This is a genomic window from Neobacillus sp. K501, from assembly GCF_053749995.1.
This window is the reverse complement of record NZ_JBSLYA010000008.1, coordinates 1-115,343: the sequence shown is the minus strand read 5'-3', so window position 1 is coordinate 115,343 and position 115,343 is coordinate 1. Positions and strand designations below refer to the sequence as shown.

117 protein-coding genes, 1 pseudogene, 3 riboswitches and 1 other annotated feature are annotated in these 115,343 nt (G+C 39.1%); of the genes and pseudogenes, 25 read left to right on the top strand and 93 right to left on the bottom strand.

Going from position 1 to position 115,343, the window contains the following annotated elements; genetic code table 11:
• Nucleotides 1-21: 21 nt before the first annotated feature.
• Nucleotides 22-1,683, bottom strand: a complete 1,662-nt coding sequence (locus ACWM35_RS17890) for an ABC transporter substrate-binding protein (RefSeq protein ID WP_454820209.1) — start codon at nucleotides 1,681-1,683, stop codon at nucleotides 22-24.
• 99 nt (nucleotides 1,684-1,782) lie between these two features.
• Between ACWM35_RS17890 and ACWM35_RS17885 the strand changes: the two genes are divergently transcribed.
• Complete coding sequence (locus ACWM35_RS17885) at nucleotides 1,783-3,045, top strand: MDR family MFS transporter (RefSeq protein ID WP_454820208.1); 1,263 nt, start codon at nucleotides 1,783-1,785, stop codon at nucleotides 3,043-3,045.
• A 23-nt stretch (nucleotides 3,046-3,068) separates the two neighbouring features.
• On the opposite strand, the gene ACWM35_RS17880 is transcribed toward ACWM35_RS17885, so the two are convergent.
• From ACWM35_RS17880 to ACWM35_RS17855, 6 genes are all read right to left on the bottom strand, one after another.
• On the bottom strand, nucleotides 3,069-4,214 hold the full coding sequence (locus ACWM35_RS17880) for an ABC transporter permease (protein ID WP_454820207.1): 1,146 nt from the start codon (nucleotides 4,212-4,214) through the stop codon (nucleotides 3,069-3,071).
• Nucleotides 4,214-5,326, bottom strand: coding sequence for an ABC transporter permease (locus ACWM35_RS17875; RefSeq protein WP_454820206.1), 1,113 nt, complete (start codon nucleotides 5,324-5,326; stop codon nucleotides 4,214-4,216). The genes ACWM35_RS17880 and ACWM35_RS17875 overlap by 1 nt, the downstream gene beginning before the upstream one ends.
• Before the next feature lie 23 nt (nucleotides 5,327-5,349).
• Nucleotides 5,350-6,288 carry an ABC transporter ATP-binding protein gene (locus tag ACWM35_RS17870; RefSeq protein WP_454820205.1) on the bottom strand — a complete coding sequence of 313 codons (939 nt, stop codon included), beginning with the start codon at nucleotides 6,286-6,288 and terminating at the stop codon, nucleotides 5,350-5,352.
• Between the two features lie 116 nt (nucleotides 6,289-6,404).
• Nucleotides 6,405-7,511: a sensor histidine kinase gene (locus ACWM35_RS17865; protein ID WP_454820204.1), complete on the bottom strand. Its 1,107-nt coding sequence runs from the start codon at nucleotides 7,509-7,511 to the stop codon at nucleotides 6,405-6,407.
• Nucleotide 7,512: 1 nt separating this feature from the next.
• Nucleotides 7,513-8,151: a response regulator transcription factor gene (locus ACWM35_RS17860; RefSeq protein WP_454820203.1), complete on the bottom strand. Its 639-nt coding sequence runs from the start codon at nucleotides 8,149-8,151 to the stop codon at nucleotides 7,513-7,515.
• 116 nt (nucleotides 8,152-8,267) lie between these two features.
• Nucleotides 8,268-8,453: a DUF2187 family protein gene (locus tag ACWM35_RS17855; protein WP_454820202.1), complete on the bottom strand. Its 186-nt coding sequence runs from the start codon at nucleotides 8,451-8,453 to the stop codon at nucleotides 8,268-8,270.
• A gap of 241 nt (nucleotides 8,454-8,694) precedes the next feature.
• Here ACWM35_RS17855 and ACWM35_RS17850 point away from each other — a divergent pair, with 241 nt between their 5' ends.
• Together ACWM35_RS17850 and uvsE are read left to right on the top strand one after the other, a co-directional pair.
• The gene (locus ACWM35_RS17850; RefSeq protein WP_454820201.1) at nucleotides 8,695-9,348 is read left to right on the top strand and encodes a cell wall hydrolase; all 654 of its coding nucleotides are present in this window, start codon (nucleotides 8,695-8,697) and stop codon (nucleotides 9,346-9,348) included.
• An 83-nt stretch (nucleotides 9,349-9,431) separates the two neighbouring features.
• Nucleotides 9,432-10,397, top strand: coding sequence for a UV DNA damage repair endonuclease UvsE (gene uvsE, locus ACWM35_RS17845; RefSeq protein WP_454820200.1), 966 nt, complete (start codon nucleotides 9,432-9,434; stop codon nucleotides 10,395-10,397).
• 37 nt (nucleotides 10,398-10,434) lie between these two features.
• Here the strand turns inward: uvsE and ACWM35_RS17840 are convergent, their stop codons facing one another.
• Both ACWM35_RS17840 and ACWM35_RS17835 read right to left on the bottom strand, forming a co-directional pair.
• A complete protein-coding gene (locus tag ACWM35_RS17840; RefSeq protein WP_454820199.1) occupies nucleotides 10,435-11,289 on the bottom strand; it encodes an HAD family hydrolase in 855 nt (284 codons plus the stop codon).
• 63 nt (nucleotides 11,290-11,352) lie between these two features.
• Nucleotides 11,353-11,856 carry a hypothetical protein gene (locus ACWM35_RS17835; protein ID WP_454820198.1) on the bottom strand — a complete coding sequence of 168 codons (504 nt, stop codon included), beginning with the start codon at nucleotides 11,854-11,856 and terminating at the stop codon, nucleotides 11,353-11,355.
• Nucleotides 11,857-12,029: 173 nt separating this feature from the next.
• Between ACWM35_RS17835 and ACWM35_RS17830 the strand changes: the two genes are divergently transcribed.
• On the top strand, nucleotides 12,030-12,575 hold the full coding sequence (locus tag ACWM35_RS17830; RefSeq protein WP_454820197.1) for an N-acetyltransferase family protein: 546 nt from the start codon (nucleotides 12,030-12,032) through the stop codon (nucleotides 12,573-12,575).
• Nucleotides 12,576-12,673: 98 nt separating this feature from the next.
• Here the strand turns inward: ACWM35_RS17830 and ACWM35_RS17825 are convergent, their stop codons facing one another.
• Nucleotides 12,674-13,699, bottom strand: coding sequence for a threonine aldolase family protein (locus ACWM35_RS17825; RefSeq protein WP_454820196.1), 1,026 nt, complete (start codon nucleotides 13,697-13,699; stop codon nucleotides 12,674-12,676).
• 183 nt (nucleotides 13,700-13,882) lie between these two features.
• Nucleotides 13,883-15,841, bottom strand: coding sequence for an oxidoreductase (locus ACWM35_RS17820; protein ID WP_454820195.1), 1,959 nt, complete (start codon nucleotides 15,839-15,841; stop codon nucleotides 13,883-13,885).
• A gap of 195 nt (nucleotides 15,842-16,036) precedes the next feature.
• On the opposite strand from ACWM35_RS17820, the gene ACWM35_RS17815 reads away from it, so the two are divergent.
• Nucleotides 16,037-18,751: a putative bifunctional diguanylate cyclase/phosphodiesterase gene (locus tag ACWM35_RS17815; RefSeq protein ID WP_454820194.1), complete on the top strand. Its 2,715-nt coding sequence runs from the start codon at nucleotides 16,037-16,039 to the stop codon at nucleotides 18,749-18,751.
• Nucleotides 18,752-18,821: 70 nt separating this feature from the next.
• Here the strand turns inward: ACWM35_RS17815 and ACWM35_RS17810 are convergent, their stop codons facing one another.
• On the bottom strand, nucleotides 18,822-19,826 hold the full coding sequence (locus tag ACWM35_RS17810; protein WP_454820193.1) for an LLM class flavin-dependent oxidoreductase: 1,005 nt from the start codon (nucleotides 19,824-19,826) through the stop codon (nucleotides 18,822-18,824).
• A gap of 282 nt (nucleotides 19,827-20,108) precedes the next feature.
• Here ACWM35_RS17810 and ACWM35_RS17805 point away from each other — a divergent pair, with 282 nt between their 5' ends.
• Both ACWM35_RS17805 and ACWM35_RS17800 read left to right on the top strand, forming a co-directional pair.
• Nucleotides 20,109-20,711 (top strand): cell wall hydrolase, encoded by a 603-nt coding sequence (locus ACWM35_RS17805; protein WP_454820192.1) that lies wholly within the window; start codon nucleotides 20,109-20,111, stop codon nucleotides 20,709-20,711.
• A gap of 125 nt (nucleotides 20,712-20,836) precedes the next feature.
• Nucleotides 20,837-21,268 carry a DUF2383 domain-containing protein gene (locus ACWM35_RS17800; protein WP_454820191.1) on the top strand — a complete coding sequence of 144 codons (432 nt, stop codon included), beginning with the start codon at nucleotides 20,837-20,839 and terminating at the stop codon, nucleotides 21,266-21,268.
• 118 nt (nucleotides 21,269-21,386) lie between these two features.
• Here ACWM35_RS17800 and ACWM35_RS17795 read toward each other — a convergent pair whose 3' ends face one another.
• The 7 genes from ACWM35_RS17795 to ACWM35_RS17765 all read right to left on the bottom strand — a co-directional run bounded on the left by ACWM35_RS17795 (nucleotide 21,387) and on the right by ACWM35_RS17765 (nucleotide 26,818).
• Nucleotides 21,387-21,842: a CoxG family protein gene (locus ACWM35_RS17795; protein ID WP_454820190.1), complete on the bottom strand. Its 456-nt coding sequence runs from the start codon at nucleotides 21,840-21,842 to the stop codon at nucleotides 21,387-21,389.
• 204 nt (nucleotides 21,843-22,046) lie between these two features.
• Complete coding sequence (locus ACWM35_RS17790) at nucleotides 22,047-23,126, bottom strand: sulfate/molybdate ABC transporter ATP-binding protein (protein ID WP_454820189.1); 1,080 nt, start codon at nucleotides 23,124-23,126, stop codon at nucleotides 22,047-22,049.
• A gap of 18 nt (nucleotides 23,127-23,144) precedes the next feature.
• Nucleotides 23,145-23,984 (bottom strand): sulfate ABC transporter permease subunit CysW, encoded by an 840-nt coding sequence (cysW, locus tag ACWM35_RS17785; RefSeq protein ID WP_454820368.1) that lies wholly within the window; start codon nucleotides 23,982-23,984, stop codon nucleotides 23,145-23,147.
• A 32-nt stretch (nucleotides 23,985-24,016) separates the two neighbouring features.
• A complete protein-coding gene (gene cysT / locus ACWM35_RS17780; RefSeq protein WP_454820188.1) occupies nucleotides 24,017-24,853 on the bottom strand; it encodes a sulfate ABC transporter permease subunit CysT in 837 nt (278 codons plus the stop codon).
• A gap of 13 nt (nucleotides 24,854-24,866) precedes the next feature.
• Nucleotides 24,867-25,907 carry a sulfate ABC transporter substrate-binding protein gene (locus tag ACWM35_RS17775; RefSeq protein ID WP_454820187.1) on the bottom strand — a complete coding sequence of 347 codons (1,041 nt, stop codon included), beginning with the start codon at nucleotides 25,905-25,907 and terminating at the stop codon, nucleotides 24,867-24,869.
• Nucleotides 25,908-26,055: 148 nt separating this feature from the next.
• Nucleotides 26,056-26,250, bottom strand: a complete 195-nt coding sequence (locus tag ACWM35_RS17770) for a YezD family protein (RefSeq protein WP_454820186.1) — start codon at nucleotides 26,248-26,250, stop codon at nucleotides 26,056-26,058.
• A 202-nt stretch (nucleotides 26,251-26,452) separates the two neighbouring features.
• Nucleotides 26,453-26,818 (bottom strand): VOC family protein, encoded by a 366-nt coding sequence (locus ACWM35_RS17765; protein WP_454820185.1) that lies wholly within the window; start codon nucleotides 26,816-26,818, stop codon nucleotides 26,453-26,455.
• Nucleotides 26,819-27,078: 260 nt separating this feature from the next.
• On the opposite strand from ACWM35_RS17765, the gene ACWM35_RS17760 reads away from it, so the two are divergent.
• The gene (locus ACWM35_RS17760) at nucleotides 27,079-28,164 is read left to right on the top strand and encodes an AbrB family transcriptional regulator (RefSeq protein WP_454820184.1); all 1,086 of its coding nucleotides are present in this window, start codon (nucleotides 27,079-27,081) and stop codon (nucleotides 28,162-28,164) included.
• Nucleotides 28,165-28,253: 89 nt separating this feature from the next.
• On the opposite strand, the gene ACWM35_RS17755 is transcribed toward ACWM35_RS17760, so the two are convergent.
• Entirely contained in the window at nucleotides 28,254-29,216 is a 963-nt protein-coding gene (locus ACWM35_RS17755) for a DUF4180 domain-containing protein (RefSeq protein WP_454820183.1), read from the bottom strand.
• Nucleotides 29,217-29,433: 217 nt separating this feature from the next.
• Between ACWM35_RS17755 and ACWM35_RS17750 the strand changes: the two genes are divergently transcribed.
• Nucleotides 29,434-30,294 carry a TVP38/TMEM64 family protein gene (locus ACWM35_RS17750; RefSeq protein WP_454820182.1) on the top strand — a complete coding sequence of 287 codons (861 nt, stop codon included), beginning with the start codon at nucleotides 29,434-29,436 and terminating at the stop codon, nucleotides 30,292-30,294.
• 50 nt (nucleotides 30,295-30,344) lie between these two features.
• Here ACWM35_RS17750 and ACWM35_RS17745 read toward each other — a convergent pair whose 3' ends face one another.
• Together ACWM35_RS17745 and ACWM35_RS17740 are read right to left on the bottom strand one after the other, a co-directional pair.
• Nucleotides 30,345-30,992 (bottom strand): pentapeptide repeat-containing protein, encoded by a 648-nt coding sequence (locus ACWM35_RS17745; protein ID WP_454820181.1) that lies wholly within the window; start codon nucleotides 30,990-30,992, stop codon nucleotides 30,345-30,347.
• A 174-nt stretch (nucleotides 30,993-31,166) separates the two neighbouring features.
• Nucleotides 31,167-31,619: a VOC family protein gene (locus ACWM35_RS17740; protein WP_454820180.1), complete on the bottom strand. Its 453-nt coding sequence runs from the start codon at nucleotides 31,617-31,619 to the stop codon at nucleotides 31,167-31,169.
• Between the two features lie 98 nt (nucleotides 31,620-31,717).
• On the opposite strand from ACWM35_RS17740, the gene ACWM35_RS17735 reads away from it, so the two are divergent.
• Nucleotides 31,718-33,385, top strand: coding sequence for a ribonuclease J (locus ACWM35_RS17735; RefSeq protein WP_454820367.1), 1,668 nt, complete (start codon nucleotides 31,718-31,720; stop codon nucleotides 33,383-33,385).
• 39 nt (nucleotides 33,386-33,424) lie between these two features.
• Here ACWM35_RS17735 and ACWM35_RS17730 read toward each other — a convergent pair whose 3' ends face one another.
• The 6 genes from ACWM35_RS17730 to ACWM35_RS17705 all read right to left on the bottom strand — a co-directional run bounded on the left by ACWM35_RS17730 (nucleotide 33,425) and on the right by ACWM35_RS17705 (nucleotide 39,206).
• Complete coding sequence (locus ACWM35_RS17730; RefSeq protein ID WP_454820179.1) at nucleotides 33,425-33,718, bottom strand: antibiotic biosynthesis monooxygenase family protein; 294 nt, start codon at nucleotides 33,716-33,718, stop codon at nucleotides 33,425-33,427.
• 95 nt (nucleotides 33,719-33,813) lie between these two features.
• Nucleotides 33,814-35,448, bottom strand: a complete 1,635-nt coding sequence (gene metG, locus ACWM35_RS17725) for a methionine--tRNA ligase (RefSeq protein ID WP_454820178.1) — start codon at nucleotides 35,446-35,448, stop codon at nucleotides 33,814-33,816.
• A 47-nt stretch (nucleotides 35,449-35,495) separates the two neighbouring features.
• Nucleotides 35,496-35,769 (bottom strand) — a binding site (T-box leader).
• A 90-nt stretch (nucleotides 35,770-35,859) separates the two neighbouring features.
• Entirely contained in the window at nucleotides 35,860-35,991 is a 132-nt protein-coding gene (locus ACWM35_RS17720) for a hypothetical protein (protein WP_454820177.1), read from the bottom strand.
• A gap of 521 nt (nucleotides 35,992-36,512) precedes the next feature.
• Nucleotides 36,513-38,588, bottom strand: coding sequence for a transglycosylase domain-containing protein (locus ACWM35_RS17715; RefSeq protein WP_454820366.1), 2,076 nt, complete (start codon nucleotides 38,586-38,588; stop codon nucleotides 36,513-36,515).
• Between the two features lie 132 nt (nucleotides 38,589-38,720).
• Entirely contained in the window at nucleotides 38,721-38,900 is a 180-nt protein-coding gene (locus tag ACWM35_RS17710; protein WP_454820176.1) for a hypothetical protein, read from the bottom strand.
• Nucleotides 38,901-39,029: 129 nt separating this feature from the next.
• A complete protein-coding gene (locus ACWM35_RS17705) occupies nucleotides 39,030-39,206 on the bottom strand; it encodes a Fur-regulated basic protein FbpA (RefSeq protein WP_454820175.1) in 177 nt (58 codons plus the stop codon).
• 232 nt (nucleotides 39,207-39,438) lie between these two features.
• Between ACWM35_RS17705 and ACWM35_RS17700 the strand changes: the two genes are divergently transcribed.
• Entirely contained in the window at nucleotides 39,439-40,368 is a 930-nt protein-coding gene (locus ACWM35_RS17700; protein ID WP_454820174.1) for an MBL fold metallo-hydrolase, read from the top strand.
• Here the strand turns inward: ACWM35_RS17700 and ACWM35_RS17695 are convergent.
• Nucleotides 40,327-41,064 carry a rhamnogalacturonan acetylesterase gene (locus ACWM35_RS17695; RefSeq protein WP_454820365.1) on the bottom strand — a complete coding sequence of 246 codons (738 nt, stop codon included), beginning with the start codon at nucleotides 41,062-41,064 and terminating at the stop codon, nucleotides 40,327-40,329. The genes ACWM35_RS17700 and ACWM35_RS17695 overlap by 42 nt on opposite strands.
• Before the next feature lie 101 nt (nucleotides 41,065-41,165).
• Nucleotides 41,166-41,387 (bottom strand): hypothetical protein, encoded by a 222-nt coding sequence (locus ACWM35_RS17690; protein ID WP_454820173.1) that lies wholly within the window; start codon nucleotides 41,385-41,387, stop codon nucleotides 41,166-41,168.
• A gap of 203 nt (nucleotides 41,388-41,590) precedes the next feature.
• Between ACWM35_RS17690 and ACWM35_RS17685 the strand changes: the two genes are divergently transcribed.
• Nucleotides 41,591-42,109: a J domain-containing protein gene (locus tag ACWM35_RS17685; RefSeq protein ID WP_454820172.1), complete on the top strand. Its 519-nt coding sequence runs from the start codon at nucleotides 41,591-41,593 to the stop codon at nucleotides 42,107-42,109.
• 199 nt (nucleotides 42,110-42,308) lie between these two features.
• Nucleotides 42,309-42,494: a hypothetical protein gene (locus ACWM35_RS17680; RefSeq protein ID WP_454820171.1), complete on the top strand. Its 186-nt coding sequence runs from the start codon at nucleotides 42,309-42,311 to the stop codon at nucleotides 42,492-42,494.
• A gap of 48 nt (nucleotides 42,495-42,542) precedes the next feature.
• On the opposite strand, the gene ACWM35_RS17675 is transcribed toward ACWM35_RS17680, so the two are convergent.
• The 15 genes from ACWM35_RS17675 to nirB all read right to left on the bottom strand — a co-directional run bounded on the left by ACWM35_RS17675 (nucleotide 42,543) and on the right by nirB (nucleotide 57,273).
• Nucleotides 42,543-42,821: a Spo0E family sporulation regulatory protein-aspartic acid phosphatase gene (locus ACWM35_RS17675; protein WP_454820170.1), complete on the bottom strand. Its 279-nt coding sequence runs from the start codon at nucleotides 42,819-42,821 to the stop codon at nucleotides 42,543-42,545.
• A gap of 455 nt (nucleotides 42,822-43,276) precedes the next feature.
• On the bottom strand, nucleotides 43,277-44,995 hold the full coding sequence (cysI, locus tag ACWM35_RS17670) for an assimilatory sulfite reductase (NADPH) hemoprotein subunit (RefSeq protein WP_454820169.1): 1,719 nt from the start codon (nucleotides 44,993-44,995) through the stop codon (nucleotides 43,277-43,279).
• A 29-nt stretch (nucleotides 44,996-45,024) separates the two neighbouring features.
• On the bottom strand, nucleotides 45,025-46,845 hold the full coding sequence (locus tag ACWM35_RS17665) for an assimilatory sulfite reductase (NADPH) flavoprotein subunit (protein WP_454820168.1): 1,821 nt from the start codon (nucleotides 46,843-46,845) through the stop codon (nucleotides 45,025-45,027).
• A gap of 64 nt (nucleotides 46,846-46,909) precedes the next feature.
• On the bottom strand, nucleotides 46,910-47,053 hold the full coding sequence (locus ACWM35_RS17660) for a hypothetical protein (RefSeq protein WP_454820167.1): 144 nt from the start codon (nucleotides 47,051-47,053) through the stop codon (nucleotides 46,910-46,912).
• A gap of 6 nt (nucleotides 47,054-47,059) precedes the next feature.
• Nucleotides 47,060-47,782, bottom strand: coding sequence for a sirohydrochlorin chelatase (locus tag ACWM35_RS17655; protein WP_454820166.1), 723 nt, complete (start codon nucleotides 47,780-47,782; stop codon nucleotides 47,060-47,062).
• Nucleotides 47,783-47,794: 12 nt separating this feature from the next.
• A complete protein-coding gene (gene cobA, locus ACWM35_RS17650) occupies nucleotides 47,795-48,571 on the bottom strand; it encodes a uroporphyrinogen-III C-methyltransferase (protein WP_454820165.1) in 777 nt (258 codons plus the stop codon).
• Between the two features lie 20 nt (nucleotides 48,572-48,591).
• Complete coding sequence (gene cysC, locus ACWM35_RS17645) at nucleotides 48,592-49,191, bottom strand: adenylyl-sulfate kinase (RefSeq protein ID WP_454820164.1); 600 nt, start codon at nucleotides 49,189-49,191, stop codon at nucleotides 48,592-48,594.
• A gap of 16 nt (nucleotides 49,192-49,207) precedes the next feature.
• Nucleotides 49,208-50,356, bottom strand: coding sequence for a sulfate adenylyltransferase (gene sat / locus ACWM35_RS17640; RefSeq protein WP_454820163.1), 1,149 nt, complete (start codon nucleotides 50,354-50,356; stop codon nucleotides 49,208-49,210).
• Between the two features lie 73 nt (nucleotides 50,357-50,429).
• Entirely contained in the window at nucleotides 50,430-51,488 is a 1,059-nt protein-coding gene (locus ACWM35_RS17635) for an anion permease (RefSeq protein ID WP_454820364.1), read from the bottom strand.
• Nucleotides 51,489-51,511: 23 nt separating this feature from the next.
• Nucleotides 51,512-52,228 (bottom strand): phosphoadenylyl-sulfate reductase, encoded by a 717-nt coding sequence (locus ACWM35_RS17630; RefSeq protein WP_454820162.1) that lies wholly within the window; start codon nucleotides 52,226-52,228, stop codon nucleotides 51,512-51,514.
• An 82-nt stretch (nucleotides 52,229-52,310) separates the two neighbouring features.
• Nucleotides 52,311-52,439 carry a YezD family protein gene (locus ACWM35_RS17625; protein WP_454820161.1) on the bottom strand — a complete coding sequence of 43 codons (129 nt, stop codon included), beginning with the start codon at nucleotides 52,437-52,439 and terminating at the stop codon, nucleotides 52,311-52,313.
• Nucleotides 52,440-52,535: 96 nt separating this feature from the next.
• Nucleotides 52,536-52,636, bottom strand: a riboswitch (SAM riboswitch).
• Nucleotides 52,637-52,807: 171 nt separating this feature from the next.
• A complete protein-coding gene (gene cobA / locus ACWM35_RS17620) occupies nucleotides 52,808-53,581 on the bottom strand; it encodes a uroporphyrinogen-III C-methyltransferase (RefSeq protein WP_454820160.1) in 774 nt (257 codons plus the stop codon).
• A gap of 12 nt (nucleotides 53,582-53,593) precedes the next feature.
• Nucleotides 53,594-54,448 carry a formate/nitrite transporter family protein gene (locus tag ACWM35_RS17615; RefSeq protein ID WP_454820159.1) on the bottom strand — a complete coding sequence of 285 codons (855 nt, stop codon included), beginning with the start codon at nucleotides 54,446-54,448 and terminating at the stop codon, nucleotides 53,594-53,596.
• A 75-nt stretch (nucleotides 54,449-54,523) separates the two neighbouring features.
• Nucleotides 54,524-54,847 carry a nitrite reductase small subunit NirD gene (gene nirD, locus ACWM35_RS17610; protein ID WP_454820363.1) on the bottom strand — a complete coding sequence of 108 codons (324 nt, stop codon included), beginning with the start codon at nucleotides 54,845-54,847 and terminating at the stop codon, nucleotides 54,524-54,526.
• A 17-nt stretch (nucleotides 54,848-54,864) separates the two neighbouring features.
• Nucleotides 54,865-57,273 carry a nitrite reductase large subunit NirB gene (gene nirB, locus ACWM35_RS17605; RefSeq protein WP_454820158.1) on the bottom strand — a complete coding sequence of 803 codons (2,409 nt, stop codon included), beginning with the start codon at nucleotides 57,271-57,273 and terminating at the stop codon, nucleotides 54,865-54,867.
• A gap of 338 nt (nucleotides 57,274-57,611) precedes the next feature.
• Here nirB and ACWM35_RS17600 point away from each other — a divergent pair, with 338 nt between their 5' ends.
• Both ACWM35_RS17600 and ACWM35_RS17595 read left to right on the top strand, forming a co-directional pair.
• The gene (locus ACWM35_RS17600; protein ID WP_454820157.1) at nucleotides 57,612-58,034 is read left to right on the top strand and encodes a DUF6220 domain-containing protein; all 423 of its coding nucleotides are present in this window, start codon (nucleotides 57,612-57,614) and stop codon (nucleotides 58,032-58,034) included.
• Nucleotides 58,031-58,237 carry a DUF5957 family protein gene (locus ACWM35_RS17595; protein ID WP_454820156.1) on the top strand — a complete coding sequence of 69 codons (207 nt, stop codon included), beginning with the start codon at nucleotides 58,031-58,033 and terminating at the stop codon, nucleotides 58,235-58,237. The genes ACWM35_RS17600 and ACWM35_RS17595 overlap by 4 nt, the downstream gene beginning before the upstream one ends.
• Nucleotides 58,238-58,258: 21 nt before the next feature.
• Here the strand turns inward: ACWM35_RS17595 and ACWM35_RS17590 are convergent, their stop codons facing one another.
• Complete coding sequence (locus ACWM35_RS17590; protein ID WP_454820155.1) at nucleotides 58,259-59,125, bottom strand: gamma-glutamylcyclotransferase; 867 nt, start codon at nucleotides 59,123-59,125, stop codon at nucleotides 58,259-58,261.
• Nucleotides 59,126-59,274: 149 nt separating this feature from the next.
• On the opposite strand from ACWM35_RS17590, the gene ACWM35_RS17585 reads away from it, so the two are divergent.
• Nucleotides 59,275-59,535, top strand: a complete 261-nt coding sequence (locus tag ACWM35_RS17585; RefSeq protein ID WP_454820154.1) for a CGCGG family putative rSAM-modified RiPP protein — start codon at nucleotides 59,275-59,277, stop codon at nucleotides 59,533-59,535.
• A complete protein-coding gene (locus ACWM35_RS17580) occupies nucleotides 59,520-59,795 on the top strand; it encodes a hypothetical protein (RefSeq protein WP_454820153.1) in 276 nt (91 codons plus the stop codon). The genes ACWM35_RS17585 and ACWM35_RS17580 overlap by 16 nt, the downstream gene beginning before the upstream one ends.
• A gap of 102 nt (nucleotides 59,796-59,897) precedes the next feature.
• Here the strand turns inward: ACWM35_RS17580 and ACWM35_RS17575 are convergent, their stop codons facing one another.
• The 11 genes from ACWM35_RS17575 to ACWM35_RS17525 form a co-directional block, all read right to left on the bottom strand.
• The gene (locus ACWM35_RS17575) at nucleotides 59,898-60,905 is read right to left on the bottom strand and encodes an ABC transporter substrate-binding protein (protein ID WP_454820152.1); all 1,008 of its coding nucleotides are present in this window, start codon (nucleotides 60,903-60,905) and stop codon (nucleotides 59,898-59,900) included.
• 18 nt (nucleotides 60,906-60,923) lie between these two features.
• Nucleotides 60,924-61,691, bottom strand: a complete 768-nt coding sequence (locus ACWM35_RS17570; protein ID WP_454820151.1) for an ABC transporter permease — start codon at nucleotides 61,689-61,691, stop codon at nucleotides 60,924-60,926.
• Nucleotides 61,681-62,475 carry an ABC transporter ATP-binding protein gene (locus ACWM35_RS17565; protein WP_454820150.1) on the bottom strand — a complete coding sequence of 265 codons (795 nt, stop codon included), beginning with the start codon at nucleotides 62,473-62,475 and terminating at the stop codon, nucleotides 61,681-61,683. The genes ACWM35_RS17570 and ACWM35_RS17565 overlap by 11 nt, the downstream gene beginning before the upstream one ends.
• Nucleotides 62,423-63,094, bottom strand: coding sequence for a thiaminase II (gene tenA / locus ACWM35_RS17560; RefSeq protein WP_454820149.1), 672 nt, complete (start codon nucleotides 63,092-63,094; stop codon nucleotides 62,423-62,425). The genes ACWM35_RS17565 and tenA overlap by 53 nt, the downstream gene beginning before the upstream one ends.
• 5 nt (nucleotides 63,095-63,099) lie before the next feature.
• Nucleotides 63,100-64,377 (bottom strand): acetylornithine deacetylase, encoded by a 1,278-nt coding sequence (locus ACWM35_RS17555; protein WP_454820148.1) that lies wholly within the window; start codon nucleotides 64,375-64,377, stop codon nucleotides 63,100-63,102.
• 73 nt (nucleotides 64,378-64,450) lie between these two features.
• Nucleotides 64,451-64,555, bottom strand: a riboswitch (TPP riboswitch).
• Nucleotides 64,554-65,063, bottom strand: coding sequence for an energy coupling factor transporter S component ThiW (gene thiW / locus ACWM35_RS17550; protein ID WP_454820147.1), 510 nt, complete (start codon nucleotides 65,061-65,063; stop codon nucleotides 64,554-64,556). (Overlaps the previous riboswitch by 2 nt.)
• Nucleotides 65,060-65,713, bottom strand: a complete 654-nt coding sequence (thiE, locus tag ACWM35_RS17545; RefSeq protein WP_454820146.1) for a thiamine phosphate synthase — start codon at nucleotides 65,711-65,713, stop codon at nucleotides 65,060-65,062. The genes thiW and thiE overlap by 4 nt, the downstream gene beginning before the upstream one ends.
• Nucleotides 65,710-66,519, bottom strand: coding sequence for a bifunctional hydroxymethylpyrimidine kinase/phosphomethylpyrimidine kinase (gene thiD, locus ACWM35_RS17540; RefSeq protein WP_454820145.1), 810 nt, complete (start codon nucleotides 66,517-66,519; stop codon nucleotides 65,710-65,712). Before thiD ends, thiE begins: the two co-directional genes overlap by 4 nt.
• An 18-nt stretch (nucleotides 66,520-66,537) precedes the next feature.
• Nucleotides 66,538-67,344 carry a hydroxyethylthiazole kinase gene (gene thiM, locus ACWM35_RS17535; RefSeq protein WP_454820144.1) on the bottom strand — a complete coding sequence of 269 codons (807 nt, stop codon included), beginning with the start codon at nucleotides 67,342-67,344 and terminating at the stop codon, nucleotides 66,538-66,540.
• Nucleotides 67,345-67,431: 87 nt separating this feature from the next.
• Nucleotides 67,432-67,540, bottom strand: a riboswitch (TPP riboswitch).
• Between the two features lie 235 nt (nucleotides 67,541-67,775).
• Entirely contained in the window at nucleotides 67,776-69,146 is a 1,371-nt protein-coding gene (locus tag ACWM35_RS17530; RefSeq protein WP_454820143.1) for an MATE family efflux transporter, read from the bottom strand.
• Nucleotides 69,147-69,526: 380 nt separating this feature from the next.
• Complete coding sequence (locus tag ACWM35_RS17525) at nucleotides 69,527-70,333, bottom strand: histidinol-phosphatase (protein WP_454820362.1); 807 nt, start codon at nucleotides 70,331-70,333, stop codon at nucleotides 69,527-69,529.
• A gap of 174 nt (nucleotides 70,334-70,507) precedes the next feature.
• Here ACWM35_RS17525 and ACWM35_RS17520 point away from each other — a divergent pair, with 174 nt between their 5' ends.
• Entirely contained in the window at nucleotides 70,508-71,821 is a 1,314-nt protein-coding gene (locus ACWM35_RS17520) for a YheC/YheD family protein (protein ID WP_454820142.1), read from the top strand.
• 93 nt (nucleotides 71,822-71,914) lie between these two features.
• Here ACWM35_RS17520 and ACWM35_RS17515 read toward each other — a convergent pair whose 3' ends face one another.
• From ACWM35_RS17515 to ACWM35_RS17475, 9 genes are all read right to left on the bottom strand, one after another.
• Nucleotides 71,915-72,946 (bottom strand): DUF2804 domain-containing protein, encoded by a 1,032-nt coding sequence (locus tag ACWM35_RS17515; RefSeq protein ID WP_454820141.1) that lies wholly within the window; start codon nucleotides 72,944-72,946, stop codon nucleotides 71,915-71,917.
• A 23-nt stretch (nucleotides 72,947-72,969) separates the two neighbouring features.
• A complete protein-coding gene (locus ACWM35_RS17510; RefSeq protein ID WP_454820140.1) occupies nucleotides 72,970-73,209 on the bottom strand; it encodes a glutaredoxin family protein in 240 nt (79 codons plus the stop codon).
• Between the two features lie 158 nt (nucleotides 73,210-73,367).
• On the bottom strand, nucleotides 73,368-74,147 hold the full coding sequence (locus ACWM35_RS17505) for a TatD family hydrolase (RefSeq protein ID WP_454820139.1): 780 nt from the start codon (nucleotides 74,145-74,147) through the stop codon (nucleotides 73,368-73,370).
• A 36-nt stretch (nucleotides 74,148-74,183) separates the two neighbouring features.
• On the bottom strand, nucleotides 74,184-74,987 hold the full coding sequence (locus tag ACWM35_RS17500) for an alpha/beta fold hydrolase (RefSeq protein ID WP_454820138.1): 804 nt from the start codon (nucleotides 74,985-74,987) through the stop codon (nucleotides 74,184-74,186).
• Nucleotides 74,988-75,092: 105 nt separating this feature from the next.
• Complete coding sequence (locus ACWM35_RS17495; protein WP_454820361.1) at nucleotides 75,093-76,391, bottom strand: YjiH family protein; 1,299 nt, start codon at nucleotides 76,389-76,391, stop codon at nucleotides 75,093-75,095.
• A 140-nt stretch (nucleotides 76,392-76,531) separates the two neighbouring features.
• Complete coding sequence (locus tag ACWM35_RS17490) at nucleotides 76,532-77,524, bottom strand: agmatinase family protein (RefSeq protein ID WP_454820137.1); 993 nt, start codon at nucleotides 77,522-77,524, stop codon at nucleotides 76,532-76,534.
• Entirely contained in the window at nucleotides 77,496-78,794 is a 1,299-nt protein-coding gene (gene hutI / locus ACWM35_RS17485) for an imidazolonepropionase (RefSeq protein ID WP_454820136.1), read from the bottom strand. The genes ACWM35_RS17490 and hutI overlap by 29 nt, the downstream gene beginning before the upstream one ends.
• 13 nt (nucleotides 78,795-78,807) lie before the next feature.
• Nucleotides 78,808-80,481: a urocanate hydratase gene (gene hutU, locus ACWM35_RS17480; protein WP_454820135.1), complete on the bottom strand. Its 1,674-nt coding sequence runs from the start codon at nucleotides 80,479-80,481 to the stop codon at nucleotides 78,808-78,810.
• A 173-nt stretch (nucleotides 80,482-80,654) separates the two neighbouring features.
• Nucleotides 80,655-82,160, bottom strand: a complete 1,506-nt coding sequence (locus ACWM35_RS17475; RefSeq protein ID WP_454820134.1) for a helix-turn-helix domain-containing protein — start codon at nucleotides 82,158-82,160, stop codon at nucleotides 80,655-80,657.
• Nucleotides 82,161-82,306: 146 nt separating this feature from the next.
• On the opposite strand from ACWM35_RS17475, the gene ACWM35_RS17470 reads away from it, so the two are divergent.
• Both ACWM35_RS17470 and ACWM35_RS17465 read left to right on the top strand, forming a co-directional pair.
• Nucleotides 82,307-82,717, top strand: coding sequence for a VWA-like domain-containing protein (locus ACWM35_RS17470; RefSeq protein WP_454820133.1), 411 nt, complete (start codon nucleotides 82,307-82,309; stop codon nucleotides 82,715-82,717).
• Between the two features lie 168 nt (nucleotides 82,718-82,885).
• The gene (locus ACWM35_RS17465) at nucleotides 82,886-83,509 is read left to right on the top strand and encodes a hypothetical protein (RefSeq protein ID WP_454820132.1); all 624 of its coding nucleotides are present in this window, start codon (nucleotides 82,886-82,888) and stop codon (nucleotides 83,507-83,509) included.
• 48 nt (nucleotides 83,510-83,557) lie between these two features.
• Here ACWM35_RS17465 and ACWM35_RS17460 read toward each other — a convergent pair whose 3' ends face one another.
• From ACWM35_RS17460 to ACWM35_RS17405, 12 genes and pseudogenes are all read right to left on the bottom strand, one after another.
• Nucleotides 83,558-84,331: a HipA family kinase gene (locus ACWM35_RS17460; protein WP_454820131.1), complete on the bottom strand. Its 774-nt coding sequence runs from the start codon at nucleotides 84,329-84,331 to the stop codon at nucleotides 83,558-83,560.
• A gap of 19 nt (nucleotides 84,332-84,350) precedes the next feature.
• Nucleotides 84,351-86,279 (bottom strand): hypothetical protein, encoded by a 1,929-nt coding sequence (locus ACWM35_RS17455; protein ID WP_454820130.1) that lies wholly within the window; start codon nucleotides 86,277-86,279, stop codon nucleotides 84,351-84,353.
• A complete protein-coding gene (locus tag ACWM35_RS17450) occupies nucleotides 86,279-87,265 on the bottom strand; it encodes a phosphotransferase (protein ID WP_454820129.1) in 987 nt (328 codons plus the stop codon). Before ACWM35_RS17450 ends, ACWM35_RS17455 begins: the two co-directional genes overlap by 1 nt.
• Before the next feature lie 42 nt (nucleotides 87,266-87,307).
• The gene (locus tag ACWM35_RS17445) at nucleotides 87,308-88,444 is read right to left on the bottom strand and encodes a glycosyltransferase family 4 protein (RefSeq protein WP_454820128.1); all 1,137 of its coding nucleotides are present in this window, start codon (nucleotides 88,442-88,444) and stop codon (nucleotides 87,308-87,310) included.
• 9 nt (nucleotides 88,445-88,453) lie between these two features.
• A complete protein-coding gene (locus tag ACWM35_RS17440; RefSeq protein WP_454820127.1) occupies nucleotides 88,454-89,104 on the bottom strand; it encodes a hypothetical protein in 651 nt (216 codons plus the stop codon).
• 273 nt (nucleotides 89,105-89,377) lie between these two features.
• Nucleotides 89,378-89,556, bottom strand: a pseudogene (locus ACWM35_RS17435) (transposase); the annotation flags it as partial.
• 152 nt (nucleotides 89,557-89,708) lie between these two features.
• Nucleotides 89,709-90,479: a hypothetical protein gene (locus ACWM35_RS17430; protein WP_454820126.1), complete on the bottom strand. Its 771-nt coding sequence runs from the start codon at nucleotides 90,477-90,479 to the stop codon at nucleotides 89,709-89,711.
• A 103-nt stretch (nucleotides 90,480-90,582) separates the two neighbouring features.
• A complete protein-coding gene (locus ACWM35_RS17425) occupies nucleotides 90,583-91,887 on the bottom strand; it encodes a UDP-glucose dehydrogenase family protein (protein WP_454820125.1) in 1,305 nt (434 codons plus the stop codon).
• Nucleotide 91,888: 1 nt separating this feature from the next.
• Nucleotides 91,889-92,794 carry a UTP--glucose-1-phosphate uridylyltransferase GalU gene (galU, locus tag ACWM35_RS17420; RefSeq protein WP_454820124.1) on the bottom strand — a complete coding sequence of 302 codons (906 nt, stop codon included), beginning with the start codon at nucleotides 92,792-92,794 and terminating at the stop codon, nucleotides 91,889-91,891.
• 167 nt (nucleotides 92,795-92,961) lie between these two features.
• Entirely contained in the window at nucleotides 92,962-93,738 is a 777-nt protein-coding gene (locus ACWM35_RS17415) for a HipA family kinase (protein ID WP_454820123.1), read from the bottom strand.
• Complete coding sequence (locus ACWM35_RS17410) at nucleotides 93,735-94,850, bottom strand: glycosyltransferase family 4 protein (RefSeq protein WP_454820122.1); 1,116 nt, start codon at nucleotides 94,848-94,850, stop codon at nucleotides 93,735-93,737. Before ACWM35_RS17410 ends, ACWM35_RS17415 begins: the two co-directional genes overlap by 4 nt.
• Before the next feature lie 75 nt (nucleotides 94,851-94,925).
• Entirely contained in the window at nucleotides 94,926-95,972 is a 1,047-nt protein-coding gene (locus tag ACWM35_RS17405) for a hypothetical protein (protein WP_454820121.1), read from the bottom strand.
• Between the two features lie 357 nt (nucleotides 95,973-96,329).
• On the opposite strand from ACWM35_RS17405, the gene ACWM35_RS17400 reads away from it, so the two are divergent.
• Entirely contained in the window at nucleotides 96,330-97,595 is a 1,266-nt protein-coding gene (locus ACWM35_RS17400; RefSeq protein WP_454820120.1) for an MFS transporter, read from the top strand.
• 42 nt (nucleotides 97,596-97,637) lie between these two features.
• Here ACWM35_RS17400 and ACWM35_RS17395 read toward each other — a convergent pair whose 3' ends face one another.
• On the bottom strand, nucleotides 97,638-98,678 hold the full coding sequence (locus ACWM35_RS17395) for an ATP-grasp domain-containing protein (RefSeq protein WP_454820119.1): 1,041 nt from the start codon (nucleotides 98,676-98,678) through the stop codon (nucleotides 97,638-97,640).
• Between the two features lie 137 nt (nucleotides 98,679-98,815).
• Between ACWM35_RS17395 and ACWM35_RS17390 the strand changes: the two genes are divergently transcribed.
• Nucleotides 98,816-99,493, top strand: coding sequence for an SOS response-associated peptidase (locus ACWM35_RS17390; protein ID WP_454820118.1), 678 nt, complete (start codon nucleotides 98,816-98,818; stop codon nucleotides 99,491-99,493).
• Nucleotides 99,494-99,542: 49 nt separating this feature from the next.
• On the opposite strand, the gene ACWM35_RS17385 is transcribed toward ACWM35_RS17390, so the two are convergent.
• On the bottom strand, nucleotides 99,543-100,043 hold the full coding sequence (locus ACWM35_RS17385) for a flavodoxin domain-containing protein (protein WP_454820117.1): 501 nt from the start codon (nucleotides 100,041-100,043) through the stop codon (nucleotides 99,543-99,545).
• 274 nt (nucleotides 100,044-100,317) lie between these two features.
• On the opposite strand from ACWM35_RS17385, the gene ACWM35_RS17380 reads away from it, so the two are divergent.
• A complete protein-coding gene (locus ACWM35_RS17380; RefSeq protein WP_454820116.1) occupies nucleotides 100,318-100,824 on the top strand; it encodes a hypothetical protein in 507 nt (168 codons plus the stop codon).
• A gap of 53 nt (nucleotides 100,825-100,877) precedes the next feature.
• Here ACWM35_RS17380 and ACWM35_RS17375 read toward each other — a convergent pair whose 3' ends face one another.
• The 7 genes from ACWM35_RS17375 to ACWM35_RS17345 all read right to left on the bottom strand — a co-directional run bounded on the left by ACWM35_RS17375 (nucleotide 100,878) and on the right by ACWM35_RS17345 (nucleotide 108,267).
• Nucleotides 100,878-101,195 carry a YfjL-like protein gene (locus tag ACWM35_RS17375; protein WP_454820115.1) on the bottom strand — a complete coding sequence of 106 codons (318 nt, stop codon included), beginning with the start codon at nucleotides 101,193-101,195 and terminating at the stop codon, nucleotides 100,878-100,880.
• Between the two features lie 114 nt (nucleotides 101,196-101,309).
• Nucleotides 101,310-101,657 (bottom strand): metal-sensitive transcriptional regulator, encoded by a 348-nt coding sequence (locus ACWM35_RS17370; protein ID WP_454820114.1) that lies wholly within the window; start codon nucleotides 101,655-101,657, stop codon nucleotides 101,310-101,312.
• 77 nt (nucleotides 101,658-101,734) lie between these two features.
• Entirely contained in the window at nucleotides 101,735-102,559 is an 825-nt protein-coding gene (locus ACWM35_RS17365) for a hypothetical protein (RefSeq protein ID WP_454820113.1), read from the bottom strand.
• Nucleotides 102,560-102,580: 21 nt separating this feature from the next.
• The gene (locus ACWM35_RS17360; protein WP_454820112.1) at nucleotides 102,581-105,007 is read right to left on the bottom strand and encodes a heavy metal translocating P-type ATPase; all 2,427 of its coding nucleotides are present in this window, start codon (nucleotides 105,005-105,007) and stop codon (nucleotides 102,581-102,583) included.
• Nucleotides 105,008-105,158: 151 nt separating this feature from the next.
• On the bottom strand, nucleotides 105,159-106,619 hold the full coding sequence (locus ACWM35_RS17355; protein WP_454820111.1) for an alanine/glycine:cation symporter family protein: 1,461 nt from the start codon (nucleotides 106,617-106,619) through the stop codon (nucleotides 105,159-105,161).
• Nucleotides 106,620-106,837: 218 nt separating this feature from the next.
• Nucleotides 106,838-107,584, bottom strand: coding sequence for a GTP pyrophosphokinase (locus ACWM35_RS17350; RefSeq protein ID WP_454820110.1), 747 nt, complete (start codon nucleotides 107,582-107,584; stop codon nucleotides 106,838-106,840).
• Nucleotides 107,585-107,607: 23 nt separating this feature from the next.
• Nucleotides 107,608-108,267, bottom strand: a complete 660-nt coding sequence (locus ACWM35_RS17345) for a TetR/AcrR family transcriptional regulator (RefSeq protein WP_454820109.1) — start codon at nucleotides 108,265-108,267, stop codon at nucleotides 107,608-107,610.
• A gap of 262 nt (nucleotides 108,268-108,529) precedes the next feature.
• Here ACWM35_RS17345 and ACWM35_RS17340 point away from each other — a divergent pair, with 262 nt between their 5' ends.
• Together ACWM35_RS17340 and ACWM35_RS17335 are read left to right on the top strand one after the other, a co-directional pair.
• Entirely contained in the window at nucleotides 108,530-108,691 is a 162-nt protein-coding gene (locus ACWM35_RS17340; protein WP_454820108.1) for a hypothetical protein, read from the top strand.
• A 238-nt stretch (nucleotides 108,692-108,929) separates the two neighbouring features.
• Complete coding sequence (locus ACWM35_RS17335; RefSeq protein ID WP_454820107.1) at nucleotides 108,930-109,235, top strand: hypothetical protein; 306 nt, start codon at nucleotides 108,930-108,932, stop codon at nucleotides 109,233-109,235.
• Nucleotides 109,236-109,275: 40 nt separating this feature from the next.
• Here the strand turns inward: ACWM35_RS17335 and ACWM35_RS17330 are convergent, their stop codons facing one another.
• The 6 genes from ACWM35_RS17330 to ACWM35_RS17305 all read right to left on the bottom strand — a co-directional run.
• Nucleotides 109,276-110,013, bottom strand: coding sequence for a protein-glutamine gamma-glutamyltransferase (locus ACWM35_RS17330; protein ID WP_454820106.1), 738 nt, complete (start codon nucleotides 110,011-110,013; stop codon nucleotides 109,276-109,278).
• A 95-nt stretch (nucleotides 110,014-110,108) separates the two neighbouring features.
• Entirely contained in the window at nucleotides 110,109-111,419 is a 1,311-nt protein-coding gene (locus tag ACWM35_RS17325; RefSeq protein ID WP_454820105.1) for a hemolysin family protein, read from the bottom strand.
• Between the two features lie 59 nt (nucleotides 111,420-111,478).
• Nucleotides 111,479-111,892: a MerR family transcriptional regulator gene (locus ACWM35_RS17320; RefSeq protein ID WP_454820104.1), complete on the bottom strand. Its 414-nt coding sequence runs from the start codon at nucleotides 111,890-111,892 to the stop codon at nucleotides 111,479-111,481.
• A gap of 92 nt (nucleotides 111,893-111,984) precedes the next feature.
• Complete coding sequence (locus ACWM35_RS17315; RefSeq protein ID WP_454820103.1) at nucleotides 111,985-112,779, bottom strand: EcsC family protein; 795 nt, start codon at nucleotides 112,777-112,779, stop codon at nucleotides 111,985-111,987.
• Between the two features lie 162 nt (nucleotides 112,780-112,941).
• On the bottom strand, nucleotides 112,942-113,877 hold the full coding sequence (locus tag ACWM35_RS17310) for a manganese-dependent inorganic pyrophosphatase (RefSeq protein WP_454820102.1): 936 nt from the start codon (nucleotides 113,875-113,877) through the stop codon (nucleotides 112,942-112,944).
• 141 nt (nucleotides 113,878-114,018) lie between these two features.
• Nucleotides 114,019-115,343 (bottom strand): putative bifunctional diguanylate cyclase/phosphodiesterase (locus tag ACWM35_RS17305; protein ID WP_454820101.1); only part of this gene is annotated, 1,325 nt, incomplete at its 5' end.

Below are 115,343 nucleotides of genomic sequence, written 5' to 3'. Positions count from 1 at the left end.
TCCTTTACTATTAAACTTTATTTAGGTTTCTCTTCCCTGTATGCTTGGTTTCGTCCAAAGCTTAGTTAAGTCGACGTATCCAAAATGTTTGATTTCGACATTCATCAAATTGATTGAAAATGGGATCCGCCGTTTTACGTAATATAAAGGTACACATAAAGATTCAGTCTTCAAATACTGTTCAATCTTCAGATGGTGTGCATTCCAATCCTCAAAGGGAATTGAATGATATGCTCTTATTTGTTGATTTAGTTGTTCATCTCCCTTTATTAAGAGTTGAAGTGGTGAAAAGCTATTTATTAAAAAGAAATAAAAATAAAACGTTTGATTCAGTTCAAAGATTTCACCATGAATGAACAGGTCCGCGTTTGAACGGATATTGGCATCATAAATTGCTTCCCGGAAGGAGATTTTCTCCAGCTCCACAGCCACTCCAGCCATTTCTAGCTTTTCTTTCAACCAGAAAGAAGTATCACGTGTATAATCCACATATTGCATTTTTAATGGCTTGTTCAACCTCGGTTTTGAAATTTCAGGCTTCGAATACCTTTTTGACATCCCGATTAGGAACCCCTCATGGTTGCCTATAATCCGTGAATTGACCATTGAGAGTTCATGACGATGGTTGGCGATGACCATATGGATGTAATCACGTACTTCTTTCCGTTTAATATCTGAGTTTCGAAACGGATTCATTACGACAATCCCAAAGCCAGAATCACTTTCTACTTTAAAGGTATCCACCTTTTCTGATTCATGAGCTCCATAATAAACAACTTCAAATTCCCGAGGGACCTGGATAAACTCTACTCTATCGAGCAAGGGACGATGGCCAAAATACTGTTTAAATGCTGTTAGAACCGTTTTTACAGAAGAATTTTCAGAAAGGTAAAATCCCCCTGTGCCTAGAATGCTGCCATTCACTTCCTTAAAAATACTTGCTGTTAACAGACTTAAAAGTGGGAGAACATACGTACAACCTTCTGGAAACTCCAATTTCACAACAAGTGCTGTAGGACTCGTAATCGTTATGATCGGTTGCCATAGTCTTGAGTAATGTTTATCATTCTTCATTCGCCAAAAGGATTCTACAACATCTTCTGCTTTCATGATCGAGCCGTCGTGAAATGCAACATCTTTCCGTAAATACAAAAGCAAGGAAGTTTCATTGTACTCCCATGTATGAGCAAGCTCAGGGGTAATCGTGTTATCTGCGTTTAACGAGACAACGCGATTATAAAGATTTGCAATCAGATTCGCGCTATGGGTATCGGCAGCTTGAAGCGGGTGAAAGGTTAAAAAGGAATCGAATCTTGGAATAATCAAACGGTCTTGATCTTCTTTGTGGAAACCGAAATTCGTTTGAAAAGCGGTCATTAACCGCTGCTTTGTTTCTTCGGACCATTCGTGCAACAACAATTTGCTTACTTCTTCAATCGCGCCTGCTTCAAGTTTTTGTAGAAAAAGCTGTTCATATTCCTGTTCCACATTCCTTGTCCATTCCATTGTGGATACCTTTCCTCTGCCACGACCAGACTGAAAAACAATCCATCCTTCCTCCTGCCATTTATGAAGTTTTCTTCGCGTTTGTTTTTTACCTAGGAATAATTTTGCAGCAATATCTTCTACTTTCACATTCCCATTTTCCACTAAACTCCATAACCTTAATAAATATTGATCCATTCTTTATCTCCTCTAAAAGTGGACATTTTTCTATAAAAAAGGGCATTTTTAATTCTATTAGTCTCCTTTACTATACAAATAGAGGAAGGTGAAGACAATATGAAGTGGAAAAACTATCCACAAAACTTAAGAGTGCGCCTTATTACGATGTTCTTAAATAAAACAACTTCTAGTGCAGTAATGCCGTTTATGGCTCTTTTTTTCGCCGAGCATAAAGGCGCCGTCTGGGCGGGGCTATTTTTAGTAATCAATGTCATTATTTCATTTATTAGTACTTTACTAGGCGGCTACCTTTCCGATCGCTTTCGGAGAAAATCAGTGCTGATGGCTACTTCAGCCTGTAGTTCACTCATGTTTGGATTGATGACCGTTTGCCTGTTACCTGAACAGAAATGGATTACATTGTTTGCCCTTAGTTATAGTATTTTTATGGCCGGTAGTAGCCTTGGACGTCCTGCTATGCAGGCGATTATTATCGATTCCACTACAGCTGAAAACCGTAAAGCCGTTTATTCGCTCGATTATTGGTTAAATAATTTATCCATGGCAATAGGTGCAGCCTTAGGCGGAATATTTTATCTACATCATCAACTAGCATTATTCTTGGTTCTAACGATCGTATCTGTTAGCTTACCGATTATTTATACAATTTGGTTGCAGGATTCAAACGTGATACAACTAGTGAAAAAACACCAGAACGTATTTATGGATTTAGTTGCAAACTATAGAATCGCCATTCATGACAAGCCATTTGTGATGGCAGTCGTTGGTGGGATGTGCATTTACGCAGCGGAGTTTTCGCTAAATAGTTATATTGGAGTCCGACTGTCTGAAGAATTTCCTTCTGTGTTTATCGGCGATTTTGAAATTGCTGGTGTGAGGATGCTTAGTATCTTAAACATCCAAAATATGCTGCTTGTTGTGTTGCTCACCTTTTTCATTTCGAAATTTACTGACCGATTCAATAAGAATAAAATGCTGTTGTTGGGACTTCTCCTATATGGAGTCGGGTATACAGTCTTGACATCAGCAAATGTATGGTATGTTTTAGTTCTATTCAATTTAATCGCTACCATTGGTGAACTGGTCTACTCCCCTATTGCCAATGCTGAAAAGGCAAATATGATGCCAGAGGATAAACGTGGTTCTTATTCAGCGTTTTCTAGTCTTAGCCTAAGCGGAGCAGATTTAATTGCACGATCTACCATTTTACTTGGTGCATTTTTAGCACCGAGTATGATGAGTGTTTATATTGGATGCATTTTGATGGTAGGGACTCTGCTCCTATATAGTGGATTATTTTTCTTTCATTCCACCAAAAACAACGATAGACTTTATAAAGAAAACAGCTCCGTTCATTAAGTTGAACAGAGCTGTTTTTATCCTTACACAAAATTCTGTGTCGTATTATTTCTACTAAATCGATAAACCGCAATTAAGAAGAATACGGCGGCAAAGGCAAATAGAATCATGAAGTTTAAATATAATCCACTAAATGCCGTTCCCTCTTGGAGCTTCGTTAAGGTGCCCAATGCCCAGCGCTGAGGGAGGAATTGGGCCAATTTTTGTAAGGATTGTGGCATTACCTCGACTGGCCAAAAGCAGCCGGAGAGCATAACCGTTGGGATGATGATTAAATTTTGCATTGCCCCGCCTGAACTGCGGCTATTTGAAAAAGAGACAATCACTAACGATACTCCGACAGCAACAAGCGAGAATAAAAACATAACAAAGAATGCTGACCAAAAGGACATGTTCATACCAATATGGAAAATATTTTTCATTATGGTTAATGTGATTAATACCTGAATCGTCATGACAATCATGTTCACGATCACATTTGATATCAAATATTTTCTCGCATTAATTGGCGTTGATAGCAAACGAAAATAGGTTCGGTTTTCTTTTTCCAACAGAATAATTTCTGACATATTGCACGCTGATAACAGCATGATCATTATCAGGAAGCCAATCGTTTGCGTGGTCATATTCTTGTTTTTGGAGGAATCTTCTAACATATGAGTAGACAGCTTGTAATCTGTTTGTTGGTAATCTTTATACATCTGCTCAAAGATTTGTTGATTTTCACCTGCGGTAAAGCCTATCGTCGAAATATTTTTAACATACTGATTTAAATAAGATTTCACATATCCGGTAATCGCTGCTCCTTTAATGGAGGTAATTTGAATATGGCCTGGTTTCCCCTCCATTACACTTTCTGTATATCCTTTTTCAAAGGTTAAGACACTGTCCAGTTTGCCGGATGTAATATTACTTTGAACATCACGAGCATGAATCATGGTAATCTCCACATTCTCTAACCCTTTTAAAAACTGGATGGTATCCGTTGTGATGATACTTTGGTCTTGATTGACAATTCCAACTTTAAGACTAAGTTGTTGTCCCCCACCGTGCGCCAGCAAAGCAATAAAAATTCCGACTAACGGCATACAAAGAAACATGATGATGTTATTCTTTTTTCGAAATGTCCCTTTTATGGTTTTTTGTATTAACCAAAGAATATCCTTCATTATAGCCCCTCCCTTTTTTGCAACGAGACAACGGCCACGAGTAAAAATAATAATGATCCGGCAAGATTAATGGTTATCGCAGGGGTGGCTGCAGCGAATTCATTCATGTAAATGATTTTCGTAATTGCTGTATTCATCCAGGTTAATGGAGAGAGCTCGGTAAGAAACTTAAAGATTCCTTCTGGATTTTCAATCTTAAAGTAGGCGCCGCCAAAAAACGATGCTAACTGACTAAATAACATAATAATGACGGACGGTGCGGCACTTGTTTTGGTCATGAAGCTTAGGCCTATTCCTAAGCTTACTGCAAAGATTATCTCTGTCAGTAAAACAAGGAAAACCAACCCGAGATTGTCACCCCAATGTGCTTTAAAAAATAGCTTACTAAATATGATAACGAGGATAACACAAATACTATTCACCACAAGGCTTCCCAGCAGTTTTCCAATAAAGATTTCACTTTTCCTTACCGGAGAAGCGATAAGGCGATCCCCGGTCTTTCTCACACGTTCACTCGTAATTAGAGAACTTGATCCCATCGCCCCATAAAGGACAATCATCGTGGTAATGACAATCACATAATAATCCATCGAACTTGGCTGTTTATCAGGCAGAAGTGAAGTTTCTTTGATAAAATCATCTGGCTGCTCACGTGTTAAAGCACTTTCTAACTTTTCTGGCGCTACCTTAATAATTTCAGAAGCAATATTGGACTGACCCACATAAGAGGAAAGCATTCCTTGAAGAATATTCCCTTCAATACTAGATCCATTATTGAGGTACAACTGGACTCCTTCATTCGTCACTTCCACATACCCATCATATTTCCTTTTCTCTACTTCTTTTTCACCATCGATCCGGTCTGTCGCTTCTTTAAAATGAATCCCTGATTTTTCGACCTCTTCTATAAAAAGCTGAAAGTTTCCACTCTCTGTTGTATCTTTATATAACACATCGATATCATCCACTGGTAGACTAGTCGTAAAGGCATTTGACAAGGCTGTGCCAAGAACGAGCATTAATAAAATGGGGAATACTAGCATAAAAATCAGGGTACGAACATCGCGGAAGTCCGTCTTGATCCCCTTCCAAGCAATATTAATGATATTCAAATGAAAACCCTCCTTTCCCGTTCTTACTGATCACGGAGTTTCCTTCCTGTTAATGTTAAAAATACAGTCTCGAGATTAGGTGCTTTATCTTGTAAGGAACGGATTTCGATTTGGCTGTTCATGAAGTGCTCAATAATTTTGTTTAAGTTATTAACTCCGGAATCTGAGTTGATTTTTACCATATTTTCATCAATCGAAACGGCTTCAACGCCGTTAATTTCTTTAATTGACTCTACATCTACATTTTGCGTTGATTTTACTTCTATCCAAATATCCCTTGTATTGGTTATAATCGATTTAAGTTGCTCTTTTGTTCCTTCGGCAATGATTTTCCCATGATCAATAATGGCAATGCGTGAACAGATTTCCTCTACTTCTTCCATGTAGTGGCTAGTATAGATTATCGTACACCCCATCTCATTAAGCTTCCGAACCGAATTTAGAATGTAATTACGGGACTGTGGGTCAATTCCCACCGTTGGTTCGTCCATGATGATGAGTTTAGGTCGATGAGCAATCGCACAAGCAATATTTAAACGTCTCTTCATACCACCGGAAAAACTTTTCGGATAACTTTTTTGTTTATCTTGAAGACCAACAAATCTTAGTGCTTCCTCCACTCTGTCTGTTAATTCAGTTCCGCGTAAACCATATAGTCCTGCAAAGAATTTAACATTTTCATAAGCAGTCATATCTTCATAAATAGCCAAATCTTGTGGAACCATGCCGAGATTCATTTTGGCAAAACGACTGTGTTTCGCACTATCTTTCCCTAATATATTTATGATTCCATCATTACTGCGAAGGAGCCCCGCAATCATATTAATGGTCGTACTTTTCCCTGCTCCATTAGCACCAAGAAATCCAAAAATTTCACCCTCGGCAACGGCTAAAGACATATTATCAACTGCGATAAAATCGGCAAATTTCTTCGTTAGGTTGTTAATTTCTAATACGTTCATTCTTTTCACCCCTTAATCATCTTTATGGTTAAAGTATAAAGAAAAAGAATGAACGCATGTAGTGCAATCGTTCATTCTTTTCACATGAAAATATTCATATTGTGAGCATGAGAATCTCATGCCTGAATGGGCAGGAGCATCGTAACGGAAAAACCATGAGTACTGTCGACGATGATTTTCCCATTTAAAGATGCCGTCCGTTCTTCCATTCCGATAATTCCCAGTCCCTTCTTAATTTTATCCGTACCTACCCCATTATCTTTAATTTCAACTCGGATCATTTTGTTTAAAATCTTTATATCGATTGAAACGTGAGTGGCATGTGAATACTTCATGGTATTTGTTAATGCTTCCGTCATATTTTCATGAATAATTTTCCATTGTATCGCAGAAATGATTTCTAAATTTCCTTCAGATGTAAGAGCCGCTTTGATCTGTTGTTTTACGTTAAACTGATCAATGAGCAGCTTTAATTGGTGGATCCCTACTTGTTCTGTTGGTGGTTTCATATTTTTCAATGTCATTCGAATACTTTCAATACCTTCCTTAGAAATATTGATCGAATTTTGCAGTAATTCAACGGCTTTTTCCTTATCGTATTCCATCAATCGTTTCGCTGCTTCCATTTGAAACAAGGCACCTGTCAAGGAATGCCCTATTTTATCATGAATTTCCTGTGAGATTCGATTTCTTTCCTCTAATTTATAGGTGTATTCCAACTGCCTTATGTATTCTGTATTTTCATTTAAGGTTTTCGTTAATTTTTGAAGAGATTTTCGCATTTCATCGCTTTGCCGTTCCGTCCTTGCCAGTTTCTCGCTTGCCATTCTTGTAATCGAAAAAATCATAAAACTAAAAAATGCAATTAAGCCATAGAGAGATTGAATTGCCGAATCCAAATACAAAATCGGGATGAATGCTAGAAGCAAAATCGCCAATTTATTAGGGATAAATTTCCCTGCTATTTCATTGATTGATATCGGAATAAGTAACGCAAACAAGGGATACAAATATAAATAACCAAGTGTAGAAATCGCTATGGATAACAGAAGCAAGATCACGATAAAGGTATTCCTTTTTAATATATAGGAAGTAATAGTAATACAAAAATAAATAAGGATTGCCAAAACTGACCAAGAAAAGTGACTGATATCTTCACGTACACTATTGATAGCTATATAGCTTAATAATGCAAATTTCATTAATATTAGCCAAACATCCATGTTATTCAACTTTCCCCGTGATAAAGTAAATCGCTATTTGCGTTCGGTGCTCAAGTCCAGTTTTGCCTAGGATCGAAGTGATATAGTTTGCAACGGTGCCTTCAGAAATAAATAATTCCTTTGAGATCGCTTTATTGGAAAATCCTCTTGCAATCAACGACATAATTTCTCGTTCTCTTTCGGTAAATGGCTTCATATCGATTTTTGTTTCGGTTGTTTTATTTTCCGTTAAATTTGTCTTTATTTTTTCTAAAATAACATCCTGTATAATGCTGTTCCCGTTAAAAACACTCTTAATGGCATCACGAATTTGTTCAGGGTCATTGTTTTTTAACAAATACCCTTTTGCCCCATATTTGATCGCATCAAGAATGTATTCATCATCATCAAAGGTAGTTAATATAATAGGCTTGGTGTTCGTTTGTTCGCATATCAGCTTCGTCGCTTCCACACCATTCATTTTCGGCATTCGAACATCTAGCAAAGCAACATCAACCTTATTTTTTAGACAGTAATCCACCGCTTCTTTACCATCATTTACAGTATCCACAACTTCAAACTCATTATAGGTGGAAAGAATGATCTTTAGCCCTTCTCGAATAAAAGAATTATCGTCCGCAATTATCACTTTGATATTCATAAAATCACATCCTTAAATGCCATTATAGCATCTAGAACGACAGCCGCCCCCACTTAATTTGGCAAAAAAATAACAGGCCTGGTGTATTTTATACACGAGGCCTGAATCCATTCTTATTATGAATTTGATTTCGTTATTTTGTAATTCTTGTGATTAACAATTGTTGTCAGTGGTTCATCTTTCACTTTGGAATAACCATACTGGACAATTACCGAATTTTCTCTTACTCCCGTAACCGTACCATCATGCGTTTCTCCATCACGTTTAAAGGAAATATTATCACCAAGTTTTGCATTCGCCATTTCATCACCCCGATAATAGAATAACCAATTACAACCAAAAAATACTTTTCAATGGTAATTAATTCTTCTGTTACGTTTTATTGGTTTAAATATGTCAAATTCCCAGTAGCAATGTCATAAACCCTCCCGTCTTGTAATGTTTTTCATCTAAATTAAATGAAATGTAACTCTATCGTTCTGTATCTCTTGGACTAGCCCATGTTAGGGTAGATACATACGAGATAACAGGAGGTAGCGACACATGAAAAACATCAAGAAAAAACTCGTTGTAGCTTGTGCAGCTACAATTGCCTTTATAGGGATAAATAATACAGCTAATGCAATGAGTGAAAATCAAGTGATCACAAATGATTATTTTTGGGATTTTGATAACCCAGCTGGTTTAATAGTGGATGATAATAACCCAGAAAATACAGGACATGTAGATTGGATATATATAAGAGAAATATTAGGAAATGAACAAACTGACGTTCAACCAGAGCCAACTGAGGTGACAGAATCAGCACCAGTTGCGCCAGCTGTTTCGATTTCAGATGAAGAAAAAGATTTATTTGCTAGATTAGTAGAAGCAGAGGCAAAGGGTGAATCTTATGAGGGTAAAGTGGCCGTTGCGACGGTGGTTTTAAATCGGGTGGAATCACCCCATTTTCCTAATACTATAACTGGAGTGATCAATGAAGTGGTCGGGGATGCTTTTGCCTTTTCACCTGTACAAAATGGTGAAATCAAGAATCCTGCATCCGATGAGGCCATTCGAGCAGTGGAAGAATCCTTAACGCGACAAGAACGTTTAAATGATTGTATTTATTTTTATAACCCAGACATTGCAACTGATAACTGGATCCGCACACGTGAAGTAGTGACTACGATCGGTAATCATGTATTTGCAAAATAAAACTTTTCTTACTCGTGCAGGCACCATCCAAATTTTTGGATGGTGCCTGTTTCTTTCCACATACTAATAGCGAGGTGGAAAAAATGACGATTGTACGTCTCGGATATGTAGCAATGAGCATGGAGCTAAAGAATGCATCTCCTTCGCAAACGATGACGTTTGCTCAGTTTCAAAAAATTGACGATCGGGATGCAGCACTCCGCAAGTTGGAAAGGATTGCGTTATCGAATTTGCAAAATACACTGCGGCTGCTTAAGCATAATGCTGCTTCAGAAATACATTTTTACCGATTGACTTCTCGGCTGATTCCTTTAGCTAATCATGAGGAACTATTGGATTGGAATTATATGCAACCTTTAAAGGAAATGCTGCGAGAAATTGGGGACTATGCTAACTTACATAAGATGCGAATTGATTTTCATCCGGATCATTTCGTACTCATCAATTCCCCGCAGCCACATATATTTAAAAATTCGATTCAGACACTAAAACTACATTACTTACTGTTAAAAGGAATGCGGATTGACGCAACACACCGTTGTGTCATGCATGTTGGCGGTAATTATAAAGAAACTGAGTTGTCACTCGAGCGATTTGTGGAAAATTGGATGGATGTCCCAAAATCGATTCAAAAAATGATTATGCTGGAAAATGACGATACTTCCTTCACGCTTGAAGACACTTTATACTTATGCGAAAAATTAGAAATCCCACTGGTGTTTGATTATCACCATCACCTCGCACATCATCAATATCCAAACTGGGAAGTAAATTGGGACCGGATCGTGCACACGTGGAAGAACTCCCCACTTCCGATTAAAATGCACATTTCAAGTCCGAAAAGTGATAAAGCATTTCGACATCATGCGGATACCGTAGACATTGATATGTTTTTTCAATTCTTAAATGTAATTAGGGGCAGTGTCCCTCAAATAGACTGCATGATTGAGGCTAAAAATAAAGACCAAGCACTCTACCAATTAATTGATGATATAAAAAAACGAGAGGATATAGAAATCATCGACGGCTCTTCGTTTTATTTGAAGTAAAAGGAGATAAATCATTTGAATTTATCTCCTTTGATCTTTACAAATTAAATTTCGATTTCAAATAATAGAAAACTCCGTCTTCATCGCAGGTGAAATCCGTTACCTCATCGGCAAATTCTTTGATGCGGTCGGGTGCATTTTTCATCGCAACGGCATAATGGGCATGCTGTAACATCGGCAAATCATTGTCACTATCACCAATTGCCAAGATTTCAGACTCCGACAAATGAAAGTGGTTTAACATCTGTTGAATCCCTGTTGCTTTGTGAACATTCGCTACCATCAGTTCGACATTATGTTCTGAAGAAATCGACGTTGAAAAGTCTAGCTCTTCTTTCAATCGTTCAAGTTCTTCTTTCCACTGGTTGATATGTTCTTTTGTCCTAGCAAAGAAATAAAACTTGGAAAATTCATTTCCCTCAACTTGCTCTTTCCAGGCAATTTCCTCTTTGATTGCTTGTTTCCGTGAAATCCACTCATTGATTCCCACTGATTCTGGCTTCGGTTCTCTAATTTCATCTTCCACGTAAGCCTGGTCCTGTTTTAATGTTACACGAGGAGTTCCATATGGAAAAAGTTCATAGTAAACCTTGTTTTCTCTCGCTTTTTCAATCACGATTTCTACCAACTCTCTTGAGAGGGAATGTTTAAAAACAATCTCGTCATCCACATACCCTGCCATTCCATTGGAGGTAACGAGTCCATCTACTTGAAAGCCCTGAGGTACAACACCCGCTACTTCATTAAAAGCTCTGCCTGTAGCGATGAAAACATAGATACCTTTGCTCCGAATCACATCAATGATTTCTTTCGTCCGAATACTAACTTGATTATTATGATTTAGGATCGTTCCATCCATATCTAGAAAAATTGCCTTTGTTCTAATTTCCACTACTATAACCCCCTGCTATGTATAAGAGTAAGTATACACCTGGGAATCTCTGACCTCAAACGATCATTTAAGATCCTTTGCTTTCCAAATATCATATAGCATTTCTTTAAATAATTCATTTACGTCTTTCTTTTTTTGCTTTTTCAACCATTCCACCTGATCAATTGGCAGTTTTAGTTTTAGGTTCATATCTTCAAGGGGCATTTCCACTTTCCTGATTGCTTCTATCGTGATTCCCTCTTCGATATTTGGAAACCATGAATCATTTTCATTAACCCGTTCAAAATCCATGTAGTCATCCTCATCACCAAGGTCACTGAATAAATTTAGTTGCGGTAATCCTCCTGGCAGAATTTTAACATTCATGATGGAATGAATGATTCTCCCGTCCTCTAATTCGATCTCGATAATCAAAGTTTCTTCCTTTTGATATTTTTTAACCGTGACCTCACTTACGATCATATCTAGTGATAACGTAGAGCCCGTAATGGATTCAAAAATATAGATAGCACTATTAAATAAGTGAATATTCTCACCATCAATTTTGACTGATTTTACTGCAACCATAACCGTTCCTCCACATATGAAACATAATCTATTATTATACTAATTTTATAACAATTTGGGAGAAGCGATCAATATTTGTTCGAGCCGCGGTATAAAACATGATAAACTATCGTTGTTGAATTGAATCAACGGAGACTGTTTTAACGATAACTATTTTCTGACTGGAGATCATTATGATTATTAATTCACAAGAATTTGATGTAAAAGGCATGCATTATAGTATTAGATCTGCAATGGAAGAAGATGCAAAAGTGCTATCGGATTTAAGACTACAAATTGATGGTGAGACAGAAAATTTAGACAGGGAACCAGGGGAAGCATTCATCGATGAAGAAGGATTCCAACAAATTATTAGGAAGGATACGAAAGAAAAAAGAAATTTGTTCTTAGTTGTGGTAGTAAATGATCGTATTGTTGGGTTTTCAAGATGTGAAGGCCATCCTTTAAAAAGATTTTCTCATAAAGTTGAATTCGGAGTATGTGTATTGAAAGAGTTTTGGGGATACAGCATTGGAAAAAACCTCTTAAAAGAAACTATTCATTGGGCAGATTCTCATGATATAAAAAAAATCACCTTAAATGTTTTAGAAACAAATGATAATGCCATAAAGCTATATAACAAACTTGGCTTTGAAATTGAAGGTGTACTAAGAAATGATAAAATCCTTTCAGATGGTAAATTTTACAACACCATTATCATGGGAAGACTTAATCTTTAGCCAGCGAATTTTTGAATAGCACATTTTTCGGTTAGAATCAAAGTTGATTCTGACCGAAATTTAAAAAAGGCTGCCTTTACGGCACCCTTTAGCGAAAATTAGTAAAATTTTTTTAAGTCTTCTATAAAAGCTAATACGGCTTCCTCTTTTGTTGCCCAAGATGTCACGAGGCGAATCACAGAGTGCTCGTTATCAACTTTCTCCCAAATATGAAATGCATACTTGCTCTGAAGCTCATTTATAATGGAATGAGGCAAAATAGGAAAAAGCTGATTGGATGGCGAATGGGTGAGAAACTTTATATTTAAACTAATTAGTTCCTCTTTCAGCAAAGCTGCCATTTTATTAGCATGTCTTGCCAGATCAAAGAACAGATTGTCTCGAAAAAGTTCAAGAAATTGGGTGCCAAGCAGTCTCCCTTTAGCAAGAAGGGCTCCTTTTTGCTTCATATGGTAGCGAAAATCCTCTTTCAACGAATCTCGGCAAATCACTAAAGCCTCACCCAAAAGAGCTCCATTCTTTGTCCCGCCAATATAGAAAGCATCAACAAGGGATGGAAGATCACTTAGCACAAGATCGCTTTCTTCCGAACACAATGCAGATCCTAGTCTAGCACCATCCATAAATAATAAAAGGTTATTTCCATCACAGAATTCCCGTAACCGTTCCAGTTCAATCTTTGAGTAGATAGATCCAATTTCTGTAGAATTCGATATGTACACGAGTTTCAGCTTTACCATATGCTCATCGGTATGTGTATCCAAAACTTCCTTTAATTGTAATGGCGTAAGTTTCCCATCCTTCGATTCAATCGATAAGATTTTATGGCCAGTAGCTTCAATTGCACCTGTCTCATGACCAAGAATATGGCCGCTACTAGCTGCCATTGCTGCCTCATGAGGTCTTAGGAAAGCTGAAATAGCGATAAGATTAGTTTGTGTCCCACCTGAAAATAAGTGAATATCAACATCTGGACTTCCCATTCGTTCTTTTAAAAATCCAATCGCTTGTTGAGTATATCGATCTTCTCCATAGCCGTCCTCCTGCTCCAGGTTCGTTTCTACTAATGCATTCAGAATCCTTGGATGTGCTCCTTCACTATAATCGTTTTTAAAGCTGTACAATGATTTTCCCCCGCCCTCACTAAGTGTCTCTTCATCAGAAAAGTTTCTTCTATTATACTCAAACTTTCCAATCATACACAAAAAAAGAGAATCCGAAAGGAAGAAGTCAATTGTAGTAAGGATGCAATAACGATAACATACCTAACATTTAGCTTTGTTAAACTGACAAGCAATCATCTTAATTTAGAAACTACCCACCTCCTCTTTCTCCTTGTGGGTGACTAGTGATTCGATGACATATGCTTTTTCAAATCCATCTTTGATCGCGTTGCTGATGGAACCAGGATCGTTGGCGTCACCGATGACAAAAACATTTTCAAAATGGTTTAGAAAAGTTTTTTCTAAAGGATTGTAAGCTTCTGTACCCATAGAAAAAACGACATGATCAACTTCCATATCCACTTCACCCTCGAATAAAATGGAATTAGATTGGATCCTCTTTACCTTTTGCCCCTCCATAACCTCCACATTTGCCTTTTTCAACCGATTCATAAACATTGCTTTTGTATGTGGAGAAACTTTTTCCCCCGTGGCAGTCGGAATATCGATCAAAGTTACCTTGTTCCCCTTTTTTGCAAGCTTACTTGTGACACTATAACAAACCATCCCACTGCCAATCACGGCAATATTTTGGTTTTCAAACTCCTTGCGTTCCAATAATACATCTTCATAATCACTGACAAACGACAAACTGCTTCCCTCAACATCCAAAATAATCGGTTTCGCTCCTGTTGCTAAGAAAACGGCATAAGGCTGTAACGACTGAATAGTATCAACGGAAGCTTCTGTATTTAATCGAACATCCACTTGTAACCGTACCATTTCGTTGCTTAAATACTCGATGATCCAGTTCATTTTCTCTTTTGCAACTGGTGTTGTCACAAGATTCAATTGCCCGCCAAGCTTATAATCCCTTTCAAATATCGTTACCGAATAGCCTTTTAAGGAAAGGACCCTCGCCACTTCCATTCCAGCTGGGCCGCCGCCAACGACGGCTACAGTACGTTTTTCATCAATCGATATTATTTCTGGAAATTCTAATTCACGTCCTGCTCTCACATTGACCGAGCACTGAACATGTGCTTGTGACCGGGTACAATATAGACAACAGATACACTTTCGAATTTCCTTCTCACGGCCTTCTAACGCCTTTTTCGCCCACTCTGGATCAGCTATATGAGAGCGACCCATTGCAATAAAATCGGCCCGTCCCTCGGCAAGAATGCTTTCGGCAAATTCTGGTTCACGGATGACTCCAACTGTAATGACAGGAATATTCACTTCTTTCTTGATCGCCTCTGCCAAATACACTCTCCAGCCCTGCTCGAACATCATCGATTCAATGATTTTATCCATTGAATTATAATTACCACAGCTAGCATGGATGGCATTTACTCCGATTTTTTCTAAATAGCGACCAATCTTCTTACTCAGCTCCACATCTGTTCCACCCTCTTCAAACTCATCAATACTAAGTCTGACAGATACCGGGAAATCCTCGCCACATTTATCTTTAATCCCTGTAACAATTTCTTCTAAAAATCTCATTCTATTCTCAAAGAAACCGCCATACTCATCGGTACGCAAATTGGTATTGGGGCTTAAAAACTGGTTTATAAGGTAGCCATGTGCACCATGCAGCTCGACTCCGTCTACTCCCGCATTTTTACAGCGGATAGCACCCTTAACAAATTTATTCACGATTTCTTTCACTTCAGAATGGGTTAATTCTCTTGGTTCTTCCCCAATCGCCCTACAGGTAACAGGGCTAGGAGCAACTATTTGCTTACCGCCTGTCAGCATCGAATTGGACTCTCGGCCTGCATGGTGTAGTTGAACGAAAATTTTTGCGCCATATTTATGTACCACATTGGCTAATCGATGGATTCCGGGAATAAAACGATCTTCGTCAATTCGTAATTGATTTACCATTCCCTTACCTAACTCATAATCAATGGAAGTAAATTCAACGATAATTAACCCCGTTCCTCCCTTGGCTCTTTCTTCATAGTAACGAATTTGGTGATCGCTCACTTCTCCATTGGGACCGGCCAAGTTGGTTCCCATTCCAGGCATGACAATCCGATTCTTCAATCGTAATTTACCAATACTACCCGCTTCAAATAGATGTTGGTACTTCATTTAGAAAGCCTCCTCTTGTATTGCTCACTACTTCACAATTATATGTACAGTAAATATTATAATGAAAAGGAGCAAAGGATTATGTGAATTTGAGGTGACAACTTTTCAATTATTCTTGGAAAAAGTTTTTAATATTGCCAAATTCCTTCGGAGGATATACTAATTTTATTCAGAGGGTAAAAGGAGATATAAAATATGTATACTCACAGGAAACTTCCTCCGATTACTATTCTTGTCTACGTCTTCCTCTATTATTTTTGGATCATTTTATTTAAAGATAATAAAGAAATTCTCACTATTGGTTCTGATCTATTACAAATAACCGCTCCGATTATCGCATTCTTTTGGTTGTTCCATACGTACAATAATACTAAAAATAAAAATCGGTCATTTTGGTTATTTTTAGCAATTGGTTGTTTATCTTTCATTATTGGAGAAGCAATTTGGAATTATTATGAATTATTTTTACAACTTACACCACCATATCCAAGCTGGGCAGATTTATTTTGGCTATTACAATATGTTTTCTATATATTTGCTTTTGGCACAAGGATGTATTTTTTTAAACATTCATTTACAACTATTCGCTTTTTTATTGATACGGTGATTGTTATGGTAGTTGCTGTTGTCTTGAATTGGGAATTCATTATTCATCCAGCATTTAAATCCCTAGATTCTAATAGTGTATTATTTAATATCACATATTTAGGGTACCCGATTGGAGACTTGTTTCTATTATCGAGTGCGTTAAGTTTATTCTTAATATCTGATGCTACCATTCCAAGAAAATCCTTCTTATTAATCATTTTCGGATTTTTAATCAATTTTATTGTGAATTCATCATTTTCCTATCTGGTGATTAATAATAGTTATAATTCAGGAAATTTTATTGATCCCTTATGGGCATTATCTAATATGCTTGTTGGGTTAGCCGGATTATATGCTAATGTATCGACTGGAGAACTTCAAAAAGAAATTCAACATCATCGTTCTCGGCATTTTCTCTCCTTATTTTCTGTAACCATACTGCTAGTGTTTACCATTCGTAAACATTATCAGATTATGGAAGTGTTGACCTATGGATTAGCGTTTGTCATTGTTCTATTAATGATAAGGTTGGTAATAACATTAACCTATAATGAAAAGCTGTTATTCAAACAAGAAGAACTAACAGAAGACCTCCTCAATAAAAATCTTGAATTGCAAACGATGAATCAAAACCTCTCGGAAAAAGAACAGCAATTAAATGACGTTTTTAATAACCTGGACGCCGTAATCATGTCAATAGACTTACAAACGAAAAAAATCATAACCTCACCTGGCGTTGAAAAGATCTTCGGCTTTCCCACCGAAGATTTGCAAAGAAACCATTTACTTTGGAAAGAAGCCGTCCATCCAGAGGACAAAGAAGTGGCTGATGAAATTGACCTTACGATATCACAAGCGATTACTAAAACTTCCTTACACGTGTTTCGAACAATCTTGCCGGGTAAACAAATTAAATGGATACAATTGCTTAGAACTCCGATCCTAGATGATCAGGGACAATTAATAAAAATAAATGGAGTTTTCACCGATATCACAGAGCATAAGAAAGCAGAAGAACAGATCGAATATATGGCCTACTATGACGATCTTACCCGATTACCTAATCGTAATTTATTTTATAAGCGTTTAAATCAAGAAATGGTTCGTGCTTCGGAAAATCAAAAGAAGCTTGCAGTGATGTTTATGGACTTAGATCGCTTTAAAACTATCAATGATTCACTTGGACACCATATTGGCGATCTTCTCCTTCAAGCGGTATCGGAACGATTAAAAACTTTGTTAAATGACCATCCAATCATATCCCGTATCGGTGGAGATGAGTTTACTATCGTCCTCCCATCTGATCAGAATTCAGAGTACGAGAACCTAGCAAAAGAGGTAATTGAGTTATTTACCAGACCTTTTTTGCTTGAGGGGCATGAAATTTTTATCACACCAAGTATTGGTATTAGTTTGTTTCCAGATCACGGGAATACAGAAGATGAATTAATTAAGAAAGCCGATTTGGCGATGTACTACGCGAAGGATCGGGGGAAAAATAATTTTTATGTATATACCACTGGGCTAGAAAAAATCCATTCAAGAAAAATGAAATTAGAAAATTATTTAAGACGGGCAATTGAAAAACATGAATTGTCCCTTCACTATCAGCCTAAAGTGGAGTTAACCACTGGAAAAATCATTGGGATGGAGGCATTGATTCGTTGGAACCACCCTATACTCGGCAATATATCTCCCTTAGAGTTTATACCTCTCGCTGAAGAATCGGGCCTGATTATTTCTATTGGTGAGTGGGTATTAAAAACTGCTTGTCAACAAAATAAAGAATGGCAGAAATTTGGAGTGCCATGCATTCCGATTTCCGTTAATGTTTCTGCCCGTCAACTTAATTCTGATATTGTTGGGACGGTGTTTAAAGTCCTACAGGAAACTCAACTGGATCCATCCTGTTTAGAATTAGAAATTACTGAAAGTGTGATGCAAAATATAAACGAGTCATCGCTCATTCTGAATGAACTAAAAGACTTAGGAATTCAGCTTTCACTTGATGATTTTGGAACTGGCTATTCATCTTTAAGCTATCTGTCCCATCTTCCAGTTGACAGTGTCAAAATAGATCGTTCTTTTATTCATGACATCTTAAATAATAATGGCGGTATTTTGGTTAAGACAATTATTGACATGGGAAGAAACCTGAATTTCAGTGTCATCGCGGAAGGTGTTGAAAATGAACAACAAATTCGCTTCCTTCGAGAAAATAACTGCTTTATAGCTCAGGGCTATTATTATAGCCCGCCTGTGCCAAAAGAGAAAATGTTACCGCTACTTCTACAATCAAATATTAAAAATATTTTTTTATAGACTAAAAAGAGGCACCCTTTTCGGTGCCTCGCCTATGAAACATACAATAAAAAGCCAATTTAACCAAGTTCTATTCTTTTCCATCTACTACTTCTTTAAAAATTTCATAAGAGCGTTTTTGTTTTTCAGGATCATAAATATAAGAAACAGCCATGATTTCATCCACATTATACAATTCTTGAAATCCCGTTAGTTGTTGGCGGACCGATTCTTTGTTTCCCAACAGTGTCACACTTGACATCGATTTAGCCATTTCCTCTTCGGCAGGACTCCAAAGCCCAGCCATACTTTCAACAGGAGGACTAAGTGGATTTTGCGAGCCGCGAACCACATTCAAGAAAAATTGCTGCATCGAAGAGGATAAGAATTTTGCCTCATCATCGGTTTCCGCTGCAATCACGTTTAAACACACCATCATATATGGCTTATCCAAGTACTCGGAGGGCTGGAATCGGCTTCGATAAATAGAAATCGCTTCTTCCATAAATCTTGGTGCAAAATGAGCAGCAAAGACATATGGTAATCCTAATTTTGCTGCTAAATAAGCAGAATCAGTGGAAGAACCAAGAATATAAATGGGTATATTTGTCCCTACACCCGGATAGGATTTTACGTATCCTTGTTGTTCTGCTGGACCAAAATAGGTTAGCAAAGATTGAACATCATCAGGGAATGTATAGACAGAATCATTTTTTGAACGTCTTAACGCATTGGCAGTCATCATATCAGTCCCAGGTGCGCGGCCAAGTCCCAGCTCCACCCGATTAGGGTAAATCGTTGCCATTGTCCCAAATTGTTCGGCCACCACTAATGGAGAATGGTTTGGCAGCATTATCCCGCCTGACCCAACACGAATCGAGGTTGTGTGCTCTAAAACATGCTTAATTAGGATCACCGTTGCTGAACTAACAAGTGTTGGACTATTATGATGCTCAGCAATCCAATAGCGTTTGTAGCCCATGGATTCTGTTGCTTGGGCTAAGTCGACCATAGACTCAATTGCCTCACTTGGGGTCTGTCCTTTGCGGATTGGAGCTAAATTTAGTATGGATAAAGGTATATGAATGTCAGCCATATTAATTTTCCTTTCAATTTGAAGATATCTCTATAGTAACAATTCAGGTACAGGATACAAACTGAATTGCTCAGCGTAAATCCATCCTGCCTTATTTTATGTCATTTCTAAATGGCCAATACTCCATTTCTATCGAAAACCCCCTTCTTTAAAAAATGGAAGAATCCCCCTATTACTACTATGTAAAGAAACTGTCTTTCTCCTGTAATACTATTCTATTTTTTATGATCATAGAAATAGAGTTGTATCAGAGATTCAATTTAACCTAGGAGGATTCGAATTATGAAAAAACTGATTATTCTACTCACATTTTTGGCATCGTTGTTAATGACCTCTCCAGCATTTGCTTATACTGTGAAAACTGGTGACACCATGAGCCAGATTGCCAAATTACATAACTTAACTTTGCAACAATTAGCAGAAGTAAATCCACAAATACCGAACCTTAATCTCGTTTATGTTGGCCAAAACGTAAATCTCATCGGGACCGACAACTCAAGTGCTCAGGAAATAGTGAATAATCCCCTTTCAGAAAGTGAAAGAGATTTGCTAGCGAGATTAGTAAGAGCAGAGGCGCAAACGGAAACATTCGAAGGAAAAGTTGCCGTCGCTTGTGTTGTTCTTAATCGAGTCGAACATCCACAGTTTCCTGACTCTGTGAAGGATGTCATTTATCAGGACGGGCAGTTTCAACCTGTTCAAAATGGAGCCATTAATAAGCCTGCCGATGAAGAATCGATTAGGGCAGTCAATGCTGCTTTAACTGACCAGCGTGAGCTTGCACCGGGAGCATTATTTTTCTATAATCCCGCCATTGCCACCAGTCGTTGGCTGGATTCTAGAGAAACTACGGTTGTTATAGATTCGCATGTTTTTAAAAAATAAGCTTTGTTATTTTTCATAGTTAATTTTCGTGTAAGAATTTACAAAAAAAAACATCCTCACTATTAATCCTTCCAAACATAAACTCATTTAAAAGGATCATAATAGAGTTAAAGGAAGTGATCTTATTGACAAATGAAACCATTGTTGAGGAATTAAATACATTATTAAGAGGGACCTACATGGGGATTCGTTCGCTTGAACATTATATTCAAAAAACCGAGGATCTTGAACTTAAAAAACACTTACAGTCGATGCAGCAAGAGGTTAAGCAAAATGCTCAAAAATTAGCAGAACGTATTCAGAATCTTGGGGGATTACCTGCAGACGACGAAGGCTTCTCAGGATCAATACATAGTTTTATGCATAAAGTAATGCTTCCTGAAGATTCCTCAAAAATGATTGAAGATGCAATAAATGGAATGGTCAACTACGGTGTTCAGTATTCTGAAGAACTTGTTAAGGGGGATCTTGATCCGGAAAGCAGACAACTAGCCGAGGAAGTCATTGATACTAGTAGAAAACATGCCGTACAATTAGAAAATTTACTGGCAAACTAATAGAGGATATTTGACCAGTAACGACAGATATCCCCTTTTTTTTAAAAGCTAACTCAGAGTAGTTTACATAATATTATTATTTGTTACTTAATGGTGATAAATTTCGTTCCCTATACATTCAATGCTTACCTCGGCGCTGTAGATATAGTTTTTTCTTTATTTCTCTTTCAACTGTTTGAAAAAATTTCTCTATTCCCTTGTTTCGATTATTTAGGATAAGGTCTGAGGCGGCTGCGATTGTTCCTGTCATCTCTACATCTGCCTTGCCTGTTAATGTACTAGCTTCATTTATTTGGATTATTGCTATACCTTTTATTTCTCCAATTTTGCTCTTTCCCTTCACCAGCAATTGATAAAACGATGGATGCTTTTCTTTTACAATCCTGACCTCTAATTTAAAAATATCTTTTATCGGACCAAGTCGAATATCTATTTCCGCTTGATATGACCCCTTTGTAACTTCAAGAAAAGATCTACAATTCGGGATTGAGCTTTTTAGAACCACTTCATCCCTCATATACTTCCATACAATGTTCCTCGGGAGCCCAAAGGTATGTTTGACTTCGATCTTCAAATTATCCCCTCCATTGAAGGTTCGATCTTTCTTAATCCATATTTATGATGTTTTTTGGTTATTCAGGAGTAATTTTAATGAATTTTCCAGCGAAAAATAAAAAGACCTCCCTTTACTCGCAGAGGTCTTAATAGAATTATCGTGTTATTTTTTATAAGCTTCAAAAACAAATGTTTGTTTACTACTACCATTTTGACACATTACTTAAATAAAATTACTTCTTTTAGCAGCTAACTCCTCACTCTCAAAAACACGATTCTTTCCCATGTTTCCACCAAAAATAACGACATTCTTGAATTCCGCATAAAGAATATCCCCTTTCCTAATATGACCTATCTCCCAATACTGCTCTTTATTCATCTCTGCCTCAAATAAGGCTTGGGTATCAAGTCGCCGTAATTCAATCCTCACAGTGGAACCAATCATGTGAATATGAGTCACTTCTGAAAGGATGCTATTCCCATGCTTCGTTTTTCGAAGCTTGATTTCATGCGGTCTAATAAATTCAATACGGTCATGGGAACCAGAGGTATGATCCAATAGTGACTCCCCATGAAATTGATTTACTCTTCCCAAAAAGCTATAAACGAAAGCGTTAGCTGGGTTCTCGTATACTTCCACAGGTGAACCGATTTGTTCAACTTTCCCCTGATTCATCACGACGACGGAATCGGCCATTTCAAGAGCTTCTTCTTGATCATGGGTTACAAAGATTGTCGTGATATTTAGTTTTTGGTGAATTTCTCTTAACCAATGACGCAGCTCTTGCCGTACCTTGGCATCGAGTGCTCCAAATGGTTCATCTAAAAGCAGCACCTTTGGCTCAACAGCCAAAGCCCTTGCCAAAGCAATCCGCTGTCTTTGTCCACCAGACAACTGGGAGGGATATCGCTTTGAAACATGTTCCAGTTGAATCAATTTCAATAATCCTTCCACTTTTTCTTCTATCTCTACCTTGGAGGGACGAGCCTTTCGCGGTTTTACCTTCAGTCCAAAGGCAATATTCTCAAATATGTTCATATGCTTAAACAATGCATAGTTTTGAAAGACAAAACCTACACTGCGCTCTTTCACTGATTTATTGGTAAAATCCTCCTCATCAAAAAGAATTTTTCCTTCATCCAGCCTTTCTAATCCAGCTATAAGCCGAAGGAGTGTGGTTTTCCCTGAACCCGAAGGACCTAAAAGGGCAACAAACCCTCCAGTTGGTATTTCAAAATCAACCTGACTAACGGCTGCAAACGTACCAAACGTTTTGGATACGTTTTGAATGGTGATCCCCATTTCTTTCATTTCCCCTCTTTATTTGTATTTCTGTGTTTTCCACTCGACAATACTTTTTAAAACCAAGGTCAGTAACGCAAGAAGAGCTAACAAGGAAGCAACAGCAAAAGCTGCAGTAAAGTTGTATTCGTTGTACAAGATTTCCACATGGAGAGGGATTGTATTTGTTAAACCTCTGATGTGACCAGATACAACAGAAACCGCTCCAAACTCACCCATCGCTCGTGCATTACAGAGGATAACTCCGTAAAGTAAGCCCCATTTAATATTTGGTAAGGTGACCCGTAAGAACGTTTGCCAGCCGTTTGCCCCGAGTGTAATCGCTGCCTGCTCTTCCTCTGTTCCATGCTCCTGCATGACTGGAATTAATTCTCGTACGACAAAGGGAAAAGTAACAAAAATGGTTGCCACAATAATTCCCGGAACCGCAAAAATAATTTTTAAATCATTTGACTCAAGCCATGGGCCGATTAATCCCTGTGAGCCAAATAAGAATACAAATACTAAACCTGCAATGACTGGTGACACGGCAAATGGAATATCAATTAGCGTAATCAGGATATTTTTACCCTTAAAATCAAATTTTGCAATCGCCCAGGCGGCAATAATACCAAACAAGGTGTTAATTGGTACGGCAATGATTGCGGTGATTAAGGTTATTTTAATCGCAGCCCATGCATCCGGCTCGGTCAAAGCTAAAAAATACAACCCCATTCCTTTTTGAAACGCTTCTGTAAACACTGCAATTAAAGGTACAAGAATGAATATACCAAAAAAAACCAGAGCAATCGAAATAAGCAGCCATTTATGAATACCACCAGTATTTACCCTGGGTTTAATTTGGTTGTCAATTATCATCTTTTCACGAATTATCATAATATAGGGTCCTCTCAAATCGCTTTGTGCTTTTTGACTGTTTTCCATTGCCAATAATTGATTAAAAATAATAGCAGGAAAGAAAAAACAAGCATGACGGTGGCAATGGCTGCAGCACCGGCATAATTAAATTGCTCGAGTTTTGTAATGATTAGCAATGGAACAATCTCTGTTTTCATTGGCATATTACCGGAAATAAATACAACTGATCCGTATTCCCCCAATGCTCTAGCAAAAGCAAGAGCAAAACCAGTCAGGATCGCTGGGAAAATCGCAGGCAGGATTATTTTTAGAAAGATTTGCAGCGAGCTTGCACCAAGGGTTGATGCTGCCTCCTCGTATTCTTTGTCCAAATCCTGCAATACTGGCTGGACTGACCTCACGACAAAGGGTAGCCCAATAAAGGTTAGCGCAATCATTATTCCAAGTGGTGTGAATGCAACCTTGATTCCAACGGCTTCAAAATATTGCCCAATCCATCCCTTGGGAGCATAAATGGTTGTTAGAGCGATTCCTGCAACGGCTGTTGGAAGTGCAAAAGGAAGATCTACAAACGCATCAACCAGCCGCTTGCCCCAGAAATCATATCTGACAAGAACCCAAGCAATCAGTGTCCCAAAAACCGCATTGATTACTGCAGCCATTAGAGAGGTATTAAATGTTAACTTATAGGAAGCAATTACTCTTTCATCGGTCACCGTCTCCCAAAACTCAGCGAAGGTCAGTGTCGATGCTTTTAAGAATAATGCGGCAATCGGAATAAAGACGATCAAGCTGAGGTAAATGACCGTATAGCCCATCGAAAGTCCGAATCCTGGCAATAATCGGTGCGTTTTTTTCAGTTTTAGCACTTAGAAACTCTCCTTACGGTTTATAGATTTCATCAAAGATACCGCCATCATCGAAGTGAGTTTTTTGTGCTTTTTTCCAGCCGCCAAACAATTCGTCAATAGTGAATAGATTAATTTCCGGGAACTGGTCAGCATATTTATCTGCAATCTTTTTAGAGCGTGGACGGTAATAATTTTTGGCAGCAATTTCTTGGCCTTCCTCGGTATACAAATATTCTAAATAAGCATTTGCCACCTCGGTTGTTCCATGTTTTTCTGCTGTCTCATCAACAACCGTTACAGGAGGCTCAGCCAGAATACTGACAGATGGGACGACAATTTCAAATTGATCCTTACCGAGTTCATTCAAGGCGAGAAATGCTTCATTTTCCCAGGCGATTAGGACATCACCAATTTCTCTTTCCACAAAGGTTGTCGTCGACCCACGGGCACCTGAGTCTAAAACCGGTACATTTTTAAAAAGTTTGGTAACGAATTCCTTTGCCTTTGCTTCATCATCATTGTTTTGTTGCAGGGCATACCCCCATGCTGCAAGGTAATTCCATCTAGCACCACCTGATGTCTTTGGGTTTGGTGTTATTACTGAAACTCCTTCCCTTACAAGGTCATCCCAATCTTTAATTCCTTTGGGATTCCCCTTTCGAACAAGGAAAACAATTGTTGATGTATAAGGCGAACTGTTATATTCCAGTCGTTCCTGCCAATCTGCTGGAAGCTTCCCTGATTCTGCGGCAATAGCATCGATATCATAGGCTAATGCTAGGGTGACAATATCTGCCTCGAGACCATCAATAACGGAACGGGATTGTTTCCCTGAACCTCCATGAGATTGGTTAATCGTTACCTTTTGACCCGTTTCTTTTTCCCAATGAGCAGCAAAGCTTTTGTTAAATTCTTCATAAAGCTCTCTCGTTGGGTCGTAGGATACATTTAATAATTCCACTTCCTTTTTATCTTTCTTATTAGAGCTAGAGGTTACGGACTCTTGATTGGAGCAGCCAACAGCAACTAGTAATAATAAGGATAATAGGGTTAACCAAGTTTTTTTCATCATTTTCATAACTCCTTTTTCGTGAAATTGCTGGGCTTTTTCCAATTAAAAAAGCCCCATAGTTTATTTAACGTACATTTTTACGTACGATAAAAACTAAAGGGCCTTCGGTTGTCCGAACGGCTCATCCTATTCAACTTCCTTTTCATGGTTATTCTTTCCGTTTCAATTTGCTTGTCAATGCTTGCTGTTTCCGCAATGGAAGACGATGTTTCTCTAAGCGATCGATTTGTGTAATCTGTGAGTCGTGGACCGTAATTTGAACGGTACCAAACTCCAATCCTTCTAGTAAACTAGCTATTTTCTCCAACGTTTGCTGATCCAGACCACCTTTTAACGACAACATAATCCTCTCCTTCTAGCTTTGTCATTCTGTTTTCTAATAAATCTTCCAGCAATCAATTCCGACTAACTCAATAGGTTTACTGTAATTCATATCATAGTGGGTATTTTTAGAAAAATCAATAACTTTTAAAAATTTTATCAAAAAATAAAAGCCACTTTAAAAGTGGCTCATTACACAGCTTGTTCCAGATAAATTTACGTAATTACTTCCATTCCAGCATTTCAATCCGATTTCCAAACGGGTCTGAAACGTAAAAACGATTTGCTCCGGGAAGCTTATTGTCCTCGATAATTTCAATTCCGCTTGTTCTCAAGTGATTTTTCAAAACCTCAATATTTTCAATTTCAAATGCTGGATGTGCCTTCCTAGCAGGAGAAAAAGGCTCTTCCACCCCAATATGGACTTGAACATTTCCACATCGAAACCAAACACCACCGCGTTTCTTCAGTTCCTCCGGTTTTTCTATTTCCTCAAAACCTAGTAAATCTATAAAAAATTCCCGAGCTCTTTCTTCACTCCCCTTAGGTGCGGCTAACTGAATATGATCAATCGCTTTAAAGGTAAACATTGTATCTCTCCCCTTTGTTAGTGTTAACTCCCAACTATTTAATTCTATTAGAGTATTTAATAACCTTCCATTCATTCCTATTAATATGTGATTAGCCATGAATAGGGACCTTAAGCTTGGTATTTCTTGCTAACCGGGAGTATTTCTCGCTATCCGAGAGAATTCACCTATAATCCAGGTCAATTTCTTGACGCAACTTCCAAGCATTGTTACGATGGTTGAAAAAAATAATAGAGATATTCTAGACAGAAGGGATACCTTTGATTCAACTACAAAAAAATGATAAATCTATACACTTTCTTATTACACTCGTAATCACTTTCCTCGGCGGATTGTTTTTTTCCATCTTACATATTCCAGTTCCATGGCTTCTAGGGCCGATGGCAGCTGTGCTAATTGGCTCTAAATTAGGGAAAATCTCATTCTATTGGCCTGTAAGGATAAGAGATATCGGTTTAATGATCCTTGGCTATTCCATCGGTTTGGCGTTTACCAAAGAAGCTCTCACCCTAATTGTTGCGAAACTGCCCCTTATGCTGCTGTTAACCGTCATTCTCGTAAGCTTTTGTGCCGGAATTGCCTGGGTTGTTTCCAAGCTGACAGGGGTCGATTATCCGACAATCCTCATAGGTAGCATTCCAGGAGGACAGTCGCAAATGATCACCTTTGCCGAAGAGATGAAAGGGATTGACATCACCACCGTCACCTTCCTCCAGGTAACAAGGGTATTATTAATTATTTCATTCGTTCCATTTCTCGTTTTTAGTCCAATTTTTTTTCAAACAGCAGGTTCTACTGTCAATCAAATGAATTTGCAAGCAACTCAATCATTTTCTCCAGTCATCGTCCTATTTGTTGTTGTATGTATCCTATCTGTTTATTTTGGGAAAAAGTTAAGATTTCCAACTCCCTATTTGTTAGGTCCAATATTAGGTGCTGCCGTATTGACCATTTTGGATCTGGAAGGACCCCCGCTTCCAAACGCGCTATTGGACTTTTCCCAATTTATGATTGGCAGCTATATTGGACTATTGCTAAAACCGGAGAAGTTAGAGAATAAAACAAAAATCATCACATTAGGGATCGTTAGTGGGATTGTGATGATTTTCGGATCATTCATCTTAAGCAGTTTGCTCGTCAAAAATATCCCGATTAGCCCAACAACCAGCTTCTTAAGCTTAGCTCCTGGCGGTGCTGATCAAATGGCGATTCTTGCCCATGAGGTCGAGGCCGATATATCCATGGTAACAGGTTTTCAGTTATTCCGGCTTTTCTTTATTTACTTTGCTGTTCCCCCCATCTTAAGATGGATATTTCTTAAAGGAAGATTGGCTAAATCTGGTTAGCTTTGCCATAAGTAAAGGCTTGTCTCCTGACAAGCCTTCTTCATCCTTCATATGCTTTTTTGCTACTCAACTGTTTCAGCTCCCTATCACTAATTTGAGGATAGCAGCCAATTTTTTGCCTCTTTAGCATTGTGAAATACTCTAAAGGCAGTCCCTTTGTTATATTCTCTTACCAACTCTTTAAAACGAGCGTTGAATTTGTCCTCATTTATGATTGCAGCTGCTTTGATGTTATAATTGATTAGTTTTTGCAGAATCGTACCTGCCAATCCTGTTCTTAATGTTAAAAAGTCATCGGATAATAAACCCTCATGGATTAATACAAGGTTAGCATCATTTTCGAAGCAAATTCTAATCATATCTAGACCGTCCTGTTCAGATTGAATGATTCTCCCTGGTGAAGATAAAATTATATAATTTTTGTTATTTTCTGTAGCTACTTGATAGTTCATTTTATATTCCTCCTTGATTGCAATCGGCTTATTTTTCGATGAAGAATAAATTTCTTTATCTGGTGCCAATGTTTGAGTTAATTCCTCACGCAAATCTTTCAGCCATAACAACTCATTTTCATAAGATTTAATCATGTTTTTATAGATAGAATCCCAAATGATTTTTTCCCTTTTATTCCTACTTGGGGAGTAATACCCTAAAGACTTTTCTTGCTCTAAAAGAATCATCCGTTCCAGATCCTGTTCATAGAAAGTTAGCAATATTTTCAATTCTTCTTCCTCTAAATATCCTGACCACCCAAGCTGTATAAGGAAGTTTTTTTTGATCTCGGGTAGTATTGGTGGTGAGTGCAACCAATTTTTCAGTTCATTTAAACCATCATTTGTAATCGTGTAAACTTTCTTAGAAGGTGAACTATTTTGATGAAAAATCTCATTGGTTACAAAACCCTCGTTATTCAGTTCCATCAATGCCTTATATATTTGATTGTTATTCCCTGACCAAGGCATAAAAGGTGATTCTTGGATCAATTTTTTCAGGTCATAACCTGTCATTGGTTTATGACTTAACAGACCTAATATTGCATAATTAATTGACATGAAGGACATCTCCTTGTTTAACATATGTTAATGATAACATATGTTGCAAAATTAAAGAACCATTCAATATTTCAAAGTTTTTTCAAGCTCAATAGATCCTTTTCTAAGTCTCAGGTCTTAGCAGGATTTAAACCTTGAGTGCGTTTTGTTTACACAAAAGTCATTTTACAATTAGATAAAATGGTTTTTGCTGCTTTTGAAAGGATGTATTTTATTTATGAAAGGTAAATCACTCCGAGAAATTTCAGTTCATATTTTTTTATCAGGTCTAATAATTTACTTAATGCTGACCTATTTACCAACACTTAAACTATTTTATAAATCAAGCATTATTTTCATCACGATTGCAATTCTTCTCTTAGATCTTTATATTCTCTCCTTCAAGGATAAGGCCTATTTAAAAACAACGAGAATATGTTTAATTCTTTTAGCGATATTCACTTTCATCGTATTCTTGATTTATTATTTGACATCGTTCTTAGTATTAACAGATGACTATGGTATTGAACAGGTATTAAGAGATCATGCACCTGCTGCAAAGGTCATTTATTTTCTCCTCTGTTTTGCTCAACCGATATTATTACCCATCCCTGAAGCCGTCACCGTTCCTGCCGGCAGCGCAGTTTTTGGACCTTTTCCAGCCGCTATTTTAAGTTTTACAGGAACCATGACGGGGATAGTTATGATGTTTTTTATCGCCAGACTTGGTGGTCAAAAGCTTGTATTAAATTGGGTAAAAGAAAAGCATTTAAGAAAATATCAACAATATGTTGGAAAAAATGAAACCCTCATTCTCTCCATTCTTTTCATTGTTCCGCTTCTGCCCGATGAAATAATATGTGTTGGTGCAGGGATTAGCGGCGTATCATTTGTTCGATTTCTCAGCATTGCCTCGATCGCCAAATTGATTACGTCTTTCGTGCTAGCCTATGCCGTTGAATTAGCAAAAGCGCTCTCCTTATCAAGTTCAGAAATCGTCCTTATGGTTTCTCTAATTCTCGGATTCCTGTTTGTAATCACCTTATTAACTAAGAAAATATTAAAAAAGAACAAAAGCATTTCTCAAATAGATAGTTAGGATCATAAAACAAAGAGAGCAGTGGTGCCGAAAAATCCCACTGCTCTCTCTTATTCTTTAATCTTTAATCCTAGTAATTTAGAAAAACCAATCGCTTGTTCGGTAGATACTGTACAGCCATTCAAGCTTTCCACCGAGACATTTAGCTGTTCGTACGTACAGGTGCTAAGATCGATTCCTTTCAGCAAGGTTTGTCTAAAGTTAACATCATTTAAGTCACACTGGTAAACTTCAACCTTACTAAGCTTGCTATCATAAAAATTAGCACTTCTTAATGTTGAATTTTCAAAACTGACTTGTTTGAAACGGGCGTCGGTAAAGTCACTTAAACTCACATCACACTGTTCAAATGATACATTCCCTAGATTCGCTTCGGCAAAATCCACCCCTAATAATTTACAATCTTTAAAAGACACCCGATGGATAATCCCTTCACTAAACCTGACATTCGATAAATTACAATTTTCAAAAATAACATCACTCATATCAATCTTGTAAAAAACAGCATTTACAAATGATACATTTCTAAAAATAACTTTAGAAAAGTAGACTTTATCAATTACCTCATTATCCGCCCTAGCACCCATAACGGTACAGTTAAATAACTGTGGATCTTCATCAAAGTAAATATCTTGGAAATTTGCACTATTCAGTAGAGCAGGAATCTGCGGCCGGTCAATTTTCATTCTTTTTGTCATATTAACACCCTTTATAAATACTTTTTTCTAATATAGTTCTCATTCTATAGAAAAAATGAAAGATTATTAGTCTTTATTTTTTGGTCCAGCTGTGGCAAGGATTATTTTCAACGAACAAAACGAGCTAAATTGTTCTAGCTCGCTTTGTTTGTTTATAAATCGAAATGGTTTTTGCTATTGCGGCATCTTGCTCATGTCCATATGAACGACATTCCAGCGATGACCATCTAGGTCTGCTATTCCGCAGCCGTACACCCAACCCTGGTGCTCTGCAGGTTCACCAAAAAGGGTGCCGCCTGCTGCAACAGCTTTCTCTGCTAAATCATCTACCTCTTCTCTACTTTCAGCATCAATCGAAAACAATACTTGTGTAGACTGTTTTGTGTCGGTGATTTCATGTTTTGTGAAGTTTTTGAAAGTTGCTTCCGGAAATAACATGACATTTGCATTACCAATCATTAATTGTGCTTGATCATTTCCATTCTGCTCCAAATTAAATCCCAGTTTTGAAAAAAATTTAACAGATCGGTCAATATCTTTTACCGGCAAGTTGATCCAAAATTGTTTGGACACCATAATCAAATCCTTTCCAATTTCTTCTTCCGTATTACTACTCACAATTATCATGAGAGGCAAAATCCAATCAGGTTTATCCTTTACAATTATTGCGGTTTCTATTTTACAAATTGGAAATACTATGTATAAGTATTAAACCTAGGAGGTTTATTAATGTGAGTAGGTTATCCATTTTTGCCTTAGGCGGAGTTAATGAAATCGGAAAAAATATGTATGTCGTCCAATATGGGGATGATATGGTCATCATTGATTGTGGTGGAAAGTTTCCGGACGAAAGCTTGTTAGGGATTGACTTAATTATCCCTGATATCAGTTATTTAGAAGATCATCAGGAAAAAATACGTGGGTTAATTGTCACCCATGGGCATGAAGACCATATCGGCGGGATTCCTTACTTTTTAAAAAAATTAAATGTACCGATTTTTGCAACACGGTTCACTCTCGGATTAATTGAATTAAAATTAGACGAGCATCGACTTTCTCGAGATACCAAACTCGTGACCATTGACTCTGATTCTCAGCTGGATTTCGGGAAAATGCAGGTCTCCTTTTTCAAAGTCAGCCATAGTATTCCTGACTGCCTTGGGATTGTTTTTCACACACCAGAAGGGAATGTCGTTCATACCGGTGACTTTAAGTTTGATTTAACACCAGGAAATAACCAATATTCGGATATTCACAAAATGGCAGAGATCGGGAATCAAGGTGTAATCGCATTAATCTCTGAAAGCACGAATGCCGAACGGAAAGGTTTAACTCCATCAGAATACATGGTGGGTGAACATATGCTTGAGGCGTTCATCAAAGCGGAAGGAAAAGTGTTTGTCTCGACCTTTGCTTCAAATGTGAATCGTGTTCAACAAGTGGTGGAAGCGGCGATCAAAACGAATCGGAAGCTTGCTTTGCTTGGAAGGAGTATGGTGAATGTAGTCGATGTTGCGATGGAACGGGGTTATGTCCAGATTCCTGAAGGTATGCTGATTGAGGCAAATCAAGTTGAGCAATTGGCACCTGATAAGGTAGCGATCCTCTGTACGGGTAGTCAAGGTGAGCCAAACGCTGCTCTAGGTCGTCTCGCCAGTGCTAATTATCGCGACGTTACGATTTATCCTGGAGATACAGTGATTTTAGCCGCCTCTCCTATTCCCGGAAATGAAAAGGATGTTTCCCGGATCATTGACAATTTATTTCAACTTGGTGCCAAAGTTATTTATGGTTCTGGTAGTACCACAGGCATGCATGTTTCTGGACACGGCTATCAGGAAGACCTGAAGTTGATGCTTACTTTAATTAAACCAACCTACTTTATTCCAATCCATGGTGAATATCGGATGTTGCACCATCACCGATTGTTAGCTGAATCAGTTGGGGTTGAAAAAGGAAACACGTTTATTATCAAGAATGGCGATGTCGTGGATATCGAACACTCCGTAGCCCGTCAAACCCGCAGTATTCCTGCCGGGGACACGTACGTTGACGGCGTGAGTGTCGGCGATGTTGGAGAAATCGTGCTCCGCGACCGGAAACAGCTTTCTGAAGATGGCATGCTAGTCATAGTATTAACGATAAGCAAAGCTGACCGCAAGATCATTCAAGGTCCTGATACGATCACCCGAGGCTTCGTGTATGTTAAAAACTCAGAAGGTCTCCTCAAAGACATTAACCGCCTCGTCAAGAAAACGATGGATGATCTCCAATCAGAAAATATACGCCAGTGGAGCGTTATAAAACAGAGCATTAAAAAATCCATTGGGAACTATATCTTTACACATACAAAAAGAAAACCAATGATTCTGCCGATTATCATTGAAATATAAAACTCGCCGTGATCAGGATTTGATCACGGCTTTATGCTATTAAGGAAAGACCTTATCAAAATGTTCAACAGTAGGAAATGGGTCATAGAAATGATGTAATTGTTTTTTCCAGTCTTGATATTCATTTGATTGCCTGAATCCAACTGTATGATCTTCCAATGTCTCCCACTCCACCAAGAGCAAGTATTTGCCCTCTACTTCAATACAACGCTGCAATTCATGAGAAATATATCCTTTCATGGATGAAATGATTTCAGATGCCCGCCGAAAGGCTTGTTCATATTCCTCTTCCATTCCTCGCTTAACCTGTAACATTACCGCTTCCACTATCATCTAATCTCTCCCTTCTAGCAAATGATTCCTTTTTTAACCTCTACATTAACTTTACATTTTTTTAAATAAAATGGGTAGTATTTGTCTTTTCATAATTATTTAGATTGACTCGTTAATCTTTCATGCTCCTCTTCAATACTAGATGTTTCAATTCGTTCAAATAATGGATCCACGTAGGACAAAGCTTGCGACTTAAGTGAAATTGATTTCCAACTCGTTTCTGTTATATTTATCATCTTTTTAACTTTCTCGCTGGAAAAAGGAAGAAATGGTGTTAAAATATTTGCTAGATTTGCAATCAGGAAAACACAATCCGCAATTGTTTGTTTACAGGCATTCGTGTCATCATGGACCTGTTTCCACGGTTGTTGATCGTCAAAGTATTTATTCGAGAATCTTATTACCTCGAAGATTTTTTCTAACCCTTGTTTAAAAGAGGAAGCCTCAATTAGATTACCGACTTCTTCATACAATTGATCTATTTTTTGATGTATCTCTAAGGAAATGTTCTTACCAGGTATCACACCCGCAAATGATTTTTGTATAAATTTCAATGTTCGGTTGACAAAGTTACCATAAGCCCCTAATAATTCACTGTTATGACTATAAATAAATTCTCTCCATGAAAAATCAGCATCGCGGCTTTCAGGTGCGTTAATGGTTAAAAAATAGCGGATCGAATCAGGTTCGTATCTTTCTAAAATATCCGGTACCCAAACAGCCCAATTTTTACTTGTTGACAATTTTTTCTTTTCTAATGTGAGATATTCATTGGATACGATATGTGTTGGTAAAGGTTCTTTCCCTATACCCGCCAGAATTCCAGGCCATATGATCGAATGAAAAGGGATATTATCCTTTCCGTGCACATAATATGATTTTGTTTCTGCGCTCCAAAATGGCGCGTCATCTTGATCGGTTTCCTTAGCCCATAGTTTACTGGCCGTATAATATCCGGAGACCGCTTCAATCCATACATAAATTTTCTTGTCTTCATAGCCCTCAATGGGAACACTCACACCAATGGGAAGATCCCTTGATACTGCTCGATCCTGCAAACCTTCTCTTAGATAACGTTTCGAAAGTGAAAGGGCATTTTCACGCCACAGCTTCTTATTTTCTGCCTCTTGCGTATAGTTTTCCAATTGTGTTTGAAAAGAGCTTAAAGAAAAGTAAAAATGCTCGGTAAATCGAGTTGTCGGCGGGTGTCCACAAATTTTGCACTTTATATCTAACAATTCAAGAGGCTCTAAAATGGTCGAACAATGATCACATTGATCACCTCGTGAAGGCTGTTTACAAACTGGACAGATGCCTTCGACATATCGCTCAGGTAAAAATTGTTCACAGTTTTCACAATATGTTTGCTCAATTTCCTTTTTGTAAATGAAGCCCTTTTCGAGTAACTCTAAAAATATCTCTTGAACAATTTTATGATGATGTTCAGTATCTGTTCTAGTGTAGGTATCATAAGTGAAACCTAATTTTGAAAAGCAATCACTAAATTCTTTGTGATATCGGTCAGCAATTAAGTTGGGAGATACCCCTTCCTGCCTTGCCTTAATCGCAATCGGTGTTCCGTTACAATCACTCCCTGACACATATAAGACTTCTTCCCCTTTTAACCTGTAATATCTCGCTAAAATATCGCCAGGAAGCAGACTTGAAATGTGGCCCAAATGTAAAGAGCCGTTCGCATACGCCCAAGCCCCGCCAATAAAAATACTCATCCAAAAAACCTCCTTAAAAAATAAAAAACCCCGCCTTAACTATAAAAGTTAAGGACGAGGTTTGAATTCCACGTGATACCACCTTATTTTGCAAACAGCTCACACTATTTGCCTCAACAAGTACGGAGCAGACTTTCCTACTCTTATACTGTGACATTGATAACGAGTGCCAAAACTCGTCGTAGCCTACTAATACACCAAGGTATGTTCAGTACGAAGCTCAGAGACCATTGTTCAAATGAGTGTTTTTGCTTCTTTTCAGCTACCGAAGCTCTCTGTGAAAAACTTCTTCATTCTACTTTTTCTCATCTGCGCCTTTATCTGATAATTATCAATAGTTTATTCATTTTATTTGATAATGTCAATATTAAAACAATCATGATTTTATTTGCAATCTAGTAATTCTACCTATTAAAACCATAGTCTCTTATTATAATCGTATTCTAGGATATCAAAATTCTCTTCCGTTTCTATATTGGGGGTGCATTCCTCACAAGGCTCTTCTGAATGGTTGTGCTCACATTGTTTAATTAAAAGTTCCATTGATTGTCTCCCCTCTCATCTTTATACTATTATACTAATGGAAACGCTTACATATGTCATTAGGTTTTTTTTGGTAATTTCGGCTTAGTATAAAAGGTAGAATCACCTTCTTTTAATGATGAGTCTCCCTATTCGATTTGACAATAATTTTACAATGAATAAATAATCCCTTAATAAAAGTCGGATAAAATGAAGTTATCAATTAAAAACTGAATGGTCCACGGGGGTGAAGATTTTGAAGGATTTCTTAGTTAGAATCTTGATTTTAATCCCAATTTGTACGATTATTTAATGGTTTGTACTTTTCAAAAGGATCCAGTGGGGATCTAATAAATATACATAATACATAGTAGATGATCCGCTATGATTCATCAACCTCACTGGCTAAAAGCTACTTGCTATCCCAGTATTTCTCTCCTCCTAGAGTATTTTCCGCAATCCGATAGTAAAATCCTCTTCACGAAACACCACACAAAAAACAGGCTTGCACCCACCGAAAGTAGACACAAGCCCATTACCCACTAATTATCATCTTTATCTTTATCTTTTTCGTTACCTTTTCCTTTGTTCCCTCGATTTTTCTCTTTGTCTTTGTCTTTTTGTTTACCTTTGCCTTTATTTTGTTTCTTCTCTTCGTCTTTCCGTGCTTTATCTTCTTTTTCTTTTCGCTTCTTCACTTCGTCTTTGTATTTCTTCTCAATTCCTGATAATTGGAAATTTCTATCAGGAAGTTCCGACACGGACTTCGCCAGGATCTCTTTAAATATTGCAGGGACCGTCGCCCCACTTGATGCAGATAAATAATGGTTTTCATCTGTTTTATCATAGCCCAACCAAACAGCCCCAACAATGTTTGGAGTATAGCCGACAAACCAATGATCCTTAGCCCCTGCATCAATACCGAATGGAAGTTCCGTTGTACCCGTTTTCCCGGCAATATCATAACCATCGAGCGCCGCTTTTTTCCCTGTCCCTTCGTCAATCACGCCTTTTAGCATATACGTCATTTTTTGAGCCACTGCTGGTTCGATTACTTTCGATTCTTTTTTCTGCCATTTTCCAAGCAGATCCCCGTCGGAATCCTCTATTTTTTGAATCGAGTGCGCTTCCACCATTGACCCGTTATTCGGAAATACAGAGTAGGCTTGGGCCATTAATAACGGTGAAGTCCCTTTATGCATACCACCAAGCGCTAAACCAAGGGTATGGTCCTCTTCCTCCAAAGGGATACCGAAGCGTTGCACCGCTTTAATCCCATTTTCTAACCCGATTTTATTTAATAGCCAGACAGGTGGGACATTGTAAGAGTTTATGACTGCCTCATACATGGTAACCTGTCCTCGATACTGTTTGTCATAATTTTTAGGCTGATATCCGCCGAAATTCAGAGGTCTATCCTCTAATAAATCAAATACTTCATACCCCTGTTCCAATGCAGGTGCATAAACCGCCAAAGGCTTCATCGTCGAACCAGGTTGTCTAACTAACTGGGTCGAGCGGTTAAAGCTTAAAAAGGTATGCTCCCCTCTTCCACCTACCAGTGCCTGAATTCCTCCCGTTGCGGGATTGATAAAAATCGCACCGCTCTGAAGCAACTGATCTGATGGACTTTGAGGAAAAAGATTCTCGTTTTGATAAACGGTTTCCGTTGCCTTTTGAATCGTCGGATTTAATTCCGTATAGATATGTAATCCGCCCGAAAGGACTTCGTTTTTCGTCAGCTTGTATTTCTTCATTGCCTCTTCGATGATGTGATCCACATAATAAGGATAGTTTCCTTCGTATTCATCGCCGCTTTTTCCTTCATTTAAGACGACTGGCTGTGCTTTTGCTTTTTCGACATCACTTTCGTTAATATATCCTTCATTTTCCATTAATGATAAAACAATATTTCGTCGTTTAATCGCCTCATCCATATTCTTAAAAGGCGAGAGAATCGATGGAGCTTTTATGAGCCCAGCAAGCATCGCTGATTCACTCAAAGATAATTCATTCACATCTTTCCCAAAATATGTTTTCGCTGCACGTTGAATTCCCCATGCTCCTTCACCGAAATAAATTTGATTAAGATATCTTTCGATAATTTCGTCTTTTGAATACGTCCGTTCAATTTTTTTTGTGATGATGAGTTCTTTCACCTTTCGAGTGTAGGTCCGCTCATGAGTTAAAAATGCATTTTTCGCTAACTGCTGAGTAATCGTGCTGCCACCTGCAACAATGTCACCGCTGATCATATTTTTGAAAAAAGCCCTGACAATTGCCACATAATTGATCCCATTGTGTTTATAAAAACGTTGATCTTCTGTTGAAACAACTGCATGAATAACATTGGCAGGAATTTTCTTAATTCCAACGCCTTCGATGTTTGAATTAGATATTTTACTAGCAATTTTTCCATCTTGGTCATAGATCAATGTTGGCTGTGGGGCTGGTTTATTTAATTTACTTACATCACTTGTCCAAATAAAGATATTGACGATCAACAAGCCGCATAAAGATGTGATTACTCCTGCAATTAAAAATTTCTTGAATAACCCTTTTGAAAAATACGGCTTCAAATCCTTTTTAGACACTTTTCTTTGCTGTCTTCTTTCCATTCGTCCCACGTCAATTACCACCTTCAAATCTTATCGTTTCACATACTGCTTAATTTTAAAACGATAAGATTCAAAGTCAATGCGAAAAAAGCCCCCTTGATGACATTAAAAATAAGCCATTATACTCAAACTCTATCCGTATTTAGCCCAATAATAAATCACATATACCCAACTCATTAAACCATGAACAATGGCCCATGGAATTGATTTCCATGCTGTATAGGAAATGATCATGGCTAAACAGGTACCAAATGATATTCCCTTTTTTATGGTAGATTCTACTTTACGATTCTTATTTTTCTCCTCAATCATTAAATTTCACCTGCCTAACTTTTCTAACTATAATTCTATCTAATCTGATTTTTCTTAAATATGTCAATATAAAAACAACAAAAAACCGATTGTCGCTACCGGTTTTTTGTCGTATTTTTGAACAGATATTCAATTGTTCATTCGATCCCCCACATTTGTTTCCATGTATTTAAATACTTCTTCAAGGTCTGTTAAAGTTAGTTCATATAGATGTTTATCATTCTTTTTATATACGCCTAATTTAAGCAGTTCTTCCATTAAGTATTGTCTTTTTTCCTGGATGGCCGTTCGCAGTACATGAGTCATGAAATGGCACCTCCAAAATTTTTATGTCTGATAACTTCCAATAGGATTATAAATCGCAAGTGATGTTGACATTGTCGATACAGCGCGATATTACCTACTTTTAAAATAAATATTACTCAACTTTAATAAATGAAAACGAAATGTAGTGTCTTTTCAGTTTCTCACCTTTAAATGGTTGTTATTCCAGAAACTTGATATAATAATTTCATTAAAATGCAGGGAGCACCAATAAATGAGACAAAAGTTTTCTAACCTAAACGACGTAAGCAACAAAAAATCCTTTAACGATATGCGTAAATGGCAGAAAGAACGAAAAAGTAAAATCAAGGATCTAACCGTTAATATTGAACAATGTCCAAACAAAAATATCACAGAAATTAAGGAAAATCGTACCCACACGGCTTTCACTTGGATTGGACATTCTACCTTTTTGATTCAAATCAACGGAATAAATATATTAACCGACCCCGTATGGGCAAAGCGGATGGGCTTCCAAAAACGATTAACAGAACCTGGTATTCCTATCAATGAGCTGCCAAGTATTGACGTTGTTGTCATTTCTCATGGCCATTATGACCATTTGGATTTTCCAACATTAAAGAAGTTACCTGGAGACCCCCATTATTTTGTTCCAATCGGTATGAAATCGCTTTTTAACAGAAAAGGATATCGAAAAGTAACGGAAATGAGTTGGTGGGAAAGTGCAGAGTATCAGGGATTGACCCTTCATTTCGTCCCTGCGCAACACTGGACGAGAAGAACTATGACAGATATGAATACCTCACATTGGGGTGGATGGATCCTTCAAGGGTCCAAGGAGACACTTTATTTTGTTGGCGATAGTGGTTATTTTAACGGCTTTCAGGAGATTGGCAAACGTTTTACCATTGATACTGTTTTTATGCCAATTGGTGCTTATGAACCGGAATGGTTTATGGCTATTTCCCATATCTCACCAGAAGATAGTGTGAAAGCCTTTCTAGAACTACAAGCGAAACAATTTGTTCCGATGCATTACGGAGCCTATCGCCTGGCTGATGATACCGGCCCCGAAGCATTAGAACGGCTGTTCAAAGAATGGGAAAAACGCCAGTTGCCGAAGGAACAGTTAATGGTGCTCTTACTTGGTGAAACCTTTCTGGAGATGGGTAGCGAGCGGTAATTTCTCTTCTACCATACCTTCCATTACAAGACGGGCAATTTCTCTTGCCCCTTTTTGTTGAAAATGGGTATTATCACTGACTCCCTTTGGATAATACCTGTGTTCACCGGCATCTACCCATAAAAACAACTCTTTTGTTTTTCCCGGCCCCATCAGTTGAAATAAATTCTTGCTTTTTGTCGTAAGATCAATGATTGGGACATTTTCCTCCAAGGCTACTTCCTTCATTGCCGTTGGATAAAGCCCATGTGTATTTAAAGCCATTCCATCTTTTGAAAATCGCCGTCTTTCTACAGGCGTAATCAGGACCGGGATGGCATTTTTCTTTCGGGCACCATCAATATATTGTTTTAAAAACCTTTTATATGTAGTCGCAGGCTCAGTATAAAGTGCTGGATCATTCATTTTTCCATCATTATGACCAAATTGAATGAAGAGGTAGTCCCCCTTTTCTATTTGATACAATATCCTCTTTAATCGCCCTTCTCGGATAAAACTTTTTGAACTACGACCAGGCCGGGCTTCATTTTTTACGGTAACGTGTTGGTCAAATGATTCGGCTAGCATCTGTCCCCAGCCTGCCCGGGGCCAATAAGAACTAGAATAATTAGAGACAGTAGAATCACCTACGAGATAGATCGTTATCGGCTTTCGGCCAGGTAATGAAAGACTCAATGCCTTTGAGCCCATGGACATGATAAAAGTGAGCAGACACACGATAAAGATTTTCTTTTTCCACACTTACGATTCCTCCAAAGATGCATCTTACGATTTAGCCTTCCCATAACAATTCATTTCTACTTGATTATTTCTTGATGCTTTACTTTATAATGTTCTGCTGCAATACGTAAGTTTTGAAGAAATTTTTGGCGTACTTCTTCGTCCTCAACAAATGAATCATGGAGTATTTCTTTTTCTAAACCAGACCATATGATTCTAAAATCCTTATATTTATGCATGGTTAAATAGTTCTCTATTTGTTTTTCAAAGTATTCAATAGATCCATATAAAGTAGACACACAGCTTCATCCCTTCGATCTTTTACAGTCCTGAAGCATAAATAATAGAGGATTTTCGTGGAAACCTCAACCAAACCTGGAATTTTTAATAAATTCGTTACTTTTGAAAAAATTTCTTAATATAAATTAAATATTCAAGTAAACTAGTAGAGTTTTTTCTATGATACATTATTTTTAGCCTACTAAAAGAATGAGTTGATTTTATGTTAAATGTGAAGGAAGTGACTGCCCTGCTTAAAAATGAGGGCATTGCGGATAGTGAGCAGACAGTCATCAGGTGGATTCTTGAAGGGAAAATGAAAGCGAGAAGGACTCCGAATTTAAATATCGATTACTCGGTTCAGCCTAGTGATTTAGCTGCATTCATATTAGACATGAAGATTGAAAATAAGAGTAAACAATTCGGAGTCGATTTTCAGAAATGGGAAAAGACATTCTATGAAAATCAGAAATTAAAAGAGCACTTGGAGGAATTAAAAAGTAGTATTCGGATTGAGAAGTCAAAGGTCCGGAGCTTAAAAAGAATGCTACAGGCGGAATATGCACTTGCTGATGCTAGTCCGTTAACCTATGCAAGCCTTTTAGGATTAGAGGCTGCGGCTGAAGAAGAACAGGTCAAGAAAGAATTTAAGAAGTTGCTAAAAGCCCTACATCCTGATCGCGGCGGTGATGAAAGATTATTCAAGGTTTTCTATGAACACTATATGAAAGCAAAGTCATAAATGAAATTTTTCTACATACAGGTGAGAAAACAACTAGTATCCCGTCGTTATTTGCAAGATTAACGACATGGCGATCATAATCTGGAGATTCATGTAGATAAGTTTTTTAAGGTGTTAGCAGGAAAAACTTATATCTTTCCAAAAATATTAATAAGGACGTCAAAATAGTCTTACGAATGAGTTGAAAGGTGGTTTTGAGATGAGTAATGAATTAAACCTACAACAAATCGTCGAAGGGATACCAAAGTCGTTATTAAATGCATCTGACCGTGATTTGGAAGGGTTCCAGAAAATTATTGATGAGACAATCAAGCTAAGAGAAGGACATAGAAACCTTCAAAAAATGATTAAGAGCTTTTCCACATCAGCCATCCAGCGTTCTTAAAATTACTTGAGGAAGGGATATTCCCTTCCTCTTTTTTCAGCTCAATTTTTAATGAATACGTTTGCTCTTATTCAATACAAACAAACTATACGGCTTCCAAATAAGCTTAAACAGCTGGTTATGCAAAAATTCAAAATATGCATCATATAAATCTAAGGAGGATGAATTTTCATATTTTGTTAGTAAGTTTTCATAATTATTTAATAGTCTGTCCAGTTCTTGGCTGCAGTCAATTGTCTCTACACTTGATAGTCCTTTTGTCATTCCCATTCGAATCATCTCGTCACGTTTCTCGTTAATAGCTTCTTCTAAATCTGCAAGTTTCATAGCAAAATTACACCTCGAAAAATATAAATTACCTACTAAAATGCTCGTGATGAAAAGTATTATAGCATTTTTTGTCTACTATTAAACGGTTTCGATAAAACAAGCTAAAACAAGACATAAATAGACGGGCTGTGAAAATATCCGACAAAATAAATGAGGCTTCATTCAGTAGAAAAGCGGAAGTGCCCTGGTCAGCGGCGTATGGCCTCCTCGAAAAAGAAAAACGCTTTTCCTTCGTGCGATGCCAATGCTTACGATGCCTTCCTTTATGGAGCGCTCCAACTGAGATAAAGGAAACACGAAGAGCGTTAGCGCATTCGTGCTTGACTTATCGAAGGGCGGAGAGCGAAAGACACTAGTCGCTAGTGCACTGGAGCTGAACAATTTTCAAAGCCTAAAATTATATATTCTTATTATAAAAAAAGAGACAGGATCTTTATCCTATCTCTTCCCTATTAATCATGAAAATTCGTGCCATCCGTTGTTGCTTGGATAATACCCGCACGGATTACAAAATCGCCGAAATGCTCATCCTCCTGGCGTTCCTTCGCATAGCGTGAAAGTAGGACACGGAGCTCATTTAATATCTCTTCTTCGCCAATGTTTTCGCGGTACATTTTATTCAGCCGACTGCCATCAAAGGCGGCACCGAGGTACATATTGTATTTTCCAACCGCTTTCCCCATAAAGGCAATTTCCCCTAACCCTGGTCGGGCACAGCCATTTGGACAACCTGTCATCCGAATAGTGATTTCTTTGTCACGAAGACCATTCTCATCGACGATCTCCTCAATCTTATCAATCAACTCTGGTAAATAGCGTTCAGCTTCTGCCATCGCCAACCCACAGGTTGGAAGAGCGACACAGGCCATTGAACTGCGTCGAAGTGCAGAGTGATGTTTGCCGTCAGTTAAGCCATATTGTTCCATTAATTCATTCATTTTCTTCTTCTTTTGACTTGAAACATTGGCAATGATTAAGTTTTGGTTGGTGGTAAGACGGAACTCTCCGGTATGGATTTTTGCTATTTCACGCAGGCCTGTCTTCAACTTATATTCATCCGTGTCCTTTACACGGCCACCTTCAATAAATAGAGTGAAATGCCATTTTCCGCCTACACCCTTTACCCAGCCATAACGGTCCCCGTTACTTTCAAAATAATAGGGTCTCGCTTCACCCAGCTTCCAGCCTAAGCGGCTTTCAAGCTCTTCCTTAACAGTTTCCAAGCCCAAGCGGTCAACGGTATACTTGAAGCGGGCATTTTTACGTTCGGAACGATTTCCATAATCCCTTTGGATTGTAATCGTTTTTTCCGCAACATCATAAAGCTGCTCTGGTGTACAAAAGCCAATGACTTTTGCCAGCTGCGGATAGGTTGCTTTATCTCCGTGGGAACTTCCCATCCCCCCGCCAATCGCCACGTTAAAACCGATTACCTTGTCATTTTCTATAATTGCGATGAAACCAAGGTCCTGGGAAAAGACATCGATATCGTTTGATGGCGGCACCGCAAGGGCAATCTTAAATTTCCGTGGCAAATAAAGCGGTCCATACATGGGTTCAACCTCTTCGACCGCTTGTGTTCCAGCCACTTTTTCTTCATCTAACCATATCTCATGATAAGCTCTTGTTCGTGGTAATAAATCGTCACTTAGTTTTTTTGACCATTCATATACTTCCGAATGAACCTCAGATTGATAGGGATTGGCAGCACACAGAACATTTCGGTTTACATCGCCGCATGCCGCTATTGTATCTAAGAGCGTCGAATGGATATTCTGGATCGTATTTTTCATATTCCATTTAAGTACTCCGTGCATTTGGAAGGTTTGTCTCGTCGTTATTTTAAGCGTACCATTAGCATTTTTATCGGCAAGTTCATCCATCACTAGCCATTGCTTCGGTGATGTCACACCCCCTGGTAAACGAACACGAAGCATGAATTGGTACGCAGGCTCTAGTTTTTGCTTTTGCCGCTCATTACGAAGATCCCGATCATCTTGCAAATAACTGCCATGAAATTTCATTAAACGGTTATCATCATCAGGAATCCCAGAGCTGATCCAATCTTCCATCACTTCCTTTAAAGTCCCGCGCAAATAGTCGCTTTCTTCTTTAATGCGCTCCACATTACTTGGTTTGCCCTCAGGCGCTGTTAAAATTTTGGTCACCATTTATTGTCCATACTCCTTTCAATCCTTGATCAGTACACATCACGCTGATATCGCTTTTGCTGTTGAAGGCCTACAAGGTATTCCTCCGCTTGTTCTCGGTTCAGGCTGCCTTCTTTCTCAATAATTTCGAGCAAAGTTTGATGGACATCATGGGCCATGTTTTTCTCATCACCACAAATATAAACGTAAGCTCCTTCTTGTAACCAAGTAAACAATTCTTTACTCTGTTCAAGCATGCGATGCTGGACGTATACCTTTTGATCCGTATCCCGGGAAAAAGCAACATCCATTTTCGTTAGCACTCCGTCTTTGAGCCATTTCTGCCATTCGATTTGGTAAAGAAAATCCGTCACGAAATGTTGGTCGCCGAAGAATAACCATGATTTACCTTCTGCCCCGAGTTCTTCACGCTCCTGCATAAATGAGCGGAATGGCGCTACACCCGTTCCGGGTCCAATCATAATGATTGGGGTGTCAGGATTAGTAGGCAGCTTAAAGTTTTCATTTTGTTGAATGTAAACTGGGATCGTATCTCCCGGCTGCAAGCGCTCCGCACATAATATCGAGCAAACACCTTTTCTTTCCCTGCCGTGTGCATCATAACGGACTGCCCCGATAGTTAAATGAACCTCATCAGGATTAGCAGTTAAGCTGCTTGCAATCGAATAAAGCCTTGAAGGCATTTTTCTAAGAATGGAGACAAACTCTTGTGGCGATGTATTCCATGGACCAAAATCGCGAACTAAGTCCAATAAATCACGGCCTTCGAGATAGGATTTAACATCCTTTTTTACGAGCTCATGAAGGTTCTCATTGCTTGACAGTTTTGCCGCTTTTTCTAAAAGCGGTTTTGTAAGAGTTGTAATTTCAAAGTATGTGAGTAGGGCATCCCCTAAAGCAAGTGATTCTCCTTGTTTATTGATCGTCACCATTTGCGCTGGGTCCCAGTTCAACTCTGAAAGCAGCTGGTCAACCAATACTGGATCGTTTTCAGGATAGATCCCGAGACTGTCACCAGGTTCAAACGTAAGTCCAGAACCTTCAAGTGATATTTCAAGATGGTGTGTTTCTTTATTCGACCCACGCCCGTTTAGGTTAATATTTTCTAACACCTCTGCTCTGAACGGATTCGTTCTTGAGTAGGTTGATTCGACAGCTTGAATTGCATGAGTAGATGGTAAACCGAGTTCAGAACTTCCCGCTTGCGCATCATTTAAGCTGCCGCAAACTCCTTCAAGCCATTCTGCAAACGGCTCATCATAATCAAGATCGCAATCAAAACGCGGATAAAGCCTAGTTCCCCCGAGCGCCTCGAGACGAGCATCAAAATCTTTTCCGGTTTGACAGAAAAATTCATACGAACTATCTCCAAGCGATAAAACTGAAAAGTTTATCCCCTCAAGCTTCGGAGCCCGTTTTCCGTGAAGAAACTCATGGAATGTTAAAGCGTTATCAGGCGGGTCTCCTTCCCCATGGGTACTAACGAGAATAAGTAAATTTTTTAGCTTTTTAATATTGTTATGTTTGAAATCGCTCATCGCTGAGACGGTTACTTGGAAGCCAATACTCTCAAGTTTTTGGGATGCATTTTTCGCAAGCCCACGGGCATTGCCTGTTTGTGACCCGTAAAGAATGGTCACTTCTTTTGCGACTAGTTGTCCGGTACCAGCTTCATTTGCTTGGAGAGCAGCTGGTGTTTCCAACCCAACAGCCGCCTGGTTTAAAGACGCTGACGCTGCCAAATAACCACTTAGCCAGACACGTTGTGTTTCTGTTAAGGTTGGCAGAAGTCGATTAAGAAGCTCTGCTTGCTCCTGATTAAACGGACTGTTCAATACCTGAAGTTGCAACAATATCCACCTCACATAGGGAATTAAATTTTCTTAGATTGTTAATCTCTCCTCATGGACACTTTTAACATTGTTTCGGTGATTTTTGTCCATGAATCAACTGTTCATGGACACTTTCATCACTTTTTCGGTGACTTTTGTCCATGAATCCACTGTTCATGGACACTTTCATCACTTTTCCGGTGGCTTTTGTCCATGAATCCTTCATAAATTTTTAACCAACAGCTCGATTGATGACGATGTCTTCAATCACCCGATGCCCGCTCAAGGGTCCTGTATGGAGAATCTCGTAACCTCGTTTTCTAAGCTTTCTTACCTCTTGATCTATTTCCGCTAACAATAGGCCTGAAAACAATAAATATGGTATAACAATGCTCCGCCCTAAACCGCTATTGGTAATCAGCTCCAAACCTTCTGCAAGATTCGGTTTTGCCGCGGCTAAATAACAAACCGATACCGATTCGACATTCAGACGTTCCTTGATGCCACTGGCAATTTTATCAAAATCAGCTAATATTCCTGGGTCACTGCTGCCACGGCCAACGATCAACACACGATCCTCACGAACTATGTCAGCAACCATAGCTGTAACAAGATCAGTAACAGCGTCCAAAATTTCACCCTGTACACCAAAAGGATCACTAATCTTGACCTCTACATCAGGATAAATCAACTTCAAGGACTCCAAGGTCTCAGGAATATCCTCCTTGATATGTCCCGCTGAAAGTAAAAATAGAGGAACTACATGGATTTCCTTTGCTCCTTTTTCCACACAGCGCTTAAAACCATCATGAATTAACGGTTCCGTCAATTCAAGAAAACAAATTTCCTGAATCGGGACATCAATACGACTCATTACTTTTTCAATAAAGCCTTTTGCTTCCAATGAACCTTTTTTCGAACGAGTACCATGACCTATATAAAGTATAGCTTTCATCCTATCTGCTCCTTAACCGTGAACCACTGGCAGATTGGGGACAATTTCTTCCTGGAACCAGTTCAATTTATGATGCAAACGCACGACTTCTCCAATTACAATCATACTTGGGTTGGAGATTTCAGCTGCTTTCGCCCGTTCTTCTATTGATTCTAGGGTTCCAACCACGGTTCTTTGGTCACACAATGTTCCCCAATGAATAACCGCTATCGGGGTTTGCGGTGATTTCCCATGATTGATTAATTGCTTAGTAATGAAAGGAAGATGGGACACTCCCATATAGACACATATGGTGTCCACTCCCTTAGCTAAATGTGACCACTGGTGCTCCGCTTCCACATCACCAGCTTGATGGCCGGTAATAAAAGCAAAGCTCCGACTTAACTGTCGATGGGTGACAGGGATACCTGCATAGGCAGAGGCGGCAATGCCTGCTGTAATGCCAGGAACAATTTCAAACGGCACTCCATGGCGGACACATTCCTCCGCTTCTTCCCCACCGCGGCCGAATACAAAGGGATCTCCTCCCTTTAAACGAACCACCTGATTACCCTTTAAAGCATATTTTACAAGAAAATGATTTATCGTTTCCTGTTTCATCGTATGATAATGAGGAAGCTTGCCACAGTAGACAAGCTGGGCCCCCTCTTTTGCATACTGCAGCAGTTCGGGATTGACGAGCCGATCATAAAGGATGACATCAGCATTCTGCAGGCAACGCAATCCTTTAACCGTTATTAATTCGGGATCCCCAGGACCCGCACCTACTAAATAAACCTTGCCAGCCATGGCTAATCATCCTTTCCTTACTAAATAATGTTCTTTTTCTGAAGGTAAGCTAAAACTTGTTCTACTGCTTCTTCAACGGATAATAGATCCGAACGTAAAATGATTTCTGGACTTTCCGGTGCTTCATACGGAGAATCGATCCCTGTGAAATCCTTTATTTCTCCACGGCGAGCCTTCACATAGAGCTGTTTAGGATCACGGCGTTCACATTCATCCAAAGGACAATCCACAAAAACTTCAATAAATTCGCCTTCTTCAAAAAGGGCACGAACTTGGTCACGGTCTGAGCGAAACGGTGAAATGAAGGCTGTTGTTACAAGCGCACCACTATCAACAAATAGCTTCGCGACCTCGCCAATTCTTCTAATATTTTCTGTCCGGTCATAATCAGAAAAGCCTAAATCCTTATTTAAACCATGGCGTATATTATCACCATCAAGGACATATTCATTAATGCCCTGTCGATATAATTCACTTGAAACAGCATTGGCGATTGTAGATTTACCTGAGCCAGAAAGTCCGGTAAACCATAATACCGCACTCCCATGGCCATTTTGGACACGGCGGTCAGATTTTGAAACAGTACTTGCATGCCAGGTGATATTCGTTGCTTTAGTCATTGCTCCCTCAGCCTCCTTACACAGTCGCTTTTTCTTTCAATCCTTCAATTAACACCTCAACAACCTCTTTGCGGCTGAAGGTAGATGGTGGCAGCTCTCCAGCGCGCAGCAATTCTCTAACCTTTGTTCCAGAAAGGATCACGCGGTCCTCCTTGCTGTGTGGACAAGTTTTATCGGAGGCCATTCCTTCACATTTATTGCAATAAAAGCTATGTTCGAAGAATAATGGTTTAATGCCAAGCTCTCCTTCAGGAAACTCACTGAAAATATACTGTGCGTCATACGTTCCGTAATAATTTCCGACACCAGCATGGTCACGGCCAACAATAAAATGGGTGCAGCCGAAATTTTTACGGGCAATCGCATGGAAAATCGCTTCTCTTGGACCCGCATAACGCATGGCAGCAGGATAAACGCCAAGCTGTACACGCTCTTCTGGATAATAATTTTCAAGAAGTACGCGGTAGCTTTTCAAACGGACATCCGCAGGGATATCATCGGATTTTGTTTCCCCAACAAGCGGGTTAACGAACAGACCATCAACCGTTTCCAAGGCAGCCTTTTGAATGTATTCATGTGCCCGGTGGATTGGATTTCGCGTTTGGAAGCCAACCACAGTCTTCCATCCCTTTTCTTCAAATAAAGCTCGTGTTTCCTTCGGTTCAAACCAGACATCGCCAAAAATCCCTTTTTCTGATTTTTTAACTAAAGTCACTTCACCCGCCAGGTAAACCGGTCCTCTTTCAAATAACCGTTTTACACCCGGATGAGCAAGCTCATTGGTTTTATATACTTCTAGTGCTTCCTTATCTAAATCTGGCTCATACCACTCAGAAACCTTGATGACACCATAAACTTCTTTTTCAAAAACAAGCTTGATTACTTCCCCCACTTCAAGGGATGCAGCAGTTTCATAGGATACAGGCAATGTCACCGGAATCGACCAAATCGTATTATCTGCTAGACGCATATTTGAGACGACAGAGTCATAATCTGCTTTTCCGAGGAATCCTGTTAATGGACTGAAAAGACCAACCCCAATTAATTCGAGATCACTCAAGGCAATCGCGTCAATTTGGATTTCTTTTTCGATTTGGGATACATCATAAGCTGGATCGTATGCTTGAATTAATTTTCCTCCATGAGGTGCTGGTAAAAATGACAACAGAATCAAACCTTTCTTTATATATTTAGCCGTTTATTTACGGACCTAGTAAATGGAATTAATATATTTGTCCTTATTCCTTTGCTGCTTCTTGGGACATCGTTAAGGCAGACTTCGGTCGTTTCATCAATGACATCACTCCGAATACTGAAATCAATACACCTATCATCGCCACAATTGGATAAAAATTATGTTCAATGATCAACTGGATTAGGGTATACGACAATACCATTGACAGCACTGGCGATACAATCCAAACCGTTAATAGCTGAACCACTATGCCTTTTTTCAAAACGGATTTCCCGTGTTTGGCGAAGCCGATTCCAATGATCGATGAAGTTGTAATTTGGGTTAATGGGACAGGAATCCCAAAGACGGATGCAATTGTCACAATTGTTGCTCCGGTACCTGAGATGACACAGCCCTCTTCCAACTTTAAGGTGGTGATTTTCTTCCCATTTGTTTCTAAAACACGATGACCGAGAATCAATGCTCCAGCCGCTACAAATAATCCGCCCCATAGGATTCCTTTATCTGTTGTAAGAATCCCAGCGCCGACAAGCGGCCCTACCGCATTTGCAACATTATTCATTCCAGCCGAAAAGGCTTCGAACAATCCCATAAATACAACGAGAACTGATAAAAGGGGTACCGCTTTTGGAGCCTTCATCCACCGAGTAAAATATTTGTTTTTTAACAAATAAGAAGCCAAAATGGCGATGATGAAGGCAGCAAATGGTGTAAGCAGCCAAAAGAACATAATCCAGGCGAGACTGCCGATAAATACAGATTGATAAACAATCCCTGCCCCGACAACGGCACCCACAGCTACTTCACTAGTAGAAAGTGGAATCCCAAAGATATTGGCCAAAAACAGTGACAGGGCCGCTGATGCCAATACAATTAATGCTATTGGGACCGTAAAAGTACTGGAAGGAACAATTCCGCTGCCAATTGTCTTCACGACTTCACCACCGCCAAGCCAAGCACCTAAAAACACGGCGATGCCACAGAGCATTAAGGCTAACCGTTTATTGACAACCCCGGAACCATAAGCGATCCCCATCGAAGCAGCAGCCCCACTACCGCCAATATTTATGGCAAAAAATAAACCAATGGAAATTGCAATCATTGTGAGCAATCAATAGCCCTCCTTTAACGAGTGTGCAAGCCGCACTCCGTCTTGCCGCTTCCCGCCCATCGTCCTGCCCTGGAATCACCATCTGCTGAAACAGGCTGCGTACAAGGGAAACAACCGATGCTCGGGTAATTTTGATCATGCAGGGAATTGTAGGGAAGGTCTTTGTCTCGGATATACTCCCATACCTCATCCCAGGTCCAGTGGATTAATGGGCAAATTTTGATATTCTCGAATTTATCATCTTTATTAATAAATTCCGTGTTTGCTCTTGTCGGTGATTGCTCCCTGCGCAATCCAGAAATCCAGGCTTGTTTGGCCGTCAACGTTTCCCTCAATGGAATCACTTTACGAATTTGGCAGCACTGGTTTGGCTCTCTTTTCCATAATGCTGATCCGTATTGTTCTCTTTGTTCATCAAGGCTAAGCTTTGGCAGTTTCCGTTCGATTCTCAGCTTCGGGAATCGAGCTTCGATTTTGTTAATTACATCATAGGTCTCAGGGAAGTGTAAGCCTGTATCCAAAAAGACAATATGGGCATCTGGCTTTATTTGCTGGATTAAGTCAATTAAGACAATGGCCTCTGCTCCAAAGCTAGATGCATACACAAGTTCTTCTTCCGGATACGAGCTGTAGGCCCACTCTAAAACAGAACGTGCTCCTTTTGTTTCGTCATCAATTGTGAAAGAGTTTTTTAATGGATTCCAATTTTGATAGGTTATTGCACCCGTCATGGCTGCAAACCTCCTTTCATTCAATAAAAAAAGGCAGTCTCCACTTAAGCTTAGTGATGGAGACCGCCTCTAGTTTTTCTAGTCAGCGATTTTTATTCGATTGAAGACGAACCTTTTCATTTCTCTCAATTTGTACAATCTTTCCGTCTTGGACAACAAGGGTGATGGATCCAAATTGTAGTGTTTCCAGCATTTTCTCAAGATGTGTCATGATTTCTTCTCTGTCTTCTGGTTTCAGTGTGATTCGCCCTCCTTTCTAATAAAAAACACCCTTCCATCTAGGAAAGGCGTTAACTGCTCAGGTAACACCTTATCTCCCAAAATGAAATCATTTTGCTGGAATTAGCACCTTGCTTAGCAGGTTGCCGGGCATCATCGGGCCAGTCCCTTTGCCACTCTAGATAAGAATTTTGTAATTGATGAAATTAATCCTACCATACCAATAGGTTTTATGTAAATGAAAAACTTTAAAATTTAGAAAATTAAAATGAAGGGGAAAATAAAAGGATTCTCCAAATGAAAGAAAAGCGCCATAATCGAGTTGTACCCGACATGACGCTTCTCTTTACCTGCTCAAGTTTAGGCCATGGTCACATATTTTTCAGGCCTTTCCTCAAATTCTAGCTTCCTTATTTTTTCACGGTATTTTACTATCTCACCAATCACAATCATTGCTGGATTTTTTATCCCTTCGTTTTCAACGATCGCAGCAATGGTCTTTAACGTTCCAATTACTGTCCGCTGGTTTACCGTTGTTCCCTCCTGGATAACCGCAACAGGTGTATTTTCATTTTTCCCATGGTACAGTAATTCTTGACATATATAAGGGAGATTGCGAATCCCCATATAAACAGCGATGGTATCAACGGCTTTGGTTAGATTTTTCCAATCAATATCCACTGGTAGACCTGTCTGGCAATGTCCTGTTATAACAGCGAATGAACTGCCAAGTTCACGATGTGTGATCGGAATCCCTGCACAGGCAGGTGCGGCTAGGCCGGCAGTAATTCCAGGAACTACTTCAAAGGAAAGACCCATTTTTACTAACGCCTCAGCTTCCTCAGCCCCGCGACCAAAGACAAAAGGATCACCACCTTTTAAACGGACCACTATTTTACCCTTCTCGGTGAATTTGACTAACAAATCATTGATTGCTTCCTGGTTCATGGTATGATGACCCGGCCGTTTGCCACAATATATCAGCTGACATCCCTTTTTTGCTTCTTCTAATAGAGCAGCATTTACAAGGCGATCATAAAGAATGACATCTGCAGCTTGAATACATTTTAATGCTTTTACAGTAATTAATTCTGGGTCTCCAGGACCAGCGCCCACGATAAATGCTTTTCCCATCTAAGCCCTCCTTTATACTGAACCCCTTTGTGTATTTGTAATAGCTGGCTTAGATTTAGCCATATCCAAAACCATTTTCGGTTCTGCCTTTCGATAGGTGTAATAAAGGGCTGCCCCTGTAAAAAGCAATCCACTTATCAGGTTTCCTGCCAATACAGGAACTTGGTTCCAAATCCACCAATCTGCCATAGACACTTCCGCACCTAGCATCATGCCTGCTGGGATTACAAACATGTTGACAACAGCGTGCTCAAACCCTTGTGCAAAGAAAATTAAGATTGGTAGCCACATGGCGGCAATTTTTCCAATTACAGACTTAGCAGTCATGGCCATTACGGCACCTAGTGTGACCATCCAATTACAGAGTATCGCTTTGACGATAACCACGATGTACCCGTCTATTCCAATGTTTTTATAACCGTTCGTTTTAGCTTCTGCAACTGCGATGATTTTAGTTGCAACTCCATTATCGGTTACATGGCCAAGTTGGGTGACGGCAATGACATAAAGACCACCATAAAAAATCGCCCCGATGAGATGTCCTATAATCACCCAAAACCAATTCCTTAGCATCGCAATCACTGAAACCCTTTTTTCCATGACCGCAACAGGGATGAGTGCAAAACTACCCGTAACCAATTCCAACCCGAGAAGAATGATAATGACAAAAGCTGCCGGGAAAAGGATGGCGCCAACAACTCCCATCCCAGTCTGAATCTCAGCAGTAAAAGCTAAGGTTGTACCAAAGCCAAGAAGTGCTCCAGCTAGCACTCCACGGATTAATAAATCTTTAACTGGCAATTTTGATTTTGCCTCTCCAGCTTGAATCATATTATCGACTACTTGATACGGACTCACCAATGCCATCTTTTCACTCCCTTAAGTCTTTTATTAGACCGACCCATTCATAGACCCCTAAAAATATTTCTCTCTTAAATTCACCTATTCTATAACTATATAAATTTGATCCTCCTGAACCTCTACCGGATAAGACTGGACGCAGCCCACATCTGGTGCTTGAACCTTCCCGTCACTTACACAAATTTTCCAATCATGCATCGGGCAAAAGACAAATTCCCCACTTACAATTCCCTCCGCTAGAACCCCTCCTTTATGCGGGCAGCGGTTTTCAATTGCTCGAATATCTCCATTTTCTAATTTAAACACCGCCAATTCCTTGTCACCTATCATGACCGTTTTTCCTAATTTTAGTGGTAGATCAGTTAGCTTTCCTATCCACACATGACGAATGGTTTTTTTCATTATTTCCCTCCTATCAGTGATTAATGGGTTTCTATTGGAATCTTCACCGTTTCATAAAGGTCTTTTACTAGGTTTTTATTGTGAATCGTCTCCTGCCATGGTTCTTGAACCACAGATAGCGCTTCGTTCATTCGGCGATTGAGATTCATTACATTTCCCTTGTCCTCTAGCACTCTTTTAATATGGTCAAGTCCAAGGCGTTCCACCCAAGCTGAGGTCCTTTCCAAATAATTAGCAGTTTCACGGTAATATTGGAGATAAGCTCCGGTCATTTCCAACACTTCGTCCCCTGTTTTCAGTTTAAAGAGGAGATCTGCTTCGCGCAGATGGGTACCACCGTTTCCACCCACATACATTTCCCAAGCCCCTTCGACTCCAACAATGCCAACGTCTTTTATTCCACTTTCTGCACAATTTCGCGGACAGGCCGATACCGCCATTTTAATTTTATGAGGGGTGTACAAGCCCTCAAACTTCTTCTCTATTTTGATTCCTAGACTAATAGAATCTTGTGTTCCAAACCGGCAGTAGTTTTCGCCAACACAGGTTTTGACTGTTCTTACTCCTTTGGCATAGGCAAATCCTGATGGCATATCCAGCTCTTCCCAAATTTTTGGAAGGTCCTCCTTCTTTACCCCTAGTAAATCAATGCGCTGTCCCCCCGTCACTTTGATCAAACCAACCTTGTATTTATCCGCCACATCGGCAATTTTTCGCAGATCCTCTGAAGTGGTGACCCCACCGTACATCCTTGGGACGACGGAGTAAGTTCCATCCTTTTGGATATTGGCATGTAATCGTTCATTGACATATCGAGCTTCACGTTCGTCTTGATAAAACAACGGATTAACCATCCCTAAGTAATAATTCAAGGCAGGCTTACATTTAGAACATCCATTTGTCTTCCAGCCAAGGACATACATCACCTCACGAATATGGGTTAGACCTTTCTCACGGATTTCTTGTAAAACCTCATCTCTTGATAAGGATGTACAAGCGCAAATTGCCTCTTTTTGTTCTACCTGAAATTGATCACCCAGTGTGCATGAAAGTAAATCTTGGACGAGTGATTTACAACCACCACATGAGCGGGAGGCGTTGGTGCAGCCTTTCACCTGTTCCACCGTTGTTAAACCCTGTGTTTGGATTGCCTCAATAATCGCTCCTTTTGTGACCCCATTACATCCGCAGATTAGCTCCTCATCCGCCATACTCTGAACGCCACTTATCTGTGGAGCTTCATTTGAATCACTTTGTAAATACTCCTCGACCTTTGCTTCATTTTTTATAAAATTTAACAGCTTGTTGCCTTCTTGCGTATCCCCAAAAAGAACAGCACCTGTTATTTTCCCGTCTTCAATCAGTACTTTCTTATATACTCCGCGCCAGTCATCATACATTTTATAAACTTTCGTATTTTCATCCTCATTGATTTTTCCAGCTGAGAATACCTCTACGCCAGATACCTTTAATTGAGTCGAAAGCACGGAACCCTGGTATGGAGCTGCGTCCATTCCACATATACGCCTGGCCAACACTTGTCCTTGCTGATATAAAGGGGCGACTAGACCGTAGGCAATCCCACGATGTTCGGCACATTCTCCTACTGCAAAAACATTCGTTACTCCCGTTTCTAAAAAGTCATTCACGATAATTCCGCGGTTTACCGGGATTCCAGCAGCTTGAGCGAGCGAAACATTTGGTTTAATTCCAACCGCCATCACCACTAAATCAGCTTTGATTTTACTTCCATCTTTAAATTTTAAGCCGGTTACACGTTTTCTGCCCAAAATCTCTGCAGTATTCTTTTGTAATAAGAAGTTCATCCCTTGCGCTTCTAATTCTTTTTGTAACAGCTTTCCGGCAGTGCGATCAAGCTGTCGTTCCATTAAGTAATCGTAAATATGAATCACATCAACTTCCATCCCTAGGTTTAATAAACCTCGAGCCGCCTCCAGTCCCAGTAACCCTCCTCCGATAACCGCGGCTTTCCGATACTTTTTCGAGTATTCCATCATCTTTTCGCAATCTTTAATATTTCGGAAGGCTGTTACCCCTTCCTTATCGGCACCAGGTAATGGAAGCATAAAGGGATTTGATCCTGTTGCGATGATTAGTTTGTCAAAGGCTACCTTTCTTTGGTTATCGGTAAGAACGATTTGCTTTCTCGTATCAATCGATAAAACGGTTTCGCCCGTATATAGGTGAATGCCATTGGTTTCATACCATGACCAATCATTTATCGTAATATCACGAACGGAAGTCCCACCTTGTAAAACCGTTGATAACTGAATACGATTATAATTCGGGTGAGGTTCACTGCCAAAAATCGTAATTTCGAATTGATCAGGGTTTATTTTAAGCACTTCTTCAACAGCCCTTACCCCTGCCATCCCATTACCAATGACTACTAGTTTTTGTTTTTCCATGTGTTATAACCCTCCTTACAAGAAATGGATTGTCTGAATATTTTATATCATTTCGAGAAGTCTTTTTACATGATTGTGGAAGGTTATCTAACACGGAATTTCATTGCGTTAAAACTCTAAAGCTACGAAAATCCTTATTTTCTAATGATGATAACGGATACATTTTTTTGCAAATAAAATGCCGCTCTACATCAGGAGCAGCCGTCAAAACTATTCCTCTTTTTCCAGACATTAATCTAAGACTATAGACGTAGCGAAAATTACGTCTTGGGCTCATATTTTATTGTTTATAACCTTGATATACTGCAAATAGAGAGAGAAGAAAGGAAGATTTCAAATTGAAGTATGAGGAAAAGTCTAGAAGAAATAAGTTTAGTAAAAAAATTTTCGCCATTCTTGCCGTTCTGTTTGTCATAAGTGTTGTTGCGCAGGTATTTCTAGCTGGTTTAGCCATATTTGTGAACCCTGTACATTGGATAAAGCATACCAGTTTTGTTCATTTATTTGAATTTGTACCGGTAATGATGCTGATCTTGGCTATAGTTGGGAAAATGCCCCGCTGGGCCATTGGCCAAAGTGCTGCACTTTTTGGAGTTATTATTGTTATGTATTTTACTGCTAATATTATAACCGTTCTCCCTTGGGCAGCAGCCCTCCATCCCGTAATTGCCATAGGACTATTCTGGATGTCGATAAAACTTGTCCGTAAGGCATGGAGCTATGCCTTTAATTCTAGCTCAAAAGGAGATGTTGCATTATGAGATCTTTCTTTATTTTTGTTACTGGAGCTATACTTGGTTTTATTATTGCCGAAATCGTGGGAGTATTTGGCTATCTACTCTATGATCAAACAATTGGTATGAAGTTCTTCCCTTTTCTTCTCGGGGCTATTTTAGTTGGAATTGATATTATTTTAAGAAAAAAATCAAACACCCCAATGTACAAAAGCAGCCTCCGTCATTAAGGAAGCTGCTTTTGGCGTTAGTTAGGAGTTTTCTTTTTGTTTACATAACATTATTATGTGATCTTTTAATCCTTCGATATAGGATTCACTTAGAACACCTGTTCCACCTCTGATGATTTCTTCACTATAATGTTGTGGAGGGGCAGTTTCTGGTTGTTTGTCTACGACAATGAAGGTCAGGACATCCTTTTCTAGCTTTCCATTGATGGTGAGGTCAACAAAAGCAGGCCGATACATTCCGGTTCCCACCCCTTCACGCTTATACAAATAATCAATACAATCAATGGGAATTTCGTATACCTTACCTTCGACCGTTCCGCCTTCTTCGACAATGTCTGCACGGCCGCCATCATGGATGATTTTCGTATATCTTAGGGTATAGCCCTCCAAAATTCCACGCCCCACCATCTTTTGAAAAAATGAATGGACATTTGCGAGTTTAAATCGTGCATCATCCATACAACTGCCATAGGCAAAGTAAAGAACTGTATCTTGCTTATGTATACGTGGCTCTTTCCAATCTCCAAGGGGGATTTTATCCGAAAGCAATTTTTCATTGTGACTAGCAAACGTGTAAATATATGCTTCGGTCTTACCAGTATCATAATAAATGATCTGCTTATCGCGGTCGTATAATCGATGTGGATTTTCCTCATCATAGCCTTCTAAGCGATCTAGAGTATGAAGTTGTTCATCGGAGACGAGATATAACTCACCATACACCTTGCCGTCTCTCGCTTTTTTCACGGCCGGATAACCCAGCCCGGTATCAAATAAGATGCCCTCAGTCCAAGCTTGTTCCGCAACAAGAGTAGCTCCATTCATGAAATGATGATTATGTTCACTCCTGCGTAACGTACCATATACAAAAACATAATTTATCGTCATTCTATTACACTCCATTCTTGATAATTTTAAAATTCTGTTAATTAACCTTATCATAAAGGGAATACAATGTGGCGTCACGAGAAATGTGTGAGGCAAATCACCTCTTTTGAGACATTTTGGAATTAAAATAGGATTAAGAGGTGATGATGATGGGGAAAAATTGGTCAATTTCGCTTGAACATGAGGAATATGAGAAAAGTGAAGAGTTGATTGTTAAAGATGCGTTGGAAGCTATTCAGAATACTTCAGAGGGTTACTACGTCAATATTGTTACCCCAGCGAACTTCGGAAATCCAGATGATTACTTAACAGAATCTTTGAAATTATTTTTTGGACCAATGATTGAAACAAAATTTATTGATCAATGCGGCTGCGGAGGGTATGTGTTGCGAGTATGGAAAAAGCAGTAAACATCCTATCCAGATTAACAAACTATCAAAATCAACAAGTCATCCTGAACTACTATCAGGATGACCTGCTACAAGATCGAGATGGCTTCAACACTCAAACAATCAAACTAGAAAACAACCAGCTCATCTTCATCAAACAAAACGGAAAAAACATAACCATAAACCTAAAAACATACCCGAAAATCCAAATTAACCCTGACTTCCAAAACTACTACACACTTCAAAACAACACCGACAGGCTAGAAATCTACTTCCCGTAGATTTCGGTGCGAATTCGGTGCTCAAATCGGTGCCTGTCACCGTTCGTGGACAAAACCCCAAAAAAGTCCGTCTCCAGTGGACATTTTGGGGTTTTTTTACAATTATTCAAAGTTGGTGTAGGCTTCTTCTGGGTTGAGTTTAGTTTTGATGATTTGTTTTTCTTCCAGCCACTGGGCTACTTTTGCCCATGTTTCTGGTTCTTGATAGCCGAATGGATTTTCTCCGGCATCCATTAGTGGCAGGAGAATTTCTAAACTCTTTGTTTCAATTTCCTTGTCTAGTGGTGAGGATTTGTCTTCTTGCTTTAATAGTATTTCTAAGCCTTCTTTTGGATTGTCTTGGACAAATTCTTGGGCTTTCGTCGCTGCAGTCATAAACTTTTTAAACACTTCTGGCTTATCCTTCAATCCTATTTCGCTTCCAACCATCACTAATTCATAATAATCTGGTACCCCATAATCTGCCGGATTTAATGTGCGGATGGAATGTCCCTCTTTTTCCAGCAACAATTTTTCATGGTTGATATAACCGCCGATGATTGCATCTGTTTTCTTTGTTGCCAGTGCAGGAATCAAGTCCCAGCCAATATCCACCATTTTTACTTTCCCAGGCTCTCCACCGTCTGCTTCCACCATCGTGTCAATAAAGGCTTCATCTAATGGAATCGATGGATAGCCAATCGTTTTGTTAGCTAAATCTTTAGGTGATTGAATGGAACCATCTGCAGGCACCATTAACTGATTTAATGGATGACGAACGAGCGCCGCAAACGATTGGACAGGAATATCCTCTCCGCGCGCAGTTAAAACTTGCGGCTGGTAGCTAATCGCCATGTCAATTTGACCCGCAGCCACCAATCTTAAAGGATCATTTGTATCAGCCGGCATTTGAATCTCTACATCTAAACCTTGTTCCTTAAAATAACCTTTTTCTTCGGCGACAAACAGGAAGGAGTGGACAGCGTTTGGATACCAATCCAGCATTAAACTCACCTTTTGAAGCTCCTTTTCTCCGGTTGTCGCGTCTTTAGGGCTGTCTGCGTCATTTTTCCCACATGCAGATAACATAAAAATAAAAACAGTTACGAACAATAATTTGCGTAATTTCATTTGAAGTTGACTTCCTCTCTACCTTCTAGCTTTTTTTATTAACAGCTTTTCTACTAAATTAATGATACAAAACAACACAATTCCGAGTAAGGACAACAGTACTATCGCAGCAAAAACGGCATCCGCCTGTAAATTGCCAGACATCCGGCGGCTGAAATAGCCTAACCCTTCACTAGCACCGAGCCATTCCCCAATGGTTGAGCCAACAACAGCATATACCACGGACATCTTCATACCGGATAAAATCGACGGCAGGGCCATTGGCACCTGGACTTTATGGAACACGGTCCATCGGCTTGCCCCCATTGTTAGCAATAACTCCCGATACTCATTCCCTCCTGATTTCAGTCCATCATATGTACTGATGACAATTGGAAAAAAGGCAATTAAAATCGTCACAGCAATTTTGCTCCAAATCGTATATCCGAACCACATGATAAAAATCGGGGATAAAGCAATCAATGGAATAGTTTGCGAGATTACAAGAAACGGATATAGCATTTTTTCAACTTTACGAAAAAAGTGCATCGATACTCCTAAAAACAGGCCGCCAACTAGGGCAATGGCAAACCCGATTAACACTTCCTTCATTGTTGCTGGGAGATGCTCACTAAATAATATGTCACGGTTCTCGAGAAACGCATCCCAGATAGCAGTAGGTGCTGGCAAGATAAAGGACGGAATGAATTCCTTCTGCACCACCCATTCCCAGCTGCTCATGATAAGAATGGCTACGAGCAGGAATAGACCATAATCCCCTGTCCATTTTTTCCATTTAACTTTCATGATCAATCAGCATCTCCAGTTCTTTTCTAATCGTGATAAACTCTGATTGAAAAATGAGCTTCGGATCTCTTGGCCTTGACAACGTGACTTTTACTTCTTGGATACGATTTCGTCCTAATAAATAGATCCGATCACTTAACAAAATCGCTTCTTCGAGATCATGGGTAATGAACAAGACTGTTTTTTGCAAATCTCCCCACAGGCCTAAAAGCCAGCTGTGCATTTTTCTTTTCGTCAAAGAATCGAGAGCCCCAAACGGCTCATCTAATAATAAAAGGTCTCTTCCCGTCATAATAGTCCGTAAAAAAGCAACACGCTGTTTCATTCCTCCTGATAGTTCATCGGGATAGGCTTTTTCATACCCTTCTAATCCAAAACGGGCTAACCATTTACGAATTTCGGGAATTCTTTGTTGTTTATTCTCTTTTGACACCTCTAAAGGAAGCAGGATATTTTCCATAACGTTTTTCCAAGGAAGCAGCAAGTCCTTTTGCGGCATGTAGCCAACCTTCCCTAAGCGCTTTCGGGATTTTTCACCTTCAATTAAAATTTGACCTCGGTCAGGCTCAAGTAAACCGGTGATGAGCTTAAATAGTGTGCTTTTTCCAGATCCACTGGACCCAATGACAGAAACAAACTCACCTGTTTGTACCTGTAACGTTAAATCTTGAAAAAGAGGCCGAGATTCATCAAACGCATAAGTTAGTTCTTGCAGTGATAACATTGTTGCATTAGACAGGCCACTCGCCCCCTTTGTAGACCATATCCCAGAACATGTATTCAAAGCGAGAAGTCGTTAAGAAATGCTCTTCTAAAATGGCCAACTCCCACTCTGGTTTTCCTTCTGTTAATTCATCCAACAGATCAATCAGCCATAAAGCCAAAGAACCAAATTCGTCAGAAGCATACATTGAAACCCATTCTCCATAGGAAGGATGTGTGCTAGCACTAGGATATTTCTTTACTAGCTCTTTGCTAATTTCCCAATAACTCCACATACACGGCAGGAGAGCAGAGATTAATTCTTCTAGTGCCCCATTTTGAGCAACATTCAGCATGTACCTTGTGTACGCTAAATTCATCGGTGTCGCTCTCGTTTCCTCTAACTGTTCATTTGTAATTCCAAACTTGGCTGCATAGCCCCGGTGGAGTTCCATTTCCCCATGCAAGGTTTCATTTAAAAGGTTCGCAAATGAGGCCATCGTATCGAGGTCACGGGCCTTCACCGCAGCAAAGGCAAAAAGCTTCGAGTAATCAATTAAGAAGACATAGTCCTGTTTCATATATCGGATAAAGGATTCAATCGGGAGATCCCCTGTTCCAATCCCAACTACAAATGGATGTTCATGCGTCTTTTGCCAGATTCCACTTACATTTTCATAAAGTCTTTGTGAAAAATTCATTTCTGTCACTCCTTTTTTGTATTACACCATTCCGAGATAAACACAGCGATCATTTTCGTAAACTCCACCAATTGGCGAATCTCTAGTTTTTCATTCACAGCGTGTGCATCCTCTAATTTTCCCGGTCCAAAGATTGCAGTTGGAATTCCAGCACGTCCAAGCCAGCCTGCATCTGTAACAGTTGTAGACATTCCAATGTAAGCTTCTTGATTGCTTATTTTTTCAAAAGTTTTACTCAGACAACGAGTCCCCGGATGGTTAGGGTCCATTTCTAAGGATGGAAAAATTTCACCGCGATCTTCAATCATCGACTTACCTCCCCAGACAAAAGTTGCTGGATGATCCCGTAACCATGGGTCGGCAGCGCAAACAGCGGCTATATGCTGTTCGATTTCCTCAATGACTTGTTCAAAATCCTCATTCGGATAAAAATGAACAGTCACCCACAGAGCACAACGATCTGCCACAAAGGCTGCATGTCTTCCACCTTCAATTACAGCTGGGTTAATCGTGTTCGTTCCTGGTAGAAAGCCGTCATAGCTTTTCGTAATTGCCCAATGACGCTCGAGGTCTTGCAGACCTGAAATAATTTTCATCATTTTCTCAATGGCACTGGCTCCATACACACTGCCACCAGCATGGATCATTTTCCGACGCATTCCATCATGATAGGTTTCATTACTTTGTACGGTAATCCAGCCAGTTATGACACCGCCTTGTCCTTGAATATGTAAGTCACTCGTATCTACTACAACGGCATAATCAGCCGTATATCCCTTTTCTAAGCATGCAAGCGTTCCCGCCTCACCAACTTCTTCACCGATGACTGATTGAAACTGAAGGTCACCTTTTAAAGAGATCCCCATTTCCTTTAAGAGTTTAATCGCAACTAGTGACGCTGCGATTCCCCCTTTCATGTCAGCAACACCACGGCCATACACATAGGAATCTTTTATTCTAGCTAAAAATGGAGACTGCTCCCATCCTGACTCATCTCCCACTTCGGCTACATCAACATGACCATTGACGATTAAACTATGGTATTCCTCAGGGGAATCCCCTGATAAAACTCCGACCACATTTGGATCTCCGGGATATACATCCCATTTTTCTGTCCTGAATCCTATGTCCTCCAAATATCCCTTAATGAATTCCTGTACATCGTTTGTGTTTCGGGCTGGCGGGCTGACGGTTGGGAAGGCGATTAAAGTAGTCAATAGCTCTAATAATTCGGTTTTTCGCTCCTCTACCTCAGCTGATATTTTTCCAACAAGATCATCCATACATATTCAACTCCTTTTTTACAAAATAAAACCCGCTCATCTTTTAAAGGAATGGGCGGGTTAAAACAATTGACATTGTTTCGCTCCACTTCCCTCCGCTGGTGTCAGCCAGATCAGGTTCGAAGGGTTCGGATTTATTCCGTCTCAGCCTAAACTTTCGGCTCCCCTAGTGAATGTTAATAATTTTCATTTGTAGGTTTCTGGTAAAAAGGAACTTTCTTTTTTAAAAAAACTGATAATAAGATAAATCCAATTAATCCTCCTGCAAACGAGCTAAAGATAAATAATGGAATAAATCCGAATATGGTTGCTTCCTGTCCAAGAAATAACGTAGCGATTGGGTATGATAGCATGGCACCAAGGATGCCCGTTCCGATTACTTCACCAATAAAAGCAAAAGATAGTTTTTTTGTTTTTTGAAAAACAAGAGCTGCCAACAAGGCACCGACCATACTTCCAGGAAAGGCAAAAACGGAGCCTGTTCCCATCATATTTCTTAATAGAGAAACACCAAATGCCTGTGCAACAGCGTAATACGGTCCGAGCAGGACAGCCGACAGGACATTTAAGAAATGCTGAACCGGGAAGAGCTTGGTAAATCCAACGGGAATAAACAATAGATTACTAGTTAATGTTCCAATCGCAATCATCATCGCTGTCAAAGTTAGCTTATGGGTTTTTCTCATTTTAAAACTCCCTTAACTATATTTTTTAATCTTTGCGCAGCTTCTAATGGTGAATTCGCATGGCTGATCGCTGTAATCACTGATACCCCATCAGCTCCTGCATTCATTACAGAAGCGGCATTTTCAATTGTTATCCCTCCAATTCCGACAATTGGAATCTCAAAACCTTTTGTTCTTAATTCCTCTATCAGAATGGTCCCTCGGGATGGTTTGGCATCTGTCTTTGTTTTTGTTGGAAAGACAGGGCCGATGCCAAAATAATCAGCACCTTGTTCGATGGCCGATTCAGCTTCTTCCATAGAATGAATAGAAACACCGAGAATTTTATCGCCAATCTTATCTCTAACGCTGCTTACAGGCTCATCCTCTTGACCAATATGTACCCCATCAGCATTGATGGCTAGTGCTAAATCAATATCATCATTAACAATAAAGGGAATTTGATTCTCCCAGCAAATACGCTGCAGTTCTTTCGCCAAGGCTACTTTTTCCCTTCCCGTTAAAGCACCCTCTCCCTTTTCACGGAATTGAAAAATCGATATCCCACCTTCAACCGCTTCCTTTAGTACCTCTATAGGTTCTTTAAGACAGTTGGAGCTCCCCATAATAAAATAAACGCTTAATTGCTCTCGTAATTGGCTGGTATTCATAACAGCACCCTACTTTCGTTTTTTCGATATGCCCAATGATTCGTTGGGCCATGCCCCTGACCAATCTCCAAATGATTTTCAATCGCTGCTTGAATAAATTTCTTTGCCACTTGGACCGCTTCAAACACCGTGCGGCCTTTTGCAAGTTCTGCTGTCATGACTGCTGAAAAAGTGCAGCCGGTTCCATGCGTGTTCTTTGTTTCAATTCTTTTACTGGTAAAAGTGTAGAATTCCTTACCATCAAACAATAAATCGACGGATTCAGATGAATTTTCATCATGTCCGCCCTTGATCATTATATTTTTCACCCCAAGATGATAAAGCATTTGGGCTGCCTCTTGTTTCTGTTCAGTTGTATGAATCGACATCCCTGTTAACACCTCCGCCTCCGGAATGTTCGGTGTAATGACCTTCGCTAGTGGAAGCAAATAGCTCTTCATGGCTGAAACAGCCTCTTCTTGTAATAGTGAAGCCCCTCCTTTCGCAATCATTACGGGGTCAACGACTACGTTCTCCCAGTTGTATTTCTTAATAGAATCCGCAACAGCTTCAATAATGTCCGCACTAAAAAGCATTCCGGTTTTTACAGCATCTGCCCCAATATCATCACCAATTGCTTCGATTTGTTTGACAACGGCTTCCGATGTCATTGGATAGACCGCATGAACACCCAGTGTATTTTGGGCAGTTACGGCCGTCAAAGCAGACATGCCAAAAACCTCTAATTCCTGAAAAGTTTTTAAGTCAGCCTGAATCCCTGCCCCTCCGCCCGAATCAGAGCCAGCAATTGTTAAAGCCTTTTTCATCCTCTATACCTCCAGTAATTAGCATTGTTTTGTTATGATACTAGCTTGTTTTATCTCCTCTTCCGTTACAAGCGACAATTGATTAAGAAATTCAATTTGGAAGCTACCAGGTCCCTTTTCAGCCGTCATTTTTGCTGCCTTCTCTGCTGCCACACCATAATAACTCAAGGCAGCAACTGCAGCGTTGATTAGTTTTTTTTCAACGGCCGCAAACGCTCCGATTATAGAGGTTAATAAGCAGCCAGTACCTGTTACCTTCGTTAAAATCGGATGACCGTTAGCAATTGTAAAGGTAGTGCTTCCATCTGATACGACATCCTCTTTTCCGGTGATGACGACAACGGTTTTCAAATTTTTCGCGGCAGAGATCGCTAACTCAATGATATTTCCTTGTCCTGCTCCAGCATCAACACCTCTGATTTCCCAAGTTGCCCCAACAATATTTGCTATCTCAGCTGCATTTCCTCTCACAATGGAGACGTTAATTTCCGCTAAAATTCGTTGTGCTGTTTCAGTTCTGTACTGCGTTGCACCTGCTCCAACTGGGTCGAAAATGACAGGAGTATTGGCTTCATTTGCTGCTTTCCCTGCAAGAATCATTGACTCCACATTTTGCGGGTTCAGTGTCCCAATATTTAATACAAGGGCACCGGCAATTTTCGCCATATCCGCTACTTCCTCAGTGGCATATGCCATCACAGGTGACGCTCCAAGAGCGAGCAGCCCATTCGCGGTAAAATTGGTTACCACTAAATTCGTAATGTTATGTATGAGTGGGTTTTCTCCTCTGACCTTTACTAATACCTCTGAAAACTCTCTTTCCATCCTACTCTCCCCTTTACAATTCATTGAAAAATAAAAAAGCCAGATCCCATATAAAAGGACCTGGCTAATTAGCAAGAGAAAAAAATAACATTCACTCGACTACTTTCCTACGCTGGTATAATCCAGATCAGGTCCAAAGGGTTAAAAATCCGCAGATTTTCTCTCAGCCTGAAAACAGGCACCCCTAGTAGATAAAGAACATATTAAATTATCAAATAAATCATAACCGTATTAAAACGATAAGTAAAGTGATTTATTTTTTTCTGTAGCAGCGGTTCCAATATTAATGTCCATTAGTAGTGCCTATTATTGGTGCCTGTCACCGCTCGTGGACACTGTCCACCTCAGACGGACACTTTTCCATTTAATGTAGAATAATTCGTCATGTAAAAACCCCCATCCATAATGATCGGATGAGGGTTGATTACAGTTTAGATTGCCTTACTGATTTCTGTTTGGATGAATTTCTTTTTCTGGATGTAGATGAGACGCGCGGATAAAGCGATTCCTGCGGCTAGTAAGCCTAAGGTTAATCCAATCCAATAACCTTTTGCGCCTAGGCTGGTGTAGTGTGCTAGTAAATACCCAGCAGGTAAGCAAATGAGCCAGTAGGCTATTAAAGTCATAATAAACGATAGATTGACATCTTTGTAGCCTCTAAGTGCAGCCTGAGCGGTTGCTTGAATGGCATCGGCAATTTGGAAAAACAGCGCATAGAACAAGAAATTTGCCGTAAGGTTGATAACGGCTGTTTCATTTGAATACAAACCAGCCACCTCATATCGGAACAGAACCACTAACACTCCCGTAAAAATGGCAATTAGAATAGCTAGATAAACCCCTAACCAGCTATATGCTTTAGCATCATGATACCTCCGTGCCCCCACTTCATAACCAACAAGCACGGTTTGAGCCATGGAAATACTAATTGGAATCATATACAGGAAGGACACGATATTTAAAGCTGATTGATACGCCGCAATCGTCGTTACATTGAACTTACTTAAAAGGATCGTGACAACTGCAAACATGCTCGTTTCAAAAAAGATTGAAAGCCCCATTGGGACACCAATTTTTAATATTTCTTTACACTCAATAAGTGAAAATTGCTTAAAATCTGTAAAGACATTATAGGAAGAAAATGGTTCTAGTCTTTTTACAATGAATACGGTCATAACTATGATCAACCAATAAGTTAATGATGTCGCATACCCTGCTCCTGCTCCGCCAAGCTCTGGAAATCCCCAATGGCCGAAGATTAGCACATAATTTAAAAAGAAATTAAATGGTAATGACAGCAATAAAATATACATCACCACACGAGTTTTTCCTAATGCATAAATAAAGGATCTTAAGACGTTAAATAGAAAAAGTGGCAGTATTCCAAAACTAAGACCAACAAGATAGTCAAAAGCAGTCTCATGTACTCGGTTTGGTAAATTCATGATCGTCAAAAGCGGATCTAAAAAGAAGATACCAAGGATGATAACCAAAATGGCAATTACAAAAGACAGATAAATACCATGGCGCACCACAGATGCTATTTCCTTGTTCTTTTTTTCACCGAAACGCTGTGCGACAATCGGTGAGACGGCTAGAAATATCCCACTGATACCCGTAAATATCGGATTCCATATTGAAGAGGCAATCGCCACACCAGCAAGATCCGAGGAATTGTACTTTCCAGTCATAATTGTATTGAAAAATACCATCGAAAACATTCCAAGCTGTGTAATTAAAATTGGAATTAATAAAACAAATATTTGCTTTGTCTTATCCTTTAATGTAAATGTCTGTTTCATAAGAAATCTCCTAAAATAAGAAATGCAAATCCAAAAATCAATTATACTCTATCTTTCAGGTTATTACTTAAATTTTCAACTAAAAAAACTAGTAAATTTGGAATCTTTTAACTAACACCATCGATATAATAAAGATGGAGGTGTTTATTCTGACACAAGAACTAGAAAGGACGAAATCACTACAAAATTCTAAAAACAACAAAAACATGATTCGGGTAAATAACAACATTAACCTAACCATAAACTTCGGAGATTCCTTGAATCTACTAGCAATCATTGCTGGCATTTATATCATTAAAAGAGTGGCCAAAAAACGAAAAGAAAAAATGTAATGGAATTGGCTCCGTTACATTTTTTCTATCCCGACTCCTTTATTTTCATTAGAGACCCACGGTTATTCTCTCTTTCTCTTTAAAATAAACCCACTCTCGGAATCCTATTTCCTTTAAGCGACCTTGGACTTCGTCAAACTCATCTCCAACTCGTTCTGGATCATGGGCATCCGAGCCAAATGTCACTTTCACCCCATAATGGAGCGCCATTTCTAACATATCCTCAGCCGGATACCATCCACCAACATATTTGGTTTTGCCCGACGTATTGATTTCAATCGCAATATCGGACTCAGCAATAACCTTTAACGTTTGTTCAACAACTGCAGTTTGGATCGAAGAAAATTCAGGATAGTACCCCTTCATCGCATCAATATGACCTAAAATCTGGTATAAACCACTTCGTGCAGATTGTTCAATTAATTGATAATAAGTTTCTTTTGTGCGGATCTTTTCTTTAGAGGAGAGTCCTTCCCAGCGGTCTTTTTTAAAAATACTTACTCCATCGACATGATGGACCGAGCCAATAATGTAATCAAATGGATAACGTTCAAAATATGGTCGATATTTCCCAACTTCCTCAGGGAAGAAATCGGCTTCAATCCCTAGGAGGACATCAATTTTCCCATGATACTGCTTCTGTAATTGTTGGACTTCCTTGACATATTCAGAAAATTGACTTTTTGCCATGGTGATTCGTGGAAACGGATGATCTTCGTCCCTAGAAAAATAAGGTGTATGATCAGAAATCCCAATGACCTTCAACCCCTTCGAAATAGCCGCCTCAATATAATCGCGGATTCCTCCCCTCGCATGACCACAACGCTCATGATGCGTATGCAAATCAAACCTCATTGTCTCTATACTCATAAATTATCACCTCTCATCAGTATTTTCCCATCTTGGTCTCATCTATCCCCAAAAATGTATAAAGGGCTGTATAAAAGCTCAAAAATGAATATACGGTGACAGGCACCCCATTATTCTCATATAATAATTTATCCATTATCGAGGTTGGGGGGATTTATGTTGGAAGGTGTTTTTCAGTTTTCTTGTAATTCTTTTGGTACGGGGGGATTGACTTTTCATTCTGATGTTGAAAAGCGTTTAGGTTTTGAGGGTGATACGATGAAAAGAATCAGGTTCGGATCATTAAGTTGCGAAACGAATATTTCTCTGGATAATACTGTATGTTCAAATGAGGCAAGCCTATCTGCAGATATTGCGGACAAGCTAAATATTCCACTTCATTGTGAGCTTGAAGTCAAATCGGTTGGAGACGAATTTCTCATTGGTCCTTTTATTGGTTTACTTATCGATTACGACTCAAATTCCATCAACCAATTACTCGAGCATCTTTTTGATTATTTAATTCATTATCGAAGTATCAAGGGGGCAATAGTTGCATTTACTCTCGACAAGGTTGATCCAATAAATCATCAAATTAAAGGATTTCTATTTAATCCGAAGACAAAAAAATGGGACGAGGGTACCTTCCCATATCCATCTTCTCTTTTCGTATTGGCGAAATCCATCAGTAAACAATGGATCGAGCATTTTCAAAGAGTCATTGGGGACAAGGTATTTAACGATTTTAATCGCAACCGATGGGAGATTCTCAAAACATGGAAAGCTTGCTTGGACGTAAAAAATTATCTCCCTGAATCCATTTTATATGAAGCACCTGTTGACCTTTACAACTTTATAAAAAGATATCCCAATGTGACGGTTTTTCCCATCAACTCAGAGTATCACTCTCCGCTAAAAGTAGTGTTAAAAGACAAAAACAGTATCACTATTTCCACTATCAAAGATGTTCAAAACTTTAAATATAATAATCGTGACCAAGCCTATTCCATTTTCAAGCGATTTTTTCAAGAAGGAAAAGCTATCATACAAGAATCAATTGATGTAACAGGCTATCGAACCATTCATTTCCGTGTAATTCTCGTAAAAAATCAAATTGGCCAGTGGCAGCATATGGGGATGTTTTCTAGGACAAAAAAATCTGGAACCACTTCCAGGGATATTTTCCCTTTAGTGAAATTTAGTAAAGAGCAATTAAAAGAGCTTCTTAAACTTACCGATCTACGAATCTCATTGATTTTTCATGAAATTATTCATATCGCTACTGATGCTGTAAAAGCTTTAGAGCATGACAATTCCCACCTCGCCAATGCAGCTGTTGACATGACCATTGGAGAAATAGGCGATATTTGGGTTACAGATATTCAACACAGTAACCCTTCTCACGAAATTGCTCTTGTTGCTGGTTATCCTGAGCTTTACTATGAAATTCTAAAAATGAATATGCTTTACGCAAAAAAACTAGCAGGCTTTTAAACACTACAAACAAATAAAGAGCTAGCAATGTGAATGCCCCAAAAAGACAGCCTACTTTTTTGGATGCAGTCCACATTTTAGCTCTTTTTTCTACTACCACCGATTATAAACTCGCTCTGCAAAGCCTAATAATTCTTTCACTTCAACCACATCCCCGCTGTCCAATACTGCTTTGCCGCTGTATCGCCCAAACACCTGGTGCTGGTCACTGGCAATAATTCCAATCGAAGTATAATCACATCGATCCAAAATGGGCTGAAACTCCATTTCAAATCTCCTGTCACTTGATGAAAATGTCCAAGTCTTTAAATATTCATATTCCTCACCATTTTGAGGAATATGAAAGGTGACGCCATCTAATTTATGTGGAGCACCATCAAAAAACAGTATATTTTCACTTGCTGCCGAGGTGTCACCGAACCCATAACCAATATTAAATCCAAACGTCTTTCCATTCACGATTCCCGAAGCGGAACCCCAAAACCAAGTATTCTTATACGTCCATACCCCTCTACCCCAATCCAAAGTCCCAAAGGAATTGTCAGGAGTGAAATAGTAGTCACGGCCATTATACGAAGCTACACCATCTGCGGCCATGCAGTTTATTTTTTGATTATAATAAAATGCTTTCGAGTCTTCGCTAAATGGTGTTGCAATAACCAACGAGTCCTTGGGCTCATTATTAAGAAAAATATCACATTGAAAATCTTTATTTTCATTAAAATTCTTCATATTACATTTCAAGCGACGGCCATCAACTTCATGTGAAAATTGAATATGGATCCGATTATCCTGATAAACTACATCCCCCTTTTTTGATGAAGAAGGCAGCCTAAGTTTTCCAAAAGTAAAAGGCTTTATAATGCTGGTTGTTTTAAACCAAGGATTCTTGAAATCTAGTAAAGATACACTGATGAGTCCCATATAGGAATTATCGGCAACCGTTAAAGCTACAGCAAAGTCACCATTTGCTACTAAATAATAATCCCATTCTTTAATCCGGTAGGCTCTGGCCTTTATATCAGTGCGGCGATATTCGAGCAAAAGCTCAGTAGCATACCCTTTCACATTTAGCTCTCCTTGGTCATTAAGCAACCGTTGGTGTTTCTCTATTTTTCTTTGCACACAAAAACCTCCCCCAACCTACGCTATACTTTTGCTAATTCGATCAGATCCTTAAGTTCATTGGTACATCCCTTTACCGTACGGGTGCCGAGGACCGTCACAGGTACCCCCAAAAACCCAAACTGCTCTACTTCTTTTTGAAAGTCTGGGTTGGTCGACACATTTCTCGTCTCAAAAAGAAGTCCCTCCTCGGTTAGTACCTTTTTCACCATCGTACATTCAATACAGTCATTTGTCGTATAAACGATTAGTTGTTTTGTCATAATCATTTCTCCCTTTTTTATAAAAAACCTCTGTTTTAGGAATATTTTACTATTAATAGTTGTATTTCACTCTAATGTGACAGCATTTTTTGACAACGAAACTCACTAATTGTCTCTTCCTGCGCTTTCCCGAGAAATAGGAAATAAAATTTCCCACCTTAATAGCCACCCAACTGATAAAAAGTTGTCGTATTTAGAAATAATCTTTCTGCCACTTCATGGAGCGGGATTTTTTTTATTTTTGAAATCTTTTTAATGGATTCATACATCATAACTGGCTGAGTCAACTGTCCCATAAAAGGTCCTTCAAATGGCCAAGGTCCATCAGTTTCAAGCATCATTTGACCTAGGGGATAGGTTTCGACTAATTTTTGAATTTTACTCTTATATACAACCTCTGGTGTTATGGAAATAAAGTATCCGTTGGCTATCATTCTATCAATGGTTAGACTGTCACCTTTAAACCAATGGAAATGGGCGCTTTTGATAGAGTATTGTTCCAATAAATCACAAACCATTTGAGCATCCTCGTAAACAGCATGAAGAATGATTGGCTTCTTTAATAGGGCTGCCATTTGTATAAAAGCCTCTAATAATTCGAGATATTGGTCATATTGATTAAGCAGAACCTTTTGATTTTGCTTTAAATAATAGGGCAGCCCCACTTCACCAATCGCTATCATTTTATCCTTATGCTGATTGATCCAATCAAATAGTTCGGTTTGATCTCGTTCAGTCGGCAGCTTTTGCTCAGGATGATAACCATAAGCCACTTCTACTTTTGAATATATATTAGACAATTCAAGGTTGCGCTTACATGATTCAAGATTATTGGAGACAGAGATCAATTTTTCAATCGACAGTGAGCTTTTCATTATATCTGAAATCTGACTGTCACCATATTTATCTAGGTGAATGTGGCTATCTATCAACCTCAAGCTTGTCTTTCCCCTCCATTTTCAAATTCTAGACTTTCAATGAAAATGATCATTATCGTTTGAACTGTTTTTATTGTGACGATTAATAAAGTCCAAAATTAATTGATTTAATTCGAATGGCGCTTTTGTTGGAAGCTGATGTTTTTTCTTTGAAAGAAACTTTAATACATTTCTAGGCAGCTTCTCTTGTAATTGATGGGCATACCGATGAAAGGATTTATCTTTCTTACCATATACTAATAGGATAGGTTGTTCAATTTTTTCGAGTTGATTGGTACAATTATATTCTAAACTATATTGATAATACTGATTTATATTCCTAGAATCACCCTTCATTGCTTCCTCGTAAAGTAGCTTGTTCGTAGCTTTTGTATCGGAATTTCCCCGAGTTATCGCAAAGGTTAAAAAAGAAATAGTTTTTGGATTTGCAAGTTTTATTGCTAAAGAAATTCTTTGTCTTAAGTATAGATCACTAGCTTCCGACATCCCGCTTACCACTATACCTCCAAAGGCACGATCACTGAACTGGAGCATAAATTCCAATAAAATGGAACCACCTGTCGAATAACCGCAAATGAAAGCTTTATCTATTCCTAAATGATCCATTAGAGTGATCATATCTTTGACAATTAGTGGGTAAGTTATAATCTGCTTGGTGGAGCCACTCCTTCCATGGCCTCTTATATCAAAAGTGATCACCCTAAACGTTTGCGATAATGCTTCGATTTGATATGTAAAATTAGCACTTGTCAGTAATGGCGGATGAATAAAAATAATCGGAATACCTTGTCCAATGTCAGAATAAAAAAGGCGGACACCATCAACATCCAGCATAGGCATTTTTCTCTTCACCTCATAATATTAGTATTTTTATTATGTCACTTTTGACATTTCAAATGCTCAATAAAAAAACTGTTCCTCTTTTTGCGAGGAACAGTTTTTTATTTATAAAATGAGAAAGGCAATAGGTGCGGTTAGTAAGATGGTCAACACTACTCTTTCAAACCAAATAATAACGAGTTTTCCAATCGTAAGTGGAATTTCTGTTGACAGAATACATGGTACTACCGCTGAGAAGAAAATGATAGAAGATACTGATACAACCGCAATGACGAATTTGGTTACTAACGCTGCTTTTGTTACTAATAAAGCCGGTAGAAACATTTCTGCGATCGAAACGGCACTTGCTTTTGCTGCTAGCATTGGCTCTGGAAGCTGAGCAAGTGCCGTAATTGGATAAAAAATATAGCCTAGCCAATCAAAAACAGGAGTAAACTCTGCTAAAATAAGCCCCAGCAAACCGACAGACATAATGGATGGAAGGATCCCCATTGTCATGATAAAACCATCTTTTAAGTTTTCCCAAATATTTTTTCCAAGGCTTGGAGATTCATTTGCTGTAATCATTGCTTCTTTCCATGCCGTTTTGACACGGTCTTTTTTTATGATTACTTCCTCATCCCCTTCCATCCCCTGATAATAATCATCACTCATTTTATTCAATGGCCAGATTCGAACAGTAATCGCGGTAACGATGAAAGTGACGACAAAGGTTACCCAAAAATAGGCATTCCAAATGTCCATGAGATTTAAAGTTTTTGCCACAACAATCATAAAAGTAGCAGATACTGTGGAAAAGCCAGTTGCGATAATTGCTGCTTCTTTAATTGTATATTTACCTTCTTTAAAAACACGGTTAGTAATTAATAGACCAATCGAATAACTACCGACAAAGGATGCAACCGCATCAATGGCAGATCTTCCAGGCGTCTTCCATACGGGTCTCATGACCGGTTGCATGAATATTCCGATAAATTCAAGCAAACCATATCCTACTAATAAGGCAAGAAAGACAGATCCTATAGGTACTAAAAGGCCAACGGAAATTACAAGCTTGTTAAATAGGAACGGTGCCATATCCGGGTCAAAAAACCATTTAGGTCCAAAATTAAACACTAGCATGACCGCAGCGACTAGACCAAATATTTTCAGAATCGAAAAGACAATGGATACAGCATCCTTTTTCCAGGATTTAGTCACAAACGGATAAACAGCACCTACTAAAATGACTAATAAAGCATAATAAGGAAGAACTCCTGGGACTGCCAACTGGATATATGAAACAAAATGATCAAGCATAATCGATGATTTACCATTTAGCGTAATCGGAATAAAAAATACAAAAATACCAATCGCACTAAAAATAAAAAACTTCAACTTATTCGCCATATTACCAAATTGCATTTCTGGTTGTCCTACTTGCCCTACAGGTCGATTCTCCATACCCATTCCCCCTTGTTCAAATAAAATTCCCTAAGTTCGAAGAAAGGAACTGTCCACCTGAGGTGGACAGTGTCTTTTTGTGGTGCCTGTCACCGCAGCTGTCACCTCAGCGCCACTCCAGTAAGAAAGGTTAGAAATACATGTGTGCCTAGTTTAACGGTTGGCTGGACCGGTGTGTCTTTTAATGGGTCGAGACAAACGATGTCCATGGCTTTGACTTTTGGATGACTGCCGGCGGCTAGTACCCCTTCTAGCAGTTCGGCCGAGGTCATTCCTCCAGGTGTGGATGCGGGAACCCCTGGTGCAAAGGCAATATCGAGTACGTCCATATCAACTGTTAAATAGATGGTATCAACCTTTGCAGATAATTCCGCTAAACAGTGCTGGACAACGGCTTCAATACCCTCTTTCCTTGTTTCGCGAAGTGTGAAATAGTTTACCCCTTTTTCATCTGCATACTGTTTCAGATCTTTCGTGTTAAAAAATCCATGTAACCCAATATTATACATATTGCTGCCTTCCACCACGCCGCTTTCAATCAAGTTCCGCATCGGTGTCCCATTGGAAGGCCCGTTATCCGTCATATCTCTTAAATCAAAATGGGTATCAAATTGTAAGATTCCAATTTTTTCAGAAGGATTAGCCTTGTGCATTCCTTTTACCATCATGGCCGTGATCGAGTGATCACCGCCAATCGCGCACACCTTCGAACTCTCGAAATATCGCTGCAATTCAGCAGAAGCCTCAACAATGTTTGTGTGACATTTTGAAATATCCGTGACATGCATCGGAACATCCCCTGCATCAAGGACAGTCATTCCTGACAGGTCCACATCATCATCAAGATTATAGGTCGTAAATCCTTTCCATGACCTGCGAAAAGCATCGGGAAATTCAGAGGCACCAGAAGCACTTATTGATGAACGGGAGAGCGGAACGCCGAGGATCACAACCTCAGCGTTCTTACACTCTTCAGGATTCATTCCTGGATGAATCGGTTGAATCCATTCATGGACCTTCTCAGCGTTGCCACTCTCTGGCCTTACCCACGTAAAGTTAGGCGGGTTAATTTTTGGATAGAGAAAGCTCTTCAATTAGCTGACCTCCCCTAACAACCACCTTACCGTTTTTCAAAACTGTATCCGTATGATTCACACCATAGGAATATTGAAGCTTCATATAATTTCCGACGCTAAAAATCGTCACGTCTGCTTTCTTGCCAACTTCTAAACTGCCAATCTCTCTCCCGCGATTAATTGCATGGGCGGCATTAATCGTAGCCGCAGTTAACACTTCAGCCGGTGTCATCCCCATTTTCAAGCAACCAAGATTCATAATGAACTGCAGGGAAATAGTCGGTGACGAACCAGGATTGCAATCAGTTGATAACGCCACTGGAACCCCTAAATCAATCATTTTTCGTCCATTCGCGGACTCTGCCATTAAAAAGTAAGCCGTTCCTGGAAGGAGGACGCCGACAACTCCTTTCGAAGCCATTGCCTTCATCCCATTTTCCGATGCTCTCAATAAATGGTCTGCAGAAATCGCCCCTACCTCGGCAGCAAGTTCTGCCCCCTCATATGGTTCAATTTCATCGGCATGGATTTTTGGAATTAATCCGTACTTACGGCCAGCCTCAAGAATGACCTTTGATTGCTCTGGGGTAAAAACTCCATGCTCACAAAACACATCATTAAATTCAGCAAGACCTAGCTCTGCAACTTTAGGAATCATTTCCTCCACCAATAGACGGACAAACTCATCAGGATTTTCTTTAAATTCCTTTGGAACGGCATGAGCACCCATGAAGGTTGACACAACGTCTACCACATGCTGTTCATTTAATTGTTTCGCCACTTCAAGCTGCTTCAGTTCGGTTTCCCATTCCATCCCATAGCCGCTTTTCGCCTCAACCGTTGTCACACCGTGACGCAAAAATTGGTTTAATCGTTCATAGCTTTCTTGAAAAAGCTCCTGATGAGAAGCAGCCTTGGTCATTCTTGTTGTTGCATGAATTCCGCCTCCGGCATTCATGATTTCCATATAGGTAGCACCTTGAAGGCGCATATTAAATTCATTTTCCCTAGATCCTGCATAAACAAGATGGGTATGAGGATCAACCAGCCCAGGGGTAACGAGCTTACCGCTCGCATCGACAATCTCTGCTTCTCCAAGACGGCTGCCAAACTTCGCTAACAGCTCCACGTCCGTACCAACGGCCACAATCACACCATCTTCAATCCAAACGCTCCCATTTTCAATAATACCAAGCTCAGACATCGCTTCCTTTACAAGGGGAGCATGAGAACTCCCCTGCAAAGTAACGAGCTGAGCAGCATTACGAATAAAAACCGCTTTACTCATTCAAATCATCCTCTCAATCTTGCTCTAGCATCGGCATTTTAATGCCTTTTTCTTTTGCTGTCTTAATCGCTAATTCATATCCTGCATCCGCATGACGGACTACTCCCATACCAGGGTCCGTTGTTAATACCCGCTGTAAGCGGACTTCTGCATCCTTCGTGCCATCCGCAACAATAACCATTCCAGAATGCTGGGAATACCCCATACCAACACCGCCGCCATGGTGCAGTGACACCCAGCTTGCTCCGCCAACAGCATTGATCATCGCATTTAGAATCGGCCAGTCAGAAACTGCATCACTGCCATCCTTCATCGCTTCCGTTTCACGGTTAGGTGAAGCAACAGAACCAGCATCTAAATGATCGCGGCCGATGACGATTGGTGCTGACACTTCGCCAGAAGCAACCATATCGTTGATCACCTTCCCAAAACGGGCACGGTCTCCATAGCCTAACCAACAAATACGGGCAGGAAGACCTTGGAAGCTGATTTTTTCCTGTGCCATTTTTACCCATTTACAAAGATGCTCATCATCTTTAAACTCCCGAAGCAATGCTTCATCTATTTTGCGAATATCCTCAGGATTGCCAGACAAGGCTGCCCAGCGGAATGGTCCTTTTCCTTCGCAGAATAACGGACGGATATAGGCTGGAACAAAGCCTGGGAAATCAAACGCGTTCTCCACACCTTCATCCTTTGCTACTTGACGAATGTTATTACCATAATCAAATGTAATTGCGCCTTTTTCCTGCATTGTAAGCATTGCCTTCACATGAACAGCCATGCTTTGTTTCGACAATTGAACGTATCTTGCTGGATCTTCCTTACGTAACACCGCTGCTTCTTCCAAAGAATATCCAACTGGTACATAACCATTTAGTGGATCATGGGCAGAGGTTTGGTCTGTTAACACATCTGGATTGAAGCCTTTATCAATCATCAATGGAAGAATTTCCGCTGCATTACCGATTAAACCGATTGATAATGCTTTTCCTGCGATCTTCGCTTCCTGTGCCATTTTCAATGCTTCATCTAAATCATGTGTTTTAACATCAAGGTAAGCGGTTTCAATTCGGCGATCTACCCTTGTCTCATCGACATCAATCGCAAGACATACCCCATCGTTCATCGTTACGGCTAACGGTTGAGCTCCACCCATCCCGCCAAGTCCAGCCGTTAATGTAATTGTATGTTTTAACGTCCCGCCAAAATGCTGACGAGCTAGTTCTGCAAATGTTTCGTACGTACCTTGCACAATTCCTTGGCTGCCAATATAAATCCAGCTACCAGCTGTCATTTGTCCGTACATCATTAAGCCTTTTTTATCAAGCTCATGGAAATGCTCCCAATTTGCCCAGGCAGGCACTAAGTTAGAGTTCGCAAGTAACACCCTCGGCGCATCCTTATGGGATTTCCATACCGCCACCGGTTTACCTGATTGTATTAATAATGTTTCATCGTTTTCCAGTTCAAGGAGCGTCCTAACAATCGCATCATAGGACTCCCAGTTCCGCGCAGCCTTTCCAATTCCCCCGTAAACAACTAAATCCTCAGGGCGCTCGGCAACCTCTTGATCAAGATTGTTCATTAACATCCTTAAAGCAGCCTCTTGGATCCAGCCCTTTGCATGTAATTCCGTTCCTTTATAACTTTTTACTACCCTTAAATTCTTTGTATTTGTCTCCATAAGCTCACTCCTTTAAATACTTTACTCACAATTTCATTATAAAAATAAAATCTTCTGAAAAATACGAAATTAAAGTTAGAAAAAAGGTAAAATATTTTTGTTTCAACAAATTTCTATAGCTAAATTCTAGATTATTTTTAGAAAAGGAAGATATTTTTAGATTTAAGAAAGACTCAGTCCTCTGACTGAATCTTTCTCTCCACTTTATTCATTCGAAATTTTCTTGGGGACTGCCCCACGGTTTCGTTAAATATTCGACTAAAATAATTCGGATTTTGGAACCCGACAAGAAAGGATATTTCTTTCACAGGCTTGCTTGTTCCTAGCAGTAAACGTTTGGCCTCTTTCATACGGATCCCTGTTAGGACCTCGGTAAAGCTAACACCTGTTTTTACAGTTAGGAGATGGCTAAAATATGATGGGTTACGATCAACGTATTGCGCTACCTCTTCCAACCTTAGGTCACTTTTTGAAAAATTAACTTCCATATAAGAGATTCCGCGTTCAATTGGATCGTACTTGGATTTTCTCTGGTTCGACTCTGCACCAATAAATAGCTTTTGCGTAAATAAAATCAAATTCTGCACCGTTCGATAAAGAACGGTATCGTATAGGATTGAATGAAAGATATAACGATACTCACGCTCATAACTTTCCTGTCCGTCTAGATTGTTGGTTTTCATATAACGCCTCAACTGGGCAAGGATACTCGTTAATCGGATTCTGACCAACCCTGGATCTGGAAAAGGATCCATTAATTGAAGAAACTCGTCATACAACCACTTCTTCATGTTATCTAAATCCAAATTTGTAAGCATATCGACCCAAAGCCGTTGTTCTGGCGGGGAGAGGAATGGATCGATATGTCCCCAGTTAGGGGAAGTATGAAACTCTAAAACCTGACGATATCCTTTATAATAAGTAATTTCTAGCATTTTCCGGGTTTGTATATACCTTTGATGTAGAGATTCAGTAGTAGGTTCACCTCTATGAATGACGATCGCAAGCGGGTCTGAGAATTCCTCCTCCCATCTTCTCATTGCTTTCTGGCATTGTTCTCTAATCGTTAGGCACTGTTCCTCGAATAGCAGGACAACCATATCACTCAAAGGGAATATCCCATGTAAATCTTTTAAGGGATAATCTGTTAAAAAATGAAAGAGTGTCCCCTTCGTTTCAGAACTTTCAGTTTTAAATGCTGACAAGTGGTAATTTCCTGAAAACGAGGCAACAGAATTAAATAATGCTTCATAGGATATTGCTTTGTAAGTATGTAAGTGGGACATCCCCATAGAATTGGTATTTTTAGACAAGTTTTTAGACGCCTTTTGATAGGCTGACTTTACTTTGACAGCGGAAAATGGCTTGATCATCAAATCTAAAGCTTGCATATCAATGGCTAAACGTGCTTTTTCGAAGGTAGCCTCAGCGCTAGTGAATAAAAGGACGGGATGATATATTTGCATCAACTCTCGAAAGCTTGACCAATCTTTTCGGTTAATCATGTCGAGCTCCAATAATACTATGTCTGGAGATTCTTTTTCAAACAAAACGACAAATTGCTGGTAATTTGACGCCAAGTAGATATCCTTAACCGGAATCGAAGAAGACTTTAACAGCCATTTTAATCCTTCTCTTTCGTTCAAATCTCGATCCGCAATCAACCATTTGCCTTCCATCGTAATTTCCCCTGCCTTTTATAAATCTCTCTAACAAAAATATACCTTTATTTCAGGGTCGATTACAATTATTTGTTCCGCATTCACGACCACATAATGAGCATAATAAATTTTGTGACTTAATGATGAGAGGGGAATTTTATCGGATGAAATGGCACAAAAATCTTTTAAAATTTATCCAGGAGCGACAGGGAAAGAAACTAGCTTTGGCGGTAGATACTTCAACAAATGAAACAAAAATAGACCTGATTGCAAACATCGTGACATTCTTTAAAGAGTTGCGTCCAGACACCATCCTTGTTCAGTCTGACTTTAAACTAAGGTCAACTGAATCGATTACAGAATCTACTGAAATCAAATATTTCACACACGGGAAAGCTTCTTATACATTAGCGCTTGAATGGGCGGAAACAGAGGAAATTGACACGCTATTTTATATTACAGATTTAACAGGTTTTATCCCAGAAGACTTGCAAGTACAATTTGAAGTGTTTTGGCTGGTACCAACCGAATTTGTACCAAAAGCTCCTTTTGGTAAAGTCATGAAAATTGTGTAGTACCCTTGAAAAAGTCAAAGAGAGAAAAGACTTTGACTTTTTCAAGTTTAGATTAGAAATTACCTTTTCAAATTTTACTTAAATAGTCGTGAGAGGTATCTAGCACAGGGACCCTACTAAAAACATATTCTAATATAGTATTAATATATTAGGAAGGGGCTGTTACGTATGAATTTGGAACAGAAGCTTATTGATAAACTGGATCAGATTCAGATTACAAAACAATCCGGCAGTGTGGTAGTGAATAATCCAACCAGCTATCGGTTATTGGGAAAAGGTCATCAAGGAGCTGTTTTTCAAATCGATGATTATCGCTGCGTAAAAATTTACTGTGTGAAACAAGATCTCGACCGGGAGCTTCAAGGATTAAAGCTCGGTGGTAAAGTCGGCATTTGTCCAGAGGTGTATTTTTCCGGAGATAATTTTATTGTAATGGAATACTTGACATATCCAAGTCTTTTGGATCATTTGGACATGCACCCGATTGATAGAGGATTAACCGTCAGAATTATAGATTTACTAAATTTATTTGAAAAAGCAGGATTCAATCGTTTTGACCATTCTGCGCGGCACATCTATTTAGTTCCAGATGGGTCAATGAAAATCATAGACGTAGTTCATATGATCAAAGCACAGCCAGTCAACTTAGCCAAAAAGCTAATTGGAGAAATGGGCGGCAACGCGGTAAATTTCCTTCATTTTGTACAGGAAATTAGTCCAAAATGGTACAATCGCTGGGCAAATGATCCTGGTTTCACGGATTTAATGGCAAAAATCAATGGTACCGTTTGACTAATGCCATAACTCATGAAATAAAGGTTCTGCCCAGCGGCAGAACCTTTATTTTTTCTTTTTTTTCGCTGTCAAACTTAGCTGAGGTAATTGTTTTCTTGCATTGATCAAGTGGGTAACGAGCGCATCCCTTTCCATATCGGATACATCCCAGTCTTTAGGAATGGATTGAATGACACTTTTAATGGACTCTTCCGGTAAGGAGAGGATTTTTTCAATCGCTGAATTTAGCTCGTTTTGACCTTGGAGGAATGAGGCACACCAATGATGAACATTCAGTTTAACTTCCATTTTCGGCATTTTTTTAAGATCTTTGATCGTCCATAATGCTTCAGAAAAACACCTGCCATGATCGATCAAGCGAAGATAGTACTTACCATTCTCAACAGGTTCAAGCAGTACATTGTTCTCTTTCCGATCGGTATTCCCAATCCAAATATCGAAGGCAATAATCAAGGCAAGGTGTTCTTGATTGGTTACTTTGATGTATTCATTATTAGAATTTCTGCTGAGTTGAATGCAATTATCAATATACAAACTAGCAAAACTGCTCCCTGAAGTGAACTTATGATTAAGAAGAAGCTGAGATTCCTTAAGAAAATCATCGCTGATATGAACAACCTCAAAAGGAATAATCGGTAGTGAGAGGAGCTGGCCTAATTTTCCCGCAATATACTCATTCACGAGTATTCTTGTTCCGCTTGAGTTATTTTTAAACTTAACTACATACGATTTATCATCACTAAATAGAATGTGCTGAGGCTTGGAATACCCTTTAAAGGTGGTTCCAATAAGCTTAACAGGATATATGTTTTGAGACATACTAATAACCCCCTTCCAATTATAATGATTGTACTCCTATTTTTAATGCACCAGAATTGGCTTTGACCCTAAGTCCCAAGCAAAAACCGTGTCCGTAAATTGGATTCCGTGATACAATCCAACTAGTATTCTCTGACTCGGTGGAAACCCAAGAAATAATATTATCGTCTTGAAACCCTCTCTTATTTCCTCTTTGATATGGGAGGATGGAAGTTCGTCCATTGCGCAAGAGCTTCAAATAGTCAGGCGATAATCCAACATCGAGGGATAGAGGTAAAATGTTTAGCGGAATATGATCATATTGAATACAGATTTGACTTTGTCCCCCCTTGAGCAGAAAACGCTTCGTCATCCCAAATGCCGCACTATTAGTTTGCTTATTCACGATTACTAGCTCAACTTCTTGATTTTCTATTACCTCCAGCGAATGAATCTCATAATGGTCATGTTCAAATCCATAATCTGCTAATGCACCCGGATGATTCATCGGAATGTCCATAAAATCATTCAATTCCTCAAGCCAATTCCAGTCATCTGACGGATTACCAACAATAAGCCGGTCATCATAAAACAGATAAATAATACGCCCGCCGAATTGCGGCGAAATGACAACAGCTAAACGATTGTTCCGTAAAACAACCTCATTATAACCATCATGATCAATATCCTCGACGGTTACCTTAACAAGGGTTGAATTTACCTGTTCGCTTTCCCATTTTGCTGCTTCCATTAAAATCGAGGCTGCCCTTGCATGACTGGCAACAGCACGTGCCCATGGAGCGGGTAATGCGAATCCTATGCTGTCTCGGTCGCTATGAATACTATTTGGAGCATCATGCCAGCCTGTTTCATACGTACAAGCAAGCAAATGCTTTCGTGCAAGTTCAAGTAAAGATGACTCACTTTCTGTCTTAGCAGACAGCTTTTTAAACTCCTCCCACATTTCTATCAAATTTCGTTGATATGGAGTCCAAGACTGTGAATTTGCCCAATTCTTATAATCTTCTCCAGCTCCAAAATCGATAACCAGCTCTCGATACGCACCAGGGTCTATTGGCATAGAAGGTTGAATTTTGTGCTGGGCAATCCAAGACTGAAGCAGTACCGGAGTTGCATCTTGTCTTTGAATCAACCATTCAAGGAAATTGCGATAATGGTCAACACCCTGCGGATTCCAAGGTGGAATTCCCGCAACCTTTTCCATATCGTCACCATAGATAGCGATAACGTCTCTACCATTCATAATCTCAAGTTGCATTTGTGACATGAGAGCATTTAATCGCTGTTTATGCTTCTCCGATTCAAATGGAATAGATAAACGCATTTCATTTGAAAGTGGGAGTGCAATTAAACCATGACTTTCATCAATCCGATGTGCTTCGAAAAGTTCTGGCAAAAAACGCGGATTCCGATCAAAGTCTTGCCGTGATTGGTCAGATAAGAGCAAGCGGTCATCCAGTAGAACATATTGAAATCCTTGATTTGGAAGATTTTTATCCGTTATAACATCCGCTAGCTTTTGGGTATTCCAAACTCGTTCAGGAACCCAAAATCCGGAAACATCTGATAGGTTTCCTCCAAGCCACCTATCAAATAGAAAAAGTTCTTCCTCTATTTGATAGCGATTATGTTCGCGATCAAACAGAGGCATAATATTTTGGGCATACGTAGAACCTATGATTTCTACTAATCCCGATTCTCTTAATTCTACAATTTCTTCAAGAAACAGCGGATCATACCAGGCGCATGCTTCGATAAATGTACCGCTTATGTGCAGGTGGAACGGTATATTGTATTGGGAATGGAGGTCAACTACTGCGCGTAAACCGGAAGAAGCATCTGAAGGTCCAATAATTTCATTAATACCGGGGCGATTATCGTAGCCGTTGGTGATCAAGTATTGATTGGCATGATGAACGATTGCAATAGGAATGGAGAAATGTTTCATTACAGGTAAATCCCTTGCAAATAGTGATCACATTTTGTAAGAAACGGATTAACAATGTTAAATTTCTCTGTATTGAGTACACATAATTCATAATGAAGGCTTTCAAAAAGTGAACGGGCACTATATAAAGAAATTCGCTCAAGAAATTCCTTAGGGTTGTAAGAAAGGTGAGAATCGAGATATTTTTTCATGAAATCATTGACCATCGATTGGAAATAATCAAAATCACCTTTTTTAAAGAAGGCACTAATCTGAATCTGACAGGCTAAATAGGCAACATCCCATGCAGGGTCACCTACAAAATGATGATCAAAATCAATGGCAATGACTTTTTGTTCGTGTAAAAAGACATTTTTTGTATGAAAATCTCCGTGAAGGAGAACTTTTTGGTCAGTCTTTAATTTATCGGAATTTTGCACAAATTGATCATAGATCGATTTTAGCTTTGCTTTTTCTTTCGGTATTCGTTCTGAAAGATCTTCATAAAATCGCCTTACATCGGCAGTGGCTCTTGTACGAACCGCCGATCGGACTGATGTGAGCGGGATCTCATGCATTCTTGTCAGCCAATTAGCAATAAGAAAGGCAAGTTGCTTGTTATCGGCATTTGGATCATGTATCCAATCATCCAATGTTTTCCCAGGCGACTTCGACATAAGCATCAGGCGATATTGCTGCAGATAAGCAATCGGCCGGACAATCGTGAACTTAGGTTCAGAGCCAAATCCATGGTTCCACAAATATTGTAAAAACCAATAGCTTTCGATTCCCTTTTTTTGGTCAGAATACACCTTTCCAATTAACGGTTCTCCTTTCAACTCTCCACCCTGATTACGATAGATTAAATGATATTCGAGGATCATTTTTCGTATTTTAGGGGTGGATGATACGAGATTAGCTTGAAGAACCTTTCGGCTTGTCCCATAGCTAAGCTCATATGCTGTAACGATTTCTTCAATCGCAGGAAGCTGTAAATCGTTTGTCATCTTTGTTTAACTCCTTTCTATTTAAAAATAGAAAAATCTTAATTACCTGGTGTTTATTACCCTTAAATATAATTGACGTGTCTTTTCACCGACCTGATCCCAAGTCCAAGAACGTGCTTCTTGAGCACCTTTTTCCCCTAAGGATTGTCTTTGCTCCGGGTGGTCTAATAGCTGTAGGATAGCTGCTGCCAATTGATCAGGCTTGTTCGGTTCAATGACATGAACATTCTTGACAATTTCCCCTACTCCGGTTGTGGTCGAGATAATGGTTGGAATGCCTGCTGCCATTGCTTCCAAAACGGTAATGCCAAAAGGTTCAGATCTTGCGGGAAGAACAAATAATAACGCATTTTTGTAGCATTCTTTCAGTTTTTCATCCGTAACTCTACCTGTGAACACAACACGTTCATCAATTTTCAGGCGACGAGCTATGAGACGTAACTTATTCATCAGGTCGCCTTCACCCGCCATCATAAAACGGATATCCTTGCGTTCAGCAAGCACAAGGCTTGCTGCTTGTAAAAAATCATCAGGAGCCTTTTGTCTGGTCAATCGACCTAAAAATAAGATATATCCATCCGTTTTTTGATAATCTCTGGCAGCCATTTGTTCAAAAGCAGAGAAGTCAATTCCATTGTATATGGTGGTTATTTTATCCGGATCGGCACCATAATGATCAATTAATATTTGCTTTGTCCTTTGGGAGACAGAAATTGTATGATTCACATTAATTAGAGATTCCTGTTCGATATTAAAAATCACTGGATTATAAGACTTCCCTGCGGCACGATCAAATTCTGTTGAATGAACAGTCCAGACAAGAGGGATGTTGTATTTTTGAGCGATTCCCGTTGCTGCATAAACCCCCATCCAATCGTGGGCATGAATCAGATCGATACCTTCCTTCACAAATACTTCTTCAAACCTTTTTCGAAAATCCATGACAGAATCCCAGATAGCACTTCCTAAATAAGCATATTTCGAAAAATTCTCATGCAATTGCACTTGGTGGATTGTCATGCCCGAAGGAGGATCAAATTCTATTTCTTTAAACGCGGGAAGGTAAAACTCAATATTAACACCGATACTAGTTAATTCTCGAACAAGGGCTTGGCAGTGGATACCAAGCCCCCCCGAAAATTGCGGCGGGTATTCCCAGCTAATCATTGCAACTTTCATTGGTCTCTATCACCTCTTACTTTCACCTGACTTTGCTTTTGCGATTGTTGCGTTAAATTTAGGATCCTTTGTCCACGATTCGTACAAAGTTGGTTCCATTTCTTTTACTTGTTGAAGAAATCTCTCAGCCTGATTCCCCATACTTTTGATTAAACGCTGTGGAAACAGCTTTGCTGGCTGTTTGGTATGGCGGTGCAGGTTTACAACCTTAAAACTGCCATCAGGCATTAAGTAAATATGGGCTGTGGCCTGGTCAAGACGGGTAAAACCAACTGATTTAAAATCATTAAAAAGTTGTAGCAGCTTTTGTGTTAATTCTTTCGTTACTGGATTAATTTTTAAATAATCTTCTAGAGTTGGTGCTTGAATAGTCTCCATGACTACATAGGTTCCTCTTCTTAAGAATACATTTGGAGTAAATCCTCTTGCTGCTCCCATTTGAAGAGCCTGAAATTCCTTTTCAGCCTTTTCCTCTTTATCAAAATAAGCGGCACATCGAGATCCATCAATGCCGATAACAACCCGCTTATCTTCGTTACTAATAATGGGCAGGTCAGTTGGGTTATGAATGAGAAAGCCTGTTTCTTCAGGCTTCGTCACTTTAATTTTGTTAATTTCTTTTATCACGCTTGCATTATCAGCGTTCTTTTTATGATTCATTCTTGTATCCTCTACCTTTCTATATGTTAAGATTGTAAATCTAGTATTAAGATATGATAAAGCTAGAAAACTAACTAAACGCTTGTCCATAAACTAGAAAAATTGGCTATAATACTAGGGAATTGCATATAAAAAATCGGTCGATTAGATAGATTAACCGGCTAAGATAATCGACAAAAGGCATCCGAATGAACTCATTCGGATGCCTTTTAAGTTATTTTGATGCTTATTTAAGAGCTTTTAAGAGTTTCTTGTACTCTCATAACCTATGTTTTAGGCCTTTTTTGGAACTCGCCATGTCCAATTGGCCATCTTCTTGAAATTCATAGCAGCAAAAGTAAACATCGCCTGTATCGACAATTTTTATGTCCCCTTAACGTTATCCAACGCATACCATGTATTTCTTTTGCATCAGCGAATCCTCGTTCAATTGTTACTTTTCTCTTGCATATATTCCTTTTATAATCGTTTGTTCTTCGTTTAATAAACGAATTTCTATAGAATTTGTCAGATATTTCATACGGAATGGACAAGTGCTCACGTTTTAAAATGGATTTACATTAGAAAAAGACTTCTTCGAGGAAGTCTTTTTTTTCATTTTCGGCTAGTCCTTTTTTACAATTTTAGAAGGGTTGTTAACTTTATAAGGCACCGCTACATCAAGTGTAAATTCATCTGCAACATCTTTTCCTTTTGCCAGCTTCTTTGCGGCCACTTTTCCGTTAAATTCGAGCAGGTCCCCTTTTGCTAATTCAAATTTTTTCAGTGTTTTACTGTGACTGCACCAAGCGTAGTCAAGCTCTATTGGCGGCTCTTGAACAATTTTTACGTTCTCTAGGATCACCACTTCATCATTTTCTTCATTAAATGGGTTATATGTAAGGGCGAACTGTTTTACTGATGCGGTAAAGTGAACCTTATCTACTGGTAGCTCTATTTTCGCCTGCTTCTCTTTTTTCGGTTTTGTAGCTTTCGCTGGTTTGGAAGCAGCGGGTTTTTCTTCCTTTATGTTAGATTCGGCTACCATTCCTGCATCTTTTTCCTCCAATTGTATCAGGCTTTCTTTTCCAAAGCTTGATTGCTGCATTTCCTTTAAATAAGCGGGGTGGATGCAGCTTAGGTTTCCCTCTTGAAATTCAATCACAAGCGTATTGTAATCGTCAGATTTTCCATACGTTTCAAAACCCTTAATGGTCACAATACGCTGATAAATCCGTTCCTTATACAAAAACTCCCGTTTAGCTTCCTTTGCCGAAGACAGCCCCCACTCCTTTAACTTCTCCCGATAATGCTCCTCATCACGAAAAGTTTCAAAGTCCCCTCTTGGAGGAATATACTGTGTCAAATCACTCTGCTCCAATTCTAGCCTTTCCATACTCATACCTCCACATCCCTTGAACGAATTAAGTTATATGATTATATCATGCAAAATAGTGCAATTAAAACACAAGGTTTAAAAGGCCTTTTTTGAAGGCCTTCTATTTTATGATGGCTGGTTTGCCAATTGGGTAATATTCGATATGCTCGCAGGTATTAATTTTGTTTTGTTCGAAGCAGTTTCGACCGTCGAAAATGATGGGATAGTTCATTTTCTTCAGAATATCGTCGAGATTAAGTTCTTTAAATTCTTTCCATTCTGTTACGATGAGAACGGCATCTGCCCCTGAGACGGCATCGTCAACGGAAAATGCATATCGGATAGCCTCACCAATGATTTTCCTTGCATTCTCGGTGGCAACAGGATCATAGGCCGACACTTGGGCACCGTGTTTCAATAACGCCCTGGCAATTTTGATAGATGGTGCTTCCCGCATATCATCTGTTTCCGGCTTAAAAGCAAGTCCCAACATCGTAATTTTTTTACCTTCTAAACCTCCAAATCGTTTTAATGCATTCATGACAAGAAGCTCAGACTGGGATGCATTAATAGAAATCGTTTCTTTTAATAAGGAGAAATTCACACCATTCATGCCTGCTGTATGAATCAATGCTTTTACATCCTTCGGAAAACAGGAGCCGCCATAGCCAATTCCGGCATTCAAAAAGGACTCCCCGATTCGCCGATCCTTCCCTATTCCCTTAGCCACATCTTCTACATCTGCTCCGACAACTTGGCATAGATTTGCAATTTCATTGATATAACTGATCTTCGTTGCCAAAAATGCATTTGCGGCATATTTAATCATCTCTGCACTTTTCGTACTTGTTAAAAGAACCGGGACATTCAGGGGCTGATACATTTCACGTACTCTTTCAGCAGCTTCCCTGTCTTCAGAGCCGATAATAATTCTGTCCGCATTAATGGTATCTTCAATGGCCGAGCCCTGTCTCAAAAATTCAGGATTTGAAACGATCTTTATTGAGAATCCACAAAGCTCTTCCATTGTTCTTTTGATAAAATCGTTCGTTCCGACGGGGACTGTACTTTTTATTACAAGCACGGTCGAAGCTGTCATGTATTTTGAAATATCCTTTGCTGCTTGTTCAAGATAAGATAAATCTGCAGATCCATCCTCTCCCTGAGGTGTTCCCACGGCGATAATAATAATATCTGCACCCTTCAATCCTTCTGAAGGAGACGAGGTAAAGTGCAGTCTTCCTTCAGACAAATTTTCAACTAGAAAATTCTCGAGATTGGGTTCATAAATGGGGGATTTTCCTTGCCTTAAAAGATTAATTTTCTGTTCATTAATATCGATGCATGTCACGTGATGCCCGATTTCTGATAAACAAACACCTGTGGATAGGCCGACATAGCCTGTACCTAAAACAGCTATATTCATATCAATCAATCTCTCTTTTACTATTTTGTAGGTTTTCTTTTTTATAAACTTCCAGCAAATATCCAAGAACCGATTCTCTTATATCATTTCTCGTTAAAGCAAAGTCTATTGTTGCCTTAATAAAACCAATCTTGTCACCGATATCATAACGGCCACCCTTAAAGTTATAAGCTAATACAGCCTGATGTTTATTCAGTTCATTAATGGCATCCGTTAACTGTAATTCATCCCCTTTTCCAAATGGAGTTCTGGCTAAAATATTAAAAATTTCTGAGGTCAAGACATAACGTCCCATAATAGCGTATCTTGATGGTGCTTCCTCTTTTTTTGGCTTTTCTATAAATGATTCGATATGGAATAAGTCTGACTCTATCATCGACCCTTTTGGCTTAATAATGCCATACTTACTGACATCCTTTTCCGCGACTGTTTGAACTGCTACAACAGAACTGTTGTAATATTCGAATACATCGATGATTTGCTTTAAACATGGAGTTTCTGACATGACAATGTCATCTCCTAACAAGACCGCGAAAGGCTCCTCACCAATGACACTCTTAGCGCAAAGAATGGCATGTCCAAGACCTAAAGGCTCTTTTTGACGAACATAGACGATGTTAACCAGGTTTGATATTTTTTGAACTTCCGCTAATATGTCCTGCTTATTTTTTCTTAATAGGGTATCTTCTAGTTCATATGATTTATCGAAATGATCTTCAATAGACCTTTTTCCCCTGCCTATGATGATGATAATTTCTTCAATCCCAGAAGCAACTGCTTCTTCGACAATATATTGAATTGTTGGTTTATCAACAATCGGTAGCATCTCTTTAGGCTGTGCTTTCGTCGCTGGTAAAAATCGAGTTCCGAGACCGGCTGCTGGAATAATGGCCTTCCGGATTTTCATATGCTGCCTCCTTCCTTTTTACTCTTTAATTCTTTATATGCATCGGGACAGCCTTCCGTCACGATAGTAACCTAGAAATCTCACATATTTTCATTCAAAATAGTAGAAATGCCCTGATAGATTGTAAAAGAAATGAAAAACTCCTTTACCAAATGGGGGAATGGGGTTCAGCGCAGTTTTTTGTGAATAGGACGATAAACCCTTTTAATAAATCTTTCGATGACCTTTTGAAGATTCTTTTTGCGTCGGGTAACGAGTGCCGTTACAATCGCCTTTTTTTCCTCCGTAGTTACGTTCCAATCATCTGGTATTACCGCAACAATTTCCTCGATTAAATGAATTGGGAGTGTCTGAACGACATCTAAATAATCGAAAAAACATTGCTCATCATCCGTAAAGCGCACCATTAATTCATGGGTAGCGCTTTTCATTATATTGGTTGGCAAATTCTCTAAATCGGTATGAACCCAATTGAAAGAATTGAAAACTTCTGCATGATCGATGATCCATAATCGATAGGCGTTGGGTGAATCCTCACACAAGACGATATTTTTACGAGTACGATCACGGTTACACAGCCAATAATCAAATAATATTATTCCTGCCATTGTCTGATGATTGCTTATTTGCGGAACAGATGTCACTTGATGCCCATCAAAGCAATCAGGCACATATAGTGAGGCAAATTGAAATTGAGTATGGGACATTTGCGTGAGTGCTGGTACTTGAGTGGAAAATTCTTGGGGTATTTGAACAATTTGAGCAAATGGTATTGGCAAACCAAGGTAGCGTCCAAGGCAATAGGCAATCCATTCATTCGCCAGGGCTTTTTCAAAACCAGGTTGATGATATTTCACGACGTAGTCTCTTCCATCATCAAATGTTATCAAATGGGCACCGGATTTCCCTTCAAGCTTTTTTTTATAAGCTATCGGCTGAATCATTGACTTTTCACCTCACCATTCGTACCATCAGCTTGAACGACAATTTCCTTCAACAATGCGATATATTCCTTTGCAACCTTTTCAATCGCAAATTTTTCATGCACATGGCGAATCGCGGCTTGCGACATCTGTTTATACTGCGCAGGATTATCCAAAAGCGCATACAACTGTTTAACCGCATCCTCCACATTTTGACCACGAAAGAGCATACCATGGACACCATGCTCAACTAACTCGGTGACAGGCACCATCTTTGAGGCCACTACTGGAACTCCACAAACCATCGATTCAATAAAGGTATTTCCAAACGATTCTGTTTTAGTGGTGGCCAATGTGCAGCCACCGGACTGGCGAATTTTTGCATACACATGTGGCATTTGCTGATAAGGTATCACCGGGAACCACTTAATAATGTCAGTGAGCTGTTCTTCCTGCCATCTCATTTTGAATTCTTCTCGCTGAACACTTTGGGCTCCGCCGATCACCCAAATCTCGATATCCGTTCGCTGACTTTTAATGATTTTAGCCACCTCAAGCAGCATTTGCCAGTTTTTCCGCTTATCTAATCTGCCAATCCAGCCGATGATTTTTTTTCCCAATGGAAAAATCGGAATGCTATCATAATCAATTTCATCCATTGATAATGCCCGATAAAATCCTGTATCGATGCCATTGTAAATCACATGAATCGGAATCTCATCCGTTAAAATTCTAATGAGACGCTGTTGATAGATAGAGGGGACAATAATGATTTTAGGCTGAATACCTCGGAAGCTTTTCAATTGAGGCTGGATCTTAATAAGCTCAGGGGTACGTGCTTCCACAATCACAGGTCCAATAAATCCGGCCTTCTTAATCCATTTAAAGGCTTTACCTGTATCAACGACGATGATCGCATCATAGTGATTGTTCTTAATGATGTGAACAATCTCCTGTTCATCTTTTGTTATATACAAAGGTGCTATATCCTGCATAATGTGGAGCCCGCCATGATCGGTTGTATAAAGAAACTCAGTATCAATTCCATGTTTTTTAAAATAAATTGCGCGATTACGCCAGCCCGCATTCACTCCGCCAACTGTCAGCAAACGCCAAATAACTAGAACTTTCATATGGTTATCTCCTCTTAATATTCAGGCTCCTCCTCGGGTAAAACTTTATTAAGGTCATAGTATTGCATCAAAACATTAGCTATGCTTACCCTTTTTTTTATGTTTGTCCTTCTCTTTTTGTCGATCCTTATGTGAGCGATCCCCTTCAAACGACCTTCCCTTAGCACGGTATCGATCTTTTTCTCGCTCGCCTTCGAAACGTTTTCCACCATTTCGGTCTTTGTAGATTTTGTTAGAACGATCTCCCTCGTAGCTATAATCGCGAACTGGGTATCTTTCCCCGTAAACTTGTTCCAGTTTGTCCCAATGTTCATCGATTTTGGCCATTACCGTTTCCGGGTCTGCTCCTCGAGCAAGCATAGTTTTCACCCATTCCTCTTTGAATACCTTGTGGACAAGGCCTTCCAAAAGAATCACATAATTTTTCTCATCGTCTGTTGTTAACAATCCTTTGCTTAAATTTTTCACTAATTTCTTATCCGGTTTCTCCGGAAGAAGCAGCTCGGTAATTTGCCGGGATAAATCCTCCATGCGGATGTAGTGGAGCCATTCCTGGTAAAGTTCTGGAGCCATCGCCTGGACATGTGACAGAAACACCGCCTTGTTTTCTTCCCCTAAAGACGTCAATAGTTTACGAGGATACGGATATACCCGATCTCTCCAAATCGTTCTCGCAACATCAATAACCTTTAAGCTTCCATCAGGCTGTAAGTAGATCTGGCGCTTATGATGGTCAATCCGTTCGTAGCCAATCGATTTAAATGTAATTAACATTTCTATCAATTTCGCAGAGAGTGCCTCCGTTAACGGCTGTGATTGAAGGTACTCACGCAAGTCAACTCCACGAATGATTTCCATCGCAATATAGAGCGGACCTTTTCCATAAAGTTTTGGAAAAAGATTCGTATTTTGTCCCATTGATAGCGCTTGGTATTCACGATCGCAATCCTCGGCATTCCCAAATACCTTAATACAAATAGCATCTGTTAGTTGAAATACAGCACCTTGGCGTCCTTTCCCCATCATGATGAGTGATGAGTTATTTACCACTGCCACATCTGCATTAACCTGGTTAGTTACTTTGATTTTACTCACCCATTGGTCTAAATTTTGATTTAACATATTTTCCCTCCTTCCATCTTATGAATGGAATATTTTATTTGATAAATTGGCAGTTTATCAGTGAATTTCCACACTCTGGAAAGCTTGTCTCCGCTTCAGCTGACATACTTTACCGCCTACTATAGTAAATTCAAGAATGCGAAAAATGGTAATGGCATCCGTCTATAAAAATAAAAATTTATGCATTGGCTTCAACGAACTTAACTTTTTGTAAATTCAAAAAAGTTAAGTCATTAATAGGAAATATCTCCTCTTTTTTCCTATTAATGTAGTACAATAAATAATAGTAGGTTATGATTATTTGAGATTTCCAAGCTCCTCTGCTTCATCAAAAAATTTCATATGGGAGGAAATCGCATGAGTCGAATGACAAAGCAAGAGAAAAGCTGGGTTTTTTATGATTGGGCCAATTCTGCCTATTCAATTTTAATTACCACTGCCATTTTCCCCTTATATTTTAAGGCGGCAGCGACAGAAGCAGGAATTACTGCCTCAAACTCAACGGCTTATTGGGGCTATGCAAACTCATTTGCGACCTTGCTCATTTCTATTTGTGCTCCCATTCTCGGGACCATTGGGGATTTTCGCGGGTTTAAGAAAAGGCTTTTTACTTTTTTCATCACATTAGGTGTCGTGTTCACAGCTCTATTAGCAGTTGTTCCGAGTGACCAATGGATTATTCTCTTAATCTGTTACATTTTTACCGTCTTAGGTTTTGGAGGCGCGAATATTTTCTATGATGCTTTTCTTGTGGATGTTACCACTGAGGAAAGAATGAACCGGATTTCAGCTCGAGGATTTGCCATGGGTTATATCGGCAGTACTATACCTTTTATTATAGGAATTGCCCTTATTCTCTTATCACAACAAGGAATCATTCCACTTTCAGTCACAGTTGCAAGTCAAATGGCTTTTGCGATTACAGCGCTATGGTGGGGTATTTTTACGATCCCGATGCTTAAAAATGTCAAACAGGTCTATTTTGTTGAACGAGTGCCAAACCCGATTTCAATGAGTTTTAAGAAAGTATTTCAAACCATTAAACGAATCAGAGCATTTCGGCCATTATTTTTATTTCTAATTGCTTATTTCTTTTATATTGATGGAGTCCATACAATCATCACGATGTCTACTGCCTATGGGTCCGATCTCGGGATTAGTTCGACGAACCTATTGATTATTTTATTTGCTACCCAGGTGGTTGCAGCTCCATTTGCCCTGCTATACGGGAAGCTTGCAGATAAATTTACGGGGAAGAAAATGTTGCTAGTCGGTATTTTCATTTATATTATTATTTGCATTTATGCCTATTTTTTAAAAACAACATTAGACTTCTGGATATTGGCAATGCTCGTGGGCTCTTCGCAAGGCGGTATTCAAGCACTTAGCCGCTCTTATTTTGCCAAGCTTGTCCCAAAAGAAAATGCCAATGAATTCTTTGGATTTTATAATATTTTTTACAAATTCGCCTCAATTCTCGGTCCTTTCCTGGTCGGTATCACCGCACAATTAACAGGAAATACCAATAGTGGGGTTTTTAGCTTAGTGATTCTCTTCCTAATTGGAGGACTGATCTTACTTCGAGTACCTGAAACCACTACAAATGGCGAAATGAAGGCATAAAAAAACAACGCTTGGATTTTTTTCAATCCAGGCGTTGTTTTTTTATGCGTAATCATCCTTATGAAGAATCATTTCTTTTTCAAGATGACTAGCTTTTATCCCATATTTAGGCTTGAGGTGGTCAATTTTCTCTCCTAAAAGAAGCTTAATCGCTAAATAAGGAAAGTTGATTCCTGATAAACAGCTAAAATGCATTCCCCCGCTCATCCGCGGATTTATTTCAAGCAGTTTCGGGATTCCATTATTATATTTAATTTGAATATTGAAGATATAAGGCAGTTTATATTCCTGATGAAACTTATGTGCCATTTGGATAAGTTCAGGATGGTTCACCATCTCCCTTACTCTTCCGTTTCCTTTCATCCTTGGAATCGCCGCCAATAATTTATCTTTAGAAGCAAGGCAGTCAATACTATATTCCGTACCTTCTAAATACTCTAATACCATTAGATCAGGAAACGTCTTTTGTTGGCTAAGAATTTCGCAGGCATACTGATAAGGAATCCGCCGTCCTATTCCCCCTCTGAATAACTGTTCGATCGTTGCCATTTGATCCTTTATGATATGAAAACCATTTGCACCTTCTCCCACTACAGGTTTAAAGCAAACATGATGTCCCTTTTCCCGAAGGTTTTCATAGGCCGTTTTGAAATCTTTGAGATTCTTGACGACGTAAAAATCAGGAATCGGAATAAGCATAATCCCCTCCTGTTCCTTTTCTAATAACGATTGATAGGTAAAAGCTTTATTGTCCATCATCTTCATAATTTCAGCATCTGGACAAACCAGTACTTTCACACCAATGTCTTCAAACTCTGATAACCTTTTTGAAATCAGAACATTTTCCTTCCGAGGAATAAATAGGTCAATTTTGTGTTTCAGACAAAAATCAAGGCAAAAAGCAATATACTCATCACCAGAAACATCGGGCTCCAAAAAAGCATAATCACAAAACTGTAAATAAAGCGCATCACGATTCGGACTAGTACCAAAAATAACAAAACTCCGCCCATCCTCATTCCCACGAATCATCTCAATAAAATGCGAAACCGTCGTAAACCAGCGATTAAACCAAACTCTCATCACGCAACCTCTTTCATGTTGTAATTTCATAAAAACCTCATTCATTATTTCCTAAAAATACCTTTTTATACACAAGTGTATATTTGGTGCCTGTCACCGAATGGTGGTATATTGGTTAGTAAAGAGGGGTGATACATATGTGTGGCAGGTTTACGTTGACGGCACCTGTTGATGTGTTGTTGGATCGGTTTGATGTTGAGTTTTTTCTTGAGCAGGAGGAGTATTTTCCTAGTTATAATGTGGCACCTTCGCAGTCTGTGTTGGCGGTTATTAATAATGGTCAGCATAATCGGATGGGGTTTTTGCGATGGGGGTTAATCCCGCCCTGGGCGAAGGATCTGACGATTGGTAATAAGATGATTAATGCGCGTGCTGAAACGCTTAGCGAGAAATCCAGCTTTAAAAATGCCCTAAAGAAGCAGCGTTGTCTGATTATTGCCGATAGCTTCTATGAATGGAAACGAATCGACAGCAAAACAAAGATTCCGATGAGGATCAAACTTAAGTCAAATGAGCTATTTGCCATGGCCGGCCTCTGGGAAAAATGGAAATCCCCAGAAGGGACTAACATTTATTCCTGTTCGGTGATAACGACTACCCCAAATCAATTAGTAAAAGACATTCATGATCGGATGCCAGTCATCTTACATCCTGAGGATGAAAATAGATGGCTCGATCCTTCGATAGAGGACCCAAAACAATTAAATGATTTATTAAAACCTCTCGAACCCGAATTAATGGATACTCATGAAGTTAGCCCACTTGTGAATTCACCTAAGAATAACTCCATTGAGCTTATTCAAAAAATCTGTTAAAAAAATGCCTGTCCCCAAATACGTTGAACGTAGCGAGGGCAGGCATCTATTATACAAGTACAAATGACGCATTTACTTTCATTATAAATGTCATAATTGCCGTCGTATCCAAATTGGAAGTGTCAGCGGTAATTCCATTTACTTTTTTTACTATTTGTCTTTCGATAAAATTCATTTTGCTGACGAGAAATTCACCGCCAAAAATCCCATTAGCGACTGAGCGGCTTCGGAGCTCTTCAGGAAAGGCATCATCGAATTGTTCAAGTGCTTCTTCTCCATCGAGCCAGCAGCATAGAAAGAGTCCTAATTTCTTGGTCATGAGAACATCATGGTACTTACTGATGAAATGTTTGATTTTCCCTTGGATTCTTCCGGCATGGATGGATCCGCCGATAATGACAAAGTCGTAGTCCTCGACATCAAAATTAACCTTATCTCGTTTTAAATCAACTGTGAGAACTTCCCCTTCTACCCATTCACTTATTAATTGGACAGCCTTTTCCGTCGTACCATGCGATGAGCAATACACGATTAAAGTTTTCATCTTCATCCTGCCCTCCTTGGCATAATTTCCCGCCAAAAACAAATTAGCCACAGAAACCAAACGATAGATATTGGCTTTCCTTTATTATATAGCAGAATATTCATATAACCGGTGATAAAATTGGCAATATTTCTACAATTACTCTATCACCCATTCTTAAACCACCTTAACAAAAATTTTAAAAAATTTTATTTATTTATGAAACTTATTGAAATGTTTCTCGTCTAGTCAATGCATGAAAAAATGCAAAGAAAAAATAGAGAGAAAAGGGGTAAAAATTATGAAGAAGTTATGGATTCTCTTAACCGCAATGATTATGGCATTTGCATTATCTGCATGTGCTGAAAAAACCGAGGAAAAGGTTGATAAGAAAGAAGCAACTGGACCAACAGAAGAGGAAGTAAAAGCAAAGAAAAAAGTATTAGTTAAATTTTACAATGGCCTGGTAAATGATATTAATACTGCTGATGTCGACCTCAATACTTATGAAGGTGCTGATGAGCCTGAACCTGAGCAAAAAACCAAAGCAAGCGAATCTGCCGCAGCCGTTGCGGATGCACTAAATGCTGTTACTATTCCAGAAGATTTAAAGGATCAAAAGGCTGACATAGAAGCTGCGCTAAAAGATTTAGCTGATGCCTATCAAGTGATGGCGGAAGAACTGAAGAAGGATGCTCCAGCCCTTGATGCTGCTTATGAAACCTTCAAAAAAGGTGATGAAAAAATGGGGAAAATTTATGAAGACAATAAAATGTTTAAGCCAAGCTTATCAACCAGTGTAAACTAATCAATGGGTGCTCCACATAGTTGTGGGGCACTTTTCTTTTAATGCAGCGATTTCTACCAACCCGTCACTTTCGGATAATTATCTGAGTAGCCCTCCGACGTATCCCCATCCTCTTCTATGATAAAAACAAGGTTAGGATTCTCTTTTGGGTATGCGAAGCCTTGATAGGATTCACTCAAGAAGTTATAATCGATTTCTTTTAAAACGAATTCTGTTTCGTATTTTCCTGTTAAATACTTTTCCATATTTTTTTCATGTTGGTGTTTCTCCCACGGTGTTCCATTGAATACCGTATACGCATATAAACCAAAAACTAGTATGAGTAAAGCAAATACCATTAAGATCCATTTTGTCGCCTTAATACTACTCACCTCTATAATTTTCAGAATATTATAACTATATTATTCGTCAAATATTTTTGATATTCCTTCTCTTATAAAACAAAAATGGAACGTACACTTGTACGTCCCCCTGATTCCTATTCATTATTTTTTCATTAATTTTTGGATTGTCACGATTATCTCGTCTAGTACTTCATAATCCCCATCTTGAATTCTTTCGACGACACAGCTTTTCATATGACCTTCCAGCAATATTTTAGCGACACTGTTTAATGCGGATTGTGTTGCCGAAATTTGTGTAATCACATCGTCACAATAAGTGTCTTTTTCAATTAAGCCCTTAATGCCACGAATTTGTCCTTCAATTCGATTCAGTCTCGTAATTAGATTGTTTTTCACTTTGTCAGAATGGTGGCTTTTTCTTTCGCTTCCCTCAGTCCCGCAGCATGAATCATTCTGGAGTTCATCCTCATTTGCTTTTTCGAATGACATGTATACCGCCTCCTTTTTCAACATTATATCATACCCCCGTATCGTAGAGTACGAGCTTCTAGTAAAACAATCCGCTGTTATGGTATTTCGATGACAAATGGGAACACTCTTACTTTTCCATCTTGTTTAAATTCCGCCCAAATCTTGTACCGTCCTGGCTGGTCAAAATGTGTTTCAAAAACGGGCATTGATTCATTCAATGGATGCACATGGAGGTATTTGTCTGCTTGTTCATCCAAAATCACGACATGGCCTGCTGCACCTAAATATTGTTCCAATTTCCCTTCATCTAATTGAAAGGATAAGGTGACATCCTTACCTGATTCCAGGGAACTTATATTCATTTCTACTGTTTCGCCATCAATCGTTTGTATTAGCTCCTGATCAGCCGTTAATGTCGCATGCCCATGTGATTCATGTGATCCTTCACCAACCTGAAAAGCGACAGGACTTACCTCATAATTCAAATTTTTAGGTTTAATATCGATAAACGCTTTATATGCCCCATCCTGTAATCGATGGTCGGCAACTTCAAACTGTCCCTCGCCGACTTTTTCAGGATGAAGATGATAATATTGATCAAGATTTTCATTGACAACGATTAAATGAAGAAGTTTCTCATGGTTTATTTCTAATTCATTAACTGATTTTCCGTTGCCGTCTTTTATGGTTATGCTGATTTTGCCATCATCATATGTGAAGGTTGTCATGACTCCTCCTGCTGCACTCTCTTCACCATCATCATGTCCATGAGCTTCTTCGCTCACTTCGGCAGTTTCATGGTTTTTTTCCTCACTATGACTAGCAATTGGTTCATCCTTTTTAATAAACTCATCATAAATCAGATAACCACCAATCACTACCAGCAAATAGACTATTGCGGAAATGGCCCACTTTTTCATCCTATCTACCCCTTTTTCCACTCATTTTTGATTCATTTTTACCCTTTGTAATCTTAGAGCATTTAAAACAACAGAAACCGAACTGAATGCCATCGCCGCCCCTGCAAGCCATGGTGCAAGAAAACCAGCAGCTGCAATAGGAATACCAAGGGTGTTATAACCGAAGGCCCAGAAAAGATTTTGTTTGATATTTTGAATTGTCTTTTTACTCATCCAAATGGCGTCGGCAATACTGTTAAGGTCGCCTCTCATTAAGGTAATATCTGCAGCTTCCATTGCCACATCTGTTCCTGTACCGATTGCCATACCAATATCCGCGATCGCAAGCGCTGGTGCATCATTTATCCCATCCCCGACCATCGCCACGCGCTTGCCTTGCTCTTGAAGCTTCTTCACTTCAGCTGCTTTTCCTTCTGGTAAAACCTCAGCAATGACCGCATCTAAACCAACTTCTGCCGCAATTGCTTGGGCTGTCCTCTGATTATCACCAGTAATCATGATCACCTCTAAGCCCATGTCCTTTAAACGCTTGATCGCAGCTCTAGAGGTATCCTTTACGGTATCAGCAACGGCAACCAAACCTGCATAAACTCCGTCAATCGCAACCAACATTGCTGTCTTCCCGTTTTCTTCAAGCGTTTCCATCCTTGCATTAGCTTGAGCAATCGAAACCTCATATTTTGTCATTAATTTACGTGTCCCGATTAATAGTTTACGTCCATTTACTTCTGCTTTGATTCCAAAGCCCGGAATCGCCTCAAATTCATTCACCGCCTGGAGTTCAATCCCTTTTTCTTTAATGCCAGCAACAATTGCCTCTGCTAATGGGTGCTCCGATTGTTTTTCTGCAGAGCCTATTAGTTGTAAAAAGGTGACTTCATCAAAATTCCCTTCAACAATGACATCCGTTAATACCGGTTTGCCATTTGTAACTGTTCCTGTTTTATCTAAAATGACAGACGTTATCCGATGGGTCATTTCTAAATGCTCGCCGCCTTTAAATAAAACCCCTATTTCCGCAGCCCGGCCAGAGCCTGCCATGATCGATGTTGGTGTCGCTAATCCAAGCGCACATGGACATGCGATGACAAGGACGGCAATCATTTTTTCTAATGCATCGGCAAAATCACCGGGATTCACCCAGAGAAACCAAACTAAGAAAGTAATCACGGCAATTCCAACAACGATGGGAACAAAGATTCCAGAGATTTGATCGGCTAATCGTTGAATTGGCGCCTTTGACCCTTGTGCTTCTTCCACCACTTTTATAATTTGAGCTAGCGCCGTATCGCGGCCAACCTTGACGGCTTTTATTTTTAAAAAACCATTTTTATTGATGGTAGCGCCAATTACGTTATCATCAACCGTTTTATCAACGGGAACACTTTCCCCCGTAATCATCGATTCATCCAGGGCAGAACGTCCCTCGATTATTACACCATCAACAGGAACTTTCTCCCCTGGCTTAATAGATACAATGTCTCCTGCCACAACTTCTTCTAAAGCTACTTCCAGCTCTTTCCCATCACGTAAAACGATTGCTGTCTTCGCTTGCAGTCCCATTAGTTTCTTAATAGCTTCTGAAGACCGTCCCTTCGCACGTGCTTCGAACAACTTACCTAAAATAATTAGTGTGATTAATACCGCACTCGTTTCAAAGTATAACTCCGGCATATGTTGTTGTGATCCAATCGTAATGATGGATAAATATAAACTATAAAAATAAGCAGCCGATGTCCCTAATGCCACTAATACATCCATATTGGCGCTTTTATTGCGTAATGCTTTGTACGCTCCGACGTAAAATTGCTTCCCGACGACAAATTGAACGGGAGTGGCCAGTGCCAGCTGTACCCAAGGATTCATCAGCATGTCTGGAAGATAGATAAAGGATGTAAATTCAAAGTGACTCACCATCGCCCATAAAAGGGGAAAAGATAGAATTAATGAAAAAACAAACTTCCCTTTTTGCTTTTCAATTTCCTTCTCGCGGTGATCGATCTGTTCCGCTGTCCCTTCTTCCTTTACCTTCGCCTCATAGCCAATTTTTTCAACCTTATTGATGATTTCCTTCAGCGTAACTTGTGATGGGTTAAACTCGATACTTGCTGTTTCCAAAGCTAAATTTACATTTGCCTTCATGACACCATCTAACTTGGTTAGACCTTTTTCAATTCGCGTCGCACAAGCTGCACAGGTCATGCCGATAATATCAAATTCAGCTTTTTCAGCCGCAACACCATAACCTAAATCTGAAATTTTTTGGATAAAATCATCTACTTGTGTTTCTGAAGGATTGTACTTGATCGAGGCCTTTTCCAATGCTAAATTAACGCTGGCTTCCTCGACACCTGCTACTTTATTCAACCCTTTCTCAATTCGTATCGCACATGCTGCACAGGTCATACCTGTAATTGGTAATTGAACTTCTTTTTGAGAAGTACTCATGGTTATTCCCCCTTTTCCAGTAATCAAGCCAGTTACTGGAAGGTTATTTGATACTCTTATACTATACCCCACTAAGGTATAATGTCAACTAAAAAAATTAAATTTCATAAAAAAAACTGACTCCAAATAGTGAGTCAGTTTCCATCCTTCATTAACCTGTTTTTTCAACTTTATCCGGATGCTTGTATTCTTTTTCCCAGAATTCTGCACCTTTGATACCAAGCTTTACAGGATCGAATACAGGATCTTTTCCATCTTTCAGCTGTGCTTCATAATCCCGTAGGACTTTTAACGTTGGTTTTGTCAGTAGCAGGATGGCGATAATATTTAACCATGCCATACTTCCTACCCCAACATCCCCTAAGCCCCATGCAAGGCTTGCTGTTTTCACACTTCCATAGAATGTCATGACACAAATGACAGCTTTTAAAAGATACACGGTCCAAGCTCGTTTTGCATTACCATTGATGTAGGAAAGATTGGTTTCAGCCATATAGTAGTACGCCATGATTGTTGTGAATGCGAAGAAGAATAAGGAGATGGCGACAAATGGTGCACCAAAACCAGGAATTGCAGATTCAACTGCAGCTTGAGTATATCCAGGACCTGGCTCAATATCACCAAGATTATTGACAATCTCTGGTTTACCTTCTGGAGCAACATTGTACATGCCAGTTATGATAATCATGAAAGCAGTCGCAGAACATACTAATAATGTATCAATATAGACGGAAAATGCTTGAACAATACCTTGTTTCGCTGGGTGTGAAACCTCTGCAGCAGCAGCAGCATGTGGTCCAGTACCTTGTCCAGCTTCGTTTGAATAAATTCCACGCTTAACGCCCCAAGAAATCGCAGCACCTAAAATACCACCAAATGCAGCATCTGCTCCAAACGCACTTGAGAAGATCAATTTTAGAACAGCTGGTAATTCAGAAATATTCATGAAGGTAATAATGAGAGCCACCAAAACATAGCCTAGCGCCATAAATGGTACGACGAATTCAGCTACACGTGCAATCCGTTTAACGCCGCCAAAAATAATGATCGCAAGTAGCGCAACTAACACAAGACCAGTAATGGCAGGGCTAATTCCAAATGCATTTTCAACGCTAAGCGCGATACTGTTTGCTTGAACACCCGGTAAAAGGACTCCTGTTGCAATCACTGTTACAACAGCAAATAATACAGCGTACCATTTGATATTTAATCCTTTCTCTATGTAATACGCCGGACCTCCACGGAATTGACCGTCTTTTTTAGTCTTATAGACTTGACCTAAAGTTGATTCAATAAATGCAGAACTAGCTCCTAAAAACGCCATCATCCACATCCAGAAAACGGCACCTGGTCCACCAAAAGCAATAGCTGTTGCTACACCAGCAATATTACCTGTGCCGACGCGTCCTGATAAGGCTAGGCTTAACGCCTGGAAGGATGAAATACCAGCTTCTGATTTTCCACCTTTGAACATTAACCCAGCAATATCTTTCATATGCCTGACTTGAAGAAATCTTGTGGCAATTGTGTAAAACAAACCTACCCCTAAACATAAATAAATAAGTGCCTGGCTCCAAATGATCCCATTCAGCCAATTAACAATTTGTTCCAAGTAAATCCCCCTTTGTCTCGTTATGTTTGTATTATATAACAGCCCATACGTAAAATAAAAGAATTTTTTTAATATTCTCAAATAAAAAAATTTCAGTCAACCACGGAGTTAATGTACAAAAAACACTTTTAACACAATAATACTTTAGCGAGTTAAAAAGAATAATTGGCTTTTATTATAAAAAAATAAAGTCATCCAATACGGATAACTTTACTTTTTTATTCATTTTTCTTAAAGGTTTCCTCGATTAATTTCTGGAAAGAAAAAGGATTAGCAATTTCATTACGAAGGTTAATGATGTTCAACGATTCATCTTCTTCCTCCGCATGCTTAAGCTCGCTAATCTCCTTATGCAGGCCCTCCATTTTTCGATCTAAATGCGCAGCCATTATCGCTGCATCTTTTAATTCCTCAATCATTCTAGCGGGAACTTCCTTATTGTATTTATAATAAATTTTATGCTCTAAGCTCGCCCAGAAATCCATCGCGATCGTCCGTATTTGAACCTCCACATAGGTTAGTTCTTCCCGGTCTGACATGAAGATCGGAATTTCTAAAATCATATGTAGACTTTGATAGCCGTTTGGTTTTGGATTCTTAATATAATCCTTGTATTCAACAACTCGAACATCCTTTTGGCCAGCGATCATTCGACTCATCTCATAAATATCTGAAATAAATGAACAGGTAATCCGCATTCCGGCAATGTCTTTAATATTTTCTTTAATACTTGCTAGTGAAAACTCACATTCTTTTCGCTGAATTTTTTTCAATAAGCTCTCTGGTGATTTTAAACGTGATTTCACATGTTCTATTGGATTATAGTCGTGAATATAATTAAATTCATCTTTAAGGATATTTATTTTGGTCGTCATTTCATCTAAGGCGAATTTATAGGCCATCATGAAACGGGTTAATTCTATCTTTAGAGCTTTAAGATTCTTCAAGTCAAAATTCTGTTCCATTCCTAGTTGAAACTTCCCTTCCATTAACCATTTTGAGTATCGTTTTCATTCATTAATAATTTTGTTATTACTTCAGGTGGAAATACGATTCGGCATATTACCTTCGCTACTTCTCGATAGTCTGTTTGCACATTGCAAAGGTTATTTTTCTCCCGCACATTCTCGGCTAAAACCATCATCGCCCATGTAACTGTATCAAAATTTAGATCCTTCCAAGTTAATCCTTGATCGCAGGCCTTTTTCAGTCCGGACAGAATATTTGCATGTATTTTTCTTCTTGCCGACATCAGCACTTCTGCAAGCTCTGAATCCTTTGGCAGTAATTCTGGCAATACACGGTGGAGACCTAATTCATTTAGTCGTTTATCATGGGATTCCAAGAGGTTGGCAATCAGGCTGACAGGGTCAGATGTCTTCCATTGTGGCTCTGGCATGATTAATTTCTCTATTTGATCCTCTAATAGAGACATTAACAACTGCCGTTTATCAGAAAAATAGCGGTAAAAGGTCCCTGTCGCTACACCAGCGTGGGCAGCAATTTCCTTAGCCGTAGTCTGCTCATATCCCTTTGAAATAAACAGAGAATGCCCACTTTCAAGCAACGCATTTCTTTTTTGTTGAGCACGCTCTTGTTTTGGAACATATGGGAATTCTCCTACCAAAAGATCTTCTCGGTCTGACATTTTTCTCACCTCACCTCTATCATAACATAAAGAACAATTTATTGAACTATAGTTCATGTTTTGATTGACAGAATCGACTGAGAATGCAATACTTGAACTATAGTTCATGTTATTTCTCAGTCTTTTGTTCACACCCCTTGGCAAGGGATTGAAAATAACATGAACAGCAAAAATTTTTTTATTAAATCAATCTTTTTACTCGCCTTTTTTAAATTTATTCATATATAATATTTAATAATTACTTTGGAAGGTGTTGATTTATATGGCAAACCAATCAAATTCAAAAAAAATCTCGGTCAATTCAACAATCTCATTAAAAGGAATTGTAAAAGCCATTTTCAACGATACCGTTCATGTTCAAATTGGTGGTAAAATTATTACCCTGCCAATTTCAGAATACAAGCTAGATAAATCTATGAATTAAAAGGATCACCGATATTCTTTATAAAATATTATCAGGCCCATCGCTCTTTAAGCGGTGGGCCATCTTTTATTTCTTGGGAATTTATAACAAATAATAGTGTGGAAAACTTTGTGGGGTTATCTGAATCCAGCTCCAGCCCCTAGACGCTTGCGCTTTTTGTTCTTACAACCTCTATATGGAAGGATGTGGCGATTATTTTAAGGATCAACGAGTTATCCCGTTGAGGTCCTTGCTCAGCATGAATTATCACTTGATATCCTGTTATTTCGACTTTGTGGCAGAAATTGATGGATGTTATCATGGTAGATGTGAACCACAAAACGTCGCCATTGGCGATAAAAAACCGGAGGGATTCATTATCCATTGTTTACCGTTGAATTACACGAGTAAGATGGAAAAAGCGATGCTTGCTGCCCATGGAGTCTGTTATGAAGTCTACAAAAGAAATCATAAAATCAGGATGAATGTTGAAAAACGCCGAGAACTAGAATACTTAAAGAGCCAGCAAATGAGTGCGGCCATAGAGAGAAAAATACATGGATGAGTGATTTCGGAGCTGCATTTGCGCAGCTCCGATTTTATTTTCACCTCAGTATGCTAATCCTTTGATAGTTCGGTCTTGAGATCATACTCATTAAATAGGCGGATACATTTGGATTTTTCTTCCGCTTACTATTAAGAAACTCAATAATGGTCGCAGCGTTCCTTATTCCCATGCCATGTCCATAATAGGTGTCATTACCGAAGAATATCACATTTTCAGCTTTCCACCAAGGCTGTTTTGGATCAAAATCAGGATTATTAAAGTGGAGCACATCCCCAATGATAAAATCCATTCCATCTTTTTGATACACTGGCAGGTCATCGTCAAACATCCAACTATAAAGGTAGAGACGATTAAAATATTCATTAAATGCTCTGGTACCGATGGAATAAAGAGTCGCAATGTATAGCACCATAGCAATTGCGGTCGCACATTCAAAAGCATAAAGTTTCCCATTCTTTAGGATGTCTAGAATTGCGACTGATGGTGCAACACCCTCTCGTAAAAGAAACCCCCCATTCCTTAAGCGATTCCAATACTTCTTATTACAAAAAGCATACGTAAATGTCGTAAACTGTGCCCCACTTTGTTCCATTTCCTTTGCAGCCTTTATCGTATTGGCCCTAAATAAAAGTTCAAATTGCAATTGATTGATGGATGGATAGTCATAAATAACGTTATAGCTTATCAGTTGAGCTAGGATTGCCTCATATTCCGCATTGGGTATTTCTTTCTCGAGCGTTTCTTTTTTAATGATCCTTCCATTTATTCTAATCATGATGTCCCTCCTGCCCCATAAGAGAACCTTCCTAAACCATATGAAACGACCATAATAAAAATTCGAAAAAAAAAACCTCCTGCAGCTGCAAGAGGTTAAGCAATTGATTCTTGAGTGATTAATTTTACAATCTCTAGTGATTTTATATGATAGCCGTCAATTTCAAGGACTTTAAATTGATAATCGCCATAGTTGATTAAATCACCTTCGACTACGTCCATTTTTTCTGATAATACCCATCCGCCGATCGTATCCATATCTTCCTCATGAATATCAAGTCCAAATAAGTCATTGATTTCATCAATCAGTACTTTACCATCGACTACCGTTTTGTTTTCATTGATTTTATTAATATCAGGGACTTCGTCACCGTCGAACTCATCACGGATTTCACCGACGATTTCTTCAAGAATATCTTCGACTGTTACCAATCCAGCCGTACCGCCATATTCGTCCATTAATATCGCCATATGGACACGGTCTTTTTGCATTTTCACCAGTAAATCGTGGATCGCAATCGATTCAATTACTTGAATAACCGGACGAATATAATTCTCAATCGGTGTATCAAGATTGATTCCACTGATATAATCCGTTAATACTTCCTTCATATTAATCATACCAACGATATTGTCTTTTTCACCATCGATCACTGGGTATCTTGTATAATTCTCAACTTTGACAATTTCAAGACATTCTTCAAGTGTTTGTGTCCGATCAAAGACAACAATTTCTGTCCGTGGAATCATAATTTCTTTTGCAATTCGATCATCAAATTCGAAAATATTATTCACATATTTAAACTCAGATTGATTGATTTCCCCACTTTTATAGCTTTCCGAAATAATCAATTGAAGTTCTTCTTCTGAATGTGCATTGTCATGTTCGGAAGCAGGTTTTAGACCGAATAAACTTAAAATAAATCGTGCTGACCCATTCAACGCTTTAATAAAGGGGTACATGATTTTGTAGAAAATAATCATTGGTCTTGCAAAAACTAACGTAACAGCCTCTGCTTTTTGGATGGCAACTGTTTTAGGTGCCAATTCTCCGACAACAACGTGCAAGAATGTGACAGATGAAAAGGCAATAATAAAAGATAAGATGCCTGAAGCTGATTCGGGCAGACTAAACTGCACAAATAATGGATGAAGTATATGTTCGACCGTGGGTTCACCAATCCACCCTAATCCTAACGCGGTCACGGTAATACCTAATTGGCAGGCCGATAAATATTCATCCAAATTGCTTATGATTGTTTTTGCCGCAATTGCATTTTTGTTCCCTTCGGCTACAAGTTGATCAATTCGGGTACTACGAATTTTAACAATCGCAAATTCGAAAGAAACGAAGAATGCGGTAAAAGCAATTAATAAAGCAATTAATATCAAGTTTATAGTTGTCAATGGTCTCCTTACTAATCAAAGTAAGGAATACACCTCCTGGTTTGTATAAAAATTAGTTATTAGCCAAACAATACTAACAAAGTTTGTGCTAATGGCACTCCTCTTGAAGATAATTTATTGACGACCATTTCTTTCTGCTGTGTGTTTAATTTTTGGAGAAAAGGTTCAATTGCGTCAATTTCCTCTTTAAGATGGTGCATTAATATTCCGATCTGTTCAAAATGTTTTTCAAGTTTTTGCTTATCAATACTACAATCAGCATTAAGCAATTCAATCGAAGTCTTGATTTCCTCTAAGGGCATATTTAAGTTTTTATAATGCTCCACTAACTCCAATATTTGAATGCTATCTTCCCCATACAATCGATAGTTTGAGTTCGTCCGCACAGGGTTGAGTAAGCCAATTTGGGTATAATAATCGATTGTTCTTTTTGATAAATTCATTAATTTAGCCATTTCGCCAATACGATACAACTTCCCAACTTACCCACCCCTTTCTATTATTATAGTAAAAAATATACCATAACTTAAACTGTACAGTCAACGTTTTAGTTATGGAAGCATTCCTATTGATGTAGTCTTTCAAGGATCCTGCGCTTTTGATAAAGCATGGTCGCTGCTTCAGATAAATCATTAATCATAGACCTATTCGCAAAAGCTCCAAATACAAGTCCAGCAATTGGCACCATTTGAAATAATTTTTTCCAGCCAAATTGGTCTCTGTATGTATAGACCACTTCACGCCAGCCCTGTAGCTGTGACATCATTTCAGTAGAATTCTTGTCTTCCTGGTAATAGCTTGATAGCTCGTTTAAGATTGCTTTTTTTCCAACAATATCTGCCGATGAAAATTGCAAGCATTTTATGACAAAAACTCTTTCACTTTTTTCCTTTGGGTCATAACCATGAATGATGGCAATTTCCTGTAGCGTTTTTAATGAGATTGCCAGTAAGGCTGGAATATCAATCGCCAACGTAAAAATACCTCCAATGCCCGTGCTCGCACCTTGGATCGCTGCTACTTTCTTTCTTTGCTCCGATATCTGCAGACTTAAATTTTTCATCGCCGATAATGAAACATGGTTGAAATCTGCCGTATTGTTAATCGGTATCCCTACTTCTGTTTCAATCAACCTATATATATTTTTTTCATTCACTAAATAATTCCCGCCAGTTTGTATGTAATTTCCAAGTTCCTCTAGTAATGCACCTATTTTATTATGGATAAATTTCGGTGTTATTTTATCCAACAGCTTAAAAGGCAATCTGCCTAACCTCTCCCAAAACCATAGGTCACTTTGACTCTTTTCCCATTTTTCAATCTTTTCTAATTCACGCATCAATTCTTCTTTTGTTTCCACTTTTTTCACCTCCCATATATTATATATAAAAATAGCTGGAGATATAGTATTACGGATTTGTCGTTATTAATGGAGAATTTCTGGGTATTATTAATGTTGTTTAAAGAAGGACTAGAGGTCAAAAAAACCGTTCCTGTAACCTCAAGAACGGTTCTACCTTGTTTAGATGCCTTGGTTGAAGATATCTGTTAACACTGGAACAATTTGCTTTTTACGAGATACAACACCCTTTAATACTGCTGTGTTGTTTGATAACGTGACATTATAGGCTTTTTCGACCGCATTTGTTTTGTTTCCGAGTGCTAATCCGACTGAGTCGTTTGTTAAAATATCGGTAACGACAAACAAAAATAAATCTAAGTTCTTTTCTTCAATCACTTTTGAAATTTTTGCTTCTAGGTCCGTTTGGCGTGCTAAAACCTCATTCGTATCCACAGCGTTAACTTGGGCGATTTCCACTTTACTTGCGCCCATTTCGAACTCCTTGGCATCCAATGAGATCAATTCTTCCACGGTTTTGTCGCTCAAATCAGCACCGGCCTTCAGCATTTCTAATCCATAAGCTTCAGCGTCAACCCCAGCAATCGCTGCTAATTCACGAGCTGCAGCAACATCTTCCGCTGTACAAGTTGGTGATTTGAATAGCAAGGAATCAGAAATGATCGCTGACAGCATAAGACCGGCAATTTCTTTCTTAATTTCTTTGCCATTTTCTTTATACATTTTATTTAAAATCGTAGCGGTACAACCCACTGGCTCACAACGATAGTATAAAGGATCACTTGTTTCAAAGTTTGCGATACGGTGGTGGTCGATTACTTCTAGAACACGCACCTCTGAGATATCGTTGGCACTTTGCTGACGCTCGTTATGGTCAACTAAAATAACAGAATTAACTTCAGCAGCAACCGCTTCTACTAAACGGGGAACTTCCACCTTAAAGGTATCAAGCGCGTATTGTGTTTCACCATTGATCTGTCCAAGACGGATAGGCTCAACATCCATACCTAATTGTTTCTTTAAATCTGCATAAGCAATCGCAGAACAGATCGTATCAGTATCAGGATTCTTATGTCCAAAAATAAGTACTTTTTCCATTTTAATACTCCTAATCGTATGAAATTATGTAGGCCAAATCCATTTATAGAAATTGACCCTAACAAAAATTATATATTATAGTCTATCAGTATTCAAAGCAATTAGGGCAGAAAATAGAATTCAACTAATCAAAAAAACAGCTTATTTATGAAAAAGCTCCTTTATTTCATTTGCAGGTAATGGCTTGCTGAATAAATAGCCTTGTGCTTCATTACATTCATGCCGGCGAAGAAACTCCAATTGTTCCTTTACCTCTACACCCTCAGCAATAACACTTAATCCAAGGTTCTGACCCATCAGAAGAATCGTCGTCGCAATATTTTCATCATCTTTACTCTTAGCGATATCACGAATAAACGATTGATCAATCTTTAAATAATCAATCGGAAACTTTTTCAGGTAACTTAAGGAACTATACCCTGTTCCAAAGTCATCAATGGAGATATTCACTCCGATATTTTTTAAATGAGTTAATTTCAGCGAAGCCTCCTCAACGTCCATTGTCATGCTCTCTGTGATTTCAATGGTCAGGGACTGAGGATCAATCTCGGTTTCCTTGACGATTTGCTCAATCATCGAAACTAAATTTGGCTGATAGAATTGTCGGAAGGAAATATTAACAGAAATAGTTGATAAATGAAGTCCATTCTCTTGCCAATTCTTAAATTGCTGACAGGCCGTCCTCAAAACCCATTCCCCAATCGGAACAATCATTCCTGTTTCTTCAGCAATAGGGATGAATTTATCTGGTGCTACCCTTCCCAACTGAGGATGCTCCCAACGGATTAGCGCTTCCGCACCCTTCATTTTATTGGCATTTAGATCCATAATTGGCTGATAATGAAGAATAAATTCATTCCTATCTAATGCTTTTCTCAGATCATTTTCAATTTCTAAACGATTTAATGTCTTTTTATCAAAATTTGAGTTATAAAATTTATAATTATTCCGGCCCTCATTTTTAGCTTGAAGCATCGCTACATCCGCCTTACGAATGAGTTCATCTACATTATTGCCATCAAGCGGGAAAGTACTGATTCCAATACTCGGAGTAACAAAAATCTCATGTCCATCAATGACAAATGCCTGGGTAAAGATGCTTTGAATTCTCTCCGCAATTTTGCTAATTTCCATTTTAGTTACATTATCTAGTAAAATAATAAACTCATCACTGCCAGACCGCGAAACGATGTCCCTGTCTCGCATACAGTCCTTCAATTTTTTTGCCACCTGTTTTAAAAGCATGTTACCAAAATTATGACCAAGAGAATCATTAATGAGTTTAAAACGATCCAAATCAAAGTACATGATGGCTAATAACTTATCATTGTTTTTCTTAAACAGATTGATGGCAATCTTAACCTTTTCATCAAAATATCTCCTGTTAGGTAATCCGGTTACTTCATCGTGAGTAGCAGGGAATTTCGCGCTGCCGACGATTCCTTGTACATTACCATCAATAAAAA

Bases quoted from the DNA above. Each gene is read 5' to 3' on its own strand.
- ACWM35_RS17890 (WP_454820209.1), bottom strand. From the start codon at position 1,683: ATGGATCAATATTTATTAAGGTTATGGAGTTTAGTGGAAAATGGGAAT.
- ACWM35_RS17885 (WP_454820208.1), top strand. From the start codon at position 1,783: ATGAAGTGGAAAAACTATCCACAAAACTTAAGAGTGCGCCTTATTACG.
- ACWM35_RS17880 (WP_454820207.1), bottom strand. From the start codon at position 4,214: ATGAAGGATATTCTTTGGTTAATACAAAAAACCATAAAAGGGACATTT.
- ACWM35_RS17870 (WP_454820205.1), bottom strand. From the start codon at position 6,288: ATGAACGTATTAGAAATTAACAACCTAACGAAGAAATTTGCCGATTTT.
- ACWM35_RS17865 (WP_454820204.1), bottom strand. From the start codon at position 7,511: ATGGATGTTTGGCTAATATTAATGAAATTTGCATTATTAAGCTATATA.
- ACWM35_RS17860 (WP_454820203.1), bottom strand. From the start codon at position 8,151: ATGAATATCAAAGTGATAATTGCGGACGATAATTCTTTTATTCGAGAA.
- ACWM35_RS17855 (WP_454820202.1), bottom strand. From the start codon at position 8,453: ATGGCGAATGCAAAACTTGGTGATAATATTTCCTTTAAACGTGATGGA.
- ACWM35_RS17850 (WP_454820201.1), top strand. From the start codon at position 8,695: ATGAAAAACATCAAGAAAAAACTCGTTGTAGCTTGTGCAGCTACAATT.
- uvsE (WP_454820200.1), top strand. From the start codon at position 9,432: ATGACGATTGTACGTCTCGGATATGTAGCAATGAGCATGGAGCTAAAG.
- ACWM35_RS17835 (WP_454820198.1), bottom strand. From the start codon at position 11,856: ATGGTTGCAGTAAAATCAGTCAAAATTGATGGTGAGAATATTCACTTA.
- ACWM35_RS17830 (WP_454820197.1), top strand. From the start codon at position 12,030: ATGATTATTAATTCACAAGAATTTGATGTAAAAGGCATGCATTATAGT.
- ACWM35_RS17820 (WP_454820195.1), bottom strand. From the start codon at position 15,841: ATGAAGTACCAACATCTATTTGAAGCGGGTAGTATTGGTAAATTACGA.
- ACWM35_RS17815 (WP_454820194.1), top strand. From the start codon at position 16,037: ATGTATACTCACAGGAAACTTCCTCCGATTACTATTCTTGTCTACGTC.
- ACWM35_RS17810 (WP_454820193.1), bottom strand. From the start codon at position 19,826: ATGGCTGACATTCATATACCTTTATCCATACTAAATTTAGCTCCAATC.
- ACWM35_RS17805 (WP_454820192.1), top strand. From the start codon at position 20,109: ATGAAAAAACTGATTATTCTACTCACATTTTTGGCATCGTTGTTAATG.
- ACWM35_RS17790 (WP_454820189.1), bottom strand. From the start codon at position 23,126: ATGGGGATCACCATTCAAAACGTATCCAAAACGTTTGGTACGTTTGCA.
- cysW (WP_454820368.1), bottom strand. From the start codon at position 23,984: ATGATAATTGACAACCAAATTAAACCCAGGGTAAATACTGGTGGTATT.
- ACWM35_RS17775 (WP_454820187.1), bottom strand. From the start codon at position 25,907: ATGATGAAAAAAACTTGGTTAACCCTATTATCCTTATTATTACTAGTT.
- ACWM35_RS17770 (WP_454820186.1), bottom strand. From the start codon at position 26,250: ATGTTGTCGTTAAAAGGTGGTCTGGATCAGCAAACGTTGGAGAAAATA.
- ACWM35_RS17765 (WP_454820185.1), bottom strand. From the start codon at position 26,818: ATGTTTACCTTTAAAGCGATTGATCATATTCAGTTAGCCGCACCTAAG.
- ACWM35_RS17755 (WP_454820183.1), bottom strand. From the start codon at position 29,216: ATGTCAATTAATTATGCAATATTAGGTCTGTTAAGTCATAAACCAATG.
- ACWM35_RS17750 (WP_454820182.1), top strand. From the start codon at position 29,434: ATGAAAGGTAAATCACTCCGAGAAATTTCAGTTCATATTTTTTTATCA.
- ACWM35_RS17745 (WP_454820181.1), bottom strand. From the start codon at position 30,992: ATGACAAAAAGAATGAAAATTGACCGGCCGCAGATTCCTGCTCTACTG.
- ACWM35_RS17740 (WP_454820180.1), bottom strand. From the start codon at position 31,619: ATGATAATTGTGAGTAGTAATACGGAAGAAGAAATTGGAAAGGATTTG.
- ACWM35_RS17730 (WP_454820179.1), bottom strand. From the start codon at position 33,718: ATGATAGTGGAAGCGGTAATGTTACAGGTTAAGCGAGGAATGGAAGAG.
- metG (WP_454820178.1), bottom strand. From the start codon at position 35,448: ATGAGTATTTTTATTGGCGGGGCTTGGGCGTATGCGAACGGCTCTTTA.
- ACWM35_RS17720 (WP_454820177.1), bottom strand. From the start codon at position 35,991: ATGGAACTTTTAATTAAACAATGTGAGCACAACCATTCAGAAGAGCCT.
- ACWM35_RS17715 (WP_454820366.1), bottom strand. From the start codon at position 38,588: ATGGAAAGAAGACAGCAAAGAAAAGTGTCTAAAAAGGATTTGAAGCCG.
- ACWM35_RS17710 (WP_454820176.1), bottom strand. From the start codon at position 38,900: ATGATTGAGGAGAAAAATAAGAATCGTAAAGTAGAATCTACCATAAAA.
- ACWM35_RS17705 (WP_454820175.1), bottom strand. From the start codon at position 39,206: ATGACTCATGTACTGCGAACGGCCATCCAGGAAAAAAGACAATACTTA.
- ACWM35_RS17700 (WP_454820174.1), top strand. From the start codon at position 39,439: ATGAGACAAAAGTTTTCTAACCTAAACGACGTAAGCAACAAAAAATCC.
- ACWM35_RS17695 (WP_454820365.1), bottom strand. From the start codon at position 41,064: ATGTCCATGGGCTCAAAGGCATTGAGTCTTTCATTACCTGGCCGAAAG.
- ACWM35_RS17685 (WP_454820172.1), top strand. From the start codon at position 41,591: ATGTTAAATGTGAAGGAAGTGACTGCCCTGCTTAAAAATGAGGGCATT.
- ACWM35_RS17680 (WP_454820171.1), top strand. From the start codon at position 42,309: ATGAGTAATGAATTAAACCTACAACAAATCGTCGAAGGGATACCAAAG.
- ACWM35_RS17675 (WP_454820170.1), bottom strand. From the start codon at position 42,821: ATGAAACTTGCAGATTTAGAAGAAGCTATTAACGAGAAACGTGACGAG.
- cysI (WP_454820169.1), bottom strand. From the start codon at position 44,995: ATGGTGACCAAAATTTTAACAGCGCCTGAGGGCAAACCAAGTAATGTG.
- ACWM35_RS17660 (WP_454820167.1), bottom strand. From the start codon at position 47,053: ATGAAGGATTCATGGACAAAAGCCACCGGAAAAGTGATGAAAGTGTCC.
- ACWM35_RS17655 (WP_454820166.1), bottom strand. From the start codon at position 47,782: ATGAAAGCTATACTTTATATAGGTCATGGTACTCGTTCGAAAAAAGGT.
- cobA (WP_454820165.1), bottom strand. From the start codon at position 48,571: ATGGCTGGCAAGGTTTATTTAGTAGGTGCGGGTCCTGGGGATCCCGAA.
- cysC (WP_454820164.1), bottom strand. From the start codon at position 49,191: ATGACTAAAGCAACGAATATCACCTGGCATGCAAGTACTGTTTCAAAA.
- ACWM35_RS17635 (WP_454820364.1), bottom strand. From the start codon at position 51,488: ATGATTGCAATTTCCATTGGTTTATTTTTTGCCATAAATATTGGCGGT.
- ACWM35_RS17630 (WP_454820162.1), bottom strand. From the start codon at position 52,228: ATGACGGGTGCAATAACCTATCAAAATTGGAATCCATTAAAAAACTCT.
- ACWM35_RS17625 (WP_454820161.1), bottom strand. From the start codon at position 52,439: ATGACACATCTTGAGAAAATGCTGGAAACACTACAATTTGGATCCATC.
- cobA (WP_454820160.1), bottom strand. From the start codon at position 53,581: ATGGGAAAAGCATTTATCGTGGGCGCTGGTCCTGGAGACCCAGAATTA.
- ACWM35_RS17615 (WP_454820159.1), bottom strand. From the start codon at position 54,448: ATGGCATTGGTGAGTCCGTATCAAGTAGTCGATAATATGATTCAAGCT.
- nirB (WP_454820158.1), bottom strand. From the start codon at position 57,273: ATGGAAAAACAAAAACTAGTAGTCATTGGTAATGGGATGGCAGGGGTA.
- ACWM35_RS17595 (WP_454820156.1), top strand. From the start codon at position 58,031: ATGAGATCTTTCTTTATTTTTGTTACTGGAGCTATACTTGGTTTTATT.
- ACWM35_RS17590 (WP_454820155.1), bottom strand. From the start codon at position 59,125: ATGACGATAAATTATGTTTTTGTATATGGTACGTTACGCAGGAGTGAA.
- ACWM35_RS17585 (WP_454820154.1), top strand. From the start codon at position 59,275: ATGGGGAAAAATTGGTCAATTTCGCTTGAACATGAGGAATATGAGAAA.
- ACWM35_RS17580 (WP_454820153.1), top strand. From the start codon at position 59,520: ATGGAAAAAGCAGTAAACATCCTATCCAGATTAACAAACTATCAAAAT.
- ACWM35_RS17575 (WP_454820152.1), bottom strand. From the start codon at position 60,905: ATGAAATTACGCAAATTATTGTTCGTAACTGTTTTTATTTTTATGTTA.
- ACWM35_RS17570 (WP_454820151.1), bottom strand. From the start codon at position 61,691: ATGAAAGTTAAATGGAAAAAATGGACAGGGGATTATGGTCTATTCCTG.
- tenA (WP_454820149.1), bottom strand. From the start codon at position 63,094: ATGAATTTTTCACAAAGACTTTATGAAAATGTAAGTGGAATCTGGCAA.
- ACWM35_RS17555 (WP_454820148.1), bottom strand. From the start codon at position 64,377: ATGGATGATCTTGTTGGAAAAATATCAGCTGAGGTAGAGGAGCGAAAA.
- thiW (WP_454820147.1), bottom strand. From the start codon at position 65,063: ATGAGAAAAACCCATAAGCTAACTTTGACAGCGATGATGATTGCGATT.
- thiE (WP_454820146.1), bottom strand. From the start codon at position 65,713: ATGAATACCAGCCAATTACGAGAGCAATTAAGCGTTTATTTTATTATG.
- thiD (WP_454820145.1), bottom strand. From the start codon at position 66,519: ATGAAAAAGGCTTTAACAATTGCTGGCTCTGATTCGGGCGGAGGGGCA.
- thiM (WP_454820144.1), bottom strand. From the start codon at position 67,344: ATGGAAAGAGAGTTTTCAGAGGTATTAGTAAAGGTCAGAGGAGAAAAC.
- ACWM35_RS17530 (WP_454820143.1), bottom strand. From the start codon at position 69,146: ATGAAACAGACATTTACATTAAAGGATAAGACAAAGCAAATATTTGTT.
- ACWM35_RS17525 (WP_454820362.1), bottom strand. From the start codon at position 70,333: ATGAGGTTTGATTTGCATACGCATCATGAGCGTTGTGGTCATGCGAGG.
- ACWM35_RS17510 (WP_454820140.1), bottom strand. From the start codon at position 73,209: ATGACAAAACAACTAATCGTTTATACGACAAATGACTGTATTGAATGT.
- ACWM35_RS17500 (WP_454820138.1), bottom strand. From the start codon at position 74,987: ATGCCTATGCTGGATGTTGATGGTGTCCGCCTTTTTTATTCTGACATT.
- ACWM35_RS17495 (WP_454820361.1), bottom strand. From the start codon at position 76,391: ATGCAATTTGGTAATATGGCGAATAAGTTGAAGTTTTTTATTTTTAGT.
- hutI (WP_454820136.1), bottom strand. From the start codon at position 78,794: ATGAGTAAAGCGGTTTTTATTCGTAATGCTGCTCAGCTCGTTACTTTG.
- hutU (WP_454820135.1), bottom strand. From the start codon at position 80,481: ATGGAGACAAATACAAAGAATTTAAGGGTAGTAAAAAGTTATAAAGGA.
- ACWM35_RS17475 (WP_454820134.1), bottom strand. From the start codon at position 82,160: ATGGAAGGCAAATGGTTGATTGCGGATCGAGATTTGAACGAAAGAGAA.
- ACWM35_RS17470 (WP_454820133.1), top strand. From the start codon at position 82,307: ATGAAATGGCACAAAAATCTTTTAAAATTTATCCAGGAGCGACAGGGA.
- ACWM35_RS17465 (WP_454820132.1), top strand. From the start codon at position 82,886: ATGAATTTGGAACAGAAGCTTATTGATAAACTGGATCAGATTCAGATT.
- ACWM35_RS17460 (WP_454820131.1), bottom strand. From the start codon at position 84,331: ATGTCTCAAAACATATATCCTGTTAAGCTTATTGGAACCACCTTTAAA.
- ACWM35_RS17455 (WP_454820130.1), bottom strand. From the start codon at position 86,279: ATGAAACATTTCTCCATTCCTATTGCAATCGTTCATCATGCCAATCAA.
- ACWM35_RS17450 (WP_454820129.1), bottom strand. From the start codon at position 87,265: ATGACAAACGATTTACAGCTTCCTGCGATTGAAGAAATCGTTACAGCA.
- ACWM35_RS17445 (WP_454820128.1), bottom strand. From the start codon at position 88,444: ATGAAAGTTGCAATGATTAGCTGGGAATACCCGCCGCAATTTTCGGGG.
- ACWM35_RS17440 (WP_454820127.1), bottom strand. From the start codon at position 89,104: ATGAATCATAAAAAGAACGCTGATAATGCAAGCGTGATAAAAGAAATT.
- ACWM35_RS17430 (WP_454820126.1), bottom strand. From the start codon at position 90,479: ATGGAAAGGCTAGAATTGGAGCAGAGTGATTTGACACAGTATATTCCT.
- ACWM35_RS17425 (WP_454820125.1), bottom strand. From the start codon at position 91,887: ATGAATATAGCTGTTTTAGGTACAGGCTATGTCGGCCTATCCACAGGT.
- galU (WP_454820124.1), bottom strand. From the start codon at position 92,794: ATGAAAATCCGGAAGGCCATTATTCCAGCAGCCGGTCTCGGAACTCGA.
- ACWM35_RS17415 (WP_454820123.1), bottom strand. From the start codon at position 93,738: ATGATTCAGCCGATAGCTTATAAAAAAAAGCTTGAAGGGAAATCCGGT.
- ACWM35_RS17410 (WP_454820122.1), bottom strand. From the start codon at position 94,850: ATGAAAGTTCTAGTTATTTGGCGTTTGCTGACAGTTGGCGGAGTGAAT.
- ACWM35_RS17405 (WP_454820121.1), bottom strand. From the start codon at position 95,972: ATGTTAAATCAAAATTTAGACCAATGGGTGAGTAAAATCAAAGTAACT.
- ACWM35_RS17400 (WP_454820120.1), top strand. From the start codon at position 96,330: ATGAGTCGAATGACAAAGCAAGAGAAAAGCTGGGTTTTTTATGATTGG.
- ACWM35_RS17395 (WP_454820119.1), bottom strand. From the start codon at position 98,678: ATGAGAGTTTGGTTTAATCGCTGGTTTACGACGGTTTCGCATTTTATT.
- ACWM35_RS17390 (WP_454820118.1), top strand. From the start codon at position 98,816: ATGTGTGGCAGGTTTACGTTGACGGCACCTGTTGATGTGTTGTTGGAT.
- ACWM35_RS17385 (WP_454820117.1), bottom strand. From the start codon at position 100,043: ATGAAGATGAAAACTTTAATCGTGTATTGCTCATCGCATGGTACGACG.
- ACWM35_RS17380 (WP_454820116.1), top strand. From the start codon at position 100,318: ATGAAGAAGTTATGGATTCTCTTAACCGCAATGATTATGGCATTTGCA.
- ACWM35_RS17370 (WP_454820114.1), bottom strand. From the start codon at position 101,657: ATGTCATTCGAAAAAGCAAATGAGGATGAACTCCAGAATGATTCATGC.
- ACWM35_RS17365 (WP_454820113.1), bottom strand. From the start codon at position 102,559: ATGAAAAAGTGGGCCATTTCCGCAATAGTCTATTTGCTGGTAGTGATT.
- ACWM35_RS17360 (WP_454820112.1), bottom strand. From the start codon at position 105,007: ATGAGTACTTCTCAAAAAGAAGTTCAATTACCAATTACAGGTATGACC.
- ACWM35_RS17350 (WP_454820110.1), bottom strand. From the start codon at position 107,584: ATGGAACAGAATTTTGACTTGAAGAATCTTAAAGCTCTAAAGATAGAA.
- ACWM35_RS17345 (WP_454820109.1), bottom strand. From the start codon at position 108,267: ATGTCAGACCGAGAAGATCTTTTGGTAGGAGAATTCCCATATGTTCCA.
- ACWM35_RS17340 (WP_454820108.1), top strand. From the start codon at position 108,530: ATGGCAAACCAATCAAATTCAAAAAAAATCTCGGTCAATTCAACAATC.
- ACWM35_RS17335 (WP_454820107.1), top strand. From the start codon at position 108,930: ATGAATTATCACTTGATATCCTGTTATTTCGACTTTGTGGCAGAAATT.
- ACWM35_RS17330 (WP_454820106.1), bottom strand. From the start codon at position 110,013: ATGATTAGAATAAATGGAAGGATCATTAAAAAAGAAACGCTCGAGAAA.
- ACWM35_RS17310 (WP_454820102.1), bottom strand. From the start codon at position 113,877: ATGGAAAAAGTACTTATTTTTGGACATAAGAATCCTGATACTGATACG.